Origin of the sequence: Streptomyces sp. NPDC093260 (assembly GCF_040683715.1) — a bacterium.
Classification (GTDB): domain Bacteria; phylum Actinomycetota; class Actinomycetes; order Streptomycetales; family Streptomycetaceae; genus Streptomyces; species Streptomyces sennicomposti.
In genome coordinates this window covers 110074-225416 of the sequence record NZ_JBFBEK010000007.1, presented here as the reverse complement: position 1 = coordinate 225416, position 115343 = coordinate 110074, and the positions used below count along the sequence as shown (strand labels likewise).

Annotated in this window: 89 protein-coding genes (2 of these 89 only partly in view); 32 read left to right on the top strand and 57 right to left on the bottom strand. The window is 73.6% G+C overall.

Features of this window, described 5'->3' with window-relative positions:
• The 4 genes from AB0N63_RS11900 to AB0N63_RS11885 form a co-directional block, all read right to left on the bottom strand.
• Window positions 1-769, bottom strand: partial view of a glycine hydroxymethyltransferase gene (locus AB0N63_RS11900; protein WP_365527458.1) — the 5' portion only. 677 nt of this gene lie to the left of the window's left edge; 769 of the gene's 1446 nt are visible here — the first part of the coding sequence; its start codon is at window positions 767-769; its stop codon lies beyond the left edge, outside the window.
• A 200-nt stretch (window positions 770-969) separates the two neighbouring features.
• Window positions 970-1167 (bottom strand): hypothetical protein, encoded by a 198-nt coding sequence (locus AB0N63_RS11895; protein ID WP_365527456.1) that lies wholly within the window; start codon window positions 1165-1167, stop codon window positions 970-972.
• A gap of 226 nt (window positions 1168-1393) precedes the next feature.
• On the bottom strand, window positions 1394-2578 hold the full coding sequence (locus AB0N63_RS11890) for a glutathionylspermidine synthase family protein (protein WP_365527453.1): 1185 nt from the start codon (window positions 2576-2578) through the stop codon (window positions 1394-1396).
• A gap of 8 nt (window positions 2579-2586) precedes the next feature.
• Window positions 2587-2949: a hypothetical protein gene (locus AB0N63_RS11885; RefSeq protein WP_365527451.1), complete on the bottom strand. Its 363-nt coding sequence runs from the start codon at window positions 2947-2949 to the stop codon at window positions 2587-2589.
• Window positions 2950-3136: 187 nt separating this feature from the next.
• Between AB0N63_RS11885 and AB0N63_RS11880 the strand changes: the two genes are divergently transcribed.
• Window positions 3137-4009 (top strand): hypothetical protein, encoded by an 873-nt coding sequence (locus AB0N63_RS11880; RefSeq protein WP_365527619.1) that lies wholly within the window; start codon window positions 3137-3139, stop codon window positions 4007-4009.
• A 169-nt stretch (window positions 4010-4178) separates the two neighbouring features.
• On the opposite strand, the gene AB0N63_RS11875 is transcribed toward AB0N63_RS11880, so the two are convergent.
• Complete coding sequence (locus AB0N63_RS11875; protein ID WP_365527448.1) at window positions 4179-5585, bottom strand: PLP-dependent aminotransferase family protein; 1407 nt, start codon at window positions 5583-5585, stop codon at window positions 4179-4181.
• A 143-nt stretch (window positions 5586-5728) separates the two neighbouring features.
• Between AB0N63_RS11875 and AB0N63_RS11870 the strand changes: the two genes are divergently transcribed.
• Both AB0N63_RS11870 and AB0N63_RS11865 read left to right on the top strand, forming a co-directional pair.
• Window positions 5729-6178: a carboxymuconolactone decarboxylase family protein gene (locus AB0N63_RS11870; RefSeq protein ID WP_365527617.1), complete on the top strand. Its 450-nt coding sequence runs from the start codon at window positions 5729-5731 to the stop codon at window positions 6176-6178.
• Window positions 6175-6618 (top strand): carboxymuconolactone decarboxylase family protein, encoded by a 444-nt coding sequence (locus AB0N63_RS11865; RefSeq protein WP_365527445.1) that lies wholly within the window; start codon window positions 6175-6177, stop codon window positions 6616-6618. Before AB0N63_RS11870 ends, AB0N63_RS11865 begins: the two co-directional genes overlap by 4 nt.
• A 144-nt stretch (window positions 6619-6762) precedes the next feature.
• Here the strand turns inward: AB0N63_RS11865 and AB0N63_RS11860 are convergent, their stop codons facing one another.
• The gene (locus AB0N63_RS11860; protein ID WP_365527442.1) at window positions 6763-7725 is read right to left on the bottom strand and encodes a LysR family transcriptional regulator; all 963 of its coding nucleotides are present in this window, start codon (window positions 7723-7725) and stop codon (window positions 6763-6765) included.
• 93 nt (window positions 7726-7818) lie between these two features.
• Here AB0N63_RS11860 and AB0N63_RS11855 point away from each other — a divergent pair, with 93 nt between their 5' ends.
• Entirely contained in the window at window positions 7819-9420 is a 1602-nt protein-coding gene (locus AB0N63_RS11855) for an MFS transporter (RefSeq protein WP_365527439.1), read from the top strand.
• Between the two features lie 168 nt (window positions 9421-9588).
• Here the strand turns inward: AB0N63_RS11855 and AB0N63_RS11850 are convergent, their stop codons facing one another.
• From AB0N63_RS11850 to AB0N63_RS11835, 4 genes are all read right to left on the bottom strand, one after another.
• Window positions 9589-10578 carry a malate dehydrogenase gene (locus tag AB0N63_RS11850; protein WP_365527436.1) on the bottom strand — a complete coding sequence of 330 codons (990 nt, stop codon included), beginning with the start codon at window positions 10576-10578 and terminating at the stop codon, window positions 9589-9591.
• 451 nt (window positions 10579-11029) lie between these two features.
• Entirely contained in the window at window positions 11030-13021 is a 1992-nt protein-coding gene (locus tag AB0N63_RS11845; RefSeq protein ID WP_365527434.1) for a DUF2690 domain-containing protein, read from the bottom strand.
• Between the two features lie 545 nt (window positions 13022-13566).
• Window positions 13567-14010, bottom strand: coding sequence for a DUF3017 domain-containing protein (locus AB0N63_RS11840; RefSeq protein ID WP_365527614.1), 444 nt, complete (start codon window positions 14008-14010; stop codon window positions 13567-13569).
• 271 nt (window positions 14011-14281) lie between these two features.
• Window positions 14282-15136, bottom strand: coding sequence for a bifunctional methylenetetrahydrofolate dehydrogenase/methenyltetrahydrofolate cyclohydrolase (locus tag AB0N63_RS11835; RefSeq protein WP_019981643.1), 855 nt, complete (start codon window positions 15134-15136; stop codon window positions 14282-14284).
• Between the two features lie 351 nt (window positions 15137-15487).
• Here AB0N63_RS11835 and AB0N63_RS11830 point away from each other — a divergent pair, with 351 nt between their 5' ends.
• The 4 genes from AB0N63_RS11830 to AB0N63_RS11815 all read left to right on the top strand — a co-directional run bounded on the left by AB0N63_RS11830 (window position 15488) and on the right by AB0N63_RS11815 (window position 19760).
• A complete protein-coding gene (locus AB0N63_RS11830; RefSeq protein ID WP_365527431.1) occupies window positions 15488-16081 on the top strand; it encodes a hypothetical protein in 594 nt (197 codons plus the stop codon).
• 145 nt (window positions 16082-16226) lie between these two features.
• Entirely contained in the window at window positions 16227-17018 is a 792-nt protein-coding gene (locus tag AB0N63_RS11825) for an FHA domain-containing protein (RefSeq protein ID WP_365527428.1), read from the top strand.
• 638 nt (window positions 17019-17656) lie between these two features.
• Window positions 17657-19192: a protein kinase gene (locus AB0N63_RS11820; RefSeq protein ID WP_365527425.1), complete on the top strand. Its 1536-nt coding sequence runs from the start codon at window positions 17657-17659 to the stop codon at window positions 19190-19192.
• 97 nt (window positions 19193-19289) lie between these two features.
• Window positions 19290-19760 (top strand): hypothetical protein, encoded by a 471-nt coding sequence (locus AB0N63_RS11815; RefSeq protein WP_365527612.1) that lies wholly within the window; start codon window positions 19290-19292, stop codon window positions 19758-19760.
• A 173-nt stretch (window positions 19761-19933) separates the two neighbouring features.
• Here the strand turns inward: AB0N63_RS11815 and AB0N63_RS11810 are convergent, their stop codons facing one another.
• The 3 genes from AB0N63_RS11810 to purN form a co-directional block, all read right to left on the bottom strand.
• Window positions 19934-21376: a glycosyltransferase family 39 protein gene (locus AB0N63_RS11810; RefSeq protein WP_365527422.1), complete on the bottom strand. Its 1443-nt coding sequence runs from the start codon at window positions 21374-21376 to the stop codon at window positions 19934-19936.
• A gap of 259 nt (window positions 21377-21635) precedes the next feature.
• On the bottom strand, window positions 21636-23201 hold the full coding sequence (gene purH / locus AB0N63_RS11805; protein WP_365527420.1) for a bifunctional phosphoribosylaminoimidazolecarboxamide formyltransferase/IMP cyclohydrolase: 1566 nt from the start codon (window positions 23199-23201) through the stop codon (window positions 21636-21638).
• Window positions 23198-23827: a phosphoribosylglycinamide formyltransferase gene (purN, locus tag AB0N63_RS11800; RefSeq protein ID WP_019981649.1), complete on the bottom strand. Its 630-nt coding sequence runs from the start codon at window positions 23825-23827 to the stop codon at window positions 23198-23200. The genes purH and purN overlap by 4 nt, the downstream gene beginning before the upstream one ends.
• A gap of 290 nt (window positions 23828-24117) precedes the next feature.
• On the opposite strand from purN, the gene AB0N63_RS11795 reads away from it, so the two are divergent.
• Complete coding sequence (locus tag AB0N63_RS11795) at window positions 24118-24957, top strand: hypothetical protein (RefSeq protein ID WP_365527418.1); 840 nt, start codon at window positions 24118-24120, stop codon at window positions 24955-24957.
• Between the two features lie 51 nt (window positions 24958-25008).
• Here the strand turns inward: AB0N63_RS11795 and AB0N63_RS11790 are convergent, their stop codons facing one another.
• A complete protein-coding gene (locus AB0N63_RS11790; protein WP_365527416.1) occupies window positions 25009-26883 on the bottom strand; it encodes a DUF6350 family protein in 1875 nt (624 codons plus the stop codon).
• Window positions 26884-26987: 104 nt separating this feature from the next.
• Between AB0N63_RS11790 and AB0N63_RS11785 the strand changes: the two genes are divergently transcribed.
• Complete coding sequence (locus AB0N63_RS11785; protein ID WP_365527413.1) at window positions 26988-28148, top strand: sigma factor-like helix-turn-helix DNA-binding protein; 1161 nt, start codon at window positions 26988-26990, stop codon at window positions 28146-28148.
• Window positions 28149-28282: 134 nt separating this feature from the next.
• Here AB0N63_RS11785 and sucD read toward each other — a convergent pair whose 3' ends face one another.
• From sucD to AB0N63_RS11760, 5 genes are all read right to left on the bottom strand, one after another.
• Window positions 28283-29167: a succinate--CoA ligase subunit alpha gene (gene sucD, locus AB0N63_RS11780; RefSeq protein WP_009190236.1), complete on the bottom strand. Its 885-nt coding sequence runs from the start codon at window positions 29165-29167 to the stop codon at window positions 28283-28285.
• A gap of 28 nt (window positions 29168-29195) precedes the next feature.
• Complete coding sequence (sucC, locus tag AB0N63_RS11775; protein ID WP_365527410.1) at window positions 29196-30377, bottom strand: ADP-forming succinate--CoA ligase subunit beta; 1182 nt, start codon at window positions 30375-30377, stop codon at window positions 29196-29198.
• A gap of 535 nt (window positions 30378-30912) precedes the next feature.
• The gene (locus AB0N63_RS11770) at window positions 30913-32130 is read right to left on the bottom strand and encodes a VWA domain-containing protein (protein ID WP_365527407.1); all 1218 of its coding nucleotides are present in this window, start codon (window positions 32128-32130) and stop codon (window positions 30913-30915) included.
• A gap of 67 nt (window positions 32131-32197) precedes the next feature.
• Window positions 32198-34870, bottom strand: a complete 2673-nt coding sequence (locus tag AB0N63_RS11765; RefSeq protein ID WP_365527404.1) for a DUF5682 family protein — start codon at window positions 34868-34870, stop codon at window positions 32198-32200.
• A gap of 159 nt (window positions 34871-35029) precedes the next feature.
• Window positions 35030-36217 (bottom strand): AAA family ATPase, encoded by a 1188-nt coding sequence (locus AB0N63_RS11760; protein ID WP_365527402.1) that lies wholly within the window; start codon window positions 36215-36217, stop codon window positions 35030-35032.
• A 133-nt stretch (window positions 36218-36350) separates the two neighbouring features.
• Between AB0N63_RS11760 and AB0N63_RS11755 the strand changes: the two genes are divergently transcribed.
• Together AB0N63_RS11755 and AB0N63_RS11750 are read left to right on the top strand one after the other, a co-directional pair.
• Entirely contained in the window at window positions 36351-37709 is a 1359-nt protein-coding gene (locus tag AB0N63_RS11755; protein WP_365527400.1) for an SWIM zinc finger family protein, read from the top strand.
• Window positions 37710-37973: 264 nt separating this feature from the next.
• Complete coding sequence (locus AB0N63_RS11750; protein ID WP_365527398.1) at window positions 37974-39602, top strand: DUF5691 domain-containing protein; 1629 nt, start codon at window positions 37974-37976, stop codon at window positions 39600-39602.
• 158 nt (window positions 39603-39760) lie between these two features.
• On the opposite strand, the gene AB0N63_RS11745 is transcribed toward AB0N63_RS11750, so the two are convergent.
• Window positions 39761-40177, bottom strand: a complete 417-nt coding sequence (locus tag AB0N63_RS11745; protein WP_009190228.1) for a cobalamin B12-binding domain-containing protein — start codon at window positions 40175-40177, stop codon at window positions 39761-39763.
• A gap of 470 nt (window positions 40178-40647) precedes the next feature.
• On the opposite strand from AB0N63_RS11745, the gene AB0N63_RS11740 reads away from it, so the two are divergent.
• Entirely contained in the window at window positions 40648-41532 is an 885-nt protein-coding gene (locus tag AB0N63_RS11740) for an alpha/beta fold hydrolase (protein ID WP_365527395.1), read from the top strand.
• A 191-nt stretch (window positions 41533-41723) separates the two neighbouring features.
• Window positions 41724-43268, top strand: coding sequence for a M23 family metallopeptidase (locus tag AB0N63_RS11735; protein ID WP_365527392.1), 1545 nt, complete (start codon window positions 41724-41726; stop codon window positions 43266-43268).
• 96 nt (window positions 43269-43364) lie between these two features.
• Here AB0N63_RS11735 and pcrA read toward each other — a convergent pair whose 3' ends face one another.
• Window positions 43365-45890 (bottom strand): DNA helicase PcrA, encoded by a 2526-nt coding sequence (gene pcrA, locus AB0N63_RS11730; protein WP_365527390.1) that lies wholly within the window; start codon window positions 45888-45890, stop codon window positions 43365-43367.
• A 573-nt stretch (window positions 45891-46463) separates the two neighbouring features.
• On the opposite strand from pcrA, the gene AB0N63_RS11725 reads away from it, so the two are divergent.
• Window positions 46464-47822: a C40 family peptidase gene (locus AB0N63_RS11725; protein WP_365527387.1), complete on the top strand. Its 1359-nt coding sequence runs from the start codon at window positions 46464-46466 to the stop codon at window positions 47820-47822.
• A 392-nt stretch (window positions 47823-48214) separates the two neighbouring features.
• Here AB0N63_RS11725 and AB0N63_RS11720 read toward each other — a convergent pair whose 3' ends face one another.
• Window positions 48215-48568, bottom strand: a complete 354-nt coding sequence (locus tag AB0N63_RS11720) for a hypothetical protein (protein WP_365527386.1) — start codon at window positions 48566-48568, stop codon at window positions 48215-48217.
• Between the two features lie 437 nt (window positions 48569-49005).
• Between AB0N63_RS11720 and AB0N63_RS11715 the strand changes: the two genes are divergently transcribed.
• Window positions 49006-50073: a C40 family peptidase gene (locus AB0N63_RS11715; RefSeq protein ID WP_365527609.1), complete on the top strand. Its 1068-nt coding sequence runs from the start codon at window positions 49006-49008 to the stop codon at window positions 50071-50073.
• Between the two features lie 116 nt (window positions 50074-50189).
• Here the strand turns inward: AB0N63_RS11715 and AB0N63_RS11710 are convergent, their stop codons facing one another.
• Window positions 50190-50921, bottom strand: coding sequence for a response regulator transcription factor (locus AB0N63_RS11710; RefSeq protein ID WP_365527384.1), 732 nt, complete (start codon window positions 50919-50921; stop codon window positions 50190-50192).
• Complete coding sequence (locus AB0N63_RS11705; protein WP_365527382.1) at window positions 50921-52210, bottom strand: PspC domain-containing protein; 1290 nt, start codon at window positions 52208-52210, stop codon at window positions 50921-50923. Before AB0N63_RS11705 ends, AB0N63_RS11710 begins: the two co-directional genes overlap by 1 nt.
• Before the next feature lie 209 nt (window positions 52211-52419).
• Here AB0N63_RS11705 and AB0N63_RS11700 point away from each other — a divergent pair, with 209 nt between their 5' ends.
• Complete coding sequence (locus AB0N63_RS11700) at window positions 52420-54075, top strand: PspC domain-containing protein (protein WP_365527379.1); 1656 nt, start codon at window positions 52420-52422, stop codon at window positions 54073-54075.
• Window positions 54062-54307 (top strand): hypothetical protein, encoded by a 246-nt coding sequence (locus tag AB0N63_RS11695; RefSeq protein ID WP_365527376.1) that lies wholly within the window; start codon window positions 54062-54064, stop codon window positions 54305-54307. Before AB0N63_RS11700 ends, AB0N63_RS11695 begins: the two co-directional genes overlap by 14 nt.
• A 259-nt stretch (window positions 54308-54566) precedes the next feature.
• Here the strand turns inward: AB0N63_RS11695 and AB0N63_RS11690 are convergent, their stop codons facing one another.
• From AB0N63_RS11690 to guaA, 4 genes are all read right to left on the bottom strand, one after another.
• Complete coding sequence (locus AB0N63_RS11690) at window positions 54567-55094, bottom strand: DoxX family protein (RefSeq protein WP_365527373.1); 528 nt, start codon at window positions 55092-55094, stop codon at window positions 54567-54569.
• A gap of 211 nt (window positions 55095-55305) precedes the next feature.
• Complete coding sequence (locus AB0N63_RS11685; RefSeq protein ID WP_365527370.1) at window positions 55306-56583, bottom strand: hypothetical protein; 1278 nt, start codon at window positions 56581-56583, stop codon at window positions 55306-55308.
• A 189-nt stretch (window positions 56584-56772) separates the two neighbouring features.
• On the bottom strand, window positions 56773-57582 hold the full coding sequence (locus AB0N63_RS11680; RefSeq protein ID WP_365527367.1) for a class II aldolase/adducin family protein: 810 nt from the start codon (window positions 57580-57582) through the stop codon (window positions 56773-56775).
• Window positions 57583-58170: 588 nt separating this feature from the next.
• Complete coding sequence (gene guaA, locus AB0N63_RS11675; RefSeq protein WP_365527365.1) at window positions 58171-59751, bottom strand: glutamine-hydrolyzing GMP synthase; 1581 nt, start codon at window positions 59749-59751, stop codon at window positions 58171-58173.
• A 346-nt stretch (window positions 59752-60097) separates the two neighbouring features.
• Between guaA and AB0N63_RS11670 the strand changes: the two genes are divergently transcribed.
• Together AB0N63_RS11670 and AB0N63_RS11665 are read left to right on the top strand one after the other, a co-directional pair.
• Window positions 60098-60454: a chorismate mutase gene (locus tag AB0N63_RS11670; RefSeq protein ID WP_365527362.1), complete on the top strand. Its 357-nt coding sequence runs from the start codon at window positions 60098-60100 to the stop codon at window positions 60452-60454.
• 606 nt (window positions 60455-61060) lie between these two features.
• Window positions 61061-62104, top strand: coding sequence for an LPXTG cell wall anchor domain-containing protein (locus AB0N63_RS11665; protein ID WP_365527359.1), 1044 nt, complete (start codon window positions 61061-61063; stop codon window positions 62102-62104).
• A gap of 171 nt (window positions 62105-62275) precedes the next feature.
• Here AB0N63_RS11665 and AB0N63_RS11660 read toward each other — a convergent pair whose 3' ends face one another.
• From AB0N63_RS11660 to AB0N63_RS11630, 7 genes are all read right to left on the bottom strand, one after another.
• The gene (locus tag AB0N63_RS11660; RefSeq protein WP_365527606.1) at window positions 62276-64027 is read right to left on the bottom strand and encodes a GMC family oxidoreductase; all 1752 of its coding nucleotides are present in this window, start codon (window positions 64025-64027) and stop codon (window positions 62276-62278) included.
• 154 nt (window positions 64028-64181) lie between these two features.
• Window positions 64182-65795, bottom strand: coding sequence for a succinic semialdehyde dehydrogenase (locus AB0N63_RS11655; RefSeq protein ID WP_365527357.1), 1614 nt, complete (start codon window positions 65793-65795; stop codon window positions 64182-64184).
• A 750-nt stretch (window positions 65796-66545) separates the two neighbouring features.
• Window positions 66546-68258 (bottom strand): protein kinase, encoded by a 1713-nt coding sequence (locus AB0N63_RS11650; protein ID WP_365527354.1) that lies wholly within the window; start codon window positions 68256-68258, stop codon window positions 66546-66548.
• A gap of 73 nt (window positions 68259-68331) precedes the next feature.
• Window positions 68332-70002, bottom strand: coding sequence for a serine/threonine-protein kinase (locus tag AB0N63_RS11645; RefSeq protein WP_365527603.1), 1671 nt, complete (start codon window positions 70000-70002; stop codon window positions 68332-68334).
• A 146-nt stretch (window positions 70003-70148) separates the two neighbouring features.
• Window positions 70149-72938 carry a protein kinase gene (locus tag AB0N63_RS11640; RefSeq protein WP_365527352.1) on the bottom strand — a complete coding sequence of 930 codons (2790 nt, stop codon included), beginning with the start codon at window positions 72936-72938 and terminating at the stop codon, window positions 70149-70151.
• A gap of 176 nt (window positions 72939-73114) precedes the next feature.
• Entirely contained in the window at window positions 73115-75226 is a 2112-nt protein-coding gene (locus AB0N63_RS11635) for a serine/threonine-protein kinase (RefSeq protein WP_365527349.1), read from the bottom strand.
• 484 nt (window positions 75227-75710) lie between these two features.
• Entirely contained in the window at window positions 75711-77417 is a 1707-nt protein-coding gene (locus tag AB0N63_RS11630; RefSeq protein ID WP_365527347.1) for a glycerol-3-phosphate dehydrogenase/oxidase, read from the bottom strand.
• Window positions 77418-77698: 281 nt separating this feature from the next.
• Here AB0N63_RS11630 and AB0N63_RS11625 point away from each other — a divergent pair, with 281 nt between their 5' ends.
• The gene (locus AB0N63_RS11625) at window positions 77699-78907 is read left to right on the top strand and encodes a nucleotide sugar dehydrogenase (protein ID WP_365527345.1); all 1209 of its coding nucleotides are present in this window, start codon (window positions 77699-77701) and stop codon (window positions 78905-78907) included.
• A gap of 187 nt (window positions 78908-79094) precedes the next feature.
• Here the strand turns inward: AB0N63_RS11625 and AB0N63_RS11620 are convergent, their stop codons facing one another.
• From AB0N63_RS11620 to AB0N63_RS11605, 4 genes are all read right to left on the bottom strand, one after another.
• The gene (locus AB0N63_RS11620; RefSeq protein ID WP_365527342.1) at window positions 79095-80219 is read right to left on the bottom strand and encodes a GuaB3 family IMP dehydrogenase-related protein; all 1125 of its coding nucleotides are present in this window, start codon (window positions 80217-80219) and stop codon (window positions 79095-79097) included.
• 107 nt (window positions 80220-80326) lie between these two features.
• Window positions 80327-81829 (bottom strand): IMP dehydrogenase, encoded by a 1503-nt coding sequence (guaB, locus tag AB0N63_RS11615; protein WP_365527339.1) that lies wholly within the window; start codon window positions 81827-81829, stop codon window positions 80327-80329.
• Window positions 81830-81979: 150 nt separating this feature from the next.
• Window positions 81980-82567 (bottom strand): sigma-70 family RNA polymerase sigma factor, encoded by a 588-nt coding sequence (locus tag AB0N63_RS11610; protein WP_009190198.1) that lies wholly within the window; start codon window positions 82565-82567, stop codon window positions 81980-81982.
• A gap of 746 nt (window positions 82568-83313) precedes the next feature.
• On the bottom strand, window positions 83314-83925 hold the full coding sequence (locus AB0N63_RS11605) for a response regulator transcription factor (protein WP_003948568.1): 612 nt from the start codon (window positions 83923-83925) through the stop codon (window positions 83314-83316).
• A gap of 381 nt (window positions 83926-84306) precedes the next feature.
• On the opposite strand from AB0N63_RS11605, the gene AB0N63_RS11600 reads away from it, so the two are divergent.
• On the top strand, window positions 84307-84636 hold the full coding sequence (locus AB0N63_RS11600; protein WP_365527336.1) for a WhiB family transcriptional regulator: 330 nt from the start codon (window positions 84307-84309) through the stop codon (window positions 84634-84636).
• A 75-nt stretch (window positions 84637-84711) separates the two neighbouring features.
• Here the strand turns inward: AB0N63_RS11600 and AB0N63_RS11595 are convergent, their stop codons facing one another.
• Window positions 84712-85629 (bottom strand): LysR family transcriptional regulator, encoded by a 918-nt coding sequence (locus tag AB0N63_RS11595; protein WP_365527334.1) that lies wholly within the window; start codon window positions 85627-85629, stop codon window positions 84712-84714.
• Between the two features lie 82 nt (window positions 85630-85711).
• On the opposite strand from AB0N63_RS11595, the gene AB0N63_RS11590 reads away from it, so the two are divergent.
• Both AB0N63_RS11590 and AB0N63_RS11585 read left to right on the top strand, forming a co-directional pair.
• Window positions 85712-86392, top strand: coding sequence for an MOSC domain-containing protein (locus tag AB0N63_RS11590; protein ID WP_365527600.1), 681 nt, complete (start codon window positions 85712-85714; stop codon window positions 86390-86392).
• A 118-nt stretch (window positions 86393-86510) separates the two neighbouring features.
• Window positions 86511-87284 (top strand): SDR family oxidoreductase, encoded by a 774-nt coding sequence (locus AB0N63_RS11585; RefSeq protein ID WP_365527331.1) that lies wholly within the window; start codon window positions 86511-86513, stop codon window positions 87282-87284.
• Window positions 87285-87673: 389 nt separating this feature from the next.
• On the opposite strand, the gene groL is transcribed toward AB0N63_RS11585, so the two are convergent.
• From groL to AB0N63_RS11565, 4 genes are all read right to left on the bottom strand, one after another.
• Window positions 87674-89299 carry a chaperonin GroEL gene (gene groL / locus AB0N63_RS11580; RefSeq protein WP_365527328.1) on the bottom strand — a complete coding sequence of 542 codons (1626 nt, stop codon included), beginning with the start codon at window positions 89297-89299 and terminating at the stop codon, window positions 87674-87676.
• Between the two features lie 115 nt (window positions 89300-89414).
• Window positions 89415-89723: a co-chaperone GroES gene (groES, locus tag AB0N63_RS11575; RefSeq protein WP_365527325.1), complete on the bottom strand. Its 309-nt coding sequence runs from the start codon at window positions 89721-89723 to the stop codon at window positions 89415-89417.
• Between the two features lie 880 nt (window positions 89724-90603).
• Window positions 90604-91458, bottom strand: coding sequence for a polysaccharide deacetylase family protein (locus tag AB0N63_RS11570; protein WP_365527323.1), 855 nt, complete (start codon window positions 91456-91458; stop codon window positions 90604-90606).
• Between the two features lie 107 nt (window positions 91459-91565).
• The gene (locus tag AB0N63_RS11565; protein ID WP_365527320.1) at window positions 91566-92552 is read right to left on the bottom strand and encodes a polysaccharide deacetylase family protein; all 987 of its coding nucleotides are present in this window, start codon (window positions 92550-92552) and stop codon (window positions 91566-91568) included.
• Window positions 92553-92762: 210 nt separating this feature from the next.
• Between AB0N63_RS11565 and AB0N63_RS11560 the strand changes: the two genes are divergently transcribed.
• Complete coding sequence (locus AB0N63_RS11560; RefSeq protein WP_365527317.1) at window positions 92763-93959, top strand: class I SAM-dependent methyltransferase; 1197 nt, start codon at window positions 92763-92765, stop codon at window positions 93957-93959.
• Window positions 93960-94113: 154 nt separating this feature from the next.
• Window positions 94114-94542, top strand: coding sequence for an MscL family protein (locus AB0N63_RS11555; protein ID WP_365527315.1), 429 nt, complete (start codon window positions 94114-94116; stop codon window positions 94540-94542).
• A gap of 73 nt (window positions 94543-94615) precedes the next feature.
• On the opposite strand, the gene AB0N63_RS11550 is transcribed toward AB0N63_RS11555, so the two are convergent.
• Window positions 94616-95644, bottom strand: a complete 1029-nt coding sequence (locus AB0N63_RS11550; RefSeq protein ID WP_365527312.1) for a LacI family DNA-binding transcriptional regulator — start codon at window positions 95642-95644, stop codon at window positions 94616-94618.
• A 144-nt stretch (window positions 95645-95788) separates the two neighbouring features.
• Here AB0N63_RS11550 and AB0N63_RS11545 point away from each other — a divergent pair, with 144 nt between their 5' ends.
• From AB0N63_RS11545 to AB0N63_RS11530, 4 genes are read left to right on the top strand one after another with little or no spacing between them, the layout of a single operon-like run.
• Window positions 95789-97096, top strand: coding sequence for an extracellular solute-binding protein (locus AB0N63_RS11545; protein ID WP_365527310.1), 1308 nt, complete (start codon window positions 95789-95791; stop codon window positions 97094-97096).
• Window positions 97093-97989, top strand: a complete 897-nt coding sequence (locus AB0N63_RS11540) for a sugar ABC transporter permease (protein ID WP_365527308.1) — start codon at window positions 97093-97095, stop codon at window positions 97987-97989. Before AB0N63_RS11545 ends, AB0N63_RS11540 begins: the two co-directional genes overlap by 4 nt.
• Before the next feature lie 4 nt (window positions 97990-97993).
• Window positions 97994-98899, top strand: a complete 906-nt coding sequence (locus tag AB0N63_RS11535) for a carbohydrate ABC transporter permease (RefSeq protein ID WP_365527306.1) — start codon at window positions 97994-97996, stop codon at window positions 98897-98899.
• A gap of 35 nt (window positions 98900-98934) precedes the next feature.
• The gene (locus tag AB0N63_RS11530) at window positions 98935-101247 is read left to right on the top strand and encodes a glycoside hydrolase family 3 N-terminal domain-containing protein (protein WP_365527304.1); all 2313 of its coding nucleotides are present in this window, start codon (window positions 98935-98937) and stop codon (window positions 101245-101247) included.
• A 289-nt stretch (window positions 101248-101536) separates the two neighbouring features.
• Here the strand turns inward: AB0N63_RS11530 and AB0N63_RS11525 are convergent, their stop codons facing one another.
• From AB0N63_RS11525 to tsaB, 4 genes are read right to left on the bottom strand one after another with little or no spacing between them, the layout of a single operon-like run.
• Window positions 101537-101803, bottom strand: a complete 267-nt coding sequence (locus AB0N63_RS11525; protein WP_365527302.1) for a hypothetical protein — start codon at window positions 101801-101803, stop codon at window positions 101537-101539.
• Window positions 101800-102930: a tRNA (adenosine(37)-N6)-threonylcarbamoyltransferase complex transferase subunit TsaD gene (gene tsaD / locus AB0N63_RS11520; protein WP_365527299.1), complete on the bottom strand. Its 1131-nt coding sequence runs from the start codon at window positions 102928-102930 to the stop codon at window positions 101800-101802. Before tsaD ends, AB0N63_RS11525 begins: the two co-directional genes overlap by 4 nt.
• Window positions 102923-103396: a ribosomal protein S18-alanine N-acetyltransferase gene (gene rimI / locus AB0N63_RS11515; RefSeq protein ID WP_365527597.1), complete on the bottom strand. Its 474-nt coding sequence runs from the start codon at window positions 103394-103396 to the stop codon at window positions 102923-102925. The genes tsaD and rimI overlap by 8 nt, the downstream gene beginning before the upstream one ends.
• 44 nt (window positions 103397-103440) lie before the next feature.
• Window positions 103441-104094 carry a tRNA (adenosine(37)-N6)-threonylcarbamoyltransferase complex dimerization subunit type 1 TsaB gene (gene tsaB / locus AB0N63_RS11510; RefSeq protein ID WP_365527296.1) on the bottom strand — a complete coding sequence of 218 codons (654 nt, stop codon included), beginning with the start codon at window positions 104092-104094 and terminating at the stop codon, window positions 103441-103443.
• Window positions 104095-104210: 116 nt separating this feature from the next.
• On the opposite strand from tsaB, the gene AB0N63_RS11505 reads away from it, so the two are divergent.
• Window positions 104211-104783: a hypothetical protein gene (locus tag AB0N63_RS11505; RefSeq protein ID WP_365527294.1), complete on the top strand. Its 573-nt coding sequence runs from the start codon at window positions 104211-104213 to the stop codon at window positions 104781-104783.
• Between the two features lie 112 nt (window positions 104784-104895).
• Here the strand turns inward: AB0N63_RS11505 and AB0N63_RS11500 are convergent, their stop codons facing one another.
• The 5 genes from AB0N63_RS11500 to AB0N63_RS11480 all read right to left on the bottom strand — a co-directional run bounded on the left by AB0N63_RS11500 (window position 104896) and on the right by AB0N63_RS11480 (window position 109860).
• On the bottom strand, window positions 104896-105144 hold the full coding sequence (locus tag AB0N63_RS11500; RefSeq protein ID WP_365527291.1) for a hypothetical protein: 249 nt from the start codon (window positions 105142-105144) through the stop codon (window positions 104896-104898).
• Window positions 105145-105251: 107 nt separating this feature from the next.
• Window positions 105252-105773, bottom strand: coding sequence for a tRNA (adenosine(37)-N6)-threonylcarbamoyltransferase complex ATPase subunit type 1 TsaE (gene tsaE / locus AB0N63_RS11495; protein ID WP_365527288.1), 522 nt, complete (start codon window positions 105771-105773; stop codon window positions 105252-105254).
• Window positions 105739-106968, bottom strand: a complete 1230-nt coding sequence (locus tag AB0N63_RS11490; protein WP_365527286.1) for an alpha/beta hydrolase — start codon at window positions 106966-106968, stop codon at window positions 105739-105741. Before AB0N63_RS11490 ends, tsaE begins: the two co-directional genes overlap by 35 nt.
• Before the next feature lie 93 nt (window positions 106969-107061).
• The gene (alr, locus tag AB0N63_RS11485) at window positions 107062-108282 is read right to left on the bottom strand and encodes an alanine racemase (RefSeq protein WP_365527283.1); all 1221 of its coding nucleotides are present in this window, start codon (window positions 108280-108282) and stop codon (window positions 107062-107064) included.
• Window positions 108283-108411: 129 nt separating this feature from the next.
• Entirely contained in the window at window positions 108412-109860 is a 1449-nt protein-coding gene (locus AB0N63_RS11480) for an NAD(P)H-hydrate dehydratase (protein ID WP_365527280.1), read from the bottom strand.
• 246 nt (window positions 109861-110106) lie between these two features.
• Between AB0N63_RS11480 and AB0N63_RS11475 the strand changes: the two genes are divergently transcribed.
• Entirely contained in the window at window positions 110107-111972 is a 1866-nt protein-coding gene (locus AB0N63_RS11475) for a PP2C family protein-serine/threonine phosphatase (protein ID WP_365527279.1), read from the top strand.
• A gap of 111 nt (window positions 111973-112083) precedes the next feature.
• Here AB0N63_RS11475 and AB0N63_RS11470 read toward each other — a convergent pair whose 3' ends face one another.
• From AB0N63_RS11470 to AB0N63_RS11460, 3 genes are all read right to left on the bottom strand, one after another.
• Window positions 112084-112455 carry a holo-ACP synthase gene (locus tag AB0N63_RS11470; RefSeq protein ID WP_365527277.1) on the bottom strand — a complete coding sequence of 124 codons (372 nt, stop codon included), beginning with the start codon at window positions 112453-112455 and terminating at the stop codon, window positions 112084-112086.
• 306 nt (window positions 112456-112761) lie between these two features.
• Window positions 112762-114609, bottom strand: coding sequence for a glutamine--fructose-6-phosphate transaminase (isomerizing) (gene glmS, locus AB0N63_RS11465; protein WP_365527274.1), 1848 nt, complete (start codon window positions 114607-114609; stop codon window positions 112762-112764).
• A gap of 113 nt (window positions 114610-114722) precedes the next feature.
• Window positions 114723-115343, bottom strand: partial view of a hypothetical protein gene (locus AB0N63_RS11460; protein ID WP_365527271.1) — the 3' portion only. Its footprint extends 174 nt past the window's final position; 621 of the gene's 795 nt are visible here — the last part of the coding sequence; the start codon falls outside the window, past its right edge; it ends in the stop codon at window positions 114723-114725.

Here is a 115343-nt window from a genome sequence, read left to right as displayed (position 1 = left end):
TGAGGACCTTGCCGGCGACCAGGCCCGCGAAGTGCGCCATGTCGACCATCAGCGTGGCGCCGACCTCGTCGGCGATCTCGCGCATGATCCGGAAGTTCACCAGCCGGGGGTACGCCGAGTAGCCCGCCACGAGGATCAGCGGCTTGAACTCACGCGCCTGGGCGCGCAGCGCGTCGTAGTCGATCAGGCCGGTGGCCGGGTCGGTGCCGTAGGAGCGCTGGTCGAACATCTTTCCTGAGATGTTCGGGCGGAAGCCGTGGGTGAGGTGGCCGCCGGCGTCCAGGGACATGCCGAGCATGCGCTGGTTGCCGAACGCCTGGCGCAGCTCGGCCCAGTCGGCCTCGGAGAGGTCGTTGATCTGGCGGACGCCGGTCTTCTGCAGGAACGGCGCCTCGACGCGGTCGGCGAGGACGGCCCAGAAGGCGACGAGGTTGGCGTCGATGCCGGAGTGCGGCTGGACGTAGGCGTGGCGGGCGCCGAACAGCTCCTTGGCGTGCTCGGCGGCCAGCGACTCGACGGTGTCGACGTTGCGGCAGCCGGCGTAGAAGCGGCGGCCGACGGTGCCCTCGGCGTACTTGTCGCTGAACCAGTTGCCCATCGCGAGGAGGGTGGCCGGGGAGGCGTAGTTCTCCGAGGCGATCAGCTTGAGCATCTCGCGCTGGTCGGCGACCTCCTGGCCGATGGCGTCGGCGACGCCCGGTTCGACGGCGCGGATCACGTCGAGTGCGGCGCGGAAGGCGGTGGACTCGGTGGAGAGGGGCGCAGACATCTCTAGGACCTCCGGACGTGGCGTTCGGCGTTCACGGTACGGCCCAGGCGCACGGCACAGTTCACTCGCCGGGCCGCTCCCCGATGGTCCGTCCCATCCTCGGACCCCTGGTCGGGGTCCAGCGCGCCAGTCACGGCCCGCCGCCAGCCTACCGGGCGCCGCGCGCCGCCCGGTGCGGCCGTCCACCATGCGAGCGCTGCTCAGGCGCCGTCGTCCCCGGTCAGGCGCCACCGGCCGACCTCCCGGGAGGCGGAGTCGTACACCGCCGAGCCGTCGCCGGGCTCCAGGGCGTAGTGGTGCAGGTTGCCGCCCCAGTAGCGCAGGATCCGGCCCAGCTCGGCCGCCTTCTCCTCGGCGGGCCGCGTGTCGTCCACGGCGATCTCCAGCAGGAACCTCACGTCCCTCGTCTCCCCTCGTCTCCCCTCGGGCGGGGTCGGGTCCGGCGACCTCCGCCGGCTACGGCTTCCATTGTTTCATTGAGCCGCCCTTTGAGACTTTCCGGTACTTTCCGCCAGGCCTGGACAGGTGTGGGCGCGTAGTGGCTAGCGGAAGCCTCAAAGGCTGGGGAGGGGCGGTCTCCCGGCGGGAGACCGCCCCTCGCAGGATCTGAGAGGACCGCTGGACTCAGAGGATGACGTGCGGGAGGAAGCGCGCGTACTCGTCGGTGATCAGACCGGACGACTCGCGGATGCCGAGCCCGGCGGACTCGTCCCCGACGACCCAGGCGCCGAGGACGACGTGGTTGCCGTCGAAGGACGGCAGCGGGGCGAGGGCCTGGTAGCAGCAGGGCTCGTCGCGCACGGCCGGGTCGGCACCCGGCTCGTGCACGGTCACTCCCGCTCCCTCCCGGCCGAGCAGCGGCTTGGCGACGTAGCCGGGGCCGGCCGCCAGGTCGCGCGGGCCGTCCAGGTAGGCGGGGAGCAGGTTGGGGTGGCCCGGGTACAGCTCCCACAGGATCGCCAGCAGCGCCTTGTTGCTGAGCAGCATCTTCCAGGCGGGCTCGATCCACAGGGTGGAGCCGGTGCCGCCGCCGTTGTCGAGGGTGTCCAGGACGTGGTCGGCGAAACGGTCGGTGGTCAGCCACTCCCAGGGGTAGAGCTTGAAGATCGCCCGGATGAAACGCAGGCCGTTGTCGACGAACCGGCCGGACAGCGGGTCCCAGCCGATCTCCTCCATGGAGATCCAGTCGGTGGCGAGCCCGGCCTGCTCGGCGGTCTCCTTGAGGTAGGCGACCGTCATCAGGTCCTCGCCGAGTTCGTCGTCGGCGGAGTGCGCGAAGTGCAGCGGGCTGCCCGGCGGGAGCAGGTGGGCCTGCTTCCGCCAGGCGGCGACGAGGCGTTCGTGCAGGGAGTTCCACTGGTCGGCGCCGGGGAAGCGATCCTCCATCCAGAACCACTGCGGCGAGGCCGCCTCCACCAGCGAGGTGGGGGTGTCGGCGTTGTACTCCAGCATCCTGGCCGGGCCCGTGCCGTCGTAGCGCAGGTCGAACCTTCCGTAGACGGAGGGGAGTTCTGCGCGGCGGTGCCAGGACTCGGCGACCGCCCCGGCGACCTGCGGGTCGGTGATGCCGAGGTCGGCGAAGCGGCCGGCGGTGACGATGTGGTCGGCCGCCGCCAGGCACATGCGGTGCAGTTCCCCGACGGTCTCCTCCAGCGCCTCGACCTCGGGCAGCGAGAAGACGTAGTACGCGCTCTCGTCCCAGTAGGGGCGCAGGGAGTCGTCGGGGTACCGGGTGAGGGGGTAGATGAGCCCCTGGGCCTCGACCGTCTGCTGCCAGCCGGGCCGGGGCGCGATCGTACGGCGCTCCATCGCGGGCGTCAGCCGCCGGACTTGCCGTGGCCGCCGCCGAAGCCGCCCCGGTCCACGCCGCCGTGGCCGCCCCCGGACCCGCCCGAACTGCTCGAACCCTTGCGGGGCTTGGTGAGGGAGCCGCCGCTGACCCAGCCGCTCTTCTTCTTGCCGCCGTAGTACCAGACGCCGTTGACGGAGGTCTTGCCGGTGCCGGTGGACTTGCAGTACTTGTCCGAGACGACCTTGTAGCCCTTGGCCATGGTGTAGCTGCTGCGGTCGACGCACCGCTTGTCCGGGTCGGAGGAGCAGGCGCTGAGCGCCGTCGCGAGCAGGCCCATGCCGCCGAGCACCACCGTCGCCGACCGAAGTTGTCGCCGTGCGTCCGCCATGTCCGTCTCTCCCCGTTGCAGTCGATGGTGTGCCGTTCGCCGGTCACGGGTGGGTGGCCGGTTTCCGACCGCCAGCCTAAGGACTCCGGCATGCGCATGCCCAGGGGGTACCGGTTCAGGCCCGATCCGGGCCGCGGGGCGGGAGCGGGGTGAGCGCAGCGCTTAGAGTCGCCGGGTGCTCTTGGGAATGGTGTGCGCGCTCGGCGCGGCGGTGTGTTTCGGTACGGCGACGGTCCTCCAGGCGGTCGCCGCCCGGGCCGCGGCCGGCGCCGAGGGGGGTTCGGGCGGGGACGCGGCGCTGCTGCTGCGGGCCCTGCGGCAGTGGCGGTACCTGGCGGGCCTGGCCCTGGACGGGCTCGGCTTCCTGCTCCAGATCGTGGCGCTGCGCTCGCTGCCGATCTACGCGGTCGGCGCCGCCCTGGCGTCCAGCCTCGCGGTGACGGCGGTGGCCGCCGCACGGCTGCTGCGGGTGCGGCTGAGCGGCACGGAGTGGGCGGCGGTGGGCGTGGTCTGCGCCGGTCTGGCCATGCTGGGGCTGGCCTCGGGCGCCGAGGGGCACGAGGACGGCTCGGCGGCGCTGCGGTGGGCGATGCTGGCCGCCGCGCTGGCCGTGCTGGCGCTCGGCGCGGTCGCCGGGCGCCTCCCGGAGCGGGGCCGGGCGCTGCTGCTGGGGCTGGGCGCCGGGTTCGGTTTCGGCGTGGTCGAGGTGACGGTACGGCTGGTGGACTCGGTCAGCCCGGTGAAGCTGTTCGCCAATCCGGCGGCGTACGCGCTGGTGCTGGGCGGCGGCGCGGCGTTCCTGCTGCTGACCTCGGCCCTGCAGCGCGGCTCGGTGACGACGGCGACCGCGGGCATGGTCCTCGGCGAGACGCTCGGCCCGGCGGCGGCCGGCGTGGTCTGGCTCGGCGACCGCACCCGCGACGGCCTGGCCTGGCTGGCGGTGCTCGGTTTCGCGGTGGCGGTCGCCGGTGCGCTGGCCTTGGCCCGGTTCGGTGAGGCCCCGGCGGAGGGGACTCCGGCGGGAAGGACGCCGGAGACACCGGTGGGGGGCTCGCGGTGAGGGGACGCGGCGAACCGGGGTGAGGGGGCGCGGCTTGCGGTGAGGAGCACGCGACGGGGCGGCGGGCGGCCGGGTGCCGGCGCGTGGACGGGTGCGGCGTGGCGAGGGGCGTGCGGCGGGGCGGTGCGTCGCGCTGGGGTGCGGTGACGCGGTGTACGGCCGGGGACGGTCACGGCAGGACCCGGCACAGGGCGTCCAGGGCCGCCGGCCAGCCGTGGTCCGGTGGGGTGCCGTAGCCGACGACCAGGGCGTCGTCCGGGGCGCCCGCACCGGCCAGTTCGTGGCGGAAGCGGGCGAGGCCGTAGAGCGCGAGGCCCTGCCAGGCCGCCGCCCGGACCACCGTCGGCTCGGTGCCGGACGGCAGCGGCAGGACGGCGTGCAGACCGGCCGCGATCCCGGTGGCGCGGATGTGGGGGGCATGGGCGGCGAGCGCCGCGACGAGGGCGTCCCGGCGCCTCCGGTAACGCAGCCGGGCCGCGCGCACATGCCGGTCGTAGGCGCCGGAGGTCAGGAACTCAGCGAGTGTCAGCTGGTCCAGCACCCCGCAGGTCTCGGTGGCGCCCTTGGCCTCGGCGGCCTCCCGGGCGAGGGACGGCGGCAGCGCCATCCACGCGAGCCGCAGCCCGGGCGCCAGGGACTTGCTCGCCGTGCCGAGGTAGACGACCTGGTCGGGCGCGAGGCCCTGGAGCGCGCCGACCGGCTGGCGGTCGTAGCGGAACTCGCCGTCGTAGTCGTCCTCCAGGACCAGGCCGCCGGTGCGCCGGGCCCAGTCGATGACGGTGGCGCGCCGGTCCGGTCCGAGCGGCACCCCGAGGGGGAACTGGTGCGACGGCGTGAGCAGGACCGCCCCCGCGTCCCCGAGGCCGGCGGTGACGGTGCCCTGTGTGTCGAAGGGCAGCGGCCGGGTGCGCAGTCCGGCCCGGGCCAGCAGGTTCCAGTGCACGTCCAGACCGTAGGAGTCGACGGCCACGGTGGAGGCCCCGCGGCGGCGCAGCACCTCGGCGAGGATGCGCAGTCCGTGCGCGAACCCCGCGCAGATGAGCACGTGGTCCGGGTCGGTGCGCACGCCGCGGGCGCGGGCGAGGTAGCCGGCGAGGGCGGCGCGCAGTTCCGGCAGGCCGCGCGGGTCGCCGTAGCCGAGGGCCTGGTTCGGGGCCGTGGTCACGGCCCGGCGGGCGGCGCGGAGCCAGGCGGCGCGCGGGAAGGAGCCCAGGTCGGGGGTGCCGGGGCGCAGGTCGTGGCGGGGGCGCGGCTGCGTGCGGGCCGGGTGCGCCGGGCCGGCGGGCGGGGCCTGGGTGAACGGCGCGGCGGGCACCGTCGTGGCGACCCGTGTGCCCGAGCCCTGGCGGGCGGTGAGCCAGCCCTCGGCGACCAGATCGGCGTAGGCGTCGGCGACCGTGTTGCGGGCGACGCCCAGGTCGAGGGCGAGGGCACGGGAGGACGGCAGCCGGGTGCCGGGAGCCAGCCGGCCGGTGCGCACGGCCTCGCGCAGCGCGTCGGTCAGTCCGCGCCGCACGCCCGGTCCGGTCGGTTCCAGGTGCAGGTCGACGCCCAGAGTGGCCCACGTTTCCACCATGGAAATGGACCATACTCCTGGGATGCTTCGTGCCTAGGGTCGAGTGCGTGACCACGACGAACAAGACACCGAACACGGCACCGGACACCACGGCGAACACGACGGCGAGGACGGCCGGGTACGCGCCCGAGCGGGCGCCGCGGCTGGAGTGGGCCAGGCACGCCCCCGAGGTCTACAAGGCGATGATCCGGCTGGACACCGCCGCCAAGCAGGGCCTGGACGAGCGGCTGTACGAACTGGTCAAGATCCGCGCCTCGCAGCTCAACCACTGCGCGTTCTGCCTCGACATGCACACCAAGGACGCCCTCGCGGCCGGTGAGAGCGTGGAGCGGATCGTGCAGCTCAGCGCCTGGGAGGAGTCGCGGCACTTCTACACGGAGAAGGAACTGGCCGCGATCGAGCTGACCGAGGCGATCACCGTCCTGACCGACGGCTTCGTCCCCGACGAGGTCTACGACCGGGCCGCCGGCCTGTTCGAGGAAGCCGAGCTGGCCCAGCTGATCGCCGCGATCACGGTGATCAACGCCTGGAACCGGTTCGGCGTGACCACCCGGATGACGCCGGGCCACTACCGGCCGGGGCGGCACGCGTGAGCCGTTCGCAGCTGCTGGACCAGAAGGTCTTCCAGGCGATGCGGGCGGTCGGCGCGGCCGCCAAGAAGGGGCTCGGCGACCCGGTCCTCGCCGAGCTGGTCATGATCCGGGCCTCGCAGGTCAACCACTGCGCCTTCTGCCTGGACATGCATCTGCGGCTCGCCCGTGAGCACGGCGAGTCGGAGGACCGCATCGAGCTGCTGAACGCCTGGGAGGAGGCCGAAGGCCGCTACACCGAGCGGGAGCGGGCCGCGCTCGCCCTGACCGAGGCGGTCACCGTGCTCACCGACGGCTTCGTCCCGGACGAGGTGTACGGGACGGCCGCCAAGCTGTTCGACGAGGCGGAACTGGCCCATCTCATCGCGCTGATCACCGCCATCAACAGCTGGAACCGGCTGATGGTCAGCCGCCGGGTGCCGCCGGGGGGCCGGCAGGCGTGAGGGGCTGAGCCCCCGGGCGGGCGGCACGTCCCGGGGCCGGGTGCCCCGGCGGCCCCGGCCCGGGGCGGTCGGCGCGCAGGGGCCGGTCGCGGGGCAGGACCCGGTGGTCCGGTGGCCCCGTTGCGCGGCGGGTGGCACGGGGGTTCATCCGCTTCGGGAACGGGACCACTGGGCCAGCGTCTCCCGGAAGCACTGCCGCAGCCAGGCGTGCGCCGGATCGGCGTCGTGGCGCGGATGCCAGGCCAGCCCCATCCCGAGCACGGGCAGGTCCAGCGGCACATCGAAGGTGACCAGCCCCAGCGCGGCGGCCAGCGGCAGCCCCCACGCCGTGATCAGCCCCACCAGATCGCTGTCGCGCAGGACGAACAGCGCGGCCGGGAAGGTCCCGACGGCGCCCACCACCCGCCGGGTCAGGCCGAGTCCGGCGAGGGCCGTGTCGACGGGGCCGTGCAGCCGGCCGCGCCGCGAGACGGACAGATGCTCGGCCGCGGCGTACCGCTCGGGCGTCATCTCACCGGTGAGCAGCGGGTGTCCGGCCCGTACGACGCCGACCATCCGGTCCTCGTACAGGTGCTCGGTGCGCACCTCGGGCGAGGTCGAGTCGATCACCCCGACCTCCAGGTCGGCGGTGCCCTGCCGCAGGAACGGCGCGTCCACATGGCTCTCGCCGAGGAACCGGATACGGATGCCGGGCGCCTCCCGGGCCGCCCGCGCGAACAGGGCCGCACCGCAGGAGGCGGGGACGGCGTCGTGGCACAGCACCGAGAACGTGCGGGTCACGGTGCGCAGATCGGCGTCACGGCCCGGTGTGAACAGGGCGCGGGCGCGCTCCACCACCGCGCTCACCTCGGCGCGCACGGCCAGCGCGTGCGGGGTCGGCACCATGCGCCGGCCCGCGCGCACCAGCACCGGATCGCCCAGCGCCTTGCGGATGCGGCCGAGGGTGCGGCTCATGGCCGGTTCGGACAGGTGCAGCCGCCGGGCGGCTCCCTGCACGCTCTGCTCCTCCAGGAGGACGTCGAGGGCGAGCAGCAGATTGAGGTCGATCCCGGTGGGGGCCGCGGCGGGTCCGCGCCCGCCCGGGTCCATGGATTGCGTCACGCGCATCTTTCCCTTGCCGAGATTGCACTGGAGTGCAGGTCACCTCCGAGCCTACGGTGGCAGGGCATCCCCCACCACACCGGTCTCCCTGGAGGAGCCATGCCTTCGCCCGCCCGCAACTCCGGCCTGCCCGCGGACTCCCGTGTCCGCGCCTCCCCCGCCGGGGCCCCCGACGGCCCGGCCGCCGCCGCCCGCGCACCCGGCGACGAACCCGGCGGGGGCGCCGCCGGAAGCGCGGCGGGGAGCGCGAGCGGGAGCGCGGCCCGGGGCGCCGGCGCCCCGGTGAGTGCACTGAGGCGCGCCACGCTGCTCACCCTGTGCGCCTGCGTCCTGGTCGCCCAGAGCATGGTCGCCGCCATCAACCTGCTGATCCCGCAGCTCACTTCGTCGTCACTGCACCTGACGCACAGCGCCGTCCTGTGGACGGTCGACGCCTACGTCATCGCCTTCGCCGGGCTGCTCATCCCGGCCGGGGCGCTCGGTGACCGGCACGGCCGCAAGGGCGCTCTGCTCGCCGGACTCGCCCTGTTCGCCGCGGGCGCCGCCACCAGCGCGCTCGCCACCGGACCCGCGCTGCTCATCGCGGGCCGGGGCCTGTCCGGAGCGGGCGCCGCACTGATCACCCCGGCCACGGTGTCGATCCTGGTGCACCTCACCACCCCCCAGCACCGCGCCCGCGCGCTGGCCTCCTGGACCCTGGCCATCGGCCTCGGCGGGCTGGCGGGCAACCTCGGCGGCGGGCTGGTCGGCCAGTACCTGTCCTGGCGCGCCCTGTTCGCGGTGATGGTGCCGCTGGCCGCCGCACTCGCCGCGGCCGTCGCCCTCGCCGTGCCCCGCACCGCGCGGGCGGCCCTCGGCAACCCCGACCCGCTGGGCACCGTGCTCCTCACCGCGGGCCTGGTCGCCGCGCTGTCCGGCATCATCGAGGGACCCGCGTACGGCTGGGGCTCGCCCCGGATCGTCGCCGCGTTCGCGGTCGGCGCGCTGCTCGTCGCCCTCTTCGCCCGGCACGCCCTGCGCTCGCCCGCCCCGCTGTTCGACCCCCGGGTCTTCGCCCGGCCCCGGCTGCGCGCCGCCACCCTCGGCACGGCCACCGGCTTCTTCGGCCTGTTCGCCCTCTTCTACGTCAACTCGCAGTATCCGCAAGGGATCAAGGGCTACGGCGCCGCCCTCACCGGAGTGGCGATCGTGCCGCTCACCGTCGGCATGGCGCTGGTGCCCAGGCTGGCCGCCCGCTGGTCGGACCGGCCGCGCCCGGTGATCGGCGGCGGGCTAGCGCTGATCGGCCTCGGGCTGCTCGGCGCGTCCACCGCCGACGCGGGCACGCCGTACGCGCTGTACGCCTGCTGGCTGCTGGTGATCTCCGCGGGCACCGGACTCAGCATGCCCGCGCTCACCGTCGGCGTGGTCACCTCGCTCCCGCCGCACCAGGCGGGGCTCGGCTCGGGCCTCGGCACCTCCGCCCGCGAAGTCGGCGCGGCCCTGGGCGTCGCCGTCACCGGCACGGTCCTGTCCGCCCACCAGGGCGCCCACGCCCTGGCCGACGGCATGGCGCCCGCCCTGCGCGTCGTCGCCCTGCTGGTCCTGGCGGCGACGGCGGCGGTGGTCACCGGCTACGGCCGGGACGGCGGACGAGAGCGGCGTCCGGGACGCAGTGCGGGGCCGGGCGCACGGCGGCGTGCCGGACGGGGCGCGGCCTGAGCCGCTCCCGCCCGGGCGCGGCGCGCGAACGGCCACGGGCCCCGTCCCGGAGGATTCCGGAACGGGGCCCGTGTCGGCTCGTGACGAACACGGGCCGTCGCGTGCGACCGTGACTGCGGATCAGTCCCGGGCGAGGGCTCAGAGCTCAGGCAAGAGCCCGGGCGCGGTTCAGATGAGGCCGAGGGAGCGGACCGCCTCGCGCTCCTCCTCCAGCTCCTTGACGGAGGCGTCGATGCGGGTGCGGGAGAACTCGTTGATCTCCAGGCCCTGCACGATCTCGTACGTGCCGTCCTTGACGGTGACCGGGAAGGAGGAGATGAGGCCCTCCGGGACGCCGTAGGAGCCGTCCGACGGGATGCCCATGGAGACCCAGTCGCCCTCGGCGGTGCCGTTGACCCAGGTGTACACGTGGTCGATGGCCGCGTTGGCGGCGGAGGCGGCCGACGAGGCGCCGCGGGCCTCGATGATGGCCGCGCCGCGCTTGGCGACGGTCGGGATGAAGTCCTCGGCCAGCCACTTCTCGTCGTTGACGACCTCGGCGGCGTTCTTGCCGGCGACCGTGGCGTGGAAGATGTCCGGGTACTGGGTGGCGGAGTGGTTGCCCCAGATGGTCAGCCGCTTGATGTCGGCGACCGTGGTGCCCGTCTTCTTCGCGAGCTGGGTCAGCGCGCGGTTGTGGTCCAGCCGGGTCATCGCGGTGAAGCGCTCGGCCGGTACGTCCGGGGCGGCGGCCTGGGCGATCAGCGCGTTGGTGTTCGCCGGGTTGCCGACGACCAGCACCTTGACGTCGTCCGCCGCGTGGTCGTTGATGGCCTTGCCCTGCGGCTTGAAGATGCCGCCGTTGGCCTCCAGGAGGTCACCGCGCTCCATGCCCTTCGTCCGCGGCCGGGCGCCGACGAGGAGGGCGACGTTCGTGCCGTCGAAGGCGACGTTCGGGTCGTCGGTGATGTCGATGCCCTGAAGGAGCGGGAACGCGCAGTCGTCCAGCTCCATGGCCGTGCCCTCGGCGGCCTTGAGCGCCGGGGTGATCTCCAGCAGGCGCAGCTTGACCGGCACGTCCGCGCCGAGCAGCTGGCCGGAGGCGATGCGGAAGAGCAGGGCGTAACCGATCTGGCCGGCCGCGCCGGTGACGGTGACGTTCACGGGAGTGCGGGTCATGGCGTTCTCCGTATGACAGCTGGCGGTGGGGCGTCCCTGCCCCGGGGAGCTGGACCGCTCGTCCGGTTCGTGACCGTGTGCCGCCGCGATGATCGATCAAAGGTACGGATGATCGATCTCTTGGCGTCAAGAGAGATCCACCGGTCAGGCTATCGCGCATCCGGGATCACGCACCGCCCGGACCCTGTGGCCCGTCCCACAGAGTGACCGGACGACGGCGGTCGGCGGCGGTCGCCGGCACGAGGTGGCGGCCGCCCGTCCAGGAGAGGTGGGACGAGGGCGGCCGCCGTACGGGGGTTACCGAAGCAACCTGACTTCCCGTGGGGGGTGCCTGTTCGTCTGCCCCGTTCCGCGCGCCTCATGCGCGGCTCACGCCGTTTCTCTTCCCGCTGCCCCGGAACTCGCTCGCTACACCCCGTGACGGGATCGCCTCATCGGGTGTATTCCTGCCTCACTGAGTGCATTCCTGCCGGCCCGACGCCGCCAGGGTCACGCACGCCGTCGCCTGCGTCGTGTCCGTCACGGCCACCATCGGCGTGTACGCGATCGTGTCCCCGGCGGTCTCGACCGTGTCGCTCTCCTCGCGCGCACCGGCCTTGAACCGGACCCGGTCACCCTGCGCGGCCTGCGTGATACGGCCCCAGGCCGCGCCGCAGGTCTTGCTGTAGCGGACCTCGACGAGGGTCGTGCCGACGGTGATGCTCCGGGTCGTGGTCACCTGCGCACGACTGCACCCCGTGGTCTCTGCGTCCTTGCCGGTGCAGCCCGCGCCGACGCACTTCACCCCGGGCGGCGGACTCACGGACTTGCTGGCCGACGGGGACGGCGTCCCGCCCGCGCGCCCGGACTTCCCGCCGCCGATGCCGCCGGTGACGTAGAAGACGACGCCCATCACCAGCAGCGCGGTGACCAACCCGGCGAGGAACATCGTCACCTGCCGCCGCAGCGGGGTGCTGCCGCGCGGAGCCTTCATCGGCTCGCTGCGCGGGGCCGGGGGGAAGGGGGCGTCGGCGCCCGGGGCGCCTGGGACTCCGGGGATCCCCGGGGCTCCGGGGACGCCCGCGCCGAGAGGGCCGACGGCGCCCGGGCCGTGCGGGCCCCCGGCGCCCGGGCCGTACAGGCCCGCGGGTGCGGCGCCCGCGCCCGGGCCGTACGGCTGCGCGGTGCCGGTCGCATACGGGGCGGCCTGGGCGCCCGCCGCGTACGGGGCCGCGGTACCGCCGCCCGGGGTGCCGGGCGTACCGGCGGGAGCCACGGCACCGGGAGCACCGGGGCCCTGGGGGGCGCGCTTGCCGCCCATGGGAGCCGGGCCCCGATATCCGGCCACCCGCCAGGAGTTGCCGCCGGAGGACGACGCGGCGTCGGAGCCGGACGCCTTGGCCCCCTTGCCGGAGGCGGACGCCGAACCGGGGCGGGACGCCTTGTTGGTGCCGGGGGTCGCGGCGGAGTCCGGAGCGGTGCGGGAAGCCGGCGCCGCTGGCGTACCGGTGGCGGGGGTGGAGCCGGGACCGGAGGGGGAGGCCGAGGCGGTGTCGGACGGGGTGGCCGGCCTGACGTCGGTGCCCGAAGCCGGCGTGGCAGGCGACGCGGCACCGCGGCCGGCGGAACCAGGACGGGAGGCCGGCGTGGCGTCGGAGGGCGGCGTGGTGCCGGGGCCCGGTGGAGCGTCAGGAAGCGTCGTGGTACCGGGGGTCGGCGCGATGCCGTGAGCCGGTGCGGCGTCGGCGAGGGTGTCGGTGGGCGAGGCCGCGTCCGTACGGGCCCCGGAACCGCCCGCGCTCCCGGCCCCGCTCCGGGCGCCCGCCTTCACGTCGTACCCGGGGTCGTCCTCGGGGTCGGTCCGGACGGCCCACGAGGCCCGCGCACGCGGCCGGGCGTCCTTCGGCTCGTCCCGCACCGCCCGTTCCCGCCCGGCGGCCCCTGCACGCGCGTCCGCGTCGTCGGCCGTCGGCTGCAACGGCACCGTGGGGGAGACCCCCGCGGGGCCCGCGATCCCGGGCACCAGCCGACCGGTCACCGCACCGCCTGGGGCGGCCACGTCACCGTCACGCGTCTTGCCGTCCCCGGTGTCCGGGCCTCCCGGCGTGCCGTCCTGGCGGGCCCCGTCCGCCCCCGCCGCCCCGAACTCACCGAGCGCGGCGCGGGCCCGGGATATCCGGATGGCCTCCATCGTGCGGTCGTGGCGCAGTTCCGCGCGGCTCCAGGCGCGTTCGGCCAGTTCCCACATGGTGGTGAGGTGGACGGGGTTGGCACCGGTGACCTCGGCGAGGGCGACGACCGCGCCCTTGGGCGCGAGGAGCCGCCCGCCCAGGTACCGCTCCCAGGAGGTCTTGCTGTAGCCCGTACGGTCGGCGAGCGCGGCGACGTTCAGTCCGCTGCGGTCCACGAGCCGCCGCAATTGGCTCGCGAACTCCTTGACCTGCGGATCGAGTTCATCGGGCAAGGCCTTCCAACGAGGCATTGCTGCATCCCCCTCTTCCCCGATTACGTGCCGGCTCTTCCCCGCGCGCGCCCTTTCCGACGGGAACACGCACCGATGCGCTGATTGTCCACGCTAATCCGTGTGGTCGAAGACCGGCCGCCGGACGGCTCCGCCGCGGGACCCCATTTTGTCAACACATCGACAGGAGTGGCCCCCTCCGCACGGTGCGGGGCCGGGCGGGGGCGCTCCTGTGGCGAAGCGCGGACACCGTAGCGGAACCGTCACTTCCGTGCCACAGCGCACGGACAGCCGTTGAACAGCGCGTTCCGGGTGCAGGAAGGTTGGTCCCGGCGGCGGCCCGTCCTTGCTCGGGGGAGAGGACGGGCCGCCGTCGCGGCGCGGACCAGGTCTTTCGTTCGGATCAGGCCGATGAGGGAGCGGAGCCGGGCGCCGCGCATCGCAAGCCGGAGGGTCGTCCGCGTACTGGATGTACGCGGACGGTCCCGACGACGCGGAGAGGCGCCGTAACAGGCGTCGCGGGCCGGACGGGACTCCCGAAACACGCCCTAGCTGTTGCGGACGGTGAAGTGCAACGCGTCGTCCAGGAACGGTATCTCCAGCCACGGCTTCGGCTGGGCCATCAGCGCCAGCAACACGATGGCGACGCCGAGGACGCCGTAGGTGACGATGTCCGTGAACCGGGAGCGGACGGCGAGCATGCCGACCCGCGGCAGCAGCCAGCGCAGCGCGGCGCCGCCCAGCAGCGCGGCGCCGATCAGCAGCAGCCCGACCCGGAACGCGTCCAGGGCGGTCACCAGCAGGCCGAGCCCGACCGTGATCAGCACGGCCAGCAGCGGCCACTGCCGGGCGGGTGCCGGGGCGTCGCCGGGCGCGGCCCGGCCACCGCCCTCGGGACGGGCCGTGTCCCTGGTGAACAGCGGGAAACGGCGCGTGACCCGGCGCGGCCGCCCTTCGGCGTCCGGCGCGCTGACCGGATCCAGCACTTCGATCTCCGGCTCCTCGGAGGTCTGCTCCGCCGGGGGCTCGGGGGTCGCCTTCCTCTCCGGGGGTGCGGGGGTGGTCTTTTCGTCCGGCCGCGCGGAGGACGACTTCCGCTCCGGCTGGCCGGAGACGTCCGACGAGGAGCCGGAGGCCGGCTTCCTCCCGGGCTCGCCGGATGCCGCCACCGGTCCTCCGGCGGTCTTCACCGAGCCTCCGGAGGTCTGCCCAGACCCTCCGGCGGGCTTCGCGACGGCCCGCGCCCGGCGGGGGCCGCCCGCCTCAGCCGACACTGCGCTCCGCCGCCTCGACCACGTTGACCAGCAGCTGGGCCCGGGTCATCGGGCCGACGCCGCCCGGGTTCGGGGACAGCCAGCCGGCCACCTCGGCGACGTCCGGGTGCACATCGCCGACGATCTTGCCCTCGGCATTGCGGGAGACGCCGACGTCGAGCACGGCGGCGCCCGGCTTGACGTCCTCCGCGCGGATCAGGTGCGGGGAACCGGCCGCGGCGACGATGATGTCGGCCCGCTTGAGGTGGGCGGACAGATCACGGGTGCCGGTGTGGCACTGGGTGACCGTGGCGTTCTCGCTGCGCCGGGTGAGCAGCAGCGGCATCGGCCGGCCGATGGTCACACCGCGGCCGACGACCACGACCTCGGCGCCCTTGATCTCCACGCCGTAGCGGCGCAGCAGGGTCAGCACGCCGTTGGGCGTGCAGGGCAGCGGGGCCGGCTCGTTGAGGACCAGGCGGCCGAGGTTCATCGGGTGCAGGCCGTCGGCATCCTTGTCGGGATCCATCAGTTCGAGGATGCGGTTCTCGTCGATGCCCTTGGGCAGGGGCAGTTGGACGATGTAGCCGGTGCAGGACGGGTCCTCGTTCAGCTCGCGGACGACCGCCTCGATCTCCTCCTGGGAGGCGGTGGCCGGCAGCTCGCGCTGGATGGAGGCGATGCCGACCTCGGCGCAGTCGCGGTGCTTTCCCGCGACGTACTTGCGGCTGCCGGGGTCGTCACCGACCAGGATCGTGCCGAGGCCGGGCGTGACGCCCTTCTCCTTCAGCGCCGCCACGCGGGCGGTCAGATCGGACTTGATCGCGGCTGCGGTGGCCTTGCCATCGAGAATCTGGGCGGTCATGGTCCCATCCTCGCGGATGAACCTGTGCCGGTTCCAATCCGGGGGGCCGCTCGGCGGCGCGCCCCCGCCGCCGCCCCCGTTCCCGCCACGTGTCCCGCCCGCGGCCCGTGCGGGGCCGTTGGGCCGCTACGCGGCCCGTAGGTGACCTCCGTGATCAGCGATGTTGCGCTTGCACAACACATCGCATCACCTACGGAATGCGGCTGGACAAGTAAGCAGTCGGTCAAGAACGATGAACACAACAGTGCCGCGGGCAGCTCATCGGGGGGACGGGCCGCAATCTCTGTAGATCTCTCCTCCGTACGGTGCCGCGCGTCGTCCCCGCACTTGATCAACGGAGGAAACCCCGCCATGAGTTACGGCGATCCGAACAACCCGTACGGCCCGCCCCAGGGCCAGCCCGGCTACCCGCCGCAGCAGCCGGGGTACGGCGCGCCCCAGCCGGGCCAGGCTCCCGGCTACGGGTACCCGCAGGCCCCGCCGGTCGGCCAGCCCTACGGCTACGGCGCCGGTCCCCAGGAGATGCCCGGCCTGATGAAGACCGCCCGGGTGCTGCTGTTCATCCTGGCCGGTCTCCAGCTGCTCTTCGGCCTCATCGTCGGCATCCTGGCGGGCGCGGCGCAGGACACCTCCAGCGCCTTCGGCTCCGGCGACGACACCAAGGCCGCCACCGGGCTCATCATCGCCATCGCGATCGTCCTGCTGGCCTTCGGCGCCCTGTCGATCTTCCTGGGAGTCAAGCTCAAGACGGGCGGCACGGGCATCCGCGTCACCACGATCGTGTACTCCTCGCTGATGATCCTCGGCGGTCTCAGCAACCTCGTCCGGGGCGGCGGCGGCTCGGGCACCTTCGGTGGCATCATCTCGCTCGCCATCGCCGGCATCATCCTCGCGTCCATGGTGAACGGCTCGGCCTCCGCCTGGTTCAACCGCCCGCGCTACTGAGCGTGGGAACCACCGCCGAGTCCCACCGCGCACTTCGCGCCGTTCGTCCACAGGGCCGTGCCCCGCTTGTCCACAGGCGGGACACGGCCCCTGCGCGTCGCCCTAATCTGGAGCCCGTAGCCGTACAGGCACGGGGAGACGCACCTTGTACAGCATCATCGTGGTACCTCCGCCGACCACGGAGGACGAACGAAACAGCGCCCAGATCCGGCTGGCACCCGGCGACCGCCTCACTTTCGGGCGCTCCGCCGGGGGCAACGACCTGGTGATCCGGCACGACGGGGTGTCCCGCCGGGCCGGCCGCATCACCGCGCACGGCGCCTTCTGGATACTGAGCAACCTCTCCACCCACCAGACCTACGTCGTGGAGAACCCGGAGGGCGCCGGCGAGCACATCAAGGTGGGGCCGGGCCGGCTGGACGCGCCGATCCCGTTCGAGTTCTCCCGGATCGTGCTGCCGGCGGCCGGGGACCTGCTGCCGATCGAGGTGTGGGCGCCCCGGCACGACTATCTGGAGGGTGCGGACGGCCCGGACGGCGAACCCACCGCGCCCGCCTTCTCCGTGGACCGCGCCAAACGCTACTTCGCGGTCCTCGCCGCGCTGTGCGAACCCCGACTGCGCGGCGACCCGCACGCACCGCTGCCCACCGTCGACCAGGTGGTCGACCGGCTGCGTCCCGTCTGGCCCGCCGCCTCCCGCGCCTCGGTCCAGTGGAACATCGACTACCTGGCCGTGAAGCTCCGGCTCAAACCAGGCCCCGACACCGCCGACACGGGCCCCCGCCTCAACGGCAAGAAGGAGACACTGGTCTCCCTGGCCCTCCGCTTCGACCTGGTGAGGGAGGCCGACCTCACGGTCCTGTCGGCCCCCCGGAGCGCAACGGTCCCGCTCGGCGACGGAGCCGACGGAGCGGCCCGCCCCGAGGCGACCCGGTGACCGAGACGTACGCCGTCGTGGTCCCGCGCGGCTACCGGGTCGGCGTCTGGGAGGTACGCCGCCCCCTCGCCACAGGCGCCTTCGGCAGCGTCTACGAGGCCCGCCGCATCGACGACCCCCCACCCCCCACGGGCCCCCCGGCGCCTGGCCGTACAGGTCATCCGGCGTCCCCGGAGTGCGTGGACAGCCGTGCCGCTTCGTGCCCCACAACCGGCACGCCCCCCTCAGCAGCCACAGGCAGCCAGGCGCCCTCGGGCGACGCGGCGCCCCCGGGGGCCGCGGGCGGAAGGGCCACGCCGGACGCCGCAGGCGGAGGGATGCTGCCGGAGACCGCAGACACCCCAGCACGCACACGGGCGGCAAGCGGCAGGGCACGGTCGAATGCCACGGACCGCACACCCGCCTTACCAGCCACGAGCGGCAGGGCGCCCACGGGAGCCGCAGATACCGCAGTTCGCCCAGGCGCCGGAGGCACCGCAGCGCTTGCAGCGTCCGCCGGTGGCCAAGCCCCCTCGGCGGCCACGGACGGCGTGGCAGCCCTACCGGCCGCAGGCGGCAAGGTGCCCCCAGGGGCCGCAGGCAGCCCCGTCCCCGCGGAGGCGGCGGGCAGCCCGACGCCCTCGGCGGCCACGGACGGCGTGGCAGCCCGGCACGCCGCAGGCGGCACGGCGCCTCCGAGGGCCAAGCGCGGCAGGGCGTCCTCTCGGTCCGCGTCGGGTCCGGCGCTCCCGGACGTCGCCGCCCTGAAGTTCCTCCCCACCGGCACCGGCACCCCGCGCCGCCTCACCCACCTGCGTGAACTGGTCGAACGCGAAGTCACCTTGCACCGCCGGCTCAGTCGCCCTCGGCTGATCCGGATGTACGAGACGCTGACTGTGGACGACCCGACCTGCCCCGACCTGGACGGCGCTACCGTGCTCGTCCTGGAGAAGGCGGAGGGCTCGCTGGCCGCCCTGCTCGCCGCCGAGCCCCGCCCCGCCGTCGGCCCGGCACTGCTGGCGCAGATCTGCGAGGGCCTGGCCCAACTGCACCGGGCAGGCTGGGTGCACGGCGACCTCAAACCGGCCAACGTGCTGCTGATGCGCGACGGTTCAGCACGCCTGGCCGACTTCAACACGGCCGCCGAGCTGGAGGGCACCCACGCCTACTCCCCCGCTTTCTCCACCCCCGACTACACCCCGCCCGAACTGCTGTGGTCGGAGGTCGGCGTGCGGGGCCTCCAGGTGCGTCCCTCCGCCGACGTGTGGGCCTTCGGCGTCCTCGCTCATCTCACCCTTACCGGCTCCTTCCCTCTCCCCGGCGGGACCCCGACGGCCCGCCGTGACGCGGCGGCGGCCTATGCCCGCGGTGCGGACGAACTGCGCCTGTCCTCCGGCCTCCCACCCGGCTGGCGGGAGGTCGTCTGCTCCTGTCTGACCCGTACGCACGCCGACCGGATCGGCACGGAGTCCCTGCTGCGGCGGGTGACGGCAGTGGCGGGCACGGCCTGCCCCGCCCCGCGCTTCCGGCTGCTCCGGCGACTGCGCCGGTACGCGGCCGAACACGGGCGCCGCACCCGGTTGCTGCTGGGCGGCACAGTCACCGCGGCCGCCGTCGCCGCACTGGGCTTCGGCATCGGCACTTTCGTCCACGCGCCCGTCGGCAGCCAGGTCTCCACGGCACTGCCCGGGGCCGCGGCCCCGGGCACCTACGGCGCCGCCGAACTCCGCACGGACCGTGGCGTCCCCCCTTCCTACCGGCCTCTCATCGTCAACGCGGCGCACGACTGCCCCCAGCCGGAGGTGACGCCGGCTCTGATCGCGGCCATGCTGAAGGCGGAGAGCGACTTCGACCCCGCACTGTCCGACCCGGCCAAGGACGAGTACGGCATCGCCCGCTGGACCCCGCGGGTGCTGCGCTACTGGATCCGCGCGGACGGTGAGCCGGCCGCCACGATCCCCAAGCCCCCTTTCTCCGCCGCCGTGTCCATCCCGGCCATGGGCCGCTATCTCTGCTTCATCGCTCCGAACCTGGACCCCTCCCTTCCCGGTGACCGGCGGGTCCTGGTCGCCGCCGCCTACCGGACCTCGTTCCACAAGGTGAACACCGCGGGCGGAGTCCCCCCGAAGTACCGCGACTACTGCGCCCGCGTCGCGCACTACCTCAAGGAGTACACGCCAGGAGGCCGCACGTGACCCTGAGAGTTCCGAGGTACCGGCGCAGCGCGGCCGGCGGCACGGTGGTAGCAATCCGCTTCGGCGGACAGACCACCTTCGTCACATGGGGGAACCTGTGAACGTGAAGAAGCCCGCCGCGATGCTCATCGCGACGACCGCACTGCTCGCCGGCACCACGGTCGCGGCATCCGCCGCCGACCCGGCCGGCACCCGGGTGACCGGCCTCCAGCAACAGGCCGAGCAAGTCCTGGCCGGCCACCCGAAGGTCCTGCACGCGTCCGCCGACGCGGTGCGCTACGAGGGCCTGACCGTCACCGCCGCGCCCCACGGCAAGGCCGCCCTGAAGGACCTCTCCTGTGCCTACGGGCACCTGTGCATGGTCGTGAAGGGCACGAAGTTCGACTTCTACAAGTGCCAGACGTGGACGGTGAACAACTGGACCGGCGACGGCCCGTTCACCAACAACCAGACGCCGGGCACGGTGGCGAAGTTCTACAACAGGGACGGCAGCGTCCGCTGGACGTCCACGGCCTACCAGGCAGGCACGGCCACCTGGGACCCGATCTGGTCCCTGCGCCCCTGCTGATCCCGACCCGCTGAACGGCGGTGGTCTCCGGCCCCTCCTGGGGGAGGGCCGGAGACCACCGCCCCAGGGCCACGGACGGCCGGTTGTCGGGGCGACGACCGCTTGTCGAAGTCGTGGGCGGCCACGGGGGTCGCCCATCGAGATCCCGGTCAGATGGCCTCGGGGTTCGTGGGTCAGCGGTGTTCGTAAACCGTCACACGCCGGCCGCGGACCTGTTCGTCCGCGACGGGCCTGAAGTGCTCGCGCAGCACTGCCAGTTTGGCCTGATCCCGTGCAAGCGAGGACGGCCCCTCGGGGAGGTGCGCGTCCGTCACCAGCAGGATGCGCCGCTCGCTCAGGGCGAGGCTACGGATCGTGGCCGGATCCGCCTCCTCGCCGCCCAGCGTTCCGGACTCCGCAGGTGGGCATGTCAGCGCGATGTCTCGCAGGCCGGTGAAGTCATGGGGGGAGACCAGCGCGGTGTCCCGCCGGAACGCGGGGACGAAGAGCAGCGCGTCCCCGTCCCGGTGCAGTGCGCGCACCCGGTCCGCCACCGCCAGCACATCGTCCACCCTGCTGGCCGGCGACCGGGTGGCCAGTGACTGCGGCAGCAGCGCGGTCACCGCCACGACGACCACCACGGGGACCAGCCAAGCGGACGCCCGGGGCAACCGGGGAGCCGCCGCCCGAGCCACCGCGTCGAGGACGGCGCCGATCAGCAGAGCCAGGCCCAGCTGGCTGAACACGATGTACCGGTCCAGGAAAACCGGCTGGATGAAGGAGAGGCCCAGCAGGCCGAGTTGTGGGACCGCCAGCAGCGGCAGCCCGACGGCCGCCGCCGACAACCGCCCCGCCGGAGGGCGGGCCGCCAGTGCCGCGAGGCCGCCCACCATCAACAGCACCGCAGGAGCGATCGCCATGTGCCAGGTCAGCGGAGGTATCCAGGCCACCTGCCGAGCCTGACCGCGGCTGTAGAGGATCAGCGGCAGCACCCCGGCCACCGCGCCCGCTGACGCCCCGGCCCACCGCGCCCACGCCCCGCGCCCGGCACGGGTCCACAGAAGAGTCACCGCGTGCGCGGGAAGGATCAGAAGGGAGAGCCAGTGCAGCAGACCCGTCACGAGGACCAGACCGCCGTACGCGGCCCACCGCCCCGTCCCGCCGCGTCCCTGGAGCAGCGTGACCAGCAGCAGCGTGGAGAGTCCGGCACCGGCCGCGACCAGTGCGTACGAGCGGCCGTCCTGGAGCTGGAACTGCACTGCCGGGAGCAACGGCAGCGCCAGCCCGCCCACCAGTCCGGCCCGTGGCCCTGCCAGCCGGCGGCCGACGACCGCGACGCAGGCTGCCGCTCCGGCCATCGCAAGGACGGAGGGCAGCCGCAGGGTGACGATGCCGGGGCCGAAGCAGGTGAAGACGGCGTGCATCCACAGGTAGTAGAGGCCGTGCACGGCGTCCACGTGCTGGAGCGTGTGCCACAACTGGCCGGTCGGCCGTTGCGCCACCAGCCAGGTCGCGGCCTCGTCCCGCCACACGCTGTGCTGCCGGGTGAGCCCCCACATGCCGAGGACGACCGTCCACAGCACGGGCACCGCCCAGACGGGCGTGCACCATCGGGCACCGGCCGGGTGAGAGGTCATGAGCGGCCGGGTCCTCACTGCGCTTGATCATCGGATGGGCCGCTCACAGTACGTGCGAGTACGGTCCCGGCGGTGAGCGAGCGTAAGGATTTGGCCAAGGGGGCGGGGCGAGAGGCGGGCCGGTCCGCGCAGCACGGGGGATGGGGCGGCTCACGACGAAGGGCGCGGCGTCACGCTGTCGCTCGTGATGCCGCGCCCCGACGCAGTGCTCAGTGCCTCAGCTGCGGGAGCGGTACCCGACCGCTCGCCGAAGCGGTGCTCAGTGGAAGAAGTGACGCGTGCCGGTGAAGTACATCGTCACGCCCGCCTTCTGCGCGGCCTCCACGACCAGCTCGTCGCGGATCGAGCCGCCCGGCTGGACGATCGCCTTCACACCGGCCGCGATGAGGATCTCGGGGCCGTCCGGGAAGGGGAAGAACGCGTCGGAGGCGGCGTAGGAGCCGCGCGCCCGCTCCTCGCCTGCCCGCTCGACGGCGAGCTTGCAGGAGTCGACGCGGTTGACCTGGCCCATGCCGACGCCCACCGAGGCGCCGTCCTTGGCGAGCAGGATGGCGTTGGACTTCACGGCCCGGCAGGCCTTCCAGGCGAAGGCGAGTTCGGCCAGCTCGTCGGCGGACAGCGCCTCACCGGTGGCGAGGGTCCAGTTGGCCGGGTCGTCGCCGTCGGCCTGGAGCCGGTCGGTGACCTGAAGCAGCGCGCCGCCGTCGATCGGCTTGACCTCGGTGGGGCGGGAGGGCGCCGCCGGAGCCTTCAGCACTCGGATGTTCTTCTTCTTGGTGAGGGCTTCGAGGGCCCCCTCCTCGTAGTCCGGGGCGACGATGACCTCGGTGAAGACGTCGGCGACCTGCTCGGCCATCTCCTTGCTGACCGGACGGTTCACGGCGATGACGCCGCCGTAGGCGGAGACCGGGTCGCAGGCGTGCGCCTTGCGGTGCGCCTCGGCGACATCCGCGCCGACGGCGATGCCGCACGGGTTGGCGTGCTTGATGATCGCCACGCACGGCTCGTCGTGGTCGTAGGCGGCACGGCGCGCGGCGTCCGTGTCCGTGTAGTTGTTGTACGACATCTCCTTGCCGTGCAGCTGCTCGGCCTCGGCGAGGCCGGCGCCGGTGCCGTCGACGTAGAGCGCCGCGGGCTGGTGCGGGTTCTCGCCGTAGCGCAGGGTGCTCTTGCGCTCCAGGGTCGCGCCCAGGAAGTCGGGGAACGCGGAGTCGTCGACGGGCGCGTAGGAGGAGGCGAACCAGCCGGCCACCGCGATGTCGTACGACGCCGTGTGCTGGAACGCCTCGGCGGCCAGCCGCTTGCGGGTGGCGAGGTCGAAGCCGCCGTCCTGCACGGCGGAGAGGACGTCGGCGTAGCGCTCGGGGCTGGTGACGACCGCGACCGAGGGGTGGTTCTTGGCGGCGGCGCGCACCATGGAGGGGCCGCCGATGTCGATCTGCTCGACGCATTCGTCGGCCGAGGCGCCGGAGGCGACCGTCTCGCGGAAGGGGTAAAGGTTGACGACGACCAGGTCGAACGGCTCGACGCCCAGCTCGGCCAGCTGCCGCCGGTGGTCCTCCAGGCGCAGGTCGGCGAGGATGCCCGCGTGGACCTTGGGGTGCAGGGTCTTGACCCGGCCGTCCAGGCACTCAGGGAAGCCGGTCAGCTCCTCGACCTTGGTGACGGGCACACCGGCCGTGGCGATCCTCGCGGCGGTGGAGCCGGTGGAGACGAGTTCGACGCCGGCCTCGTGCAGCCCGCGCGCCAGCTCCTCCAGACCGGTCTTGTCGTAGACGCTGACCAGCGCGCGCCGGATGGGCCGCTTGTTGCTCTCGGCGGTCACAGGATTACTACCTTTCGTCCCTCGATGCGGTAGCCGTGGCGGGCGAGCCGGCTCACGACCTCGACGAGCAGCCTTCGCTCGACTTCCTTGATGCGCTCGTGCAGCGCACTCTCGTCGTCCTCGTCCCGGATCTCGACCACGCCCTGGGCGATGATCGGGCCGGTGTCGACCCCGTCGTCGACGAAGTGGACGGTGCAGCCGGTGACCTTGGCGCCGTACGCGAGCGCGTCGCGGACGCCGTGGGCCCCGGGAAAACTGGGCAGCAGCGCGGGGTGCGTGTTCACGAACCGCCCGCCGAACCGTGCGAGGAACTCCTTGCCCACGATCTTCATGAACCCGGCGGAGACGACGAGGTCCGGTTCATGGGCGGCGACGGCCTCGGCGAGCGCCGCGTCCCACTCCTCGCGGGTGCCGTAGTCCTTGACCTTCCGCACGAAGGTCGGCAGCCCGGCGCGCTCCGCGCGTGCCAGCCCCTCGATGCCCTCGCGGTCGGCGCCCACGGCGACGATCTCGGCGCCGTAGGCCTCGGCTCCTGTCTCGGCGATCGCGTCGAGGAGCGCCTGCAGATTGGTGCCGGATCCGGAGACCAGCACGACGAGGCGCTTGGCCACGGGCTTGGCGGCCACGGTGGGGCCCTTTCTCGGGGGAGCTGTTTGTACGGTCGTACGAATGCTTCGCGCCCCCGGATACGGGGAAGCCTACGAAGCGGCCGACCGTCAGCAACGATACCGGCACACCGGAAGGCCCCCGTGGGACGGGGGCGTGGCCGGAAGGTAGCGTCTGGGGAGAGCTGGTACGGGGACGCGCGGGGAACGCACTTGGCGCACCGTGCGTTCAACGGATACCGGGCCGGACACCCGACTGTCCGGGCCAGTCGTGACTACCACGTGACTACCAAGGGGAAGACGCTCTCTTGATGCCGGACCGCAGCCCGCGACTCCTCACGCTCCTGCCGCAGCCGACGCGGGGAGGGGAGCGCGGCGCCGTGCTGCTGAGGGAGCGTCCCACCTCGCCGCCGGATGCGCCCTCCGGTGGCGAGGGCGGCGGGCGGAAGGGTCCCGCCGAGGAGGACAACCCGTTCGCGCCGCCCGCCGAGGGCACACCCGACCGTCCCTGGCAGCCCCGGCACCCGTCGGGACAGGGGCAGGGTCACGGAGAGGGGCAGGGGCAGGGTCACGGAGAGGGGCAGGGTTCCGGTGACAGGCCCGGCGGTCCCGGCTCCGGTGACGGTGGCTCGCCGTGGGGCAGCCAGTGGAGCGACCGTCAGCCGGGCCGCTCCCCCGGCGGTTTCGGGGAGCGCCCGCAGCGGCCCGGCGGTGGGTCCGAGAAGCCGGGCGGCGGACCGGGTCCCGGTATGCGCTGGGACCCGACCGACCCCGCCCAGCGCCGTGCGCGGTTCGCTCTGCTGTGCGGGATGTGGGCCTTCTTCTTCGCTCTCTTCAGCTGGCCCTACGTCGCCCTGCTGCTCGGCGCGCTCGCCCTGTACTGGGGCATCAGCTCGCTGCGCGCCAAGCCGCGCCGGCCCGGACCGGACGCCGCCCAGGCGCCCGAGGGCCGCCCGCAGATCACGGCCGCGGTCAGTGGCCTGGTCACGGCCTCGCTGGCCCTCGTCCTGGTCGCCACCGGCTTCGCCGCGCAGTTCGTCTACAGCGACTACTACTCGTGCGTGAACGACGCGCTGACCAACGAGGCGAAGCAGTCGTGCGACCAGCATCTGCCGCGGGAGCTGCGGGGGGTGCTGGGGGTCGACGGCTGAGGCCGGCGCTCCCCCTCGCGGGGCGCGGTGAGCGTGGTGCGGGGCCGGGGGTCACTCGGGGGGCGTTCCGGGGGGTGCGGGGTTTGCGGTCGTAGGGGGCGTGGTCGTGCCCGGGGTGGGTGCGGCGGGGGTCGGCGCGGCCGGTGACTCGGGGGGCTCTTTCGCCAGGGTTGACGTGTGCTGCCCGGCGGGGAGGGGCGGCTCGGTCCGGTCCGCGGGGGGCGGTGCCTGCTCGGGCTTCGCTGCCCGGTCCGGTCCCGCCGTCTTCTTCTCCTGCTTCTTTCCCGGCGTCGCCGTCCCGTCCGGCGTCACCGCCTTCTCCGGCTTCGCCGTCTTCTCGGTCGGCTCCAGGTGCTTCGGCGGAGTCGCGGGGCTCGGCTGCGCCGGCCGGCCGAGGGCGGCCGGGGCGGGCAGCCCGTGGGAGCCGTGGTCGGTGCCGGCGGGCGACGGCGGGTCCAGCGGGAGCACGTCGTACGGCTCCAGGGTCGCGTCGTAGTGGTCGTCGGCCACGCGACGGCGCTCGGCGTCCGCCGTGTGGGCCGGCTGAGCCGCCCGTGCTTCGCCGCCCGTGCGGGGATTCGTGATCCGCCACGGGGTGTGCCCGTCCGTCTGCGCACGGTGCCCCCGGCAGCGCCAGGCCCGTACCAGCACCGCCGTCGGCACGGCCGCCGTCGCGGTCCACAGCAGGGCGGCCCCGGTCACCTGCCAGCCGACCGGTCCGAAATCGGCGAGGGCGGCGTTTCCCAGCGGGCCGCCCGCCAGTTCCGCGAGCAGGCCGAGCGCGATCGCGCACACCAGGCAGGCCAGCGCGGCCCCGCCCGCGGTCCGCCGCCACGACCAGGCTCGCAGGCCGCCGTTCGCACCCGGGTCGCGGGTCTCCCGTACCGCCGCGCCCGCGAGGAACCAGCCGATCGTCAGTCCGGCCGCGGCCGGCACCGCCGTGGCGGCCCAGTTCAGCGGGGTGCCGGGTCCCGTGTCGGGGACCGCCGCGAGCAGCGGGAACGGCGGCAGCGACGGCAGCGGGGCGGAGGAGAGCGGGCCGACCTGGCTGGAGCCGAGCGCGAAGCCGGGACCGAGGGTGTAGGCCGCCGCCCACAACACCGCGTTCGGCAGCAGCGCCAGGCAGAGCAGCAGGACGGCGAACCGTCCCGACCAGCCCTCCGTCAGTTTCAGGAACGCCCCTTGGGCCGCGCCGGCGTGCGCGACCAGCGAGACTCCGAGCACCAGGGCGCCGCCCCCGACGAACACCACCACTCCGGCGCCCGCCGCCCGCGCGGAGGCGCCGAGGCGGGCCCGTGGTCCCGGCCCGAGCAGGAGCCGCCGTACTCCCGGCGAGAGCGACAGAGCGTCCAGCGCCCGTTCCACCGGGACGCGCGGACAGCCGTACGCCGCCCAGACACCACTGCCCGCCGCCGCCACCGCCACCAGCGGCACCCACAGGACGGTCCACGGCCACGAGGGGTGCAGGGGGCCGCCGGCCGCGTACACCGCGGCCGCGACGGCGACGGAGAGGTAGCCGATGACGACGCCCGCCCAGGCGGTGTGCTGAGGCAGCAGCGGTCCGCCGTCGGTGGTGTCGGTGGCGTCCCGCGCCGCCCGGTGCAGCAGCAGCACGGGCAGCACGAGCAGCAGCAGCGGTGCCACCCCGATGGGGGTGGGCGCGCCGGTGAGGGTGCCGGGGCGGAGCAGTTCGGCGCCGTGCGCGAGCAGCCACAGCGCGGCGGCGACGTGCAGCGCGCCGCCGGGCCCGCTGTCGGGGTACGGCGAGCTGATCCACAGCACGATGACGAGCACGGCGGACGAGCCGAGCCCGAGGCCCGCCGCCACCACGCCGCCGAGGAAGCCGGCGCCGAGACCGGGCGAACGGTCCCGCACGCGGATGCGCAGCTGGGCCAGGGGCGGGCGGTGTGGGGTCGTCTGGATCACGCCGCCATGCTGCCAACGTCACACGCATTCCCGGCGCAACAGGCGAACCCCCGATGTGTCGCGCAATATACGTTTATGTGCCTATTCACACGGAGGGACGCACTGTGACGGATCGTCATGCGAACCCGCTGCCGCAGCCCGTTGAGGACCGTATGCCCTGCGCGGCACCCGCCCTGACACGCACTCAGTCCTCCGGGACGACGACCACCGACACCCGCGACCGGCCGGAAGGGCCGGAGGGGGTGAAGGCCGGAACGGCCGGGACCGAGCTGACGCCCGCTCAGGCCTTCGACGCGCTTTACGCCTTCTGCGCCCCCGCCCTCGTCCGCCAGGCCTATCTCCTGACCGGGCGTCACGAGCGGGCGCGCGGCGCCGTGGAGGCCGCCTTCCGGCAGGCCTGGCAGCGCTGGCCCGAGGTGGCCCACGACCGGGACCCGGCGGGCTGGGTGCGGGCGGCGACGTACGAGTGCGCGCTGTCCCCCTGGCACCGGCTGCGGGGGCGCGACCGCCTGCCCGACGCGCCGCCGGACCCCGCCGACCGCGCCCTTCAGGACACGCTGCTGCGGCTCCCGCCGTCGTACCGCCGCACGCTGGTGCTGTACGACGGCGTCGGCCTCGATCTGCCGGAGACGGCGGCCGAGACGGAGGCGAGCACCCCGGCGACGGCCAACCGTTTGATGCACGCCCGCGAGGCCGTCGCCGCTCACCTCCCCGAACTGGCCGACCCGACGGAACTCCACCGCCGCCTGGTCCGCCTCGGCTCGGCGGCGACCCTGGCGGCGGGGAACGCTGCCGCGACGGGCAGGACCGTGTCGGGGACGGGCGCGGGCGGTTCCGCCCCGCCGGCGGGCGCCCCTGCTCAGGGAGCCTCCGGGGTGGCCGGGGTCGCCGGGGTCGCCGGGGCCGCAAGAAGCGGCGGGCGCGGCGCCGGGGCGGCCGGGAGGCCGGTCGCCGGGGCCGCGGTCGCGTCGGTGGCCGCCTCGGTCGCCGGGCCGGCGGCCGTGCGGACCGCCGAGGAACGCAGCACCCGTTTCTGGACCCGGTCCGCCATCGCGTTCACCGTCACCATCATCGGCGCGACGGCGCTCACGCTCCGTACCGCCCCGACGCACTACCTGGCGCCGGTCTCCCCCGGTCATCCGGTGCGGGGCCTGCCGGTGGAGGCGGCGGCCGGTCCCTTGTCCCCGGACACGCTCAAGCAGCGCGCGCGGCTCAAGGCCGAGGCGGCGGGCGGACCGGAGCGTCTGGTGCCCGAGATCCGCTAGCCCTTTCGGGGCGCGCCCCGTGTGCGCCGCGTGCGTGCCGTCTCCGTACGAGCCGACGGGCCCGTTCCCGGCCGGCGCGGCCGGGAACGGGCCCGTCGATGTCACACGTCGGGCGGCCGAACCGCCCGGACGGTTCAGCCGGCGAGGATCTCGCGGGCGAGCTTGGCCGTCTCGGTCGGGGTCTTGCCGACCTTGACGCCCGCGGCCTCCAGGGCCTCCTTCTTGGCCTGGGCCGTGCCGGAGGAACCGGAGACGATGGCGCCGGCGTGGCCCATCGTCTTGCCCTCGGGCGCGGTGAAGCCCGCGACGTAGCCGACGACCGGCTTGGTCACGTTCTCCTTGATGAAGGCCGCGGCCCGCTCCTCGGCGTCGCCGCCGATCTCGCCGATCATGACGATCAGGTCGGTGTCGGGGTCGGCCTGGAACGCGGCGAGCGCGTCGATGTGCGTGGTGCCGATGATCGGGTCGCCACCGATGCCGACGGCGGTCGAGAAGCCGATGTCACGCAGCTCGTACATCATCTGGTACGTCAGCGTGCCGGACTTCGAGACCAGGCCGATGCGGCCCGGCTTCGTGATGTCGCCCGGGATGATGCCGACGTTGGACTGGCCCGGGGTGATGATGCCGGGGCAGTTCGGGCCGATGATGCGGGTCTTGTTGCCCTTCTTGCCGGCGTACGCCCAGAAGGCGGCCGTGTCGTGCACGGCGATGCCCTCGGTGATCACGACGGCCAGCGGGATCTCGGCGTCGATGGCCTCGACGACCGCGTCCTTGGTGAACTTCTCCGGCACGAAGATGACGGAGACGTCGGCGCCGGTCTTCTCGATGGCCTCCTTGACGGTACCGAAGACAGGTACCTCGGTGCCGTCGAAGTCCACGGTCTGCCCCGCCTTGCGCGGGTTCACGCCGCCCACGACGTTGGTGCCGTCGCCGAGCATGAGCTTGGTGTGCTTCATGCCCGTCGCACCGGTCATGCCCTGGACGATGACCTTGCTGTCCTTGTTGAGCCAGATAGCCATGGTGTGTTGGTGTCCTCGTCCTGAGTGCTTACTTGGCGGCGTGGGCCAGCTCGGCGGCCTTGTCGGCCGCGCCGTCCATGGTGTCGACGCGCTGGACCAGCGGGTGGTTGGCGTCGGTGAGGATCTTGCGGCCCAGCTCGGCGTTGTTGCCGTCGAGGCGGACGACGAGCGGCTTCTCGACCTTCTCGCCGCGGTCCTCGAGGAGCTTCAGCGCCTGGACGATGCCGTTGGCGACCTCGTCGCAGGCGGTGATGCCACCGAACACGTTGACGAACACCGACTTGACGTCCGGGTCGCCGAGGATGATCTCCAGGCCGTTCGCCATCACCTGGGCGGAGGCGCCACCGCCGATGTCCAGGAAGTTGGCGGGCTTGACGTCACCGTGCTTCTCACCGGCGTACGCGACGACGTCCAGGGTCGACATGACCAGGCCGGCGCCGTTGCCGATGATGCCGACCTCGCCGTCGAGCTTGACGTAGTTGAGGTTCTTCTCCTTGGCAGCCGCCTCGAGCGGGTTGGCGGCGGCCTTGTCGTGGAGTTCCTCGAAGTCGGGGTGACGGAACTCGGCGTTGTCGTCCAGGGAGACCTTGCCGTCGAGGGCGATGACCTCACCGGAGGCGACCTTGGCCAGCGGGTTGACCTCGACCAGGAGGGCGTCCTCCTTGATGAAGGTGTCCCACAGCTTGACCAGGACGTCGGCGACCTTGTCGGCGACCTCGGCCGGGAACTTGGCGGCCGCGACGATCTCGCGGGCCTTCTCGGGGGTCACACCGTCGATCGCGTCGATCGGCGTCTTGGCGACGGCCTCCGGGCGGGTGGCCGCCACCTCCTCGATCTCCATGCCGCCCTCGACGGAGGCGATGGACAGGAAGGTGCGGTTGGCACGGTCGAGGAGGAAGGAGACGTAGTACTCCTCGACGATCTCGGGGGCCGTCTCGGCGATCATCACCTTGTGGACCGTGTGGCCCTTGATGTCCATGCCGAGGATGTCCGTCGAACGGGCGACGGCCTCGTCCGGGGTGGCGGCGAGCTTCACGCCACCGGCCTTGCCGCGACCACCGACCTTCACCTGCGCCTTGATGACGGACTTGCCGCCCAGTCGCTCGGTGATCTCGCGCGCCGCCTCAGGCGTGTCGATGACTTCACCGGCCAGCACCGGTACATCGTGCTTGGCGAAGAGGTCCCTCGCCTGGTACTCGAACAGGTCCACGCGCTTCCGTCCCTATCAGTGATCTCGCGGTTCGTTGGATGCGTGGGCGTGCCGCGAAGGGCAACGTGACGTCCGCTTGTCACTAGGGGGGCGCACACGGTGTCCGAGCGCGCGGCATGTCCATCTCGCAGGTTATCGCCGCTCACGGGGGCGCCCTAAATCCGGGGTCACACCCACGCGGTGATACCTGTCACATGATGCCGCCGCTCCTGGCACGGCGTGCCGGATGTGGCCGGATCCGCAGGGCCTCACCGGGCTGGGGTCGCCCCGGTGAGGACCCCGTGCACGGCCCGGAGGGCCCGGACCCGCTGGTCCCCATCCCAATGGGGACCAGCGCGGCCCTGTCGCAGGGTTCCGGGCGGGCGTCCGGACGAACCGACGACTTCCGGCCAGCCGTGCCCAGTGGCCCGCACAGCCCCGCAGACTCGCAGGTCCCCCGCGGCCGTACGCCGCGTGAAGCCGGTGGGCCGGGGGCCGGTCGTACGGTGAACGTCCCCGGCTCGGCCGTACGCATGTGGTGGCCGGGCACGAGCCGTCACACGGTGGCCGGCACCGGCAGGGGGCGCTTCTCGATCGCCGCCGCCATCACCTCCGGGAACAGGTCGGGGGTGCAGGCGAACGCCGGCGCCCCGAGGGCGGCGAGCGCGGCGGCGTGCTCCCGGTCGTAGGCGGGGGCGCCCTCGTCGGAGAGCGCGAGCAGGGCCACGAACTGCACTCCTGACGCCTTCATCGCCGCCACCCGCTTCAGCATCTCGTCGCGTATCCCGCCCTCGTACAGGTCGCTGATCAGCACGACCACCGTGTCCGCCGGCCGGGTGATCTGCGCCTGGCAGTACGCCAGCGCCCGGTTGATGTCCGTGCCGCCGCCGAGCTGGGTGCCGAAGAGCACGTCGACCGGGTCGTCCAGCTGGTCGGTGAGATCGACGACCGCCGTGTCGAACACCACCAGCCGGGTGCTGATCGACCGCATCGACGCGAGCACCGCGCCGAACACCGACGCGTACACCACCGACGCCGCCATCGACCCGGACTGGTCGATGCAGAGGACCACCTCCTTCTTCACCGAGCGGGACGCCCGTCCGTAGCCGATGAGCCGTTCCGGCACGACTGTGCGGTACTCGGGCAGGTAGTGCTTCAGGTTGGCCGCGATCGTGCGGTTCCAGTCGATGTCGTGGTGGCGGGGCCGGCTGACGCGCGCGCTGCGGTCGAGGGCACCGGTGAGGGTGGCACGGGTGCGGGTGGCGAGCCGCTGCTCCAGGTCCTCGACCACCTTGCGCACCACCGCCCGCGCCGTCTCCTTCGTCGTCTCGGGCATCGCCTTGTTCAGCGAGAGCAGCGTGCCGACCAGGTGGACGTCCGCCTGCACCGCCTCCAGCATCTCCGGTTCCAGCAGCAGCGTCGCCAGCCCGAGCCGGTCGATGGCGTCGCGCTGCATGACCTGCACGACGGAGGAGGGGAAGTACGTCCGTATGTCCCCGAGCCAGCGCGCCACCGACGGCGCGGACGCCCCGAGGCCCGCCGATCGGTTCCCGCCGCTCGGTCTGCCGCCGTCGCCCTTGCCGTAGAGCGCGGTGAGCGCCCCGTCCATGGCCGCGTCCCGGCCCGAGAGCGTGCAATCGGTGCCGTCGGCGCCCTCGCCGCCGCCGAGTACGAGCCGCCACCGCCGCAATCGCTCCTGAGCGGACTCGGGTGCCGCGTCCGTCACGGCGTCTCCCTCCCTCGCGCTCACGCCGTGTCCCTCGACCGCGCCCATGCCGTTTCCCCTCCTCGCCGTCATGACGTGCGCCTCCCCGCAGCCGTGCCGCCTCCTTCTCCCGCCGTCATGCCGCCGCCCCCGCACGTCCGTCGCGGACCGTTCCCCCGACCTCTGCGCCCCGCGCTCCGGCGCCGGTGTCCGCCGTACCGGCGGCGATGCCGTTCGCCTCCGCACCGCCGTTCGTCGTGGTCCGGGTCGCGGTCACCGCCGCCTCGTCCAGGCCCAGCAGCAGCCGTATCACCGGCACCACCGCGTCCGCCCGCTCCTCGTCCAGGCCGGGGCCGAAGCCGGGCGCGCCCGCCGTCGGCGCCCCGGCCGCGCCACCGCCCTGCCCGGGACCGCGCCGGACCAGCTCGCCGAGCGTTCTGCGCACCCCCGGCTCGTACGCCGAGAAGGTCCGCCGCAGCAGCGGCAGCACGTCCGTGAACGCCTCGGCGGGTACTCCGGTCAGCCAGGCGTCGAGGAGAGCGAGCAGCCGGTCGTCGTGCACGAGCAGCATTCCGCCGCCGCCCCCGCCGACGAAACCCTCGATCCACGCCGCCGCGTCCGATGGCGGTGTTCCCGGCGACAGTGCGAGCCCCATCAGCCGCGCCGCCCGCTCCTGCTCCGTCGCCCCGTCGTCGAGCAGGAGCCGCACCGCGCGCCCCCGGATCACGCCGGGCGCCGTGTCCCGCTCGGCGAGGGTCCGCAGCACGGTGTGCCAGCGGGGTCGCAGGTCGCTGTGGCGGACCGTGAGGGTGTCGCCCAGCAGGCCCACCGCCGTGTGCACCGCGTCCACATGGCGGCGCATCTCCTCGGCCGCGTCCGCGTCCAGGGCGGCGCAGGCCGCCGGCAGGCCGACGAAGATCCGTTCGGCGAGGCCCGCGGTGACCCCCGCCAGCGCTCCGGTCTCGGTGCCGCGCACGTCGCCGTAGCGCAGGGAGCGCACCAGCGCCGGCAGCGCCTGCGCGAGATGGCCGACGTCCGCGTCGAGCGCCGCCCGGTCGGCGAGCGCCCTCATCACCACGGGCAGGGCATCGGTGAGTCCGGCGAGCAGGCAGCGCTCGGCGAGAGCGGTGATCTCGGCGAGGGCTTGCGCGCCGACGGCGTCGGATTCCGCCCTGGCGGTCGCGGCGGCGAGGACGGTCGTCCCCCATACTCCGGCCTCGGCGACCCGTACCGACAGTTCCGGTTCCCAGCGCAGCCGCCAGGTCTCACGGAACGTGCCCGTGCCGCTGCGCGAGGCGGCCGGTTCGCCCCAGTCGACGCCCAGCAGCCGCAGCCGGTGCAGCAGCCGGCTGCGCTCGGCGTCGGTCTCCTTGCGCAGGTCGAGTTCCAGCTCCCGCTCCAGCGCCTCCGGTTTGAGGCGCAGGCGGCGCTGGAGGCGGGCGAGGTCGCGCTGGAGCGGCACGGCGGGCGCCGTGCCCGGCACCTCGCCGAGGACGTCGCCGACCACCAGCCGGTCGTGCACCAGTGCCTGCGGCACGTCCGAGCCGTCGCACATCACCGCGCGCACGGCGTCCGTGGTCTCGCTCAGCCCGGGCAGCGGACGGCCGCGCATCGCGGCGAGCGTCTCGGCCAGCCGCACCGCCTCGATGACGTGCGCGGACGACACGATCCGGTCCTCCTCGCGCAGCAGTCCGGCCACCTTGGTCAGCCACCGCTCGACCGGCCGGTCCGGCGCGGCGAACAGGTGTGCGTACCAGCCGGGCGAGTCGATGCCCGCGCCGTAGCCGCTGGCCCGGGACAGCCGGCGGTGCGTCCAGGGCACCCACGTCAGGTCCGCCCTGATCTTGGGCAGGCCCTTCAGCAGGGCGCGGTCGGCGGCGACGGTGGCCTTCCGTCGCAGCGCGGGCACGTGCCAGGCGCCGCAGACCACGGCGACGCCGTCCCCGAACTCGCGCTGCGCGGCGCGCACCTTGAGCCGCATGTGGGCCTCCCGTACGAGGTCCCGTCCGTGGCCGCCGCTCCCGTACGCCTCCCGCAGCGCGTCCATCGCCTCCTCCAGCGCGAGGAAGGGTGCGAACGGGTCCGCCGCTCCGCTCCCCCGGTGCTCGACGACGTCCTCCCACCAGCGCTCCGGATCGTCGTGACCGGCGGTGTCGGCGAGCACGGCGAGCGGATCGACCCGCACCGCGGAGCCGGGGCGCGCACCCGAACCACCGGGCGTCCCGGGACCGCCGGGTCCGTCCGAGTCGTGGGGCGCCCCCGACGGCCCGCCGGGCGCCTGCGAACCGGCGGGCGCTCCGGCGCGGGCGGGCGTCCGCCCGCGTTCCGGGGACTTGCCGGCCCCCTCCTCCGGGGAGTCCCCGATCCCGGGACGGCCCTCACCTGGGCCGAGCCCGGACTCCGGTTCGCCGGCGTGTGCCGACGCGTTCTCGTCGTCCCGTTGCCAGGCCAGCGTGTGGGTGGCCGGCAGGTCGATGAAGCGGGCCGGGACGTCGTGTTCCAGGGCCCAGCGCAGGGCGACCCACTCCGGGGAGAACGCGGCCAGCGGCCAGAAGGCGGACCGGCCCGGCTCGTCCACCGCGTGGGCGAGCAGCGCGACCGGCGGCCGCATGCCCTCGTCCAGGGCGAGCGGGACCAGCGCGTCCGCCTCGGGGGGCCCCTCGATCAGGACCGCCCGCGGCCGCGCCGCCTCCAGCGCGGCCCGCACCGCCCGGGCCGAGCCCGGCCCGTGGTGCCGCACCCCTAGGAGCAGCGGCCCCGCGCCGGGCCACCGGCCCTCCGTCGCCTCGGTTCCCTCATTCCCCGCCACACCGTCCCCCTCGCGCACACCGTCCCCCTCGCCCCGACCGCGCGCGCCGCCCGCCCCGGCCGCCCGTCCAGCTGGGCTCGTCCTCGGCCCGGTTCCGCACCGCACCGCCCGGCGCCCGCTCCCGGCCCGCCGCGCTCCCCCGCGCAGACTCGTCGTCCCTCACGCGCTCACCTCCCGGCAGGCCCGGTAGAAGTCCTTCCAGCCGTCCCGTTCGCGGACCACCGTCTCCAGGTACTCCTGCCAGGCGGCCCGGTCGGCCGCCGGGTCGCGGACGACCGCGCCGAGGATGCCCGCGGCGACGTCGCCGGCCCGCAGCACGCCGTCGCCGAAGTGGGCGGCCAGCGCCAGGCCGTTGGTGACGACCGAGATCGCCTCGGCGGTCGAGAGCGTGCCGCTGGGCGACTTCAGCTTCGTCCGGCCGTCGGCGGTGACGCCGTCGCGCAGTTCGCGGAAGACGGTCACCACCCGGCGGATCTCGTCGATACCGTCCGGTGCGGCCGGCAGGTCCAGGGAGCGGCCGATCTGGTCGACGCGGCGCGAGACGATGTCGACCTCGGCCTCGGGGGTCTCCGGCAGCGGCAGCACCACCGTGTTGAACCGGCGGCGCAGCGCGCTGGACAGGTCGTTCACCCCGCGGTCGCGGTCGTTGGCCGTGGCGATCAGGTTGAAGCCGCGGACCGCCTGCACCTCCTCGCCCAGTTCCGGTATCGGCAGGGTCTTCTCCGACAGGATCGTGATGAGCGTGTCCTGCACGTCGGCCGGGATGCGGGTCAGTTCCTCGACGCGGGCGGTCATGCCCTGCGCCATGGCCCGCATGACCGGGCTCGGCACGAGGGCGTCGCGGCTGGGGCCGTGGGCCAGCAGCCGCGCGTAGTTCCAGCCGTAGCGGATGGCCTCCTCGGGCGTGCCCGCCGTGCCCTGGACCAGCAGCGTCGAGTCGCCGCTGACCGCGGCGGCCAGGTGCTCGGACACCCAGGTCTTCGCCGTGCCGGGCACGCCGAGCAGGAGCAGGGCGCGGTCGGTGGCCAGGGTGGTGACGGCGACCTCGACGATGCGGCGCGGGCCGACGTACTTGGGCGTGATCACCGTGCCGTCGGGCAGGGCGCCGCCGAGGAGGTAGGTGGCCACGGCCCACGGCGACAGCTTCCAGCGGGCCGGGCGCGGGCGGTCGTCCTGCGCGGCGAGCGCGGCGAGTTCGGCGGCGAATGCCTGCTCGGCGTGCGGCCGCAACGCCTGCGCCGTCTCGGCGCCCGGCGCGCTCCCGCCGCTGCCCGCGCCGCCAGCGTTCGCGGGCGCGGAGTGGTTCTGGCTCGGTTCGACGGGTGTCGGTTCCACGGACACAGACATGGCTGAGGCCCCCTCCAGCTCGGCCGGTTCGGATCTGGTGACCACCGTGCACCACGGCACTGACAATGTGAGCTGACCTGCGCATACGCGCTCGCCCGGCCGATTGTCAGTGGGGGGATCTACCTTCGACGGCATGACACAGCAGGGGGTGCGCTGGACCGCGGACCAGGTGCTGACACTGGCGCCTGACGACGCGTCACGCAAAGCGGGAAGCAAACTCGCCACGGCCGGGCCGTGGTCGGCGGCGGGCAGCTCGGCCGAGGGGGCGGTGTGGGGTCTGTGCAAGGGCAGCGGCAAGAAGCCGTACCAGACGGTCGTGGACCTCGGGGACGCGGCGGGGGCGGCGTACAAGTGCAGTTGTCCCAGCCGCAAGTTCCCGTGCAAGCACGCGCTCGGGCTGCTGTTGCTGTGGGCGGGCGACGAGGCCGCGGTCCCGGCGGGGCAGGAGGCGCCGGACTGGGCGGAGCCATGGCTGGCCGGCCGGCGGCAGCGGGCGGACGCGCGGCCGGCCGCCGCGGCGGGCAGCTCGTCCGGCACCGCCGGCCCGGAGGCGGCGCGCCGCCGGGCCGAGCGCCGGGCGGAGCGGATCACGGCGGGGGCGACGGAGCTGGAGCAGCGCCTGGCCGATCTGCTGCGCGGCGGTCTGGTCGCGGCCGAGCAGGCGGGGTATGCGCTGTGGGAGGAGACGGCGGCCCGCATGGTCGACGCGCAGGCCCCGGGTCTGGCGGCCCGGGTGCGGGATCTGGGGGCGATACCGTCCTCCGGGCCGGGCTGGCCGGTGCGGCTGCTGGAGGAGTGCGCGCTGCTGCATCTGCTGGACCAGGGCTGGTTGCGCCGTGAGCGGCTGCCGGAGGCACTGGCGGCGACGGTGCGCTCCCGGGTGGGCCTGCCCGGCGCGGCGGACGGCCCGCCGCTGCGCGACCGCTGGCTCGTCCTCTCCCAGTACGACACGGCGGACGCGAAGCTGACCACGCGCCGGATCTGGCTGCACGGCGCGGACAGCGGGCGTACGGCGCTGCTGATCTCCTACGGCGCGGCCGGCCGCGCCCCCGAGCTGGCGCTGCCGGTGGGGCTGGCCCTGGACGCGGAGGTCGCCGCGTATCCGGGCGCCGGACAGCCGCGCGCGGCTCTCGGGGAGCGGTTCGCGCCGCCCGCGCCGACCGGCGTGCGGCCGCCCGGCGTGACGCCCGCGCGGGCGGCCGCACGCTACGGCGAGGCACTGCGGGACGACCCGTGGCTGGAGTCCGTCCCGGTGACGCTGCGGGAGGTGATACCGGTGCCGGACGGCGACTCCTGGCAGCTGGCCGACGCCGGCTCCGACTCCGCGCTGCCGCTCACCGCGGCGGTCGGCGCCCGGCCGGGGCTGTGGCGGCTGGTGGCACTGTCGGGGGGCGCGCCCGTCATGGTGTTCGGCGAGTGCGGCCACCGCGGCTTCACGCCCTTGACGGCCTGGCGGGGGAACGCCGGCGAAATGGTCACTCTGTGTCTATGAACCCAACACCCTCAGCGATATTTTCGCTGGTCACGAGGCTTTCGTGTCCGTCATTGGAGTGACATGGCGGGATGTGGCGGAGGGTTGCGGCGCACGGCGGGAAAGCCTCACCCGAAAGGCGCACAACACCCCGGACGTCACCGATCCGCATCACGTTTCACCCTTGTTTCTCACCGGTTTCACGCATTTGTTCCACACCACGGGAAACCCGGCGCGAGTGACCCTCCGACCCCCCGCAGGCACCCGGCAACCGAAGGGAAGCTCATGATCAGGAACTCCGCCCCGGTGGAAGCGCCCGCAGCGGGTGCCTGGGAGGAGCTGGTCACCACCGCACTGCTCGGAACGGACCGCCGTACGCCCCCGGGCATGCCCGCGGGACGGCAGGCCCCGGCGGCGCTGCTGGACGCGGCGGCCGTGCAGACCGTACGGCGGCGGGCCGGGCTGCGGGCCGCACCCGCGGCCGAGCGGCCGCAGCCGGCGCCCGAGGACCCGCGGCCGCAGCTGCCTCCGGCGGCGGCCCACAGGCTGACCATGCTGCTGGCCGACCGGCACGGCACGGCGGGCGGCGGACGCAGGGGCACCGCGCCCGACCTGATGGAGCTGCTGCCCCAGTGGCTCGCCGCCGCCAACGCGCGCGGCTACGCGGCGCCCCCGCAGGCTCTGCCCGCCCTGCTGGACGCGGCCCGCGGGCGCACCGATCTGCGGCCGGCCGCGCTGACCTTGGCGGGTCCCCGCGCCCTGTGGCTGGCCCGGCTCAACCCCGACTGGCGGTTCGCCCTGCGCGCGGCCACCGGCGGCGGAACCGCCCTGCCCGGCCCCCGCGAGGCGGAACGGATACGCGAACTGTGGGAGGAGGGCCTGTTCGCGGAACGGGTGGCGCTGCTGGCGGCGCTCCGCGAGCGCGACCCCGCGGCGGCGCGGGACCTGCTGGCCGGCACCTGGGCCACCGAGCGGGCCGAGGACCGTCTGATGTTCCTCGACTCGCTGCGCGCCGGCCTGGCGCCGGAGGACGAGCCGTTCCTGGAGCAGGCCCTCGGGGACCGCAGCCGCAACGTGCGGGCGACAGCCGCCGAACTGCTGTCGGCGCTGCCCGGCTCGGCGCTGGCCGCGCGGATGGCGGACCGGGCCACGGCGTGCGTGGCCGTCGATCACACCCTCGACGCGCCGACCATCGCCGTCGAGACCCCGCACGAGTGCGACGCGGCCATGGAGCGCGACGGCGTCGTGTCCAAGGCGCCCTCCGGGCGGGGCGAGCGGTCGTGGTGGCTGGGCCAGCTGCTGGAGGCGGCCCCGCTCGGCACCTGGCCCGCACGCCTGGGCGGGCGCACCCCCGAAGAGATCGTGGCCCTGCCGGTCGCCGACGGCTGGCAGGGCGAGCTGCACGCCGCCTGGTGCCGGGCCGCGGTGCGGCAGCGGGACGCACGCTGGGCACGGGCGCTGCTCGGAGCGCCCGCGGCGCCCGAGGCCGGCGGGCCGGGCGCGGTGTCGCTGGCCGAGCGCGCCCGGCTGCTCGGCACGCTGGGCGCCGCCGAACGGGCCGACTGGGTGGCCGGGTTCATCTCGGCGCACGGTCTGTCCGAAGCGTTTCAGCTGCTCGGCGTGTGTGCGGTGCCGTGGGCCGCGCCACTCGGCCGGGCGGTGGTCGACGCGCTCAACATCGCGCGGGACGCAGGGAGTTACCCATGGAGTTTCAGTGGAGTGATGGGACTGGCCGAGCGGTGTCTGGACCCCGCGGAGGCGAGTCGGCTCGACGGGCTGCTGGCGGTGCCGGACGAGGCGCGGGACGCCTCGCCCGGGGCCGGCGGGTACTGGGCGGAGGCGTTCCAGCGACTGGTGACGACTTTGCGGCTGCGCGCCGCGATGACCGAGGAACTCGGTGCCCTCGGTGGCTGAGCGGTGCGGCGGAGGACGGCGGGCGTCTGCGGGGGCCGCGCCCCCGGGCCGCCCAGACCCTCCTTCGGCCTGAACGGCCTCGCCCTCAGCCGCCGGCCGGGCCGGTCGCACCCGCCCCGCACGCCCCGGTGCACAGCCTCGCGCCGCGCCCGCGAGGGCTACGCCTCCGCCGGCTGGCGGACGTTCTCGCGGACCCAGTCGACGATCGACTGGGTGGTCGCGCCCGGAGTGAAGATCTCGGCGACGCCCTTCTCCTTCAGCGGCGCGATGTCGTCCTCCGGGATGATGCCGCCGCCGAAGACGACGATGTCCTCCGCCTCGCGCTCCTTGAGCAGGTCGATGACCGCGGCGAAGAGAGTGTTGTGCGCGCCGGAGAGGATGGACAGGCCGATCGCGTCGGCGTCCTCCTGGATCGCCGTGTCCACGATCTGCTCCGGGGTCTGGTGGAGCCCCGTGTAGATGACCTCCATGCCGGCGTCGCGCAGCGCCCGCGCGATCACCTTGGCCCCGCGATCGTGGCCGTCGAGCCCCGGCTTGGCCACCACCACGCGGATCGGACCGGCTGCCACACCCATCACTGCCTCCATGAAGCGACTACAACCGCCCGCCGTGGGGCGGCCGCCCCGCACCACATCGTCCGGGGAAGTGAACGAACGTTATCTCCAGCATCCCGCAACCCGCAGTTTCGGGGTGCGCGGGGAGGGGCAAATCACACGGTGGGACACTCCTCCGGGCTCGGACTCCTGGAGCAAGGGGGGCTTTCACGCCCCGCACCGATCCCCGTCGCCGCGGGCCACGGCCCGGACAGCACCGTGGCACGGAAGCCGGTGCGGGAACAAGCTTCACGGAAGCCGCAGCGAGGTCGTCACAGCGCGGCGCCGCGATCGGCGCGCCGTGGCGGTGCAGCACACCGGCGAGGGCACGCAGGACACACGAGCCGCCCCACGTTCCGCGCCCCCGCCCCGCCGGCCGCGGCCGCCGCGACCGCCCACAGGGACGCACGGGGGACAGGGCCGTCCTCCCGTGCGCCGACAGGAGGTCGGCCATGAAGGTCACCAGCGTCGCAGACCCCATCCTTCCGCTCTGTCAGCGTCTGTTCCCGAGCAGGATCGCGGGAGTCTCGCTGGGTCTGCTGAAGGCGACCGCCCTGGAACTGGCGATCCTCGCGGGACACGTCCTCCTGTATCCCTCCGGGATCGTCCAGGAGCGCCGCGGCCCGGCGTGCCCGCTGCCCGCGCCCGGCACGACGGACGGGCCGGGCGGCGCCGCCCGGCTGCCGGTGGAGGCCAAGCCGCCGGTGGTGCTGCTGCACGGGTTCATCGACAACCGCTCGGTGTTCGTGCTGTTGCGCCGCAGCCTCGCCCAGCACGGCCGGCAGCGCGTGGAGTCCCTCAACTACTCGCCGCTGACCTGTGACATCCGCACCGCGGCCGAACTGCTCGGCCGGCACATCGAGGAGATCTGCGAGCGCACCGGCAGCAAGCGGGTCGATGTGGTCGGGCACAGCCTGGGTGGCCTGATCGCGCGGTACTACGTACAGCGGCTCGGCGGTGACCTGCGGGTGCGCACCCTGGTCACGCTCGGCACCCCGCACGCCGGCACCCGGGTGGCGCCGTTGGCCAACGCCCATCCGATCGTGCGCCAGATGCGCCCCGGCTCGGAGCTGATCGAGGAGCTGTCGCGTCCCGCACCGGGCTGCCGTACGTACTTCGTCAGTTTCTGGAGCGACCTCGACCATCTGATGGACCCGCTGGAGTCGGCCTGTGTGGACCACCCCGACCTGAAGGCGGAGAACGTGCGGGTGAGCGGCATCGGTCATCTCGCCCTGCCGGTGCATCCGGCCGTGGCGAGCGGAATCCGCCAGGCCCTGGACACCGTGCGGCCGGGAGACCCGACCGCGAGCCGGGCCGGAGGCCTGACCGTCGCGTGAGGTTGACCCATCAGGGTCGAACTTCGTCTCGAACACAACGTCAAGGGCGTGTCCGCCGTCCGCCGAAACACAGCCGATTGCCCGTTTCCCGCGTACGGGAAACCGGCCGAAGATTGTCGCGCCCGCGTACCGCCGGGTACAGTCGCCGCACTGCTCTGGCAGCCCCTGTTGTCGAGGCGAAAGAGAAGTTGGTGAACGACCGTCACCCGTCGGGGACCGCTACCCCCCCGGCACCGGCCTCCGAAGACGCCTCGGCGCCCTATGCGTCGTACGGCGGACAGGAAGCCGCGTACGGCGACTTCACCTCGTACGACACCACGTACGGCGAGTACGGCGCCACCGGATTCCACACCGGCACGTACCACACCGCCGACTACTCCGCCGTCCCCGGCCACGACGGCCTCACCGGCGAGAACGCCCAGGTGACCGGCACCTACGACACCACGCAGTGGTCCACGGGCAGCCAGCAGAGCCTGAACTGCGACGCGTACGCGGCCCAGCACCACGCCGCCTACGACACCGGCGCCTACGACACGACCGCGTGGGCCACCGGCTACCAGCAGGTGCCGTTCGTGCCGCAGCAGTCCGCGCCCGCCGACACCAGCGGACAGTGGGACGCGAGCGCCTGGCTCCAGAACGACCCGCAGGACGCCGCCGCCGAGGCGGCCCGGCAGTGGGACTGGAACGCCCAGGGCACCGACACCCAGACGTTCGAGGCCCAGGCGTTCGACACCCAGACCTTCGATGCCCAGCTCCTCGGGGCACAGTCTTTCGACACCGGCGCCTACGACGCCACCCAGTGGAACACCGGCGGCACGGCCGACGGGGAGACCACCGCGACCGGCCTGCTCCCCGAGCCCCGGCAGTCGTACGACGACACGGGCGCCGACGGCACCGTTCCGGCGGCGCCGGAGCAGGACGCCACCGGCGAACTGCCCGCCGTCGCCCTCCTGGAGGACCAGGAGGAGATCGCCCATGTCCCGGCCCCGCGCGCGGGGGGCCGTTCGCGTCGCCGCCAGCCGGCCAAGCGTTCGGCGCTGCTCACGGTGGCGGTGCCCTCGGTCTGCGTCCTGGGGGTGGCCGGCGCGGCCGCCGCTTCCGTGGGCACCTTCACCGACGACGCCAAGGAGACCTCGGCGTCCGCCCCCGACGCGCACCCCGTCCAGCCGGCCACCGCCAACAACAAACTGGACACCCAACTGCAGAGCCTGTCCGCCGGGGCCGACGACTTCGCCGACCGCGCCAGCCGTACGCAGGAGCGCATCGACCTCAAGGCCCAGCAGGTCGCCGAGCAGAAGAAGGCGGCGGAGGAGGCGGCCCGCAAGGAGCGGTTGCGCCCCAAGTTCATGCTGCCGGTCCTGCAACGCGGGCTGAGCGCCTACTTCGGCCAGGCCGGCGTGAACTGGATGTCCGTGCACACCGGCATCGACTTCCCCGTCGCCTACGGCACCACGGTCATGGCCGCGACCGACGGCACGGTCCGCACGCAGTGGAACAGCGCCTACGGCAACATGCTGATCCTCACCGCGAAGGACGGCACGGAGACCTGGTACTGCCACCTCTCCAGCTACCGGGTTCCCTCCGGTACGAGCGTCAAAGCCGGAGAGCCCATCGCGTACTCGGGCAACTCCGGCAACTCCACGGGCCCGCATCTCCACTTCGAGGTGCGGCCCGCGGGCGGGTCGCCGATAGACCCGCTGCCGTGGCTGCGCAGCCACGGTCTCGACCCGACCTGATCCGGCCCCCGCTACCGGCTCGGGCTCGGGCTCGGGCTCCGGGCAAGCGTGAGCCCCCGCCGCGCGGGGGCTCACGTCTTTCCGCGCCCACTGGGGCTACAGCTTCTCCACCGGCGCGTACCGCAGCAGCAGCCGCTTGGGCTTGGCGTCGCCGAAGTCGATCGTCGCCTCCGCGTTGCCGCCGGTGCCCTTGACCGCGACCACCGTGCCGAGACCGAACTGGTCGTGCGTGACCCGGTCGCCGACGGCGAGGGACACCACCGGCTTGTCCGCGGTGCGGCGGGTGGCGAACCCGGAGGCGCCGGACGCCGACGAGCGGGAGCGGGACGACGACAGCGAGGCCGCCACCCCGGACGCCGGGCCGGAGGGCGCCGCCACCGAGCCGCCCGTCCGCTTCCAGTCGACGTGCGTCTGCGGGATCTCCTCCAGGAACCGGGAGGGCGGGTTGTACGACGGCTGTCCCCACGCGCTGCGCATCGCCGAGCGGGTCAGATACAGCCGCTCCCGGGCGCGCGTGATGCCGACGTAGGCGAGCCGGCGCTCCTCCTCCAGCTCCTTGACCTGGCCGAGGGCGCGCATGTGCGGGAAGACGCCGTCCTCCATGCCGGTGAGGAAGACCACCGGGAACTCCAGGCCCTTGGCGGTGTGCAGGGTCATCAACGTGATGACGCCGTCGCCGTCCTCCTCGTCGGGGATCTGGTCGGAGTCGGCGACCAGGGCGACCTGCTCCAGGAACTCCGACAGCGCGACCGGCTCGCCCTCCCCGCGCTCCTGCTCGAACTCCAGCGCGACGGCGGCGAGTTCCTGGAGGTTCTCGATGCGGGTCTCGTCCTGCGGGTCGGTGGAGGACTGCAACTCGGCGAGGTAGCCCGTGCGTTCGAGGACGGCTTCCAGGATCGTGGCCGGACCGGCGCCCGACTCCACGATCGTGCGCAGCTCCTCCATCAGCGTGTTGAACCGCTTGACGGCGTTGGTCGACCGCGCGGCCATGCCGTACGCCTCGTCCACGCGGCGCAGCGCCTGCGGGAAGCTGATCTTCTCGCGCTGGGCGAGGGCGTCGACCATCGCCTCGGCGCGCTCGCCGATGCCGCGCTTGGGCACGTTGAGGATGCGGCGCAGCGGGACGGAGTCCTCGGGGTTGGCCAGTACCCGCAGGTAGGCGAGGACGTCCCGGACCTCCTTGCGCTCGTAGAAGCGGACGCCGCCGACGACCTTGTAGGGCAGGCCGACGCGGATGAAGATCTCCTCGAAGACACGGGACTGGGCGTTGGTGCGGTAGAAGACGGCGACGTCTCCGGCCTTGGCCTCGCCCGCGTCGGTGAGCCGGTCTATCTCGTCGGCGACGAACTGCGCCTCGTCGTGCTCGGTGTCGGCGACGTACCCGGTGATGCGGGCGCCGGCGCCGGCGTTGGTCCACAGGTTCTTCGGGCGGCGCGACTCGTTGCGCTCGATGACCGCGTTGGCGGCGGACAGGATGGTCTGCGTTGAGCGGTAGTTCTGCTCCAGCAGGATCGTCGTCGCGTCCGGGTAGTCCTCCTCGAACTGGAGGATGTTGCGGATGGTCGCGCCGCGGAAGGCGTAGATCGACTGGTCGGCGTCGCCCACCACGCACAGCTCGGCCGGCGGCACGTCGGCCTCGCTCGGCGGCACGTCCACGGGGTGCTCGGCGGTGCCGACGAGTTCCCGGACGAGGGCGTACTGCGCGTGGTTGGTGTCCTGGTACTCGTCGACCAGGACGTGCCGGAAGCGGCGGCGGTAGTGCTCGGCGACGTCCGGGAAGGCGCGCAGCAGGTTGACCGTCGTCATGATCAGGTCGTCGAAGTCGAGGGCGTTGGCCTCGCGCAGCCGCGACTGGTAGAGGGCGTAGGCCTGGGCGATGGTCTTCTCGAAGCCGTCGGTGGCCTGGGCGGCGAAGTCCTCCTCGTCGATCAGCTCGTTCTTCAGGTTGCTGATCTTGGCGCTGAAGGACTTCGGCGGGTAGCGCTTGGGGTCGAGGTCCAGATCGCGGCAGACCAGGGCCATCAGACGCTTGGAGTCGGCGGCGTCGTAGATCGAGAAGGACGACGTGAAGCCGAGCCGCTTGCTCTCGCGGCGCAGGATGCGCACGCACGCGCTGTGGAAGGTCATCACCCACATCGCGTGGGCCCGCGGGCCGACCAGCTGCTCGACGCGCTCCTTCATCTCGCCGGCGGCCTTGTTGGTGAAGGTGATCGCCAGGATCTGCCCGGGGTGCACACCCCGCTCAGCCAGCAGGTAGGCGATCCGGTGCGTCAGGACGCGGGTCTTGCCGGAGCCCGCGCCGGCCACGATGAGCAGTGGAGAGCCGGCGTGGACGACGGCGGCGCGCTGGTTGTCGTTCAGCCCCTCCAGGAGCGCGGCCGAGTCGATGACCGGCCGGGGGGCGCCGTCGCGGTAGTAGGCGTCGCGCCCGTACCCGTCGGAGTCGCGGGGATCCGGGAGGTAGGACTGCGGGTCCGGCGGCACGTCGAACTTCCCGCCGAACAGATCGTCCGGAACGGACTCCGGAGCGTGATCGTCCTCGGGCGGCGGCGGTGGTTCCTCCCCGTGGGCCCGCGGGGCCTGGAGGTCCGCCAGGAAGCTGTCGTCAAAGAGGCTGCTCATCGCTCTACGAGTCTAGGGCTCCCCACTGACAACCCGGGGCCGGATCGTCCGATCGCCCTCACGGACCACATCGAATCGGTCCGCCGGCCGCCGGACGGAGCCGCCGGGACCGGACCGGCCGGCCGCGACACGGCCACAACCCGGCCCCCGCACGCGGCCGGCCGGACCGGACCAGGCCGCCCCATGAGGGCCATGGGACCGGACCAGGCGGTCACCCCACGCAGCCGGTCCGCCACGGCGACGACACGGTTCGGCCAGGTCACGAATACGTATCGGGCATATCACGCATCGACCTTCACAGGAGCCTCACGGGTTGGTTACCGTTCCGACGGGCCGCACGACCCCACCGGCGAACGGCGCCGGGCCGCGCGGCCTCCGCCGAATCCGGCCGCACCGCCATGCGCGCCGGACCCGGGACCCGCGCCCCGGAGGGGAATCGGCCCGCCTTCTTCCACGAGCACAAGCTCGCCACGAGCTTCTTCCGTGAGCGGGACAGCGAGGCGCTCCCTTCCGGAACGCCCGCCCGAACCGACAGCCCACCCGGCAGGCGGAGGATGGAAGGAGTCGCCCCCCTTGGCGTCGCACCGCAAGCTCCACCCCCCGGTCACGCACGCGACCGGTCCGTCCGCTCCCGCACCGGCTCCCGTCCCGGTTCCGGCCGGTCCGGCTCCGGCCTCCGTGGCCCTGCTCCCCCACAGCGCCGAGCCCTCGGACGTCCTGTCCCCGGGCGGGAGGCCGAGCCCCGAAGAGGTCGAGAGGAAGCTCGACGAGCTGTACCGGCGGGCCGATGCCGCGGCCGACGGCCGTGAGGAGTCCGAGGGCCGAAACGGCGGGTCCGGGAACGGGCGCGACGAGGACGGGCGCGGTGGCGCCGGAAGTCGGTACGGCGGGGCCGAGGAGGGGCCCGGTGGCGCAGGAGCCGGGGTCCGGGCCGGCGAGAGAGGCGTCCGGCAGCGCGGCCGGGGCGGTGCGCTCCGCGACGGCACCGCCAAGCGCACCGACATGCTGACCAAGGCGCGCGAGATGCTGGGGGCGTTCACCGCGGCGCCGTACCGCCCCGCGGCCTCGGGGCCGGACGCCGCCGCCCTGCTGCTCGCGGAGGCCCCGAGCGGCTACTTCGACCGGGCGCAGCTGATGAGCCGGCTGACCGCGCGGCAACGGGTCCGGGCCGCCGGGCGCACCGCGCAGCGGCCCGCGGCCGCCGGCCAGAACCCGTCGGCGGGGCGGAACGCGCCGGTGGACGCCGTCGTTCCCGGGACGGCTGGTCCCGGTACCGAGGGTTCTGGTCGTCATCGAGCCTCGGCCGGGGCCTCGGTCATGGCGTCGGCCGGGGCGTCGACCACGGCGTCAGCCGCACAGCAGTACGACATCAGGGCGGCCAAAGCCGCAGTCCAGCGCAAGCTCGCCGCGGCACGCACGCTGCTGGTGGCTGCGGGAACGGCCACCGGCGCACCCGCCACGGCCGCCCCCGTCCCCGCCGTGCCGTCCGCGCCAGTCGTCCCGGCCGTGCCGACCGCCGCAGACGGGTCCGTCCGGCGGGTCGGTTCCCCGTCCGTCACCAAGGCCCTCAAGGCCCTCGCCTTCGCCCGCGCGCAGATCGGCAAGCCGTATGTGTGGGGCGCGTCGGGTCCCGGCTCCTACGACTGCTCGGGGCTCACCCAGGCCGCGTGGAAGGCCGCCGGGGTCGCCCTGCCCCGCTCCACACGCGACCAGTCCGACGCGGGCACGACCGTCCCGCTGGCCGAAGCGCTCCCGGGTGACCTCGTCTTCTTCCACGACCCTCACGACTCCCTCCGTGAGGTCGGCCACGTCGGTGTCTACGCGGGTCACGGCATGATGATCCACGCCCCGGGGCCGGGCGCGTACGTCCGCGAGGACCCGATCCACCACGACGGCGCCCCGGCCGTCCACCACGTGGTGCGACCGGCCTGACGGGGAGGGCGGGAAGAGCGCGCCCGAGCTGGGCGGGCGCACAGGGCGGCACCGGCGCAACCGGGCGCGAAGGCGGCGCACACCCGGTACGGGTCGCCTTGACGCAATTCGGGTGCGCCCGCGCGCGCCCCGCCCGCACGGCGCGCGCGGCTCCTGAGGATCGCGATCACGGCCGTCTCCTCGCTGGGGACGACGGCGGCGGCCACGCTGTCCATCGCCGTCTCCCTGCGCATCCCGGAGCTGGACGTGCTCGGCCAGGTGCTGCTCTGGGTCGTGGCGGCCTGGCCCGCGGTCGGCGCGGGGGCCTGGCTCGCGGTCGGCGCGGGGCGGTCGCGGAAGCGCGCGCCGGCCTCAGGACCGCACGCTGACCCGCACGGCCCCGGAGGCGACGGTCAGGTCCACAGCACCGCGATGAAGATGTTCGCCACGGTCAGCAGGCCGACGACGCCGAACATGCCCTTGTCCACCTTCTCGTCGTCGCGCTTGACGTAGACGAGGCCCAGGATGACGATCAGCAGCGCCAGCTTCACGCCGATCTTGATGTTGTCGAGGGGGTAGTCCTGAGCCTGGTTGAGGCCGACCAGGACGACGCCGGTGACCAGCATGGTGAGCGCGCCGTGCAGCATGCCCGGCACGAACCGGGCCGTGCCCTGGCCCACCGCCTTCATCTGGGTGAGGAAACCGCCGAGCAGCGCGGCGATTCCGATGATGTGCAGGCCGACGAAGAGATGGATGAGTACGTCCATGAGGCCGGAGCCTAATCTCACGCCTTCGGCCCTCCGGCACCGGCCCGTCCCCGCGCATCCGTCCGCGGACGTGCGGGGTGTCCCCGGTACGGCGGTGCACGTACGCCCCATAGCACCCTGTTACTCCTGTTCGCTGCGGAACCTCCGCTTCGGTCATCACTCCACGTGAAGCGACCGCCTCTGGGGGTGCCCAGCGGACACATACGGTCACCATCCGCTCTGCTCGCGCCAGTTCCGTACATGGAGCCACCCGCCCGACATGGTCGGTCCTAGCGTCCTCACCCAGGTGACCGGCCATCCCAGCGCCGCCCGGGTCAGGGGCGGCGGCCGGGCACCTCCGCCGAATGGTCCGGCGGCGGCATGCTCCCCCGTTCGCGCCGTCGCCGGACCCCGTACCCCCGCATCCGCGGCCGGACGAAGGGAACGTGAAGCTCCTCGTGGCAGCGCACCGCAGGCCCCGGCAACGCCCGCTCAGTGGCGGCACAGCGCGTACCGCCGTCACGCTCGCCCTGGCGGGCGCGGCGACGGCCACCTGCTTCGACGGCGTCGGACAGGCCGCGCCACAGCCGGCTCCGAGGCAGGTCAGGGCCAGGGTGGATCAGCTGTACCGGGAGGCGGAGACCGCCATCCAGAAGTACGACGGCGCGAAGGAGAAGGCGGACGCGGCCGAGCGGCGGTTGCGGACACTCGGCGACGAGGCGGCCCGCACCCAGGCGAAGCTGAACGCGGCGCGGGAGACCCTGGGATCGATCGCCGCCGCCCAGTACCGGGAGGGCGGGGTCGATCCCACCGTGAGGCTCATGCTCGCCGACGACCCCCGGCACTATCTGGAGAGCGCCGAGTTCGCGGAACGGGCCGGCGCCCGGCAGGTGGCCGCCGTCGCCGGAGTTCGCAGCCAGCGCAGGAAGATCGAACGGCTGCGCGGTGCCGCCCGCGTCGAACTGACCTCCCTGAAGTCGCGGCAGGCGGAGCTGCGGCGGCACAAGAAGACGATCACCACCAAGCTGGACGCGGCCCGGCGCCTGCTGACCCGGCTCACCCCGCACCAACGCGCCGAGGCGACCGGCCAGGACCCGAACGCCTCCGCCGCCTCCCGCATGCCCGCCGCCCCGTCCGCACGCCCGCTCGGCCGCCCGGACGCGGTCGCGGCGCCCACCTCCCGGGCGGCCGCCGCCGTCGCCTACGCCTACCAGAAGCTCGGCAGCCCCTACGTCTGGGGCGCGACCGGTCCCCACGCCTTCGACTGCTCGGGCCTGGCCCTGGCCGCCTACCGCGCCGCCGGCGTCTCGCTGCCCCGCACGACCTACGCCCAGATCAACGCCGGCCGCCGCGTCTCACGCGCCGAGCTGCTCCCCGGTGACCTGGTGTTCTTCTACTCCGGGATCAGTCATGTCGGCATCTACGTCGGCGACGGCCGCATGATCCACGCGCCGAACCCCTCGGCCCCCGTCCGTCTGGCCCCGATCGACCAGATGCCTTTCGCGGGGGCGGCCCGGGTGGCGTGATGCGGGCAGCCTCAGCCGGGGCCGAGAAGTCCCGAGCAGCACTGCGAAGGGCGGGCGGGGGACGCCTCGGCTGCGGCGAGTGGCCGGGCGGTGGTCTGGTCCGTTGGCGCGGCCGCTCACACCAGCCGGCGGGCCGTGGCCCAGCGGGTCAGCTCGTGCCGGTTGGACAGTTGGAGCTTGCGCAGCACCGCCGAGACATGGGACTCCACCGTCTTCACCGAGATGAAGAGCTGCTTGGCGATCTCCTTGTAGGCGTAGCCGCGGGCGATCAGCCGGAGGACCTCGCGCTCGCGCTGGGTGAGACGGTCGAGGTCCTCGTCCACCGGCGGCGCGTCGGTCGAGGCGAAGGCGTCGAGCACGAAGCCGGCCAGCCGCGGTGAGAACACCGCATCGCCCTCCTGGACGCGGAAGACGGAGTCGACGAGGTCGGCCCCGGTGATCGTCTTCGTCACGTATCCGCGCGCCCCGCCGCGGATGACTCCGATCACGTCCTCCGCCGCGTCCGAGACGGACAGGGCGAGGAAGCGGACCGGCCTCTCGCTGTCGGCCATCAGCGCGGCACAGCGGCGCAGCACCTCGACCCCGCCGCCGCCGGGCAGGTGCACATCGAGCAGGACGACCTCGGGGCGGGCCGCGGTGATGACGCTGACCGCCTGGTCGACGTCCGCCGCCTCGCCGACGACCTCCACCCCGGTCTCCTCGGTCCGGCCGATCTCGGCCTGGACGCCCGTGCGGAACATCCGGTGGTCGTCGACGAGGACCACGCGCACACGGCGTCCGCCCACCCCGCCGGCGCCCTCCGCCGCCTCCGCTCCCGCCGTGCCGTTCGTCTCGGTCGGGTCGCTCATCACGTGTTCTCCGCCCTCTCCATCTCCAGCTCGACCTCCGTGCCGCCGTCCGGCACCGCGCGCAGCCGGGCCGTGCCCCCGTTGCGCTCCATGCGGCCGCTGATCGATTCTCTGACGCCCATGCGGTCGGCGGGTATCGCGTCGAGGTCGAAGCCGGGGCCGCGGTCCCGGACGGACACGAAGACCTTCTTCCCCTCCACCTCGGCGTAGACCTGTACGGCGCCGCCCTCGCCACCGTACTTGGCGGCGTTCACCATGGCTTCCCGCGCGGCTTGCATCTGGGCGCCGATCCTTTCGTCGAGCGGGCAGTCGCCGACCACGACCACCTCTATGGGGACGCCGTGCTTGTCCTCGACCTCGGCGGCGTTGCGCTTGACCGCCTCGGCGAGCGTGGCCGGTTCGTCGGCCTCGTCCTTGCCGTTGCCCTCCGGTTTGTAGAGCCAGGCACGCAGGTCGCGCTCCTGTGCGCGGGCGAGGCGGCGCACCTCCCCCGCGTTCTCCGCATTGCGCTGGATCAGCGTGAGCGTGTGCAGCACCGAGTCGTGCACGTGGGCCGCGACCTCCGCCCGCTCCTGGGCGCGGATGCGCATCAGCCGCTCCTCGGAGAGGTCCTGCGTCATCCGCACGAGGTACGGGCCGACGAGGAGCGTGATGCCGACGAGGACCGCGAGCGCCGCCTGGAGGACCGAGCCGAGGTGGGCGGCCGAGCCCTGCAGGACGAAGATCGCGGTGACGCCTGCCGTGACCAGCAGGACGCCCGCTCCGGCGCGCAGCAGCGTGAGCGTCCGGCGGTGGCGGCCCACCTCGGCCCAGCGGGCCCGGCGGGCGTTGTCCGCCTGGCGCCAGACCAGGGCCACGCCCGCGGCGACGAGGACGGCCGGCACGAGATACGCCTTGGCCGCGCCGCCCAGGTCCACGCTGCCGACGAAGACCGTCGCCACGACGACCATGAGGAGCAGCGCGAGTATCTGTCCCCGGTCGGGTTTGCGGGCGACTATCCTGCGGCGGCCGTCGGGTGAGGTCTCGGTGGTGACGAGCGAGGGCGGTTTCTGGCCCGCGACGCCGCCGACGCCGAGGGGCACGAAGAACCAGAAGGCCGCGTACAGCAGCGCGCCGAGGCCGTCGGCCATGAACAGGCCGGCGAAGACGAGCCGCACCCAGACCACGGGCAGCCCGAGATGCCCGGCGAGGCCCCGCGCCACTCCGCCGAGCCAGCGTCCGTCGCTGCTGCGGTAGAGCTTGCGCGGCGGCCACGGGTCGTCGAGGGGCAGTGCTGCGGCTTCCGGCATGCCATTGATGGTCACATGCCGTCGCGGCGGGGACATCAGGGTCGGTCCCCGAGACTCCCCTGATCTTCCCTCGGCCCCGGCGACGACGCGGTGCCGGCCGTGCCCGGACGGCCGTCGAACGCATCCCCGGCGGGGCTCAGGGGCGAATCAGGGTTCGGCCAGGGTCGTCCCGACTCCCGCCACGGCGGTGTGCCCGTCACCATGGACGCATGACGAATCACCAGCATGCCGCGTCGGGCCGGGGACCCGGCTCCGGTCCCCGCCCGATGCCGGGCGCCGGGCCGCGGGCCGCCGCGCCCGGTACGGGTGCGGGTGAGGAACCGCGGCCGCCCGGACCCCCGGGCGCGCAGGCGCGGGAATCAAGCGGACAGCCGGGTGCGAGCGACCACCCGCACCGGACCGGAGAGACGAGCGTGACGGGGACGACGGGGACGACGGGGACGGCCGGCCCGGCGGACACGGCCGACGGGCAGCGCCCGGGCCCGGCCGGGCAGTCCGGGTCGGGGCCGGCGGGGGCCGCCGGTGCGGGACCGGGCGCGGGACGCGACGCGGGCTCCGCGGCGGCCGGAGGATCGGAGGGCGGGCGGGAGCCGTTGCAGTTCCGGCGGAGCAAGCGGCACAAGATGATCGCCGGTGTCTGCGCGGGACTCGGAAGGCAGTGCGACATGGACCCGGTGATCTTCCGGATCACGCTGGCCGTGCTCGCCGCGACGGGTGGAATAGGCCTCATCTTCTACGGCTTCGCCTGGCTCCTCCTCCCGTTCGACGACGAGGACGAGAACGAGGTGCGCAAGCTCCTCACCGGCCGGGTGGACGGCCAGGCGCTGGCCGGCGTGCTGTTCGCGCTGGTGGGCTGCGGGGTGTTCCTGTCGATGCTGAAGAACGGCAGCGTGCTCACCTTCGCCGTCGTCCTCTCCCTCCTCCTGGCGGGAGCCGGGTACTGGTCGCGGCACCGGGGCGCCCCCGACCCCGATCCGCTGGCCGCCCAGGCCGCCGCCGACGCCCCACCAGAGGCGCAGGCGCCGCCGTTCCCCGCCTCCTACCCCTCGTGGTGGCGCGAACCGATCGTCAAGGACGGCACCCATGTCGGCGGCACCGGCTATCTGTGGGGGCCCCAGGACTCCCGCGACCGGGACATCGCGGCCGCCGTCAACATCAGTCTCGGGACCCGTGCGAGCGAGGCCGTACACACGCCGCGCACAAGCGGCGCCGAGCCGCCGCGCCGCCCCCGCGGACCGCGCTGGATCGGCGGCTGGATCTTCCTGCTGGCCTTGGCCGCCGGCGGCGTGGGAACCAGACTGACCTGGGACGACCATGCACTCGGCACCAGTCTGCAGGCCGGTCTGGGCTGCGCGCTCGCCGTCTTCGGGCTGGGCATAGCGGTCAGCGCCTTCCTGGGAAGGACGGGCGCGGGGTCGATCCTGCTGGCGATCATCACGGCGGCCCTGCTCACGGCGTCGGCGGCGCTCCCCAAGAACATCAGCACCCAGTGGACGCACACGACCTGGCGGCCGGCCACGACGGCGGAGGTGCAGCGTGAGTACGACCTCGGCACCGGTGAGGGCACCCTCGACCTGACCCGAATAGACATCGGCGAGGGCCGGACGGTGACGGCTCGGGCGGAAGTCGGTGCGGGCCGGCTGCGGGTGATCGTCCCCCGGGACGTGACCGTGCGGGCGACCATCGACGTGGGCCTGGGCGATGTCCGGTTGCCGGGCGAGAGCTCTCAGGACGTGGATGTGACTCCGGGCAGGCACCAGCAGGTGACGCTGCCTCCGGCATCGGGTGGCAAGGGTGCCGGAACACTCGAACTCGACCTGCGGGTCGGCATGGGACAGGCAGAGGTGAGCCGTGCTGCGTCATGAATTCCAGCCGGGGAAACTGGTGGCCGGGGTGATCCTCATCGCGGCGGGCGTCGTGTACGCGGGCGCCGCTCACGGGCTCTGGCGCATCCCCTGGTTCGCGGCCGTCCCGCTGGTCCTGGGCGGACTGTGTCTCGCGGGCTTGGCGGCACTGCTGAACCGGGCGGTACGAAGGAACCGGGCGGGGCGCCGCCGGCCGGGACTGGCCGACGTGGGGGTGGACCGGATGGACTGAGCAGCGGGTGCCGGTGCGGTCCCGGGCGGGGACGCGTGCGGTCGGAGACCAGGCCGGGACATCAAGGCCGCGCGAGCCTGGAGAAGGCGCGGGAGTCCCGGAAGCGGTCACCGGTAAGTCCGGGAGCTGTAGGCGCAAGGTCTCCCCGGAGGCTGTCAGTTGCAGGGCGGGCGCTCCCGGAGGCGCCCGTGAGCGGGCACCGGAGATGCGGGGCTGCCGGAAGCGGTCACCGGCAGGTGTGGGGCTGCCGGAAGCGCGGTCAGTGGTAGCTGCGGGAGCTCTGGCGGCGGGCGCGCAGGGCCGCGTCCACGGAGAACAGGGGGGTGCCGGCGAGGACGAGCGGGAGCCAGGCCATCAGATAGGCGAGGTCGTTGCCGTAGTAGTAGGGGGTGGAGGACCAGCTGACCGTGAGCCACAGGCTGAGGGAGATCAGCGCGCCGCCGAGTGCGGCCAGGCGGCCCAGCAGGCCGACCAGTACGCCGATGCCGACGGCCAGTTCTCCGAGGGCCATGGTGGTGCCGAAGCCGACCGGGGACTTCAGGGACAGGTCCACCAGGGCGGGGATGGCGGAGGAGTCGCGTACCGCGCGCATCGTGTCGCCGATCGATCCGGCGCCGGAAGCCTTCAGGAAGGCGCTGTCGGTGAGTTTGTCCAGGCCGGCATAGATGAAGGTGACGCCCAGGAAGACACGGAGGGGAAGGAGGGCGTAGCGCGCGGCGGTGTCCCGCCAGTCACCGCGCCGGTCACCGTAGGAGGTGTGCGTGTCCATCCGAACGCCGTGAGTCATCGCTGCCAGCCGCCTCTCACCGCAATGCCGTTTACCTCTCAACGGACCATACGTATGTAAGAAAGGAATCACTCAATCACGTTGGGCCGATTTTCCGGCTTACGTATGATTTCGGTCCTGCGCTCGGCCCCCTGGTCCGGGACCTCTGCGTCCGTCCCGTCCGAGGAGTACGGTCGGCGCCCTCTCCGTTCGCGGCCGCACCGCGGCGGTCTCACTCCGTCACGTCGATGCTGTAGCGGTTGGTCTCCACTCCCGCCGCGGTGACCAGTTGCACCTCGACGCGGCCCGGTTCGACGTCGGCGGGGACGGGGACGGTGAGGGCCGTGTCCGTGGGGTTGCTGAAGCCGCCGGTGACGGGGACGAGGGGGACGTGGACGTTGACCGCGCCGATGCGGACCACCATCCGCGACAGCCGGTCGGCTCCCTGCGCACCGGGCGGGACGAACCCGGCCCCGCGGACCTCGATGTCGTCGCCGGTGCGGATGGGGGCGTCGAGGTCGCCGGCCTCCCGGGCGCGGACCACGGAGAGGATGACGGGTCGGCCGCCCTCGGCGTACTTGCCGGCCAGGTAGGTCAGGGCGGACACCAGCATCACCACCGCCAGCCCCCAGGGCAGGTCGGGCAGTTGATCGGGCCGCCGGGCCAGCCGTACCGCGGCGAACAGAAGGGAGACAGCGCTGATGACGACGTACTGGATGTCCGCGAAGGCGCCACGGCCCGCGTCGTCGGTGAGGAGGTCGGCGGCGCGGGGACGGTACGCCGGCACCTTCTGGAGGCGTTGGCCCAGCACCCGCAGGCCGACCACCCGCCGCACCAGCACGGCGATGCCGCACACCACGGCGAGCACGGTGACCACACCGGCACCCCGGGCCAGATCCAGCCCGGAGAGCAGCGCGTCGCGTTCCGTGTGCTCGGAAGCGACCGCCAGGCGGCCGGCCAGGACGAGTACGGCGTACCCGACGAACAGCACCCATGCCACGGCGACGGCGCGCGAGGTGGACAGGCGGTTGTCCTCGCCGATGACCGGGGCCAGCGCGCCGCCGCGCGCCCGGTGGAACCACGAGGCGGCCGTGAGCGTGCCGGCGACCACCACGGCCGCGAGCAGACCAGCCGTGCGGGCGGCGCTCCAGCCGGCGCCGATCGCCGTCAGCGCCTGGGCGAGGAGGAGGAGCACCACGGCCGCCCACACGGTGCACACCGTCCAGCCCCACAGTCGCGCCAGCCAGGCATCACCCTCGGCACGGCCGCGGGCGGCGACGAGTTCCGCGGACTGGGTCAGTTCCTCCGAGACCCACTGGCGGGAGGCCGACACCGAGTGGGCGACGGCGGCCGGGAGTCCCTGGCCGGCGGCGAACTCGTCCCTTTTCAAGAGGAATTCGGCAACGGCCCGCCGGTGCCCCGTACGCGCTCCGTGCGGGCAGTCCCCGCACGTGCAGCCGCCCGAGTGGGCAGCCGCCCCCGCGCCGTCTCTCGCTTCCTGCACCGCCACGCCCGACGCCCGCCTTCCCCGGAACCCCGCAGAGACCTGCGGCCAACACGCCTACGCCGTCTGCGAATTGTGCCCTACCTCGGGCGCCCCCGGCTGCTCTGTCTGATCAGTGCGGGTGAAGCTCCGGCCATCGGGTTGACCGGCGGCGGGAAGGTGGCACCGGGGCCCGCGTCCGGACGATCGGCCGGTTCAGGGGGTGGGTGTGCGGCTCAGCAGGTCGGGCTCGCTGCGGGTGATGTCCTGCCAGAGGGGCTGGTAGTTGATCCAGGCCACCAGGTCGCCGCCGAGCTGTTCCCGGGTCGCGACCGCCGCCTTGTGGTCGATGAGGACGGGACGGCCGGCGGCCCGGGCGGTGAGCTGCACCTGGGCGGAGCGTTCCATGGACAGGAACCACCAGGCGGCGGCGTCCACCGAGTCGCCGACGGTGAGCAGGCCGTGGTTGCGCAGGACCAGCGCCTTGCCGGAGCCGAGCACGGCCGCGATGCGGCGGCCTTCCTCGGCGTCGACGGTGACGCCGGTGTAGGCGTCGTAGACGGCGTGGTCCTGGTAGAAGGCGCAGCTCTCCTGGGTGATGGGGTCCAGGAGTTCCCCCAGGGCGGCCAGTGCGCGGCCGTGCACCGAGTGGCAGTGGGCGACGGCGACGACGTCCGGGCGGGCGGCGTGGACCTGGGCGTGCACGGTGAACGCGGCCTGGTTGACGTGGTAGCGCCCCTCGACGACCTGTCCGTCCTGGTTGGCGAGCACGAGGTCGGCCACGGTGACGTGCTGGAAGGGCATGCCGAAGGGGTTGACCCAGAAGCAGTCGCTGAACTCGGGGTCGCGGGCGGTGATGTGGCCGGAGACGCCGTCCTCGAAACCGCGTCGTCCGAAGATGCGCAGGGCGGCGGCGAGGCGCTCCTTGCGGTGCCGGCGTTCGTCCTCGACCGAGTCGTGGCGCGGCGGCATGGCGAACCGCAGCTTGTCGGTCGGCAGGGGTGGGGGCGGAGTGGGGCCGTGCATGGGTCCTCCGGCGCGGTTCGGCGTACGGGCGGAAGGTACCGGCGGTCGGGACGGGATGACAGCGCCGGGTTGTGAAGATGCGGCGCAGGGCGCTCCGCGCGGCGGGGGACGGGCAGTGGGTGCTGCTTCCGGCGGCGCTCGGACGGCTCCGCCGGGGCAGCCGCCGCCGTCACCGCCCGCGGCCCGTCGCCCCGTCCGAGCCACCTGGCTCGGCGTTGCGCCGATGCGACCGGGCAAGCGTGCCCCGACCCCGCCCTGACCGCCGCGCCGATCCGGCCGGGGAAGCCTGCCCCGACCGCCCCGCCCATCCCGGCCGAGGTGCCTGCCCGGGCCAGCCGCATCCGCCCGGCGGCCCGGCGGACGCTGCGATCCGAGGCCCGCGTCCCGCCCCGCGGATGCGGCTGGCCCGGTGCACGCGCCCGGCCCGGCCGACGCGCGCCTGGGTCATGGTTCCTTAAGTCATGGTTCTCGCCCGGCCCAGCGGTCGCGCCCCGCCCCGCGGGATGCTCGGGCGGTGGGCCGATATGCGAAAGAGGTGGAACGGTTGTTCCACCTCTTTCGCTCACGTGCCCCGCGGGCCCGTGGTGGCTACTCCCACTCGATGGTGCCCGGCGGCTTCGAGGTGACGTCGAGGACGACGCGGTTGACGTCCCGCACCTCGTTGGTGATCCGCGTGGAGATCTTGGCCAGGACGTCGTAGGGCAGGCGCGACCAGTCGGCGGTCATCGCGTCCTCGGAGGAGACCGGGCGCAGCACGATCGGGTGACCGTAGGTGCGGCCGTCGCCCTGGACGCCGACGGAGCGGACGTCCGCGAGCAGCACGACCGGGCACTGCCAGATGTCGCGGTCCAGACCGGCCGCCGTCAGTTCCTCGCGGGCGATGGCGTCGGCCTCGCGCAGCAGGTCCAGGCGCTCCTTGGTGACCTCGCCGACGATTCGGATGCCGAGGCCGGGGCCCGGGAAGGGCTGGCGCTGGACGATCTCCTCCGGCAGGCCGAGTTCCTGGCCGACCATGCGGACCTCGTCCTTGAACAGCTTGCGCAGCGGCTCGATCAGCTTGAACTCGAGGTCCTCGGGCAGGCCGCCGACGTTGTGGTGGGACTTGATGTTGGCGGTGCCGGTGCCGCCGCCGGACTCGACCACGTCCGGGTACAGCGTGCCCTGGACCAGGAACTCGACCGCCGGACCCTCGTCCGCGATGATCTCGGCCTGGGCCTGCTCGAAGACCCGGATGAACTCGCGGCCGATGATCTTCCGCTTCTCCTCGGGGTCCGAGACGCCCTTGAGCGCGTCGAGGAAGCGCTTCTCCGCGTCGACGACCTTCAGCTGCACGCCGGTCGCGGCGACGAAGTCCTTCTCGACCTGTTCGGTCTCGCCCTTGCGCATCAGGCCGTGGTCGACGTAGACGCAGGTCAGCTGGGAGCCGATGGCCTTCTGGACGAGGGCCGCGGCGACCGCGGAGTCCACGCCGCCGGACAGCCCGCAGATGGCCCGCTTGTCACCGACGAGCTCGCGGATGGCGGCGACCTGCTCCTCGATGACGTTGCCCGTGGTCCAGTCGGGCTTGAGGCCCGCGCCGCGGTACAGGAAGTGCTCCAGCACCTGCTGACCGTGCGTGGAGTGCATGACCTCGGGGTGGTACTGGACGCCGTAGAGCTTCTTCTCGTCGTTCTCGAAGGCGGCGACCGGGACGACGTCCGTGGAGGCCGTGACGGTGAAGCCCTCGGGCGCGGCGGAGCAGGCGTCGCCGTGCGACATCCACACGGCCTGCTCGGCCGGGGTGCCCTCGAAGAGGGTCGAGGAGGGCTTGGAGACGGCGAGGTCGGTACGGCCGTACTCGCGGGCGCCGGTGTTGTCCACGGTGCCGCCGAGGGTCTGCGCCATGAGCTGGAAGCCGTAGCACATGCCGAAGACGGGGACGCCGGCCTCGAAGAGCTCGCGGTCCAGACGGGGGGCGCCCTCTTCGTAGACCGACGAGGGGCCGCCGGAGAGGATGATCGCCGCCGGGTTCCTGGCGAGCATGTCCTTGACCGGCATGGTGCTCGGCACGATCTCGCTGTAGACCCGGGCCTCGCGGACGCGACGGGCGATGAGCTGGGCGTACTGCGCGCCGAAGTCGACGACCAGGACGGTGTCGGGGGCGGCGGCAGCGGGGGTCGCTGATGACACGGGGTGCCTTCCGGCGGTTGGGCGGGGGCTGTGTACACCGATTCTAACGGGGTGGCCACGGGCGACGTCCCGAACGCGGGCGGCGGCCGCGGTCCCGGGCGCCGTCCCACCATCCGAACCGGCTTGGACACCGGCCGTCACGGAGGCATACTGGTGCCATGCTCACGCAGTCCACGACCTTCCTCTTTACCTATGGCACCCGGCCCGCCGGCTGCCATGGTCGTGTTGCTTGAGCCACTGACGAGCGACTTCCCAGGCGCCCCGGGCCGACAAGGCCCGGGGCGCCTGGCGTTTCTCCCGGTCCTCGCCGATCCGGGGTCCCGCACCCACCCGTGAGGAGCCCCACATGACCACCACCACCGCCGCCACTCCCACCGCTGCCGCCGTCGGCGCCGTCACCACTGCCGTCACCGCCCCCGCCTCCTCCCCCGCGGACCGCACCGGTGCCCGTACCGACGAGGCCGCGAGCGTGATCTCCGGCGCCCGCGAGCGCATCGACGCCCTCGATGATCGGATCATCGGGCTGGTGCAGGAACGGATGGCCGTCTCGGCCGTCGTCCAGGAGGCCCGGATCGGCTCCGGCGGCCGGCGCGTGAACCTCTCCCGCGAGATGGAGATCCTCGGCCACTACAGGGACGCGCTCGGCAAGCCCGGCACCGCCCTGGCGATGACCCTGCTGGAGCTGTGCCGGGGCAGGATCTGAGGCCCTCGCGCGATCCTCACCCGTACGGCGCGTGACCGCGGGCCGCCGCGCCTCGTTGCTCCGGATGTCCACGCCAGCCAGGGGGCGCCGCCGAGTGCGGGAGCCCCGTATGGCGCCCCGCGGCGATGAGGCGCACGGATCGTGCCGTGCGCCGTGGGACCTCGCCGCGGGGACAGTGACCGGACGGCAGGGGACAGCAGCCCGGTCACCCAGGTCACGGTCGGCCCCGGGGACGCCCGGGGCCGACCGTGAACACCACGCGCGGACATCGCAGCCCGCTTACCCCTCAGAGGCATCCGCCCGCCCCTCAGAAGCAGCCCCCCGCCCTCGCAGACGGCCCACGTCCCGAAAGGCACTCGCCCGCCCCTCAGAGCCACCGCCCGTCCTGAGACGCAGCCGGTCGCCGGCCCCCAGGCCACGCACTCTCCAACCACCCCATGTGACACAAGCCACATGAGAATTCGGTGAGGACGAGCACAACCATCCGCCCTCGCACCAGGTCACACCACCTGAACCGAGAGCCACACCCGCGGCCCCACCGCGGAGGCCTCCCTCAGCGCTCGTGCTGCGCCCAAGGCGCCGTACGCCAGACTCTCCGAGGTCTTCATGAAGCTTCGCCGCGCCATGGCCGCCACGGCCGCGACGGCTGTCATAGCACCCCTGGCACTCCTGTCGGCTCCGGCCGCGTTCGCGTCCGACGACCAGCCCTCCTCACCGAGCACCGTCACGGCCACCGCCACCGAGTCGGCCTCCGACGACACCTCGACGTCCCCGGCCCCGTCCTCGTCGGAGTCGCAGTCGGCCCCCGAGAGCACCCCCGCCTCGACGCCCCCCTCCAGCAGCGCGAGCACCGGCACGTCGGAGTCCGCCTCCGCCTCCGCCCCGGCGCCGAGCAGCTCCTCCCCGCAGGCCTCCCAGTCCGCGGAGCCCACCGCCGAGCCGACGCCCTGCACCGACGCCGACGTCGACCCCGACTCCCAGCTGACGATCTCGGTCTCCGGTCTGCCGGGGAAGATCGTCGCGGGCAGCGGCTGGCACCCGTTCAAGCTCACCGCCGCCAACCACGGCGACCGGGCCCTCGGCCAGGTGCAGTGGCTCGCGCTCGTCGACAACGACTCGCTGAGCGACGACGAGTCGCAGTGGCTGAGCAACTACGCGCAGCTCGAGTACTTCAACCCCGAGACCAAGGCCTGGGAGTCCCTGGCCGACGAGATCGGCGACGGGATGTACTTCGGCGAGACCGAGCTGGGCCCGAAGCAGACGGTCGACATCCGGATGCGCGTCAACATCACCGCCAAGGCCCCCGCGGGCGCCGGCTACACCGTGGGACTGGGCGGCTACGTCGACCAGGACAAGAACTGCGTCCACAGCGCGTTCGACTACTACGAGTTCACCGTCCTCAAGCAGGGCACGCCGAACGACAACCCGGGTGACGCCAAGCCGAAGCCCGGTGACGCCGACAAGCCCGCCGGCGGCAAGGAGCCGCAGGGCGGCGCCAAGGAGATCCCGCCGACCGGCACGCTCGCCGAGACCGGCTCCAGCTCCATGCTGCCCACCATCGGTCTGGTCGGCGGCGTCGCGGTCGTCGTCGGCGCGGGTGCGCTGTTCACCGTCCGCCGCCGCAAGGCCGGGGCCGGCGCGCAGGCGTAGGCGCCGCGGGCCGTAGGCCACGGGGTCCGGTGCCGTGACGGCGCCGGGCCCGCCGGGACGAGAAGGACCTGCACCAGGAGGGGGGCGCAGGTCCTTCTCGTCTTTCCTCCACCACCTCAGCGGCACGACCGCAGCCCGCAGCGTTCGGCCGCACCGCCCCTGCTCGCGGCGCTACTTCTTCGCCGGCACCGTCGGCATCCCGAGGAACGGCAGCCGCAGCGCACCGAACGCGTCCGCCGGGACCGCCGGGTTCCGCGGCTCGACCGGCTTCAGCCGCTCGTACGCCGCGCCCTGCGCCGGACGCGGGTCGGCCTCGCCCTTGTTGGGCCAGTACGACATCGCCCGCTCGGCCTGCGCGGTGATGGTCAGGGACGGGTTCACCCCGAGGTTCGCCGAGACCGCCGCGCCGTCCACCACCGAGATGCCCGGGTGGCCCCACAGCCGGTGGTAGGGGTCGATGACGCCGGTCCCGGGCGAGTCGCCGATCGGGCAGCCGCCGAGGAAGTGCGCGGTGAGCGGAGTGCCCATCAGCTCGCCCACGTTGGAGCCGGCGAAGCCGTTGATCTCGGCGGCCAGCGCGGTGGCGCCCTCGGTGGCGGCCCTGATCTGCTTGGGGTTGGGTGAGCCGTGTCCCTGACGGGCGGTCAGCAGGCCCTTGCCGACGCCGTCCGGCTTCAGGTACGTCGTCAGGGAGTTGTCCAGGGACTGCATCACCAGGCCGATGATCGTGCGCTCCGACCACTTGCGGTTGGACAGCGAGCGCAGCACGAGCAGCGGATGCCGCGCGGCGTTCCCCAGCCAGGCCCCGACCCTCGACCGGCCCTCCGCGAAGGGGACTTGGAGGATCGACAGGCCGCCCATCGAGTTGGATCCTTTGCCGTAGCGGACCGGCTCGATGTGGGTGTTGTCGTCGGGGTGGACGGAGGAGGTGATGGCGACGCCGCGCGTGAAGTCGGCCTTGGGCTGCCCGGTGACCTTGCGGTAGCGGCGGTCGTCGGTCTGCGCGCCCACCAGCGCCTCGGAGTTGGTGCGGGTCAGCTCGCCGAGGCGGGGCGAGAGGTAGGGCAGCTGCCGGTTCTCCTTCATGCGGTGCAGCAGCGTCTGGGTGCCGTAGGTGCCGGCGGCGAGGACGACCTTGCGGGCGGTGAAGAGGCGGCCGGCGCCCTTCTTGCGGTTGTCGGTCGGCAGCGTGGCGACGGCGTAGCCGCCGCGCGAGTCGTCGGTGACGGACACGACGGTGGTCATGGGGTGCACCACCGCGCCCGCCTTCTCGGCGAGGTGGAGGTAGTTCTCGTTCAGCGTGTTCTTCGCGCCGTGCCGGCAACCCGTCATGCATTCGCCGCACTCGACGCAGGCCTTGCGGTCCGGTCCCACGCCCCCGAAGTAGGGGTCGGCGACGCGCTGGCCCGGCTCGGCCTTCGCCGTGCCGTCGGCGTCCTCGCCGTCGCCGAAGAAGACGCCGACCGGGGCCATGTGGAAGGTGTCGCCGACGCCCATGCGCTGCGCCGCCGCCTTCAGGTGCACGTCGGACGGCGTCATCGTCGGGTTGAGCCGTACGCCGAGCATCCGCTTGGCCTGGTCGTAGTACGGGGCCAGCTCGTCCTGCCAGTCGGTGATGTGCCGCCACTGCGGGTCCTCGAAGAAGGCCTTCGGCGGTACGTAGAGGGTGTTGGCGTAGTTGAGGGAGCCGCCGCCGACGCCCGCGCCGGCCAGCACCATGACGTTGCCGAGCAGGTGGATGCGCTGGATGCCGTACATGCCGAGCCTGGGGGCCCACAGGTAGTTCTTCAGGTCCCAGGAGTTCTTCGGCAGGCTCTCGCGGGTGAAGCGGCGGCCGGCCTCCAGGACGCCGACCCGGTAGCCCTTCTCGGTCAGGCGGAGGGCGGTGACCGAGCCGCCGAACCCGGAGCCGACGACGATCACGTCGTAGTCGTAGCCCTGTTCCTCCCCGGCGGTCCCGGGCTCCCGCCCCTCCGCGACCGTCCCGGTCTCCTGCTCGTCCTCGTCCCGCGTCTGGGCGGACTTCTCCTGTGACACGTGCTCTCCTCGTTGAGAACCGCGGCGCTGCGGCCGGGATCTAGCGGAAGCGGAACGCCTTCATCACCTTCAGGCTCCGGCTCATGAACGCCGCGTACTTCTCGTCGTCCATGCCGAGCGAGGGGGCCATGGGCAGCAGCCGCTGGTGGGCGATGGTCTGGGCCTCGGTGTACTTGAGGATGCCCTCGGAGCCGTGCCGGCGGCCGAGGCCGGAGTCCTTCATGCCGCCCATCGGCGCCTGCACGCTGCCGTAGGCGGGCGCGTAGCCCTCGTTGAGGTTGACGGTGCCGGTGCGCAGCCGGGCTGCGATCTCCCGGCCGCGGCGGGCGTCGCGCGTCCAGACGGACGAGTTCAGACCGTACGGCGTGGAGTTGGCGCGCTCGACGGCCTCGTCCTCGCTGCTGAAGCGGTAGACGGAGACGACCGGGCCGAAGGTCTCCTCCGTGCACACGGACATGGGGGCCTCGACGCCTTCGAGGATGGTCGGCTCGAAGAAGAACGGGCCGACGTCGGGGCGGGCGACGCCGCCGGCCACCACCGTGGCACCTTTGGCGACGGCCTCCTCGACGTGCCGGGTGACGGTCTCCAGCTGGCGTTCGCCGACCAGGGAGCCCATGTCGGCGCCGTAGGCGAGGGCCGTGCCGAGGCGCATCGCCCTGGTCCGGGCGGCGAAGCGTTCGAGGAAGGCGTCGGCGACCGCCTCGTGGACGTACAGCCGCTCGATGGAGATGCACAGCTGGCCGGCGGAGGAGAAGCAGGCACGGACCGCGCCCGCCGCCGCCTTGTCCAGGTCGGCGTCCTCCAGCACCAGCATGGCGTTCTTGCCGCCGAGTTCGAGGGAGACCCCGACGAGCCGCGCGGCGGCGCCCTGGGCGACCTCGCGGCCGGTGCGGGTGGAGCCGGTGAAGGAGACGTAGTCGGCGTGCTTGACGATCTCCGGGCCGACGACCGGGCCGTCGCCGATGACGACCTGGAAGACCTCGGCGGGCAGTCCGGCCTCGATGAGCAGGTCGCGGGCCCACAGCGCGGTCAGACAGGTCTCGGTGTCGGGCTTCATCACCACGGCGTTGCCCGCGACGAAGGCGGGCAGCGCGTCGCCGACGGACAGTTCCAGCGGGTAGTTCCAGGGGGCGATCTGGCCGACGACGCCGCGCGGGTGGCGCAGTTCGGTGACCCGGGTCAGGGTGGGCATCGCGCCGGCGTGCCGCTTGGCCTTCAGGTACGAGGCGGCCCTGCGGCCGTAGTGCCGGGCGGCGATGGCTACGGCCTGCACCTCCTCGTGGGCGTGCAGACGGGCCTTGCCGGTCTCCAGCTGGATGAGGTCGAGAACCTCGGCCTGACGGTCGATGACCAGGTCGTGGAAGCGGAGCAGGACGGCGGCGCGCTGCCGTACCGGGGTGCGCTCCCAGGCGCCCTGGGCGGCGCGGGCGCGCTCGAAGGCGAGGGCCACGTCCTCGGGGGTGGACGCGGGCAGGTCGGCGAGCTTGTCACCGGTGAGCGGCGTGTGGTTGGCGGTGCGGCCGGAGCCGACGACGCCCTTGGTCAGCTGGGCGACCAGTTCGGGGGTCACCACGTCGGCGGCGGTTCGGGCGCCCGCCGGGGCGGGGGCCAGGGGGTTCGTGCCGGTCTTGGCCGGGGCCTGCGCGTCCGTCATGAAGCGCAGGGTATGACGTGCGCGGAGGTTTGTGTACCCGTCGGTAACGGGGTTTCACGGGCCGCCCACACGGCGCCAGTGATCACTGGCAACAAACCCGCTGATCAGCGGTCCTTCGACCCGTTCCGCACCCGCAACCGTCATGTCACGGTCTTCTCCCCGACCGGCGGCCACGTTCGTACGGCGGTACGGTTTTTGCGGCCGGGGCGGCCCCGGTGCACCCGCTCCGGGGGGGCGGCCGGCCGGCGCCCGCACCGGCTGCCGGCCGACGGCCCCCGCGCGACGCGCGACCGCCTCAGGGCTTGTCCACCTCCAGGCCCTCGTCTTCGCCACCTCGCGGCCACGCGCGGTGAAGTCGCCGTGATCGGGACCGGGGGGCGGGCGCCGCCTGCCTGTCGGCCCCGGCGGGGGCCCGCGGCGGGACGGGCGCGGCGTACGGGTTCTGCGGGCGGGGCACGCGCGGCTGCGGACTCGGCGGTTGGGGTACGAAACTCGTCGGCTGGTCGGCCTCGTGGCGCTTCCCCCTCTGTCGTTCATGGTCCATCCCTGTCGCGACCACCGCCGCACGCTCCACCGCGCGGGCCAGGCGGTCACAGACCCGTGACGTACGGCGCGCCGGACGGGCCCGCGCCCGTCCGCGCCCCCGCCCTGCCACGCCCCGCTCGCCCACGACCCTCCCGGCCGCGTCCCGCCGCGCCGCGCGCCGACGTCGCCCGCGACCGAGGACCGCACGCGCCGGGCCGGTTCGCCTCACCCCGCGGTGAACGTGTCCACCGCCACGTCGAAGTGCTCCTTCGCCTCCCGCACCTTGCCGACCGGTGCCGACACCCACACGTCGTACAGCTGCCCGTCCTGGTCCCAGCACAGGTCGTAGGTGTGCCGCGCGCCCTCCGCCGCGCTGTAGCCGTCCCAGGTGAACTCCCACAGGGCGGCCGGGTGTCCGGTGTGCGTGGCGGCGGTGACCCGGCCGTCGTGGTAGCCGGGGTTGGTGACGGGCCCCGCGGCGTCCGCGCGGCGCATCACGGCGAGCGGGCCGCCCGGCTCCGCCGCCGTCACCTTGACGCCGACGCGGAAGGTCTCCCCCGGCGACAGGTAGAAGATCCGCACCCCCTGCGGCGAGCGCGTGAAGCCGGCCGGCACGGCCAGCGTGAAGCCCGCCGGATCGCGCACCAGGCGGTACCCGGAGGGCGCCGGGGGCGCGGCCGGGACGGACCGGGTGGCGGCGGCCGGACCGGCGGGCGTCGCGGGCGACGGCGAGCGCGGTGAGGAGACCGGTGAGCGCGTGCGGGACTCGGTGCTCGCCGAGCCGCCCGACGGGCTCGCGGACGGGCTCGGGGAGGTCTGCGGCGGCGAACTCGCCGGTGCGCCGCCGCCGTCGCCGCCCCCGCTCATCAGCAGCGCCCCCGCGGACGCGCCCGCCCCGGCCAGCGCGGCCGCGATCAGCGCGGTGACCAGCATCCGCCGGGTGAACCGGGGCGCGGGGGCGCCTCGCGCGCCCGACCGGGCCGGCGGCACGGGCTCCGGGGCGCCGGACGCGGACGGCGCCCCGGCCGGCTGAGGCACGTTGCGCTGCGTCGGCGAGTACGACGCGAAGGGGGTGTTGCGGGCCGGTTGCGGCTGCTGCGGCGTGCGGCCCGACTCGAGGTAGCCGCGGAGCATGCCCTCCGCCTCGGCCGCGGTCAGCCGCCGCTGCGGATCGCGTTCCAGCAGCCCGCGCACGACGGGCAGCAGCGGTCCGGCCTGCGCGGGCGGCCGGATCTCGTCCATGACCACCGCGTGCAGGATGCCGCCCAGCGAGTCCCGGCGGAACGGGGACTCGCCGCTCAGCGCCGTGCACAGCAGCGCGCCCAGCGACCACAGGTCGGACTGCGGGCCCGTACCGGAACCGGACATCCGTTCGGGCGCGGTGTACTCGGGGGAGCCGACGAAGGAGCCGGTCTCGGTGAGTGTGGTCGCGCCCGCCACCTGCGCGATGCCGAAGTCGGTGAGGACGGCCCGCCCGGTGCCGGCCTCCAGCAGCACGTTCGCCGGTTTGATGTCGCGGTGCAGTACCCCGGCCGCGTGCGCCGTCGCCAGCGCGCTGAGCAGGGCGACGCCGATCCGGGCGGCCTCGTCGGCGGTGACCGGGCCGTGCGTGGCGATCCGGTCGGCCAGCGAGCCGCCGTCGATCAACTCCATGACGATGTAGGGGCGTTCGTCCTGTTCCACTATGTCGTGGACGACGATGACGTGCGGGTGCCGCAACTGCGCGACGGCACGGGCCTCCCGCAGTGTGCGGTCGCGCTGTTGCCGGGCCTCCTCGACGGACAGCGTCTCGTCGAACGGGAGTTCCTTGACCGCGACCTGACGGGCGAGCAGCTGGTCGGTGGCCCGCCACACGACGCCCATGCCCCCGCGCCCGATCCGGGCCTCCAGGCGGTAACGGCCCGCGATCACACGGAAGTCGTCCCCCTCGGTCACCATGAGCCCCATCATGCCGCATCGGCCGGTCGTGATCCGGGGCGGCGATCGGCCAAGGAAGAACGACGCCTTCCGGTCAGCCGGCGTCGGGCCGCCAGCTCTGCAGCACCGTCCTGAACTGCTTCTCCGTGGTCGGCCAGGTCGCGGCCGGCGAGGACATGTAGATCGCGTACTCGACGCCCTCGCGCGAGAAATACGTCTCCTCGACGGCGTGCCTGGGCCCCGGGAAGTCGGTGTCCTTGGCCAGCGCGGTCCAGGTGTACTCCCAGCGGGAGCCCGGCCGGTCGCGGAAGGTGTTCTCCTCCAGGGTGACCTGCCGGTAGTCGACCAGCCGCTGCAACTGCACGGCCAGGTCCAGCTGGTGGTCGTGCGCGCTCGGGAAGTCCGGCGAGTCGTCGATGGCGACGCGGATGAAGTGCCGGCCGCCGTCGGGCGTGTAGTCGACCTGGTGCAGAGCGGGATCGGACACCACCCGCTGCCAGTTCGCCCCGGGCACGGCGATGCTGAAGCCGTACGGGTCCTTCTTGCGCACCCAGCCGGCCGGGAGGGCGCCCGGCTCGGTCCTCTTGGTGCGGGTGGGATCGGGCGTGGCCGCCCCGGAGCGATGGGTTCCCGTGGAGCCGTCGTCCCGGCCCGCCTCCCAGGTGCGCAGCGTGAGCGCGGTGCCGCCGCCGACGAGCACGGCGAGGACCACCACGAGGGCCAGGTTGCGCAGCCGCCGGCGGCGCGTGGGCGCCGGCGCGGGGTGGGCGGCGCCCACGGCCGTCGGCACGGTGGCCGGCGGGTGCGGCGGCGTGCCCTGGACCTGAGTGGCGCCGTAACCGGCCGGACCCTGGGCGTGGCCGGGCGTGTTCCCGTTCAGGGACTGCGGGGCCGGCAGGCCGTGGCCGCCGACCGTCTGCGTCGGCACGTACATCTGCGCGTCCCGGGGCGTGCGTCCCTCGGCGGCCTCCGCGAGCAGCTGCTCGGCCACGAACACGTCCGGGCGGTGGGCGGGGTCCTTGCGCAGCAGCGCGGTGATGACCGGGGCGAGCGGGCCGGCGTACTCGGTCTCACGAGGCTCCTCGTCGACGACCGCCTGCATGGTGGTCAGCGGCGAGGTCCGGCGGAACGGCGACAGGCCCTCCACCGCCGTGTACAGCGTCGCGCCGAGCGCCCACAGGTCGGAGGCCGGGCCCGGGTCGTGGCCGCGGACCCGCTCGGGGGCCAGGTAGTCGACCGAGCCGACGACCTCCCCGGTGCGGGTGATGGTGGTGTCGCCCTCGATCTGCGCGATGCCGAAGTCGGTGAGCAGGACCCGGCCGTCCCGGCCGAGCAGCACGTTTCCGGGCTTGACGTCGCGGTGCAGCACCCCGGCGGTGTGCGCGGCGCGCAGCGCGCGCAGCACCCACAGGCCGATGCGGGCGGCCTCGGTCGGCTCCACCCGGCCCTGCTCCTTGACGGCGTCCGCCAGCGAACGGCCCTCGACCAGCTCCATCACGATCCACGGGCGGCCGTCGTGTTCGAGCACGTCGTGCACGGTGACGACGGCGGAGTGGTTGATCCGGGCGGCCGCGCGCGCCTCCGCCCTGGTGCGCGCGAGGAGGACGGCCTGGTCGCTCTCGGAGACGTAGAGCGCGGCGGTCAGCTCCTTTATCGCGACGGTGCGGCTCAGCACCTCGTCATGCGCACGCCACACCCGCCCCATGCCGCCCCGGCCGATGGAGTCGGCGAGCCGGTAGCGGCCCGCGAGGAGCTGGCCCTGCATCTGATTCACGTTTCCCCGCAATGTTCTTGTCAGGGCCAGACTAAGGATTGGCCCTCCGGCAGGGAACCGGCGGGGTGCCACGGGAACAGCACTGTGACAGTTGTCGCTTCCGGCAGTTGCGGCAAACCGGCGGACCTGCCGTGGCGTCAGCCGGTGTACCGGTAGCTGGCCGACGCCTGTTCGTACACCTTGTCCACCTTGTCGCGCTGCGTCTCGGGGCCGCGCACCTGGAGGACGTGATAGCGGCCGTCGAGGAGGATGGCGACGTTGCGCACGAACAGCTCACGCCCGCCCGCGCCGTTCCAGGTGAACTGCCCCTCGGCCATACTCTTCCCGCCCACCTGGATGGTCCGCAGCCCGGAGGAGGTGGCCCAGCTGGAGGCGCGGTAGGCCTGCAACTCGCCCTCCCGTTCCCGCTGGTACGCCATCGGGTCGCTGCCGAACTCGGCGGCGCTGTCGCGGCCGGGCACCACGATCAGCTCGAAGTCGCCCTTGGCGTACGTCACCTGGCCCTGGCCGTTCTTCGGGGTGCGGGTCCAGCCGTCGGGGACGGCGACCTGGAATCCGGCGGCGTCCTTGCGCACGGCGAACCCGTCGGCGGCGCCGGAACCGGTGGTCTGCGGCTCGGTCGAACCGGCCGAGCCCGTGGCGCCTCCCGTCGGGGTCGGCGCGGACGCGTGGCCCGTGCCGTCCCCGGACGGCGCCGGGCTCGCCTCACCGGTGGTCCCCGCACGGTCCCCGGTGGGCGCGCCGCCGCGGTCCGTGTCGTTCGCCTTCGGCATGAACAGCATCGCGTACGCGATCGCGCCGGCCAGCAGGAGCAGTACCAGCAGGAGCAGCAGACGGCCGAGGCTGCGCGGCGAACCGCCCTGCCCGCGGGCGCGCTTGTGCCGTCCGTGGTGGGCGGGCAGCCCGGCGCGCCGCCTGCGCACCAGCTCGCCGCGGCGGCGTATGACCGGCAGCCGGGCCGGGTCTGCGGGCGGCGCGGCCACCACGTGGGCACCGGCCTCCGGTTCGGGCGCGGAGCGCACCAGCGAGCGCAGCCAGCCGCCCAGCTCCTCGAAGTCCAGCCGCTCGGTGGGGTCCTGACGCAGCAGCGACTCGACGACCGGGCGCAGCGCGCCGCACTCCTCGGCGAACGCGGGCGGCTCGGAGCACACCAGCTGCACCAGCTCGGCGGTCGAGTCCTCCGGGTAGGGCGCGTGCCCCTGCACGGCCCGGAACAGCAGCGCGCCCAGCGCCCACAGGTCGGTGGCGGGGCCGATCGGCGCGGCCAGCTGCCAGTTCTCGTGCACCGGCCCGGCCTGCTCGGGCGCCCAGCGCTCGGTCACCGGCCCGACCACGGTCATCCGCGCCTGCCGCGCCCGCTCGGCGGCCAGCGCGGTCGCGGGCCCGCGCCGCGCGGCCGCGGGCCCGGCCGGGTCGTCCCAGCGGGCGGGCGGGGGGGTGGCGGCGGAGCCGCCGGGGCCCGGCGGACCGGCGGCGGGGCGGCCGCCCGGGGTGGGGCTGTGGCCCGGGGCGAGGCTCTCGCCGGGGGCCGGAACGCGGGCGGGCGGGAGCCCCCGGCCCGTCCGGGCATCGCGGGCGCCCCAGGGGTCACGGGCGTCGCGGACGTCCTCGGACGTGGCTGCGGGGAGCGCCGTACGCCCCTGGCCCGGGCCCTGCGCCTGCCCCTGCCGGTCCTCCTCGCCGGGCGAGGACGGGTCGCCGGCACCGGGCGGCGCCGCCGCGCCGTTCCAGAGGGCGGCGCGGACGCCGTACGGGTCGGCTATCCGGCCCGGCGGTGCGGTGCCGCGGTTCTCGTCCTCGGCGGGCGGCCGCGCGCCGGGCAGCGCGGTCCGCGCGCCCTGCTGCGCCTCCTGCACCCGCGCCGCCGCCCGCGCGCCCGCGCGGTACGCGGCGATCGCGCCGGCGCGCGCCGCCCGGATGTCCCCGCCGGTCTCCGGAGTGCGCCGCACCAGCTCGCCCGCGCCCTGCGCCGAGCCCTCGGCGGCCGGGGGCAGCGCACCGGCGGCCCGCGCCTCTATCGCCGCGCGGCGCGCCGCCTCGGGGTCCACCGGGGGCCCGGCCGGGCCGCCCCGCGGCGCACCGGAACCTCCGGCACCGCCCGCGCCGCCGCCGTGGCCCGCGCCCGGCCCGGGGCCGCCGTGGCCTCCGGGGCTCACGGCCCTCCCGGCCCGGCCCCCGCCGGGACCGTACACGCCCGGCGCGCCCGCCTGGCCCGCGCCCGCACCGCCGCGGTCCTCGACGCTCGTGTCCTCGTCGTCCTGCGGCGGGACCGGGTCGTAGCCGCACAGGGCCTCCTCCGCCGCGCCGACGGCCAGCCCGGTCAGCATCACCCGGCCGTCGTCGCAGACGAGGACCGTGCGGGCGGTGATGTTGCGGTGCACCCAGCCGTGGCCGTGCAGCACGCGCAGCGCCATGAGTATGTCGGAGGCGACCTCGGCCGCCCGGTACGGCGTCAGCGGCTGCTCCGCCAGCAGGGCCGCCAGCGGCCGCGCGGCCACCAGCTCGCTGGCGATCCACAGCGAACCGCCCTCGGCGAACACGTCGAAGACCTGGTCGAGCCGGGGATGGTCGGGGATGCGGGCCGCGGCCTGCGCCGCCTCCACCGCCCGCCGCACCGCCGGGTCGGCGGGCCGCCGGGTGGCCGAACCGGCCCCGCGCGCGGACGCCGCCCCTCCCCCCGTACGCGCCGGGTACCCGGTGCGCGAGGACCGCGGGGCACCGCCGTCCCGGGGCGTGAAGCCGTCGGGCAGGCCGTCCGCGTCGAGCACCTCCGCCTCGACCACCTCGGGCAACGGCACCTGCCGCAGCAGGACTTCCTGCCCGCTGTAGGTGTCGAAGGCCCGGGTCTCGGTGAGTTCGTACTCGTCGGACGGGGGCAGCGGCAGGCGGTAGCGGTCGGCGAGAACCCGGCCCGCGTAGTCGTCCACGTTGCCTCCCCCGGCCGCACCATCGGTCAAATCCGTTCGCTGTCCGCCCAGTTCCCCTTGCTCACGGACCGCAACCACTCACGATACGTGCCGGAGGCAACCCGCAAAGAGAGGATGCCGGATCTCGTGGCGGCGAAAGCGCGGACGGGGCCCGGCGGAAACCGGACCCCGGTGCCTCACTTGGCGGGTTCGAAGGACTTCGTCAGCGTCTGCCAGGTGTCCCGGCGCAGGTCGTCGTCCCAGTCGTCGGCCTTGGCCGTGTACATCAGGGCGTAGCCGTGGTGGGGGTCGGTGACGAACCCGCGGTCCACACTGCGGTACGTGGTGCCGTCGTCGACGTAGGTGAACTCCCAGTCGGCCGCGTTCCAGCCGCGGTAGCCCACCTTCTCGATCCGGATGGCCTTGTAGTGCGGCCGGACCATGGAGCGTTCCTGGTTCTTCCAGTCGGCCACCGGGTCGCTCTTGGGCGTGGACGTCCAGGCGACCAGCAGCTTCTGCCCGTCGGGGCCGGTGAACCGGTCCCCGGCGTCGGCGGCGTAGGCGTACTTCCACCCCTCGGGCAGCCCGATGGAGTACCCGTGCGGGCTCTTGTACGTCCTCGCCACGCCGTCGGCGTCACCGGCCTGATCGGAGTCCGAGCCGGAGCCGGAACCTGAGGCGTCGTCGCTCTTGCCGCCGTCGGGGCTCGCGTCGGTCGCCTCGGCCCCGGCACCGGCACCGGCCGCCCCGTCCGTGCCCTTCGCGGAGCCGGACTGCTTGCCGTCCGCGCCCTCGGCGCCGTTCCCTGCGCCCTTGGCCGTGCTCGCGGTCGCGGCGGCCGACCGGCCGGCCGCACCGCTCTTGTCGTCCTTGGAGTCCCCGCCGCCGCTGAGGGCGATGCCGAGCACGACGCCGATCACGGCGAGCGCCACGAGCACCGCGACGATCACCAGCGCGCGCCGGGGCACCACGTCGGTGAGCGGCGCCCTCGGGGCCTGCCGGGGCGGCAGGTCCAGGTCCGGCGGCGGCATCACGGGCCATCCGGAGCCGCTGCGGCCGCCCCGCGCGCCACCGCCCTTGGCGTTCGCGCCGCCGGCCGCCGCGCTCGTGGCGGGCGTCGCCGGGACTGAACCAGCGGCGCTCGCCGAAGCCGCCGCCCCGGACGCCTGCGTGCCGGGCGTCTGCGCGCCGGACGACTGCTCGGTACGGCTCGCCGCCGCGGAACCGGCCGCTCCCGCCGCCTTGCGCACCGAGCGCAGCGCGCCGCGCAGCCGGTCGGACGCCTCCGCGCCCCGCTTGCCGTCGTCGGCGGCAAAGGCGGCACCGGCCGCGGCACCGGAACGCCGGTCCTTCGCGGCGTCCTTGCCCGAGCGGCGGTCCGGCTGCGGGGGCAGCGGGACGACCTTCGTCGCCTCCGCGGGCGGCTCGGGCGCCGTCTTCGCGTCGGGCCCGGCGATGACGGCCTTGAGCATCGCCCGGGCGGCCGCGTCGTCCAGGCGCTTGGCCGGGTCCTTGTTGAGCAGGCCGTAGATGACGTCCCGCAGCGGGCCGGCGTTCTTCGGCTCCTCCAGCGGTTCGGTCATCACCGCGGTCAGTGTGGCGATCGCCGAGCCCTTGTCGTAGGGCGGCGCGCCCTCGACGGCGGCGTAGATCAGGCCGCCGAGCGACCACAGGTCGGCCGCGGGACCGGGCTTGTGACCGCGGGCGCGCTCCGGGGAGATGTAGGAGGGGGCGCCGACGAGCATGCCGGTCGAGGTGATGGACGGGTCGCCCTCGACCTGCGCGATACCGAAGTCGGTGAGCACGACCCGGCCGTCCTCGGCGATGAGCACGTTGGACGGCTTCACGTCGCGGTGCAGGATGCCCTGGCGGTGCGCCGAGCGCAGCACGTCCAGGACGGCGAGGCCGACCTCGGCGGCGCGCCTCGGCTCCAGCAGGCCGTCCTCGCGGATGACCTCGGCCAGGGACTTGCCCTCGATCAGTTCCATCACGATCCACGGCCGGTCGTCCTCGTCGACCACGTCGAAGACGGTCACCGCGCTGGTGTTGCGGATGCGCGCGATGGCCTTGGCCTCGCGCAGCGTGCGCGTGATCAGGCGCCGTTTCTCGTCCTCGTCGATGTTGGACGGGAACCGCAGTTCCTTGACCGCGACCGTCCGGCCCAGGGTCTCGTCCTCGGCCCGCCACACCGTGCCCATGCCGCCCCGGCCGAGCACGTCCCCCAACCGGTAACGCCCGGCGAGAAGACGCTCGCTGTTGTCCTGACGAGTGTCCTGACGGGATGCCCCCGCCCGCTCCGCCTCCGACATGCGTCCCCTCATGCAACCCGCCCTGACAGAGGCTCCATTGTCCCTCACCCGACAAGTGCTCCACGCCCAGGGTGTCCCTCGCGACGCCCGGTCCCGCCACCGAACGGCGCGCCCGGCACGGCGGGATGACGGGCCGTGACAACAGGTCAGCGCGGGGTGCCGACGCCGCCGGACACTTCCGCCCGTAAGGGTCCCACCTCCGTGGCGACGCCCGGAATCCGACGCGCGCCGAACACTTCTGCGCCCCGTCCCACCGACCGTGCCCCTGCCCGGAACGACACGGTACGGCCCCGACGCCGACGGGCCGGGGCGGCACGGCGACGGCCGTCCCGGTCGGCAGCGGGCGGCGGCGTGCGGGGGCGGCCGGGAGGCACGGTCGCACGGCGACCGGGCGCCCGCCGCGCCACGTCCGACGGCGGGCCGACCGCGGCCCGGCGGCCCGGGCGTGGCAGTCCTTCGGCGGTCGGCGCCGGCGGGCGGCCGGTTACAGCGGCACGATGTCCGGCGCCCCCAGGCGGGCCGCGTCCGCCGTCAGGTCGTCGGGCTGGCGCTGCGACTCGCGTTCGGCCTCCACCCGCTTCTCGTAGTGCTCGACCTCGCGCTCGATCTGGTCCGCGTCCCAGCCGAGCACCGGCGCCATCAGCTCCGCCGCCTCGCGGGCGCTGCGCGTGCCCCGGTCGAAGGTCTCGATGGATATGCGCGTACGCCGGGTCAGCACGTCGTCCAGGTGCCGGGCGCCCTCGTGCGAGGCGGCGTAGACGACCTCGGCGCGAAGGTAGTCGTCGGCGAACTGGAGGGGCGCGCCGAGGGCCGGGTCCTCGGCGATGAGGGCGAGGACCTCCGGCGCGGCCGATCCGTACCGGTTGAGCAGGTGCTCCACGCGCACCACGTGGATGCCGGTGTCGGCGGCGATCCGCGCCCGCGCGTTCCACAGTGCGCGATAGCCCTCCGCGCCGTAGAGCGGGACGTCCTCGGTGACGCAGTCGGCGACCCGCATGTCCAGGCCGTGCACGGCCTCGTCGACGGCGTCCTCCGCCATCACCCGGTACGTCGTGTACTTGCCGCCGGCGACCACCACGAGCCCGGGCGCGGGGTGGGCGACGGTGTGCTCGCGGGAGAGCTTGCTGGTGGCGTCGGACTCGCCGGCCAGCAGGGGACGCAGGCCCGCGTACACGCCCTCGACGTCGTCGCGGCCGAGCGGCACCGCCAGCACCGAGTTCACGCGCTCCAGCAGGTAGTCGATGTCGGCGCTGGAGGCGGCCGGGTGGGCCTTGTCGAGGTCCCAGTCGGTGTCGGTGGTGCCGATGATCCAGTGCCGGCCCCAGGGGATGACGAACAGGACGGACTTCTCGGTGCGCAGGATCAGGCCGGTGGTGGAGTTGATGCGGTCCTTGGGCACGACGAGGTGGACGCCCTTGGAGGCGCGGACGTGGAACTGGCCGCGCTCGCCCACCATCGCCTGGGTGTCGTCGGTCCACACCCCGGTGGCGTTGACGACCTGCTTGGCACGGATCTCGTACTCGCCGCCGCCCTCCACGTCCTGCACGCGCGCGCCGACCACCCGCTCGCCCTCGCGCAGGAAGCCCGTGACCCGCGCGCGGTTGGCGGCCTTCGCGCCGTAGGAGACCGCGGTGCGCACCAGGGTGGCGACGAAGCGGGCGTCGTCCACCTGGGCGTCGTAGTACTGCAACGCGCCCACCAGGGCGTCCTTCTTCAGACAGGGAGCGACGCGGAGGGCGTGACGGCGGCTCAGATGGCGGTGCAGGGGCAGGCCCCGCCCGTGGCCGCGGGCCATCGACATGGCGTCGTAGAGCGCGACGCCCGAACCGGCGTACACCCGCTCCCAGCCCTTGTGCTTGAGCGGGTACAGGAAGGGCACCGGCCGCACCAGATGCGGGGCGATGCGCTCCAGCAGCAGGCCGCGCTCCTTCAGTGCCTCGCGGACGAGGGCGAAGTCGAGCATCTCCAGATAGCGCAGCCCGCCGTGTATCAGTTTGCTGGAGCGGCTGGAGGTGCCCGACGCCCAGTCGCGCGCCTCCACGATGCCGGTGCTCAGGCCGCGTGTGACCGCGTCCAGGGCCGTGCCCGCTCCGACCACGCCGCCGCCCACGACCAGGATGTCCAGCTCACGCTCGGCCATTCCCGCCAGTGACTCGGCGCGCTGCGCCGGCCCCAGTGTCGCTGTCCTCACTGCTGCCTCCCGGTGTCCGTCGCGCCGGCCGCACCCTTCGGGCGAAGCCCGTCCCATCTCCCCCACGAGTCTCCCTGCCCAGAATTCTGACCGCCTTGCCCGACTTCAGCCACCAGTCGCCGCCCGCCTGTGGACAACTCGGCCCGGCACTCCGAGAAACACGCTGGTCAATCCCGCAAAACGGTCATATTTACTCCTAGTCTGACATTGCACTCGCTCGTCCTGTCCACCGGGCTTGCGGGTTCGCACCACGTCGGTTATTGGGAAGGACGGCCCACGCCATGCCCGCAGATCTCGCCGTCATCGGACTCGGTCCTCTCGGCCTGCCCCTGGCCCAGGCCGCCGTCGCCGCCGGCATCACCACGCTCGGCTACCGGACCGGGGACGAGTCGGGCCCGCTCAGCGCGGCCGAGCTGCGCCGGATGCTCTCGGGGGGCTTCCGGCCGGCCACCGACCCGGCCGAACTCGGCCGGGTGCGCACGGCGGTGATCTGCGCGCCGACGCCGCGCGGCGCGGGCGGCGGACTCGACCTGACCCAGGTGGAGGCCGCCGCCCGCGCCCTGGCGGGGCATCTGCGCCCGCACACCACCGTGATCCTGGAGTCACCAGTACTGCCGGGCACCACGGAGGAGGTCCTGTGCCCGCTGCTGGAGAAGGGCTCGGGGCTGCGCGCGGGCCGCGACTTCCACCTCGCCTACTCACCCAGCCGCGTCGATCCCGGCAACCGCGACGTCACCCCGGCCAACACGCCCAAGGTGATCGGCGGCCTCACCCCCGCCTGCACCGAGTCGGCCGCCGCCTTCTACAGCCGGCTCACCGACAAGGTGGTCCGCGCGCGCGGACTGCGCGAGGCCGAGACCGTGCAGCTGCTGGAGACCAACTACCGGCACGTCAACATCGCTCTCGTCAACGAGATGGCGGTGCTCTGCCACGACCTCGGTGTCGATCTGTGGGACGTGCTGCGCTGTGCGGAGACCAAGCCGTACGGCTTCCAGGCGTTCCGCCCCGGCCCCGGCGTCGGCGGCCACGGCCACCCCCAGGACCTCACCGGCATCGCGGGACGCGGCCTGCGCATGGTGGAACTCGCCCAGCGCGTCAACAGCCGCATGCCCCGCTACGTCGTCCAGCGCGCCGCCACCCTGCTCAACGAGCACGGCAAGTCGGCCCGGGGCGCGCGGGTGCTGCTCCTCGGCGTCACCTACAAGCCCGACCTCGCCGACCTGGAGGGCACCCCCGCCGAGGAGATCGCCGTCCGCCTCACCGGTCTCGGCGCCTCGGTCAGCTACCACGACCCGCACGTGCCCGCCTGGGAGGTCGAGGGCCGCCCGGTGCCCCGCGCGGACGCGCTCTACGAGGCGGTCGCGGACGCGGACCTCACGATCCTGCTCCAGCACCACCGCACGTACGACCTCCAGGGCCTCTCGGTCAAGGCCCAGCTCCTCCTGGACACCCGGGGCGCCGCGCCCACGGGGGCGGCGCACCGGTTGTGAAGGGGGGCGCACGGGCGCGACGGACCACCGCCGACGAGGGAGGAGGAGCGGTCTCGCCGATGGTGTGCGAGCCGGAGGCCGCCGCAGCGGTTCCTCTGTCCCCTCCCCTCACCAGCGCGGACGCCAAGAGGCCCGGCGCCCGCGGCAGCGCGGGAGCCGGGCCTCTTGGCGTGGCCCGAGTGGGTGGTCACCGCTTGTGCTGGGAGTCGGCGACCGTCACCTCGACGCGCTGGAACTCCTTCAGCTCGCTGTAGCCCGTGGTGGCCATGGCCCGGCGCAGGGCGCCGAAGAGGTTCATGGAACCGTCGGGGGTGTGCGAGGGGCCGGTGAGGACCTCCTCGAGGGTGCCCACCGTGCCGAGGTCGACCTTCTTGCCGCGCGGCAGCTCCTCGTTGACCGCCTCCATGCCCCAGTGGTGGCCCTTGCCGGGCGCGTCCGTGGCACGGGCCAGCGGGGAGCCCATCATCACCGCGTCCGCGCCGCAGGCGATCGCCTTGGGCAGGTCGCCGGACCAGCCGACGCCGCCGTCCGCGATCACGTGCACGTACCGGCCGCCGGACTCGTCCATGTAGTCGCGGCGCGCGGCGGCCACGTCGGCGACGGCCGTCGCCATCGGGACCTGGATGCCGAGCACGTTGCGCGTGGTGTGCGCGGCGCCGCCGCCGAAGCCCACCAGGACGCCGGCCGCGCCGGTGCGCATCAGGTGCAGCGCCGCCGTGTACGTGGCGCAGCCGCCGACGATCACCGGGACGTCCAGCTCGTAGATGAACTGCTTCAGGTTCAGCGGCTCCGCCGCGCCCGAGACGTGCTCGGCCGACACGGTCGTACCGCGGATGACGAAGATGTCCACGCCCGCGTCCACGACGGCCTTGGAGAACTGCGCGGTGCGCTGCGGGGACAGCGCGGCGGCGGTGACCACGCCGGAGTCGCGCACCTCCTTGATCCGCGCCCCGATCAGCTCCTCCTTGACGGGAGCGGAGTAGATCTCCTGGAGGCGGCGGGTGGCGGCCTCGGCGGGCAGCCCGGTGATCTCGTCCAGCAGCGGCTGCGGGTCCTCGTAGCGCGTCCACAGGCCTTCGAGGTTGAGCACGCCGAGGCCGCCCAGCTCGCCGATGCGGATGGCGGTGGCCGGGGAGACGACCGAGTCCATGGGGGCGGCCAGGAAGGGCAGCTCGAAGCGGTAGGCGTCGATCTGCCAGGCGATCGAGACCTCCTTCGGGTCCCGCGTACGGCGGCTGGGGACGACGGCGATGTCGTCGAAGGCGTACGCCCGGCGGCCGCGCTTGCCGCGCCCGATCTCGATCTCAGTCACGTCTGTGGCCTTTCCCTGATGCGTTTCAGCGTCTTCCAGTATCGCCGACGCCCATGGCGAGGGCGGCCCCGGAGGATCCGGAGCCGCCCTGTGAGACCTGTCGTCGCCTACTTGCTGCTGTAGTTCGGCGCCTCGACCGTCATCTGGATGTCGTGCGGGTGGCTCTCCTTGAGGCCCGCCGAGGTGATGCGGACGAAGCGGCCCTTGGACTCCATCTCCTCGATGGTGGCCGCGCCGACGTAGCCCATGGTCTGGCGCAGACCGCCGACGAGCTGGTGCAGCACGTTGGCCAGCGGGCCGCGGTAGGGCACCTGGCCCTCGACGCCCTCGGGCACGAGCTTGTCGTCGGAGGCGACCTCGGCCTGGAAGTAGCGGTCCTTGGAGTACGACTTCGCCTGGCCGCGGGACTGCATGGCGCCCAGCGAGCCCATGCCGCGGTACGACTTGAACTGCTTGCCGTTGATGAACAGCAGTTCGCCCGGGGACTCCTCGCAGCCGGCCAGCAGCGAGCCGAGCATGACGGTGTCGGCGCCGGCGGCGAGCGCCTTGCCGATGTCGCCGGAGTACTGGAGACCGCCGTCGCCGATCACCGGGATGCCGGCGGGACGGGCGGCGAGGCCCGCCTCGTAGATGGCGGTGACCTGCGGGACGCCGATGCCGGCGACCACGCGGGTGGTGCAGATGGAACCGGGGCCGACACCCACCTTGATGCCGTCGACACCGGCGTCGATCAGGGCCTGCGCGCCGTCACGGGTGGCGACGTTGCCGCCGATCACGTCGATGGACACGCTGGACTTGATCTTCGCCATCCAGCTCAGCGCGTTGCTGTTGTGGCCGTGCGAGGTGTCCACGACCAGGAAGTCCGCACCGGCCTCGGCGAGGGCCTGGGCGCGCTCCAGCGCCTCGGGGCTCGCGCCGACGGCGGCGCCGACGAGCAGGCGGCCCTCGGCGTCCTTCGCGGCGTTCGGGTACTGCTCGGCCTTGACGAAGTCCTTGACGGTGATCAGACCGCGCAGGATGCCCGCGTCGTCGACCAGCGGAAGCTTCTCGATCTTGTGGCGGCGCAGCAGCTCCATGGCGTCCGCGCGGGAGATGCCGACCGTGCCGGTGACCAGCGGCATCGGCGTCATGACCTCGCTGACGCGGCGCGATCGGTCGGTCTCGAAGGCCATGTCGCGGTTGGTGACGATGCCGAGCAGCCTGCCGGCCGGGTCGGTGACCGGGGTGCCGCTGATGCGGAACTTCGCGCACAGCGCGTCGGCCTCGGCGAGCGTGGCCTCCGGGTGGATGGTGATGGGGTTGGCCACCATGCCGGACTCGGAGCGCTTGACCAGGTCGACCTGGTTGGCCTGGTCCTCGATGGACAGGTTGCGGTGCAGGACGCCGACGCCGCCGAGGCGGGCCATCGCGATCGCCATACGGGACTCGGTCACCTTGTCCATCGCCGCCGACAGCAGCGGGATGTTGACCCGGACGTTGCGGGAGATGCGGGACGAGGTGTCGACCGCGTTGGGGAGCACCTCGGATGCGCCCGGCAGCAGCAGCACGTCGTCGTAGGTCAGCCCGAGTGTCGCGAACTTCTCGGGCACTCCGTCGACGTTTGCAGTCATGACACCTTCCCCAAATGGCCTTGATCGGTGCGGATGTCCATGCTAACGGGAAGCGAAGGCGTCTCATTCCACGATTCCACGACGGACCGCTGCCCGGGGCTTCGTATCTTCGTACGGAACCGGGGCGCCACCGGTTCAACCGGCGTACGGCTACTGCTCGGCGAGGGCCCGCAGGCGGCTCAGCGCGCGGTGCTGGGCGACCCGGACCGCTCCCGGTGACATTCCCAACATCTGCCCGGTCTCCTCCGCGGTCAAGCCCACCGCGATGCGCAGCAGCAGCAGCTCGCGCTGGTTCTCGGGGAGGTTGGCCAGCAGCTTCTTGGCCCACTCGGCGTCACTGCTGAGCAGTGCCCGCTCTTCCGGGCCGAGGGAGTCGTCCGGGCGTTCGGGCATCTCGTCGGAGGGCACGGCGGTCGAGCCGGGGTGGCGCATCGCCGCGCGCTGGAGGTCGGCGACCTTGTGGGAGGCGATGGCGAACACGAACGCCTCGAAGGGGCGGCCGGTGTCGCGGTAGCGGGGCAGGGCGAGGAGGACGGCGACACAGACCTCCTGCGCCAGGTCCTCCACGAAGTGGCGCGCGTCGCCCGGCAGCCGGGACAGCCGGGTGCGGCAGTAGCGCAGCGCGAGCGGATGGACGCGGGCGAGCAGGTCGTGCGTGGCACGCTCGTCGCCGTCGACGGCACGGTGCACGAGTGCGCCGATCGCCCCTTGGGCAACTGCTGCCTCGTCGTCGCGCATCGGTCCATGGTGCCTTGGCGCCGAACGCTCCGTCGCACCACCGTCATCGTTGTGCACCGAAGCGTTATGAGCGGGTGCGCCGGAACCCATCCCCTGCGCCCTCCCATTCCGCTCGACCGACTCGTCCCCGAGGAACTCCACACCTCAAGGATGCGGCATCAGCGCCGAAACGAGCATCGGCCTGTCGGCGGGCGACGTCGCCGCAGGTGACCGCGGTGCGGTACGCGGCGCCGTCCGACGTCCCGCCCCGGCCCGGCGCGGACCCGCGCCCCGCGGCCTGTGTTCCCGGGACCACCCGGTTCCTCCCCGACGGTCGGCGACATGACGGCGGGCGCCCGCCCACCGGGCGTGACCCCGGCCCGGCGGAACGCCCCGCAGGGCCACCCGTACGGCGGTCAGCCGTCCGAGGCCGACCCCATGCTCGGGACCCGCTCGCGCACGCGGCTCGGGGCGGTCCTCAGCCGACGGGAACACCGCGAACGGCCCACGCGGGGCGCGACACGGATCACCGCTCCGGACCGCCGGACCGCCACGCCCGTCGCGGTCGCCACGTCACGCGCCCCCCGCGGCGCGTCGTCGCATCGTCGTCGGCGCCGCCGTCGTGTCCCGCCGTACGGCCGGGTCCCCGGACGCGGGCCGGCCGACCGACCGGTCTGTCCCCACGGCTGAGAAGCGGACCGGTGCACGGACCCGGGCCCGCTCGGGACCCGGTCCGGGGCCTGACGGACCGGTCCTGACCGGCCGTCCTAGCGGACCAGGCCCCAGCGGAAGCCGAGCGCCACCGCGTGCGCGCGGTCCGAGGCGCCGAGCTTCTTGAACAGCCGGCGGGCGTGCGTCTTGACGGTGTCCTCGGAGAGGAACAGCTCACGGCCGATCTCCGCGTTGGAGCGGCCGTGGCTCATGCCCTCCAGCACCTGGATCTCACGCGCGGTGAGCGTCGGCGCGGCGCCCATCTCGGCGGACCGCAGCCGACGCGGCGCGAGCCGCCAGGTGGGGTCGGCGAGGGCCTGGGTCACCGTGGCGCGCAGCTCCGCGCGGGAGGCGTCCTTGTGCAGGTAGCCGCGAGCGCCGGCGGCTACGGCGAGCGCCACGCCGTCGAGGTCCTCGGCCACCGTGAGCATGATGATGCGCGCCCCGGGGTCGGCGGACAGCAGCCGCCGGACCGTCTCGACGCCGCCCAGTCCGGGCATGCGCACGTCCATCAGAATGAGGTCCGAGCGGTCGGCGCCCCAGCGGCGGAGGACTTCCTCGCCGTTGGCCGCCGTCGTCACGCGCTCGACGCCGGGCACGGTCGCGACCGCGCGGCGGAGCGCCTCTCGGGCAAGCGGGGAGTCGTCGCAGACGAGGACGGATGTCATGGCCGCCCTCCGCAGCTGATGCGCGTCACCTTGAGCCTCCAGGCTGGTACGAAATCGTCACCTGTGCGGTCGACCGTCTCGGACGCCTGCCCGAGCACTTGTGTTTTCAACCGCCTCCGCACTCTCAACGACGGTCACTCGAAAGAGTTACGGGGCCGTACGCCGTTTTCGGCACTCTACGTGAGGGAGCGGACACAGGGCAGACACAACGTCATCCTCTCAACTTTTCATCACAAGCTATGCCCCATTCAGCCCCTTTTCTTCCCGTTTCCAGGTGTCTAGGGCTAGATTCGCAATGAGTCATATTTTCATCTCCTTAGATCGGAGATGTACGGTCGTCGGCACCGTATCCGCCACCGAACGGCTACAAGGGGTCACGCAATGGCAGATTTCTCCCGCCTTCCAGGACCGAATGCGGACCTGTGGGACTGGCAGCTGCTGGCTGCCTGCCGCGGGGTGGACAGCTCGCTCTTCTTCCATCCGGAGGGTGAGCGCGGGGCGGCTCGCAGCGCCCGCGAGAACTCGGCCAAGGAGGTCTGCATGAGGTGCCCGGTCCGTGCGGAGTGCGCGGCACACGCCCTGGCGGTGCGCGAACCGTACGGAGTGTGGGGCGGCCTCACCGAGGACGAGCGCGAGGAGCTGATGGGGCGGGCGAGGAACCGTCTGGTCACGGCCTCGTCGCCGAGCGGGGACACCGCCTCGAACACCTGAAGGAACGTTTCTTCAGACGATCACCAAGGGCACGCGCAGGCGTGCCCTACCGTTTGCGGCCCCCGGCGCGCCGCGTCACCGCGCCCCGGCCCGCACCAGTTCGTCCAGCGTCGCCGCCACCGCCGGGACGTGGGACAGGTCGGGGAGGGTGAGGGCGACGATCTCGCGGCGCACCGCGGGTTCCAGGGGCACGGTGTGGACGCCCCGGGGCCGTACGGACTCGATCGCGAGTTCGGGCAGGACGGCGACGCCCAGGCCGGCGCCCACCAGCCCGGCCACCGCCGGGTAGTCGTCGGTGGCGAAGTCGATACGCGGCGTGAAGCCCGCGCTCGCGCACACCTCCACCAACTGGCCCCGGCAGCGCGGGCAGCCGGCGATCCACGGTTCGGCGGCGAGTTCGGCGATGGCGACCGCGCCGGAGCCGGCGCGGGCCAGCCGGTGCCGTTGGGGCACGAGCGCGACGAGCCGGTCGGTCAGCAGGGGGCGGACCACCAGGTCCGCCCACTCCTCCGCGCCGGCGGCGTCCCGGCCCGCGGCGTCCTCGTAGCGGAAGGCGAGGGCCACGTCGCAGTCGCCCTCGCGCAGGAGTTCGACGGAGCGGGGCGGCTCGGCCTCCTCCAGGGAGACCCGGGTGCCGGGGTGCGCGGCGCGCAGCGCGGCGAGCGCGGTGGGCACGAGGGTGGAGCTGCCGCTGGGGAAGGAGACGAGACGGACCCGGCCGGCGCGCAGTCCCGCGATGGCGGCGACCTCCTCCTCGGCGGCCGTGAGTCCGGCGAGGATGCCGTTGGCGTGCCGGACGAGCGCCTCGCCGGCCTGGGTGAGCCGCATCTCGCGTCCGGTGCGGACGAGCAGCGGGGTGCCGACGGAGGCCTCCAGGGCCTTCATCTGCTGGCTGACGGCGGGCTGCGTGCAGCCGAGATCGCGCGCCGCCGCGGAGAAGGAGCCGCTGGTGGCCACGGCGCGCAGGACGCGGAGATGTCGAGCCTCGATCACCCTTCGAGCATAAGGCTCCCTTGGGTGATCCTCGCGATACCGCGTCGACACTTTGGCCCCGGTCGCCTACCGTGCGGGCATGATGCAGCTTCTCTCCGTCAACGTCGGCCGTGCCGAGGCCGTGCCGTACACCGACCATCCGCAGGGTGTGACCGGGATCGACAAGCGGCCGGTCGACGGACCGGTGCGGGTGGCGGCACCGGGACCGAAGGGGGTCGGCGCGAGCGGGCTTGCCGGGGACACGGTGTGCGACATGCGGCACCACGGCGGCGACGACCAAGCCGTCTACGCGATGGCGCGCGAGGACCTGGACTTCTGGGAGCGCGAGCTGGGCCGGACGCTGCCGAACGGCTCGTTCGGCGAGAACCTCACCACGGTCGGCCTGGACATATCCGGGGCGCGGATCGGCGAGCGGTGGCGGATCGGCTCGCCGGCCGGTCCGTCGGTGCTCCTGGAGGTCACCAGCGGGCGCATCCCGTGCCGGACCTTCCAGGGCCATCTGGGTGAGAAGGGCTGGGTGAAGAGGTTCACGCTGAACGGCGCGCCCGGCGCGTACCTGCGGGTGCTGGAGCCGGGTGAGATCCGCGCGGGCGACCCGGTGGAGATCGTGCACCGCCCGGACCACGACGTGACGGTGGCCCTGGAGTTCCGGGCCACGACGACCGAGCGGTCGCTGCTGCCGCGGCTGCTCGCGGCGGGCCCGGCGCTGCATCCGGAGACGCTGGCGACGGCGCGCAAGTACGCCGAGGCGTACGCGGGCTGACGGGACGTGCGCGACGGCGCGCGCTTCCCGCGCGCCGCCTTCCACACCTCTCCTCCACCGATCGGGAGAGCCTGTGCGCAGATCGGAGGGGGGCGGCCCCGGCCACTAACCTTTCGCCATGACAACGGCTCTGATTACGGGATCGACCGCGGGCATCGGCGCCGCGTTCGCGCGGCGGCTGGCGGCGGACGGGCACGACCTCGTCCTGGTGGCGCGCGACACCGAACGACTGACGGAGCAGGCGACCGAGCTGCACGACAAGCACGGCATCGAGGCGGAGGTGCTGACGGCCGACCTGGCGACGGACGAGGGCGTCGAGGCGGTCGCGGCCCGGCTCGGCGACCGCAGGAACCCGGTGGACCTGCTGGTCAACAACGCCGGCTTCGGCAACAAGGGCCGCTTCCTGGACGTGCCGATGGCCGACGAGCTGCGGATGCTCAAGGTGCACGTCGAGGCGGTGCTGCGGCTGACGGCGGCGGCGACCGAGGCGATGCGCGAGCGCGGCCGGGGCGGGGTGGTGAACGTCGCCTCGGTGGCGGCGTTCGTGCCGCGCGGCACCTACGGCGCGTCGAAGGCGTGGGTCGTGCAGTTCACCCAGGGCGCGGCGCGCGACCTGGCCGGCAGCGGCGTGCGGCTGATGGCGTTGTGCCCGGGCTTCGTGCGCACCGAGTTCCACGAGCGGGCCGGGATGGGCACGGACAACATCCCGAACTGGATGTGGCTGGACGCGGACAAGCTGGTCGCGGCGGCCCTGGCGGATCTGGCCCGCGGCCGTACGGTGTCGATCCCCGACCCGCGGTACAAGGCGCTGATGGGCGTGGTGAAGCTGGCGCCACGGGGCCTGCTGGGCGGCGTCACCTCGCGCACGGGCCGCAAGTACGGCCCGCAGTGACCGAGCCGGCCCCCACCGCGGCTCACCGAAGGCCCCCGCCTCGAAAGGCGGGGGCCTTCTCCGTACCCGGCCGTGCCCTCGGCCGCCGGCGGCGTCGCGGCAGCGGCGGGGTGGAGCCGCGCTGGAAGACGATCCAGCCGGCGGTGAGCCCGATCAGCCACAGCACGGCCAGCGGGATGTGGAGCCGAAGGTGCCCGCGCGCCCTGCACCCGCTCATCCGGGACACCGGGGGCGGAACACGGGAGGTGGGGAAAGGATCTCGTCTGACAGGCCTCGCCGCGGCGGGCGGCCCCGGACGTGCCGGTGCCCGGCGCCCCCGAAGGGGCGCCGGGCACCGGTTGTTCCGCTCGAGCGGCTGGTCGGTCAGGCGCTCGGGGCGGTGTGTCGCCTCAGTGGGCGTGGCCGTGGCCGTGGCCCGCGGCGGCCGGCTCTTCCTCTTCCTTCTTCTCGACGACCAGGGTCTCGGTCGTCAGGAGGAGGGAGGCGATGGAGGCGGCGTTCTCCAGGGCGGAGCGGGTGACCTTGACCGGGTCGATGACGCCGGCCTTGACCAGGTCGCCGTACTCGCCGGTGGCGGCGTTGTAGCCGCTGCCCTTCTCCAGCTCGGCCACCTTGGAGACGATGACGTAGCCCTCCAGGCCGGCGTTCTCGGCGATCCAGCGCAGCGGCTCGACGGCGGCGCGGCGCACGACCGAGACACCGGTGGCCTCGTCGCCGGTCTTGTCGAGGTTGCCCTCGAGGACCTTGACGGCGTGGACCAGCGCGGAACCGCCACCGGAGACGATGCCCTCCTCGACCGCGGCGCGGGTCGCGGAGATGGCGTCCTCCAGACGGTGCTTCTTCTCCTTCAGCTCCACCTCGGTGGCGGCGCCGACCTTGATCACGCACACGCCGCCGGCCAGCTTCGCGAGGCGCTCCTGGAGCTTCTCGCGGTCCCAGTCGGAGTCGGTGTTCTCGATCTCGGCCTTGATCTGGGCGATGCGGCCCTCGACGTCCGCCTTCTCACCGGCGCCGTCGACGATCGTGGTGTCGTCCTTGGTGACGGTGACGCGGCGGGCGGAGCCGAGCACGTCCAGGCCGACCTGGTCGAGCTTGAGGCCGACCTCCTCGGAGATGACCGTGGCGCCGGTCAGGATCGCCATGTCCTGGAGCATCGCCTTGCGGCGGTCGCCGAAGCCGGGGGCCTTGACGGCGGTGGCGTTGAAGGTGCCGCGGATCTTGTTGACGACCAGGGTCGACAGGGCCTCGCCCTCGACGTCCTCGGCGATGATCAGCAGCGGCTTCGAGGCGTTCGCCTGGATGATCTTCTCCAGCAGCGGCAGCAGGTCCGCGATGGAGGAGATCTTGCCCTGGTGGATCAGGATGTACGGGTCGTCGAGGACGGCCTCCATACGCTCCTGGTCGGTGACGAAGTACGGGGACAGGTAGCCCTTGTCGAAGGCCATGCCCTCGGTGAAGTCCAGCTCCAGACCGAAGGTGTTGGACTCCTCGACGGTGATGACACCGTCCTTGCCGACCTTGTCCATCGCCTCGGCGATCAGCTCGCCGACCTGCTGGTCCTGGGCGGACAGTGCGGCCACGGCGGCGATGTCGGACTTCTCGTCGATCGGGCGGGCCGAGGCGAGCAGGTCGTCGGAGACGGCCTTGACCGCGGCGTCGATGCCCTTCTTCAGCAGCGCCGGGGAGGCACCGGCGGCGACGTTCTTGAGGCCCTCGCGCACCAGCGCCTGGGCGAGCACGGTGGCGGTGGTGGTGCCGTCGCCCGCGATGTCGTTGGTCTTGGTCGCCACCTCCTTCACCAGCTGCGCGCCGAGGTTCTCGTACGGGTCCTCGATCTCCACCTCGCGGGCGATGGTGACGCCGTCGTTGGTGATGGTCGGGGCGCCGAACTTCTTGTCGATGACGACGTTGCGGCCCTTGGGGCCGATCGTCACCTTCACCGTGTCGGCAAGCTTGTTGACGCCGCGCTCGAGGGCGCGACGGGCGTCCTCGTCGAACTTCAGGATCTTCGCCATGGCAGCGGGAGCCCTCTCGGAAATCTCGGGTGAAAAGCGCCGCGCCCCGGACGCCCGGCTTCTTAACGGTCGCGGGGGCCAGGGGCGCAGCTCACAGCATGAACGCTGAGGTGACTTACTTCTCGATGATCGCGAGCACGTCGCGGGCCGAGAGAACGAGGTACTCCTCGCTGTTGTACTTCACCTCGGTGCCGCCGTACTTGCTGTAGAGCACGACGTCGCCGACCTTGACGTCGAGCGGAAGACGGTTGCCGTCCTCGAAGCGGCCCGGGCCCACGGCCAGGACGACGCCCTCCTGGGGCTTCTCCTTGGCGGTGTCCGGAATGACCAGGCCCGAAGCCGTGGTCTGCTCGGCGTCGAGCGGCTGGACCACGATGCGGTCCTCGAGCGGCTTGATGGCAACCTTGGAGCTGGCGGTCGTCACGATCCGACCTCCCCCTTCGGAGATCTCACGGGGTTAACTGTCTGAGGTGGCGACCAGGTCGATCCGTCGTCGCGGGTGCCGGACCTGCCCGTCGCTTTGTTGGCACTCTCCAGGGGGGAGTGCCAGACCTGAGACTATGACCGTCGTTAGCACTCGGTCAAGCGGAGTGCCAATTGCCTGCGGCGCGTCGGGGATGGGGGCACGTTTCGTCGTACGTGCGTGCGAATTTGCCCGTGCGCTTGAGTGGCCGCCCCCAGCGGGATGCCGTCCTCAGCCCTCCGCTGTCGGCCCGAGAGTCCTCGTCCTCGAACGCCGGACGGGCTGGACATGCGCGTCCACGCCCTCCAACGCGCCGTACCGGCCGGGACCGGCTGACCCTCGGGCACCGGACGGGCTGTCGGTGCGGCCCAGGCGCCGAGTCCCCGCGGGCTGCCGCCTCCGGCCGGGGACGCAACGGCTCCGCCCCCTTCCCCGGCGTCCACGTTTGTACGACCGTAGGGTCATGCGGTCACGTTCCACTCCTTCGGGCGCGATCACCGGCGGGCTCGTGTTCCTGCTCGTGCTGGTGGCGGACGTGACGGGCGGGCTGCTGCTCGTCATCGTGCTCGCCGTGCGCGGGCTCGGCCGGGTGGAGGCGCCGGGCGGCGGGCCCGCCGGGGCGCCGCCGGGTGATCTCGTCCCGGCGCTGCTGTACGGCGGCTTCGCGCTGGCGGCCGGGGCGGCCGGGGTCCTGTTGGTGCGCGGCGGGGCCCGGTTCACCGGCGCGGCGCAAATCGTGCTCGCCGTGGTCGTCGCGAGCGCCGCGCTGGGCGCGTGGCGCGACACGCACGACCGCGACCGCTTCCCCGCCACGTCCCCCTCCGACCGGCTGGTCGACGCCTCACAGGTAGTCCTGCAACCGCCCCACCGTCAGGCCCTCGCCCTCGATCCGGCGCAGCAGCGCGGTCGTGCGCTCGCGCAGGCCGGGGCCGCCCCGGTCGTCGTCGTCCGAGGTGACCAGGAGGATGTCGCCGGGGCGTAGCGCGGCCCCGCCCCGGGTGAAGCGCAGGCCGGTCCCGGTCGGCGCCGCGCGCCACAGGACGACGGCCGAGACGCCGCAGTCGGCGGCCGCGCGCAGCGTCGTGGAGTCGTACGCGCCGTAGGGCGGTCTCAGGAGGCGGGGGCGGACGCCGAAGCGGGCGTGCAGCTTGTCCCGCTGGCCGCAGATCTCGGCGCGCTGCCCGGCGTAGGGCAGACCGCGCAGCGCCGGGTGGTCCAGGGTGTGGTTCTGCAGGTCCGCGCCGACCGACAGCAGGCGCGCGAAGTGCCCGTAGCCGGGTCCCACGACGCTGTCGGTGAGGAACATGCTGACCGGCAGCCGCAGTTCGCCGACCATGTCGACGAACGTCGGGTCCCGTTCGGCCTCGTCGTCGTAGGTGAGGAAGACGACCCGGTCGGCGGTGGCGACGTGGTCCACGACCGCGGGCAGCGCGGGCGGGCGGGTGGCGAGGTCCAGGGTGCGGGCCGGCGGGCGCGGCGGCGCGGGCAGCGGGGCGTCGAGGCCCCAGCGGCGGTACGGCTGCGGGGCGGGCGGACGCCCGGACGGCACCCGCCGCGCCGCCTCGCGCCCCGGCCGCCCGACCTGGTCGGCCGGGGACGCGCAGCCGGCCGCGAGCAGCGGCAGCACGGCGAGCAGCAGAAGCGCGAGAGGCGGGAGCGCGAGGGCGCGCCGCGCCGCCGGCCGGCCGGCGGTCACCGCGCGGGTCGGGGGTCCGGGGCGCGGCGCCGTCTCCGGCCCGGCTCCAGGTCCCGTACCCCGCCCGGCTCCAGGTCCCGTACCCGGCCGTCCGCGCCGCCGCGGTCTCACAGGTAGTCCTCCAGCCGGGCCACCGCGAATCCCTGGGCGGTCACGTAGTTCAGGAACCGCCGCATGTCGTCGACCATCGTGCCGTTCCACTCGTTGCGGCCCCGGAAGTGCGTGAGGACGATGTCGCCGCGGCGCACCCTCTGGTCGTCCTCGCGGAACTCCCAGTGGTCGACGTAGACCTCCTCGTTCCAGATCGGCGCGTACTTGACGCCGCAGGACTTGGCGGCGACCAGGGAGTCCTGGTTGTAGTTGCCGTAGGGGAAGCGCACGACGGTGGGGCGCCTGCCGAACTGCTTCTGCATGATGTCCTGCATGTCGCAGATCTCGTGCCGCTGGTCCTCGTAGGACAGGCCCGGCAGGTACGGGTGGTGCAGGGTGTGGTTGTCGAGGGTGACCCCGGCGTCGCGCATCCTGCGGAAGTAGCCGTAGTCGTCCTTGATCAGGTAGTCGCTGAGGAACGCCGTGTACGGGATCTTCAACTCGCTCATCATCCGCAGGAACGCGGGGTCCTTGTCGGCGCCGTCGTCGATGGTGAGGAAGACGACCTTGTCCTCGGTGGGGACGGTGGTGAAGACCGGGGGCAGGTCCCAGTCCTCCTGGTGGGCCACCTCGAAGCCCGGGCGTGCGGTGATCGTCGGCTTGACGGCGGGCGGTGCGGGCGGGACGAGCGGCACCTGGCGCAGACCCCAGCGCTTGGCCGCGGCGGCGCGGGCGGCGGTGGAGGCGCGCAGCCGGGTGGCGTACGAGTCGAGGGCGCGGGCGGGGGGCGCCTGGAGGCGCTGCTGGCCCTGGGCGGGCGGTACGGGGGCGTCCGGCCGCGAGCAGCCTGCCGCGAGGGCGGAGACGGCGAGGACGGCGAGTGCGGCGCGGGCGCCGATCCGTCGGCCCGTCCGCCGGCCGGTCCGTCCGCCGACTCTGCGGCCGGCCCGGTGACCGACCTGTCGATACGCGGTCTTTTTATCAGTTTGTACTACTAGTCTCATGGCGCCGGATCCTCCCAGCACACCCCCCGGAAGCCGCGCCGACACCGCGACCGGCGCCCCACCTTCCACCGACCGGCCCAACGAGCGGCCGGGACCCGGTCGCCCAGGGCCGTGGTCACGCCGGTCCGCGCCCCCCTCACAGGCCCTCGCGCCCGCCGGTCCACCCGCCCCACCGCACCCGCCCCTCCCCCGCTGCCCGACAATGACCCGGTGAACGACCCACAGGCCGCCGCCCCGCTCCACGCCTTCGCCGCGCTGCTCACCGACGAGGGCCGGGCCCTCCTGGACGAGGTGCACGGCACCGACCCCGCCGACGAACTCGCCGTCGCCACCCGGCTGCGCCGCGAGCACCCCGCCGAACTGGTGTCGGCGGCCCTCGGCCAGGCCCGGCTGCGGCAGCGGGCCGCGGCGAAGTTCGGGGCGGCGGACGCACGGCGGATGTTCTTCACGCCCAACGGCGTCGAGCAGTCCACCCGGGCGAGCGTGGCCGCGTACCGGGCGGCGCGGCTGAGGGAGGCGGGCGTGACCTCGCTCGCCGATCTGTGCTGCGGGATCGGCGGCGACGCGATCGCGCTGGCCCGCGCCGGGGTCCGCGTCCTCGCCGTGGACCGGGACCCGCTCACCGCCGCCGTGGCCCGTGCGAACGCCCGGGCGCTGGGCCTCGCGGACCTGATCGAGGTGCGGGAGGCGGACGTCACGGAGGTGGACACCACGCCGTACGACGCGGTCTTCGTGGACCCGGCGCGCCGGGGCGGGCGCGGCCGGATCTTCGATCCGGAGGCCTACTCGCCGCCGCTGTCCTGGGCCGTCGAGGCCGCCCTCCGCGCGCCGCGCGCCGCGCTGAAGGTCGCCCCCGGCATCCCGCACGAGGCCGTGCCGCCGCAGGCCGAGGCGGAGTGGATCTCCGACGGCGGGGACGTGAAGGAGGCGGTGCTGTGGTTCGGCACCGAGCCGGGCCTGGTCCGGGCGACGCTGCTGCCCGGCCCGCGCAGTCTGCGCGGACGCGGCCTGCCCGACCCGGAAGTACGGCCCGTGGGACGCTACCTGTACGAGCCCGACGGCGCGGTCGTCCGCGCCCATCTGGTCGCCGACGTCGCCGACGCGCTCGACGGCGGCCTGATCGACGAGACCATCGCCTACGTCACCACCGACACCCTGCGCCCCACCCCGTACGCCACCGCCTACGAGATCACCGACCGGCTCCCGTTCAACGTCAAGAAGCTCAAGGCGCTGCTGCGCGAGCGCGAGGTGGGCGTGCTGACCGTGAAGAAGCGGGGCTCGGCGGTCGAGCCGGAGGAACTGCGCCGCAAGGTGTTGCCCAAACCGTACGGGCGCGCCGCGGTGACCGTCTTCCTCACCCGGGTCGCCGGCGCCCCGGCCATGCTCCTCGGTCACCCGGCCGGGTGAGGTACCCGGCGGAGCCCGTCCTGGGCACTCCCCCGGGGGGCACGCGCCCCCGCCCGAAGACCCGTCGCCCGAAGTCCCCGCCCGGACGCGCCCCGCATGCACCTGCCGCCCACCGCCCCGAGACTGGTCGTGTCGAGCGGAGGCGAGGAGAGTCATGCTGCGGGGCTTCAAGAACTTCCTGATGCGCGGCGATGTCATCGTCGTGGCGGTCGGCCTGATCGTCGCCCTGGCGTTCAGCACGCTGATCAAGGCGTTCACCGACAACGTGATCAACCCGGTCATCGCCCGCGCGCAGGGCAGCGCGTCGCCCGGTCTCGGCTGGCAGCTCGGCAAGCCGGGCAACACCGCGACCTATCTGGACATCGGCGCGTTCCTCTCGGCGCTGATCTACTTCATCGTATTCATGGCGGTCGTGTACTTCCTGATCGTCGTGCCGTACAAGCACGTCCAGTCCCGCCGGGGCGTGACGGTCTTCGAGGAGGACGGACCCGTCAAGACCTGCCCGGCCTGCCTGTCGGAGGACCTGCCCGAGGCCGCCGCCAAGTGCCGTCACTGCGGCACCGCACAGCTCGCCACGGTCTGATCCGCCCCCTGGTCCGACCCGGTCTTCGAAACTTTCGAAGACGGTCCGGGCGCCGGAGGACCGGCCGGTCGCCTCACTCCCCCGGCGGCGCCGTGCTGCTGCGCACCACCAGGCTGGTCGCCAGCTCCACCCGGGTCGCCACCGGCGCCTCGTCCTCGCGGCCCAGGTCCAGCACCAGCTTCGTCGCCGCCTCGGCCATCTCGGTCAGCGGCTGACGCACGGTCGTCAGCGGCGGTCCCACCCAGCGGGCGACCGGCAGGTCGTCGAAGCCCACCACGCTCAGGTCCTCCGGGATGCGCAGCCCCAGTTCGCGTGCCGCCTCGTAGAGGCCGAGGGCCTGGAGGTCGTTGCCGGCGAAGACGGCGGTCGGGCGGTCTGCGCGGCGCAGCAGCTTCAGCCCGAGGCGGTAGCCGGCCTCGTGGTGGAAGTCGCCGGCCACGATCAGCGACGCGTCCACCGGCAGCCCGGCCGTCTCCAGCGCCGCGCGGTAGCCGTCCACGCGGGCACGGCTGCACATCATCCGCGACGGCCCGCTGATCGCGCCGATCCGGGTGTGGCCCAGTTCGACCAGGTGCCGGGTGGCGGCGAGGCCGCCCTGCCAGTTGGTCGCGCCGATCGAGGGCACGTCGGTGCCCGGGTCGCCGGCCGGGTCCATCACCACGAACGGGATGGAGCGGCTGGTCAGCAGCGCCCGCTGGGACTCGTCGAGCCCGGACAGCACCAGGACCACGCCGTGCGGGCGGCGGGCGGCGACCTGGTCGGCCCAGCTGCGGCCGGGAACGAGCCGGCCGGCGCTCTCGGAGAGCACCACGCTCAGGCCCGCGTCCCGCGCCACGTTCTCCACGCCCCGGATGACCTCCATCGCCCACGCGCTCTCCAGCTCGTGGAAGACGACGTCGATCAGCGGCGAGCGGGTCGCCTCGGCGCGGCGGCGCCGGTAGCCGTGGGCGCGCAGCAGGTCCTCGACCCGGCTGCGGGTCCCCGGTGCGACATCGGCACGCCCGTTGAGCACCTTCGAAACAGTCGGAGCTGACACCCCGGCCTCGCGGGCGATCTCAGCGAGGGTGGCGGTGCGCGTTCCTGCGGGCTTCGTCGGTTTCATGGGCGCGATCGTATCTCTGCGCGACCCCTTGACGAAGCCTCTCGCACGTCTTACGTTCCCGGAACATTCGAAGGCGTATCCGAAACATTCGGGTCCTGGGCGACGTGTCCCGCCCGAGCCAACTCTCGTGAGAGGTACCGTCACATGGAGTCCTACAGCAGGCGCTGGTTCCTCGGCGCCGGCGCCACCGTCGTCACGGCCGCCGGACTCGCCGCCTGCGGTTCCGGCAGCGGATCGGGCGGTGACGGCGGCACCGTCACGGCGCTGGTGTACGGCGACGACGCGGCGAAGATCCAGGTCAAGCAGGTCGGCCGGTTCAACTCCTCCGCGGCCGCCAAGAAGACCAAGGGCAGGATCGGGCTGCAGAAGGTCCCGGCCTCCGACTACCCGGCCAAGCTGCGCACGGCCATGGGCTCGCCCAACGCCCCCGGCATCTTCTTCAACTGGGGCGGCGGCTCGATCAAGGCCTACCAGGAGGCCGGCCAGCTGATCGACCTCACCGACGTCATCCAGTCCGACGCGGTCCTCAAGGGCGGCTTCCTGCCCACCGTCCTGGCCGCGGGCGGGCTGAAGGGCAAGACCTACGGCATCCCGATGCGCGGCACGCAGCCGGTCGTGCTCTTCTACAACAAGACGCTGTTCGCCGAGCACGACCTGCAGGCCCCCACCAGCTGGGACCAGCTGCTCGACATCAACGCCAAGCTGAGGAAGGCGAAGATCACCCCGTTCGCGCTCGGCGGCGCCGACATCTGGCCCGAGCTGATGTGGCTGGAATACCTGGTGGACCGCATCGGCGGCCCCCAGGTCTTCGCCAAGATCGCGGCCGGCGACGCCTCCGCCTGGGGCGACCCGGCCGTCCTCAAGGCCGCCGAGGCGGTCAGGGAACTCATCGACGACGGCGCCTTCGGCAAGGGCTACAGCTCGGTGTCGTACAACAACCACGGGGCTTCCGCCGCCTTCGCCAAGGGCAAGGCGGCCATGCACCTGATGGGCTCCTGGGAGTTCTCCACGCTGCTCGGCATCTTCCCGGACTTCGCCAAGAAGGACGTGGGCTGGTGCGCCTTCCCGACGTACGACGGCGGTTCGGGCGACATCCGCAACGTCGTCGGCAACCCCAACAACTACTGGTCCGTCAACGCCCGCGTCTCCAACAAGGACGCGGCCATCGCCTTCCTGCGCGACTGCGCCTCCGAGGCGTACACCAAGGACCTGATCGCCAACGGTGACGTGCCGACCACCACCATCGCGGCGAAGATGCTCGACTCCTCCCCCAACCCGGAGTTCGCGAAGTACCAGTACCAGCTCGTGCAGCAGGCCCCCGCGTTCACCCTGAGCTGGGACCAGGCGGTCGACCCGAGCTGGCAGACGCCGATGCTGACGGAGATCAACAAGCTGTTCGTGGGCAAGTCGTCGCCGGCCCAGTTCGTGACCGCGCTCAAGGGGCTGAAGTGAGTTCGTCGGTCCCCGCCCGGACGAAGGGCAGGCCCCGGGAAGGCACGCGGACCGGCCGTCCGCACGCCGCCTGGGTCCTGCCCGGCGTCCTGTTCTTCGCGTTCTTCGCCCTCGCCCCGATGGTGCTGGCGCTGTACCTCTCGTTCACCAAGTGGAACGGCCTGGGCGACCCCGAGCCGGTCGGCCTCGCCAACTGGCAGAAACTGATCCATGACACCCGCCTGACCCAGTCGCTGACGGTGACCGTCCTGCTGACCGTGGTCAGCTGGGCCTTCCAGACGTTCGTGTCCCTGCTGCTGGGCGTCTGGGCGGCAGGCCGCCAGCGCAACCGGGCCGTGCTGTCCGCGGTCTTCTTCGTGCCGTTCCTGCTCTCCTCGACGGCGATCGCGCTGCTGTTCTACGCCCTGCTCGACCCGAACTTCGGCATCGTCCACGGGGACACGCTCGGCACGACCTCCGGCGCCTTCCTGGCGATCGTCTTCGTCGGCGGCTGGCAGTTCATCCCCTTCCACACCCTCATCTACCAGGGCGGCGCCCGGCAGATCCCCGAGGTGCTCTACCAGGCCGCCGCGATGGACGGCGCCGGCCGCTACCGCCAGTTCTTCTCCATCACCCTGCCCCAGTTGCGCAACACGGCGACCACGTCCAGCGTGCTGATGATCGTCGGGTCGCTGACCTACTTCGAGACCGTGCTGATCCTCACTCAGGGCGGTCCGGGCACGGACACCGCGATCCTGCCCTACCTGATGTACGAGGCGGGCTTCAAGAGCTACGACTTCGGCTACGCGAGCGCCGTGGCGTCCTTCCTCGTCGTGATCGCCACCGCGCTGTCGCTCGTGCTGGTCAGGCTGTCCGGCTTCGGCACCATGCGCAGCACCAGGGAAGGGATGTGAGGTGATGTCACTCGACACGACGCGCCGCCCGCGCGCGGTGAGGACCGGCGGCCGGCCCCCGTCCGACCGCCCCGCCGGGCGCCGCCGCCACTGGACCAGGCGCCCCAACCCGGTGGCCGGCATCAGTTCGGCTCTGTGGCTGGTCGTGGTCATCGTCCCGATCTACGCGATGATCTCGTCCTCGCTGACCCACCAGGACAAGGCGCTGGGCAAGAACGCCCTGATCCCGCCCACCGACCCCACCTTCGACAACTACAACACCGTCCTGCACAACGGCTTCGGCCACCTCCTGCTCAACACGGTCGTCGTGGCCGCGGCAGTCGTGGCCGTCGTGCTGGTGCTGTGCGTCCCGCTGTCCTACGTGGCCGTGCGCTCGCGCACCTTCTGGTCCGGTGCGGCCTTCCGGCTGTTCCTGCTCGGCGTGGCCATCCCCGCGCAGGCGGTCGTGGTCCCGCTCTACCTGATGATCGCCAAACTGAACCTCTACGACAGCCTGCTCGCGATCATCCTGCCCACGGCGGCCTTCGCGATGCCGGTGTCGGTGCTCATCCTCACCGGCACGCTGCGGGACATCTCCGAGGAGATGTACGAGGCGATGGCCCTGGACGGCGCCTCGACCACCCGCATGCTGTTCCAGCTGGTCATCCCGATGGCCAAGGGCGGCATCAGCACCGTCGTCATCTACTCCGCCCTGCAGGCCTGGAACGGCTTCCTCTTCCCCCTGATCTTCACCCAGTCCGACGGCCCCCGGGTGCTGACCCTCGGCCTGTTCAACTACGTCAGCCAGTTCGGGGTGAACATCCCCGCGCTGCTGGCCTCGGTCGTCCTCTCCGGCATCCCGATCTTCGCCGTCTACCTGGTGGCACGGCGCGCCCTCGTCGGCGGCCTGATGGGGGTGGGCGGCAAGTGAACCCACCCCGCACCGACGCCTGTGACAGGAGTTCCATGACCACCGCCCCCTGGCAGGACCCCGCCCTGCCCGCCGCCGCCCGCGTCGACGCCCTGCTGACCCGGATGACCCTGGAGGAGAAGACCGCCCAGCTGTACGGGGTGTGGGTGGGCGCGGACACGGACGGCGACGGGGTCGCCCCGCACCAGCAGCACATGAACACCGACTACGACTGGGACGAGCTGATCACCCGCGGCCTCGGCCAGCTCACCCGCTCCTTCGGCACCGCCCCGGTGGACCCCGCCCTCGGCGCGCAGGCCCTGTCCCGCGCCCAGCACCGGATCGCCGCGGCCGGCCGGTTCGGCATCCCGGCCGTCGCCCACGAGGAGTGCCTGGCCGGCTTCACCGCCTGGGGCGCGACCGCCTACCCGGTGCCGCTGGCCTGGGGCGCGAGCTTCGACCCGGCGCTGGTGGAGGCGATGGCCGCCCGCATCGGCCGGGACATGCGCTCGGTGGGCGTCCACCAGGGCCTGGCGCCCGTGCTGGACGTGGTCCGCGATCCGCGCTGGGGCCGGGTCGAGGAGACCATCGGCGAGGACCCCTACCTGGTCGCCACCGTCGCCACCGCCTACGTCCGGGGTCTTCAGTCGGCCGGGATCGTCGCCACCCTCAAGCACTTCGCCGGGTACGCCGCCTCCACGGGCGCCCGCAACCTCGCCCCGGTGCGGGCGGGCGCCCGCGAGTTCGCCGACGTCACGCTGATGCCGTTCGAGATGGCGCTGCGCGAGGGCGGGGCGCGCTCGGTGATGGCCGCCTACAACGAGATCGACGGCGTCCCCGCCTCCGCCGACCCGCACCTGCTCACCGAGGTCCTGCGCGAACACTGGGGGTTCACCGGCACGGTGGTCGCCGACTACTTCGGCATCGACTTCCTCCAGACCCTGCACCGGGTGGCCGCCGACCCCGCTGACTCCGGCCGGCTGGCCCTCACGGCCGGCATCGACGTGGAGCTGCCGACCGTGAAGTGCTACGGCGACGGCCTGGTGGCCGCCGTGCGCGCCGGGACGGTCCCGGAGTCCCTGGTGGACCGCGCGGCCCGCCGGGTGCTGCTCCAGAAGTGCGAAATGGGCCTGCTCGACGCCGACTGGGCGCCCGAACCACCCGCCGGTGACGTCGACCTCGACTCGCCGGAGAACCGCGCCGTGGCCCGCCGCCTTGCCGAGGAGTCGGTCGTCCTGCTGGCCAACCCGGACGGCGTGCTGCCGCTGGCCCCCGACACCCGCATCGCGGTCGTCGGCCCGCGCGCCGCCGACGCGCTGGCCATGCTCGGCTGCTACTCCTTCCCCTCCCACGTCGGCACCCAGCACCCCGGCACCCCCCTCGGCATCGAGATCCCCACCGTGCTGGAGGCGCTGCGCGCCGAACTCCCGCACGCCAAGGTGACGTTCGCCGAGGGCTGCGGGGTGACGGAGCCGGGCGCCTCCGGTTTCGCGGAGGCGGTGGCGCGCGCCTCCGAGGCGGACGTGGTGGTGGCGGTGCTCGGCGACCGCTCGGGCCTGTTCGGCCGGGGCACCTCGGGCGAGGGCTGCGACGTGGCGGACCTGACCCTGCCGGGCGTGCAGGGCGAGCTGCTGGAGGCGCTGGTGGAGACCGGCGTGCCGGTGGTGCTGGTGCTGCTCACCGGCCGCCCCTACGCGCTCGGCCGCTGGGAGGGCCGGCTGGCCGCGGCGGTGCAGGCGTTCTTCCCCGGCGAGGAGGGCGGACCGGCGGTGGCCGGGGTGCTGTCGGGCCGGGTGAACCCCTCCGGGCGGCTCCCGGTGAGCGTGCCGCGCGGCGCCGGGGGCCAGCCCTGGACGTATCTCCAGCCGCCGCTGGGCCTGGCGGGCGAGGTCAGCAGCCTGGACCCGACGCCGCTGTACCCGTTCGGGCACGGACGCTCGTACACCGCGTTCGCCTGGGAGCCCGTCGAGGGCAACGATGTCACCGAGATCGGCACGGACGGCTCCCACGACCTCTCGGTCACCGTCCGCAACACCGGTGACCGGACGGGAGCGGAGGTCGTCCAGCTGTATCTGCACGACCCGGTGGCCGCGGTGACCCGCCCCGACATGCGGCTGATCGGCTACCAGCGGGTGGAGCTGGCGCCCGGCGAGGCGGCTCGGGTGACGTTCCGCTTCCACACGGACCTGTCGGCGTTCACCGACCGCACGGGCCGCCGGGTGGTCGAGCCGGGCGACCTGGAACTGCGCCTGGCCGCCTCCGCCGCGGACGTCCGCCACACCGCCCGGCTGACCCTGACCGGTCCGCTGCGGGAACTGGGGCAGGACCGGCGGCTGCGCTGCGAGACCGAGGTGTCGCCGGGCGGCTGAACCGCCCTTCCCGCTCCGGATCCCGGTGGGTCGCCCGCCGGGATCCGGACCCAATACCGTCGCCGGAGGAGGAGGTGACGGGGGATCGGCCCGGCACGACGAAGAAGCCCCCTCCGGATCACCGGAGGGGGCTTCTGCTGGAGCGCCGGGCAGGCCTTGCACCTGCATCTCCCCGCAGGAAGCGGGACGTCTTTCCTTGGACCACCAACGCACTGGCATTCGGGCTTCGTTGTTTCCCTGCCCGCTTGCTGTGTGATGATCATAGCGCATTCCGGAGGCTGCGCGCCACTCAGTGATCCACGTCCTCCGGGACCGTCTCGAACCGCCAGCGGTGCACGGCCCGGGTGACCAAGTCGCCGTCCGGCTCGGGCAGTTCCGGCAGCTCCGCGTCACAGGGCGCGTCCCACCAGGTGATGACGAGGACGCGGTCCTGCGGCGCGCGGAACACCTCGCGGCGCAACGGCCGCCCGGCGAGCCGCTGTTCGCGCACCCAGGCGAGCAGCTCCTCGCCCCGGCCCGCCACCGCGCGGGCCTCCCACATCAACGCCACGCTCACGAGTACAGGTTCTCCTTGCTGACCTCGTGCACATGGTCGTGGCTGTGGCCGTGCGCGTGCGGGTGGGTCTGCGCGGTGCCCGGGACGTGCGGGTCGGTGACCGGCAGCGAGGAGTCCGCCGACAGGTCCCAGTCGGAGGCGGCCCGGTCGCGCCTGACCATCTCGGCGCCGAGCGCGGCCACCATCGCGCCGTTGTCCGTGCACAGCTTGGGGCGCGGGACGCGCAGCCGGATGCCGGCCGCCTCGCAGCGCTCCTGGGCCAGCGCCCGCAGCCGCGAGTTGGCGGCCACGCCGCCGCCGATCATCAGATGGTCCACGCCGGCGTCCTTGCAGGCCCGCACCGCCTTGCGGGTGAGCACGTCCACCACCGCCTCCTGGAAGGAGGCCGCCACGTCGCGCACCGGCACCTCCTCGCCAGCCGCCCGCCTGGCCTCGATCCAGCGGGCCACCGCCGTCTTCAGACCGGAGAAGGAGAAGTCGTAGGCGGGGTCGCGGGGGCCGGTCAGACCGCGCGGGAAGGCGATCGCCGCCGGGTCGCCCTCGCGGGCGTAGCGGTCGATGACGGGGCCGCCGGGGAAACCGAGGTTCAGCACACGGGCGATCTTGTCGAAGGCCTCGCCGGCCGCGTCGTCGATGGTGGCGCCCATGGGCCGTACGTCGGCGGTGATGTCGGTGGAGAGCAGCAGCGAGGAGTGGCCGCCGGAGACCAGCAGCGCCATGGTCGGCTCCGGGAGCGGGCCGTGCTCCAGCTGGTCCACGCAGATGTGCGAGGCGAGGTGGTTGACGCCGTACAGGGGCTTGCCGAGGGCGTAGGCGTACGCCTTGGCCGCCGACACGCCGACCAGCAGGGCGCCGGCCAGGCCGGGACCCGCGGTGACCGCGATGCCGTCCAGGTCCTTCGCGCTCACCCGCGCCTCCTTCAGCGCGCGCTCGATGGTCGGCACCATGGCCTCCAGGTGGGCGCGCGAGGCGACCTCGGGGACGACGCCGCCGAAGCGGGCGTGCTCGTCGACGCTGGAGGCGACCGCGTCGGCCAGCAGGGTGGTGCCGCGCACGATGCCGACGCCGGTCTCGTCGCAGGAGGTCTCGATGCCGAGGACGAGCGGCTCGTCGCGTGGGTCAGCCATGGATCTCGGTTCCTTGTACGGAGGTGGAGGGGTCGGTCAGGCGCATCACCAGGGCGTCGACGTTGCCCGGCTGGTAGTAGCCGCGCCGCACCCCGACGGGGGCGAAGCCGAAGCGCTCGTAGAGCCGCTGGGCGCGGACGTTGTCCACGCGGCACTCGAGCATCACCTCGGCGCACTCGAAGGCGGTCGCGGCCCGCAGCAGCTCGGTCAGCAGCAGCGCGCCGAGGCCGCTGCCCCAGAGCTCCCGGGCCACGGCGATGGTCTGGACGTCGCCCTGGTCGCCGGAGGCGACGAGCCCGGCGTAGCCGACGATCCGGCCGTCCTGTTCGGCCACGACGTAGCGGCGGGTGGCCTCGGGGCCGCGGGAGTGCGCCAGCTCGGACCAGAACATGCCCCGCGACCAGGCGTCCTCGGGGAAGAGATCCCTCTCCAGCTCCAGCACGGGGTCGATGTCCCACCAGCGCATCTCGCGCAGGGCGGGCGCCGGGGTGCCGGTGATCGTCTCGCCGGTCACTTGGGGGTGACCACCTTGTAGTTCTTGGGCACCTGCGCGTCCGGACGGCGCAGGTACAGCGGCCGGGGCGCGGGCAGCTCCTCGCCCGCGGCCAGCTTCTCGGCGGCGAGCGAGGCCAGGGCGGCGGCGGACACGTGCTCGGGTTCGTGCGCCTGCGGGAAGGTGTCCGGGTACAGGAGCGCGCCGGCGCCGACCGCGGGCAGGCCCCGGACCTCGTCGGCGATGTCGGCGGGCCGGTCCACGGCCGGGTCGGTGACGCGGGTGCGCGAGTCGGCGTAGCGGGCCCAGTAGACCTCCTTGCGGCGGGCGTCGGTCGCCACCACGAAGGGGCCGGACACGTCGGCGGCGTAGGCGAGGCCGTCGAGCGTGCAGACGCCGTACACCGGGACGCCGAGGGCGAGGCCGAAGGTGTCGGCGGTCATCAGGCCGACGCGCAGTCCGGTGTAGGGGCCGGGGCCGACGCCGGCCACGATGCCGGTGACGGCGTCCAGCGCCAGTCCGGCCTCGGCGAGGACCCGGTCGACGGCCGGCAGCAGCAGCTCTCCGTGCCGGCGCGCGTCCACCTGTCCGGCTGAGGCGATGACGGCCGTGCCGTCGTGCAGGGCGACGGTGACGGCGGGGGTGGCGGTATCCAGAGCGAGCAAGAGCACGCAAACAGCCTACGGCTCCCGCGAGCCCGGCACCGCCGCCCGGGCCGGGTGCATTCCGGCTGCTACGGTCGAAAGCCAGGCACTGACCAGCGAACTTACCCAGAGGTGGACGAACCGTGGCAAGGAGCAGCGCGGGTTGGGTGGCCGGGCTGACCGCGGCGGCGCTCGTCACGGTCGGCTTCCTCGCGTACCGGGCGCAGTCGACCGTCCCGGAGGACCTGGTCGGCCGGCCCGGCCCGAGCGCCACCCCGGCGGCGAGCGCCGCCAAGGCGCCCCGCGACAGCCAGCACCCGACCGCGCTGCCCGCGAACTCCGGCACCGGCGAGCGGGTGGTGTACTCGGTGGACGACGACCGGGTGTGGCTGGTGAGCGCCGGCGGCACGGTGGAGAACACCTTCAGGGTCACCCCCGGCAGCGTGGACCCGGCCCCGGGCGCCTACACGGTGACCTCCCGCTCCAAGGCGGTCACCGGGACCGACGGCGTCCCGGTGGAGCACGTGGTGCGGTTCGCCGATGTGCAGGGCGTGGTCGTCGGGTTCAGCGCGGCCGTCGACCAGCCCACGCCGCAGGACGGCGACACGGACGCGGACACGAGCGTGAAGACGGGCGGTATCCGCGAGTCGCGGGCGGACGGCGAGGCGATGTGGATGTTCGCGACGATCGGCCAGAAGGTCGTCGTCATCCGCTAGAGATCCGGTGGGCGACCCGCGACGGTCGTCCGGACGAACGGGACGGCGGTACCGGCCACCGGGACGGCCGCGATCATCCGCCGCCGCCGTCCGCCGCCGTCATCCGATAGGGCTACGCCGCTTCCCGGTGCGTCTCCACCGTACGGGCGGCGCGGGCGTCCGTACGGTGGACCGTGCTTCCCGCGCACGGGTCCGTACGGGACGACCGGACGTCTGCGCGGGGGTCCGGGCCGGCGTCCGCCGGTTGCGGGGCCCGGGGCGGGAGGGAGACGGCCGCGGCGGCGGCGCAGGAGGCCAGCAGGTCGCTCATGCGCACACCGGTGGCCGGGTACGGCCGGGACGGGTTCTCGGCAGCCGACATGGACGCCTCCTGGAGGACGGGGGCGGGCGCGGTTAGGTAACCCTAACCACGGACTGGACACCATGTGACCACGCCCGGGAGGCCCCGCGCAAGGACCGGCCGTCGCCTCAGGCGGTCAGCGCCGCGAGGTCCACGGCCGACCACCGGCCGCCGATGCCCGCCACCGTCACCTGCCGCACCTCGTCCGCGGTGTCGCCGACGGCCCGGTGGATCCGGACCTGGAGCCGTTCGTCGGTCAGCTCCTCGACCTTGCCCTCGCCCCACTCCACGACGACCACCGAGTCCGGCAGCGAGACGTCGAGGTCCAGGTCCTCCATCTCGTCCAGGCCGCCGCCGAGGCGGTAGGCGTCGACGTGGACGAGCGGCGGGCCGTCACCGAGCGAGGGGTGCACCCGGGCGATCACGAAGGTCGGCGAGGTGACGGCGCCGCGCACCCCGAGCCCTTCGCCGAGCCCGCGGGTCAGCGTGGTCTTGCCCGCGCCCAGCTCCCCGCTGAGCATCACGAGGTCGCCGGCGCGCAGCAGCTTGGCGAGCCGACGGCCCAGCTCCAGCATCTGGCCGGGAGCGTTGACGGTGATCTCGACGGAGGGGCGGTCAGCCGGGCTGTGCGGTGCTGCTGGTGCTTCCATAAGTGCCCACGGTAGTGCCTGCCGGGACCGCTCCGGCCCGGGTCAGCAGGTCGGCGAGCCGGTCGGTGACGACCTCCGGGTGCTCCAGCATCACCAGGTGCCCGGCGTCCGGGACCAGGACGAGTTCCGCCTCGGGCAGCAGGCCGGCGATGGCCTCGCTGTGCTCGCTCGGGGTGACCAGGTCCTGGAGGCCCGCCAGGACGAGCACCGGCATGCCGGCGAAGAGGGGGAGCGCCTCGGTCTTGTCGTGGTCGGTGAAGGCCGGGTAGAACTCGGCCACCACGTCGATCGGCGTGCTCTCGATCATCCGTTCGGCGAACCGGGCGACGGCCGGGTCGATGTCGCGGCCCGCGAACGAGTACCGCTTGATGATCCCGGCGAACAGGTCGGCGGTGGCCCGCCGTCCCTTCTCGACGAGTTCGGCGCGCTGCCCGAGCGCCTTCAGCACGCCCGGGAGCACCCGGCGCACCGCGTTGACGCCGGCCACCGGCAGCCCGAAGTTGACCTCGCCGAGCCGGCCGGAGGAGGTGCCGACGAAGGCGGTGGCGACGACCCGCTCGCGGATCAGCTCGGGGTACTGGGCGGCCAGCGCCATCACGGTCATGCCGCCCATGGAGTGCCCGACCAGCACGATCGGCCCCTCGGGCACGGCGGCGTCGAGGACGGCCTTCAGATCGCGGCCGAGCTGGTCGATGGTCAGCGGCACGGTGTCCTCGAGCTGGTCCACGCCCCGCCCGGAGCGGCCGTGGCTGCGCTGGTCCCAGTGGACGGTGCGCACCACGCCGCGCAGCGCCGCGCGCTGGAAGTGCCAGGAGTCCTGGCTGAGGCAGTAGCCGTGGCTGAAGACGACGGTGACGGGGGCGGGGGCCTTGCGGCCGAACAGCCTGCGGCGGCGCGGGCCGAGGTCGGCGGCGGCCTCCGGGTCGATGTCGTCGACCTCGTAGTACAGCTCGGTGCCGTCGTCGGCGTACGCGGTGCCCGGGGTGCCGCGCAGGGTGCCGTACGGGCCCACCGCGTCGAGCGCGAGCCGGGCCTTTCTGCGTATGTTCCGGCCGACGGTCATCCGTTCGATGGCCACGGTGGCCGCCGCGCCCGCGGCCACCACGCCGATCGCGGCCCCCGCGATACCGGTCGCCCGGCGCCAGCCGCCCGCCCCTGCGGCGGAGGTCACGGCCGCCGCACTGCTCTCGCTCACGTACCGCTCCTCTGGTGCCGTCGGTGTGACGTACTGGTGTTCGGGGTCACGGCGACGGCCGGGTCACGCACCCCCCGGCCGCCCCCGCGCGGATCACCGCGACGCGGGACGCCCCCGGTCCTCCTGCCCGCTCTCCTCGGTCTCCTCGGTCTCCTCGTGGAGATAGACGCGGGGGACGCGGGTTCCGATGCGGGTGACGATCTCGTACGCGATGGTGCCCGCCGCCTGCGCCCAGTCCTCGGCGGTGGGCTCGCCCCCGTCACCGGGCCCGAACAGCACGGCCCGCGACCCGACCTCCGGCTCGTCGCCGCCGAGGTCGACCACGAACTGGTCCATCGCGATCCGGCCCGCGACCGTACGCCACTTGCCGCCGACCAGGACCGGCCCGGTGCCGGAGGCGTGCCGCGGGATGCCGTCGGCGTACCCGACCGGGACCAGGCCGAGGGTGGTCTCGCCGGGGGTGACGTAGTGGTGGCCGTAGCTGATGCCGTGGCCGCCGGGGGCGTGTTTGACCAGGGCGAGCGAGGCGGACAGCGTCATCACGGGCCGCAGCCCGAAGTCGGCCGGGACGCCCAGCTCGGGGGCGGGCGAGATGCCGTAGAGGGCGATCCCGGTGCGCACCAGGTCGAAGTGGCTCTCGGGAATCGTGAGCGCGGCGGGCGAGTTGGCGATGTGCCGCACCTCGGGGCGCGCGCCCCGCTCCTCGGCGTGGGCGGTCATCTCGCGGAACCGGTCGAGCTGCGCGGCGATGGAGGGATGGCCGGGCTCGTCGGCGCAGGCGAAGTGGGACCACAGCCCGGTGATCCGGATCAGCCCCTCGGCCTCGGCGCGCAGCGCCTCGGCGACGAGGCCGGGCCAGTCGGCGGGCTGACAGCCGTTGCGGCCGAGACCGGTGTCGGCCTTCAGCTGCACCCGCGCGGGCCGTCCGGCCGCGCGCGCGGCCGCGCGCACCTCGGCCAGCGCCCACAGGCCGCTCACGGACACGTCCACGTCGGCCTCGACGGCCTCCCGCCACGGCCCGCCCGGCGTCCACAGCCAGCACAGGACGCGCGCCTGCTCCGGCGCGATCCCGGCGGCGCGCAGCGCCAGCGCCTCCTCGGGCGTGGCGGTGCCGAGCCAGGTGGCCCCGGCGGCGACGGCCGCCCGGGCGCACCGGACGGCGCCGTGCCCGTACGCGTCGGACTTGACCACGGCCATCAGGGCCGCGCCCGGCGTCCGTTCGCGCAGGGCCCGCACGTTGGCCCGCAGAGCGGCCAGATCGATCTCGGCGCGGGCGCGCAGCGGGGCCGTCCGCAGGTGTGCTGTCTCGTTCATCGCGCCCCCAGTGTCTCAGAGGGCCGCGCCGGCCCCGCGGCGGCGGGCACGGGGGCGCCCCGCGAGGCCGGGCCACCGGGCCGCGCGACGGCTTCGGGAGAGGGCCACGCCCGTACGGGGACCGGAGTGTCACTCCTGGACGTCACGCCAGGCCGAGGGGATGGCCTCGGCCACGTCGTGGGCGGCGACGGGGGCGGCGTGGGCGGCGAAGCGGCCGGCCAGGCCGTGGAGGTAGGCGGCCGTGCTGCCCGCGTCGCCCGGCGCGAGGCCGGCGGCGAGCAGGGAGCCGGCCAGCCCGGACAGCACGTCGCCGCTGCCGGCGGTGGCGAGCCAGGGGGTGCCGGTGGCGTTGACGCGCACCGGGCCGCCGTCGGGATCGGCGACGAGGGTGGTCGAGCCCTTCAGCAGGACGGTGGCCCGGTAGCGGGCGGCCAGTTCCCGTACGGCGGCGAGCCGGGCGGCCTCGACCTCCTCGCGGGCCACGCCGAGCAGCGCGGCGGCCTCACCGGCGTGCGGGGTCATCAGGGTGGGCGCGGTCCGGGCGCGTACGGCGTCGCGTGCGGCCAGGCGCAGGCCGTCGGCGTCGAGCAGCACGGGCACGTCCGTCTCCAGCACCTCGGCGACGGTGCCGGCGTCGTCCCCGGCGCCCGGCCCCACCACCCACGCCTGCACGCGGCCCGCCTCACGCGGTCCCCGGTCGGACACCAGGGTCTCCGGGAAGCGGGCCAGGACGGCCTCCCCGGCCGGGCCGACGTACCGTACGGCGCCCGCGCCGCCGCGCAGCGCGCCCGAGACGGCGAGCACGGCGGCGCCGGGGTAGCGCGCCGAACCAGCGGCGATGCCGACGACGCCCCGGCGGTACTTGTCGCTCTCGGCGGCCGGGACCGGCAGCAGGGCGGCCACGTCGGCATGCTGCAACGCCTCCAGCTCGGGCGTGGCGGGCAGTTCGGGACCGAGCCCGATGTCGATCAGGCGGACGGTGCCGGCGTGCTCGCGGGCGGGGTCGACGAGCAGGCCGGGCTTGTGGGCGCCGAAGGTGACGGTGAGGTCGGCGCGCACGGCGGCGCCGCGCACCTCACCGCTGTCCGCCTCGACGCCGCTGGGCAGGTCCACGGCGACGACGGCGGCACGGGAGCGCGCGGCGCGTTCGGCGAGGGGGGCGGTGCCGGGGCGCAGCCCGCCCCTGCCGCCGATCCCGACGATGCCGTCCACGACGAGATCGGCCCGGTCGATCGCCGCGCCGGCGGCGTCCCCTGCGGCATCCGGGTGAACGACCGTGCCCCCGGCGCGGCGCAGCGCGGCGAGGCCGCCGGGGTGGGTGTGGTCGCCGGCGAGCAGGACGGCACTCACCCCGGCGCCGCGCCGGGCGAGCCGGGCCCCGGCGTACAGGGCGTCGCCGCCGTTGTCGCCGCTGCCCACCAGGAGCACCACCCGGCGGCCGTAGACGCCTCCGAGCAGATCCGCGCAGGCGGCGGCGAGCCCGGCGGCGGCGCGCTGCATGAGTGCGCCGTCGGGGAGCCTCGCCATCAGCGCGCGCTCTGCTGTCCTGACCGTTTCAACGCTGTACGCGGTACGCATGCGGTCGAGTGTGCCCCGCATCGGCCGGATGCCGCGCGGGAACCGGGCGGGGCCTGGGACCACATCCGGAACGAACGACTCCACTTCCATGTGCGGACCGGCCCCACCGGGGAACCCGGCAGCGGGACACCCCGGAACGGCGCGGCCCGCCGACGACGACGCGGCAGCCTCGGACCCGAAGCGCCCGCGACGGCGGGACGGGACCGAGCGACGGCGACGGGACGGAGAGAAGGGACCCGAACCGATATGAAGGACGAACCGGTCGGGACGGACGAGGCGCGCCCGGCCGAGGCGTCGGACTCCGCCGGCACCGCCGAAGCCGGCGGCGGGTGCGACGGGCCCGACGAGGGCGACGGCCGCGAGGACCGATGGCTGCGGGCACTGGACCTGCTGCTGACGGAGCAGCGCTTCCGCATCGGCCAGTACACGGCCACCCACGCCGTCCCCGCATGTCCCGTCGAACCGTCGGAGCCCTCGGAGCCCTCGGAGGCGGAACGGCGCCGCGGGCCGAGCGCGCCCACCGCCCCCGTGACCGTCCTCGGACCCCTGGTGTGGCAGCTGCTGGACGCGCTGCCGCTGGCCGCGATGGTGGTCCTCCCGGCGCTGGACGAGACGGGCGCGATAGCGGACTTCTGCTACGTGGGGCACAACGTCACCGCACGGCGGTACGCCGAGAGCCACTTTCCGCCCGGCGCGCTCCCGCCGCACACCCGAGCCGTACCGCTGTTCGATCGCTTTCCCAACCTGGCCGACACCCCGGTGCCCTGGATGCTCGCCGAGGCGCACCGCACCCGGCAGCCCCAGGGCCCGGAGCCGGCGGAGTGGTCGCTGTCCGGCCCGGACGGCCGGGCGGTACGGCTGAGCAGCGAGGTGCGCGTCGCGCCGTTCGGGGACCTGCTGCTGGTCACCTGGGAACGCGGCGAGCAGGCCAGCGTCCGGATGGCGGAGGCCGCGCAGAACCTGGCCCGGGTGTGCTGGGCGGAGTGGAACCTGGGCGACGGCACGGTGGAGGCCACGGGCCTGGACAGGGTGCTGGGCCTGGGACCCTCGGACCCCCTGCCCGACCTGCTGGAACTGGGCCGCATGCTGGCGCCGGACAGCCGCGGGGCCCTGTACCGGGCGGTGCACGACGTGGTGCTGCGCGAGCGGGAGATCGTGGACCTCGAACTGCGCATGACCATGCCGCACGAACGCGTCCTGCGCTTCATCGCGGAGCCGGTGCGCCCGCGGCTCGGCCCGGTGTGGACCGTGCGGGCGGTGTGCCGGGACGTGACGTCCGACGTGCGCAGCCGCACGCTGGCCGAGCAGGCGATGCAGGAGGCGCGGGCGCAGCGGGAACGGGCGGACGCGGTGGCGGACGTGGCCGAACGCCTGCGCGACGCGATCGTCCCGCGCTTCCCCGCGGAACTGGGCCGGCACGGCGTGGAGGCGGCGGCGGTCTACCGCCCGGAGGGCCGCGCGGCACGGGTGGGCGGCGACTGGTACAAGACCCGCGTCCTGCCGTCCGGCCAGGTGCTGATCGCGCTCGGCGACGCCCGGGGACACGGCCTCGACGCGATCACCCTGATGGCGAAGCTGCGGTACGCGCTGGCGGGGCTGGCGTTCACCGGCGAGATGGTGGAGCGGCTGACGGGCTGGCTGAACATGGTGGCCTGCGACGACGGCGAGGAGTCCACGGCCACGGCGATCGTCGCCCGCTACCACCCGGACCGCGCGCTGCTGCGCTGGACGTGCGCGGGCCATCCGCTGCCGATCCTGGTCCGCGACCGGGAGGCCCGACTGCTCGACCCGCCGCCGGGCGGCCCCGGCATGCCGCTGGGGGTGTGGCCCGAGGAGACGTACACGGCGGCGGAGACCATGCTCTACCCCGGCGACGTGGTGCTGCTGTACTCGGACGGCCTGATGGAACGCCGCGGCTCGGACCTGGACCGTGACTCGTCACGCCTGGTGCGGGCCGTGCACGAGAGCGCCCGTGACGGCATCCCGCCGGGCAGCGAAGCGCTGGACGCCCACATCCGCCGCCTGGTGGACCGTCTCACGGGCCCGCGCATGCAGGACGACGCCACCATCCTGGCGTTCCGCCTGGTGGGCCGGGACATCGTGGGCTGGTGAGGCCCCGAGGACGCACCCCTCCACGCCCCCGTCACAAGAACACGCCACCGAACCGAGCCGCCCACCCCGTCACCGGACCGAGCAGCCAGCCCTCACCGCCGCCGAACGGCCTCACCCCTCGGCGATGACGACGGCGGAGGCGACACCGGCGTCATGGCTCAGCGAGATGTGCCAGGCCCGCACGCCGAGTTCGGCGGCCCGGGCCGCCACGGACCCCTTCACCCGCAACCGCGGCCGCCCGCTGTCCTCGACGTACACCTCGGCGTCGGTCCACAGCAGTCCGGCCGGAGCGCCGAGGGCTTTGGCGACGGCCTCCTTGGCGGCGAACCGCGCCGCCAGCGAGGCCATGCCCCGCCGCTCCCCGCTGGGCAGCAGCAGCTCGCGCTCCACGAACAGCCGCGTGACCAGCCCGGGCGTCCGTTCCAGCGACGCGGCGAACCGATCGATCTCGGCCACATCGATCCCGACCCCGATGATGCTCATGCCGAGCACCTTACGACCCCCACCGCGCACTTCCTGGAACGCTCGTTCCCGATGCGCCGTTTCAGCCTCCCGGGCACCCCCGGCCAGGCCACCACCCACGACCAGGCCGCCCCCCACCAGCCCCACCGCCCCACTTGAGCGTGGTGGGCTTCGACGACCTGCCGGTCGCCTCACCACACCCACCCGGCAGCCGCTGAGCCGACCCGGCGTGCTCCGGGACGCCGACGCGCACCCCACCTCTCCCCGTGAACACGACTCGCCCGAAGGCAGACCACCCCGGCCCCCGCAACTTCCCCGGCCGCCCCCTCACTCCACCGTCACGGACTTGGCCAGGTTCCGAGGCTGATCCACCTCGTTCCCCCGAGCCGTGGCCAGCTCGCAGGCGAACACCTGCAACGGCACAGTGGCCACCAGCGGCTGCAACAGCACAGGCGTCACCGGAATCCGGATCAGATGATCCGCGTACGCCTCCACCGCCTCGTCCCCCTCCTCCGCGATGACGATCGTCCGAGCCCCCCGGGCCCGGATCTCCTGGATGTTGGACACGATCTTGTCGTGCAGCAACGACCGTCCCCGAGGCGACGGAACGACCACCACCACCGGCAGATCCTCCTCGATCAGAGCGATCGGCCCGTGCTTCAGCTCCCCCGCCGCGAACCCCTCCGCGTGCATGTACGCGAGTTCCTTCAGCTTCAGCGCCCCCTCCAGCGCGACGGGATACCCCACGTGCCGCCCGAGGAACAGCACCGTGTTCTTCCCGGCCAGCGACCGCGCCAGCGCCCGCACCGGCTCCATGGTCCCGAGCACCCGCTCCACCGCCCCGCTGATCTGCGACAGATCCCGGATGACGGCCCGCACCTCGTCCCCCCACTTGGTCCCCCGCACCTGCCCCAGATACAGCGCCACCAGGTAACAGGCCACCAGCTGCGTCAGGAACGCCTTGGTGGAGGCGACCGCCACTTCGGGCCCGGCGTGCGTGTACAGCACCGCGTCCGACTCCCGGGGAATCGTGGAGCCGTTGGTGTTGCAGATGGCCAGCACCTTGGCCCCCTGCTCCCGCGCATGCCGCAGCGCCATCAACGTGTCCATGGTCTCGCCGGACTGGGAGATGGCGACGACCAGCGTCTGCGCGTCCAGGATCGGGTCCCGGTAACGGAACTCGCTGGCGAGTTCGACCTCGCACGGGATCCGGGTCCAGTGCTCGATGGCGTACTTCGCGATCAGCCCCGAGTGGAAGGCCGTGCCGCAGGCGATGATGACGACCTTGTCGATCTCGCGCAGCTCGGGCGCCGAGATGCGGACCTCGTCCAGCGTCAGATTGCCGGCCGCGTCGATGCGGCCCAGCAGCGTGTCGGCGACCGCCTTCGGCTGCTCGGCGATCTCCTTGAGCATGAAGTAGTCGTAGCCGCCCTTCTCGGCGGCCTCCGCGTCCCAGTCCACGTTGTAGGAGCGGACCTCGGCGGGCCGTCCGTCGAACCCGGTGACCGTCACTCCGTCCCGGCGCAGCTCCACCACCTGGTCCTGGCCGAGTTCGATCGCGGACCGGGTGTGGGCGATGAACGCGGCGACGTCCGAGGCGAGGAAGGCCTCGCCCTCGCCGACGCCCACCACCAACGGCGAGTTGCGGCGGGCGCCCACGACCACGTCGGGCTCGTCGGCGTGCACCGCGACCAGCGTGAACGCGCCCTCCAGCCGCCGGCACACCAGCCGCATCGCCTCGGCCAGGTCGGCGCAGGCGGAGAACTCCTCGGCGAGCAGATGCGCGACGACCTCGGTGTCCGTCTCGGAGGACAGCTCGTGGCCGCGTTCGGCCAGTTCGGCGCGGAGCGCGGCGAAGTTCTCGATGATGCCGTTGTGGACGACGGCGACCCGGCCCGCGTTGTCCAGGTGCGGATGGGCGTTGGCGTCCGTGGGTCCGCCGTGGGTGGCCCAGCGGGTGTGGCCGATGCCGGTCGAACCGGTCGGCAGCGGCCGGTCGACCAGCTCCTTCTCCAGGTTGACGAGCTTGCCGGCCCGCTTGGCCGCCGCGAGCCCGCCGTCGGCGAGGACGGCGACGCCGGCCGAGTCGTAGCCCCGGTACTCCAGCCGCTTCAGTCCGGCCATCACGACTTCGAGCGCCGACTGCGACCCCACGTATCCCACGATTCCGCACATGGCACCGCAGCCTACGGCCCGTCAGCCCGCGAAAGTGGCCTCAGCGTGCCCGATATCGGAAATTCCCACCGGGGTACGAACGCCCCGGCGGGAATGTCAGCGACTGAGCCGCGTCACTTCAGCTTGGCGAGCTGCGCGTCCACGAGCTGGCTCGGGAAGGCGAAGTCCTTGCCCGTGGCGGCCGAGGCGAGGTTGACGGCGGGGAAGTAGGCGAGGGTGGCGCCCTTGCGGACGACGACGCCCTTCACCGGGAACTGGTCGCCGTCGGCCTCCATCGTGTAGGTCACGGCCAGCGCCTCGTCGGCGCCCTGCGGCGCGCTGCCGGTGGCGACCTTGACGACCTTGGTCGTATCGCCGGCCACGGTGAAGGAGAAGCCGCCTGCGCAGTCCGCGGCGGACTTCGTCAGGTCCTTCATCGCCTGCTCCGCGTCACCGTCCGAGTAGGAGGCGAGCGTGACGACGGCCTTCGCCCGGTCGAGGCCGGCGACCATGGCGTCCTCGGCGCTCGCGCCGGCCTCGGGCTTCTTCGCGTCCCCCGTCCACGACCGCTTCACGCTCGCCGCGGGCGTGCCGGCGTAGGAGCCGACCTGGAGAAGGGCGAGGGGCGTGCAGGCCGCCTTGTCCGTCTTCACCTTGTCCTGCGCGATGTCGTCCGTGGCGGGCAGCTTGGCGGTGACCTTGCCGCTCTTGACGTCGGCCTGTGTCAGCGCGGCCTTCTCCAGCTCGGCGGCGGA

Excerpts from the sequence above, each read along its gene's own strand:
- AB0N63_RS11710 (WP_365527384.1), bottom strand. The coding sequence starts at position 50,921 with ATGAGCGACCCGACCGAGACGAACGGCACGGCGGGAGCGGAGGCGGCG.
- AB0N63_RS11655 (WP_365527357.1), bottom strand. The coding sequence starts at position 65,795 with ATGACGGACGCGCAGGCCCCGGCCAAGACCGGCACGAACCCCCTGGCC.
- AB0N63_RS11795 (WP_365527418.1), top strand. The coding sequence starts at position 24,118 with ATGCCGGACCGCAGCCCGCGACTCCTCACGCTCCTGCCGCAGCCGACG.
- AB0N63_RS11530 (WP_365527304.1), top strand. The coding sequence starts at position 98,935 with ATGACCACCGCCCCCTGGCAGGACCCCGCCCTGCCCGCCGCCGCCCGC.
- alr (WP_365527283.1), bottom strand. The coding sequence starts at position 108,282 with ATGAACGAGACAGCACACCTGCGGACGGCCCCGCTGCGCGCCCGCGCC.
- AB0N63_RS11850 (WP_365527436.1), bottom strand. The coding sequence starts at position 10,578 with ATGACCCGCACTCCCGTGAACGTCACCGTCACCGGCGCGGCCGGCCAG.
- AB0N63_RS11480 (WP_365527280.1), bottom strand. The coding sequence starts at position 109,860 with ATGCGTACCGCGTACAGCGTTGAAACGGTCAGGACAGCAGAGCGCGCG.
- AB0N63_RS11750 (WP_365527398.1), top strand. The coding sequence starts at position 37,974 with ATGATCAGGAACTCCGCCCCGGTGGAAGCGCCCGCAGCGGGTGCCTGG.
- AB0N63_RS11745 (WP_009190228.1), bottom strand. The coding sequence starts at position 40,177 with ATGGGTGTGGCAGCCGGTCCGATCCGCGTGGTGGTGGCCAAGCCGGGG.
- groL (WP_365527328.1), bottom strand. The coding sequence starts at position 89,299 with ATGGCGAAGATCCTGAAGTTCGACGAGGACGCCCGTCGCGCCCTCGAG.
- AB0N63_RS11590 (WP_365527600.1), top strand. The coding sequence starts at position 85,712 with ATGCAGCTTCTCTCCGTCAACGTCGGCCGTGCCGAGGCCGTGCCGTAC.
- AB0N63_RS11700 (WP_365527379.1), top strand. The coding sequence starts at position 52,420 with ATGACGAATCACCAGCATGCCGCGTCGGGCCGGGGACCCGGCTCCGGT.
- tsaE (WP_365527288.1), bottom strand. The coding sequence starts at position 105,773 with ATGGAAGCACCAGCAGCACCGCACAGCCCGGCTGACCGCCCCTCCGTC.
- AB0N63_RS11610 (WP_009190198.1), bottom strand. The coding sequence starts at position 82,567 with ATGCGCGACGACGAGGCAGCAGTTGCCCAAGGGGCGATCGGCGCACTC.
- AB0N63_RS11645 (WP_365527603.1), bottom strand. The coding sequence starts at position 70,002 with ATGCAGGGCCAGCTCCTCGCGGGCCGCTACCGGCTCGCCGACTCCATC.
- guaB (WP_365527339.1), bottom strand. The coding sequence starts at position 81,829 with ATGACTGCAAACGTCGACGGAGTGCCCGAGAAGTTCGCGACACTCGGG.
- AB0N63_RS11690 (WP_365527373.1), bottom strand. The coding sequence starts at position 55,094 with ATGACTCACGGCGTTCGGATGGACACGCACACCTCCTACGGTGACCGG.
- AB0N63_RS11625 (WP_365527345.1), top strand. The coding sequence starts at position 77,699 with ATGCCCGCAGATCTCGCCGTCATCGGACTCGGTCCTCTCGGCCTGCCC.
- AB0N63_RS11890 (WP_365527453.1), bottom strand. The coding sequence starts at position 2,578 with ATGGAGCGCCGTACGATCGCGCCCCGGCCCGGCTGGCAGCAGACGGTC.
- tsaD (WP_365527299.1), bottom strand. The coding sequence starts at position 102,930 with ATGGCTGACCCACGCGACGAGCCGCTCGTCCTCGGCATCGAGACCTCC.
- AB0N63_RS11770 (WP_365527407.1), bottom strand. The coding sequence starts at position 32,130 with ATGGGCGCGGTCGAGGGACACGGCGTGAGCGCGAGGGAGGGAGACGCC.
- AB0N63_RS11885 (WP_365527451.1), bottom strand. The coding sequence starts at position 2,949 with ATGGCGGACGCACGGCGACAACTTCGGTCGGCGACGGTGGTGCTCGGC.
- AB0N63_RS11755 (WP_365527400.1), top strand. The coding sequence starts at position 36,351 with ATGACACAGCAGGGGGTGCGCTGGACCGCGGACCAGGTGCTGACACTG.
- AB0N63_RS11565 (WP_365527320.1), bottom strand. The coding sequence starts at position 92,552 with ATGAGACTAGTAGTACAAACTGATAAAAAGACCGCGTATCGACAGGTC.
- AB0N63_RS11740 (WP_365527395.1), top strand. The coding sequence starts at position 40,648 with ATGAAGGTCACCAGCGTCGCAGACCCCATCCTTCCGCTCTGTCAGCGT.
- AB0N63_RS11535 (WP_365527306.1), top strand. The coding sequence starts at position 97,994 with ATGTCACTCGACACGACGCGCCGCCCGCGCGCGGTGAGGACCGGCGGC.
- AB0N63_RS11545 (WP_365527310.1), top strand. The coding sequence starts at position 95,789 with ATGGAGTCCTACAGCAGGCGCTGGTTCCTCGGCGCCGGCGCCACCGTC.
- AB0N63_RS11860 (WP_365527442.1), bottom strand. The coding sequence starts at position 7,725 with ATGCGCGTGACGCAATCCATGGACCCGGGCGGGCGCGGACCCGCCGCG.
- AB0N63_RS11760 (WP_365527402.1), bottom strand. The coding sequence starts at position 36,217 with ATGTCTGTGTCCGTGGAACCGACACCCGTCGAACCGAGCCAGAACCAC.
- AB0N63_RS11585 (WP_365527331.1), top strand. The coding sequence starts at position 86,511 with ATGACAACGGCTCTGATTACGGGATCGACCGCGGGCATCGGCGCCGCG.
- AB0N63_RS11600 (WP_365527336.1), top strand. The coding sequence starts at position 84,307 with ATGGCAGATTTCTCCCGCCTTCCAGGACCGAATGCGGACCTGTGGGAC.
- AB0N63_RS11880 (WP_365527619.1), top strand. The coding sequence starts at position 3,137 with ATGGTGTGCGCGCTCGGCGCGGCGGTGTGTTTCGGTACGGCGACGGTC.
- rimI (WP_365527597.1), bottom strand. The coding sequence starts at position 103,396 with ATGCGCTGGTGGGACATCGACCCCGTGCTGGAGCTGGAGAGGGATCTC.
- AB0N63_RS11635 (WP_365527349.1), bottom strand. The coding sequence starts at position 75,226 with ATGTCGGAGGCGGAGCGGGCGGGGGCATCCCGTCAGGACACTCGTCAG.
- AB0N63_RS11605 (WP_003948568.1), bottom strand. The coding sequence starts at position 83,925 with ATGACATCCGTCCTCGTCTGCGACGACTCCCCGCTTGCCCGAGAGGCG.
- AB0N63_RS11705 (WP_365527382.1), bottom strand. The coding sequence starts at position 52,210 with ATGCCGGAAGCCGCAGCACTGCCCCTCGACGACCCGTGGCCGCCGCGC.
- AB0N63_RS11720 (WP_365527386.1), bottom strand. The coding sequence starts at position 48,568 with ATGGACGTACTCATCCATCTCTTCGTCGGCCTGCACATCATCGGAATC.
- AB0N63_RS11475 (WP_365527279.1), top strand. The coding sequence starts at position 110,107 with ATGAAGGACGAACCGGTCGGGACGGACGAGGCGCGCCCGGCCGAGGCG.
- AB0N63_RS11670 (WP_365527362.1), top strand. The coding sequence starts at position 60,098 with ATGACCACCACCACCGCCGCCACTCCCACCGCTGCCGCCGTCGGCGCC.
- AB0N63_RS11680 (WP_365527367.1), bottom strand. The coding sequence starts at position 57,582 with ATGCACGGCCCCACTCCGCCCCCACCCCTGCCGACCGACAAGCTGCGG.
- AB0N63_RS11550 (WP_365527312.1), bottom strand. The coding sequence starts at position 95,644 with ATGAAACCGACGAAGCCCGCAGGAACGCGCACCGCCACCCTCGCTGAG.
- AB0N63_RS11650 (WP_365527354.1), bottom strand. The coding sequence starts at position 68,258 with ATGGTGACCGAGGGGGACGACTTCCGTGTGATCGCGGGCCGTTACCGC.
- AB0N63_RS11555 (WP_365527315.1), top strand. The coding sequence starts at position 94,114 with ATGCTGCGGGGCTTCAAGAACTTCCTGATGCGCGGCGATGTCATCGTC.
- AB0N63_RS11830 (WP_365527431.1), top strand. The coding sequence starts at position 15,488 with ATGAGTTACGGCGATCCGAACAACCCGTACGGCCCGCCCCAGGGCCAG.
- AB0N63_RS11855 (WP_365527439.1), top strand. The coding sequence starts at position 7,819 with ATGCCTTCGCCCGCCCGCAACTCCGGCCTGCCCGCGGACTCCCGTGTC.
- AB0N63_RS11810 (WP_365527422.1), bottom strand. The coding sequence starts at position 21,376 with ATGACCTCTCACCCGGCCGGTGCCCGATGGTGCACGCCCGTCTGGGCG.
- AB0N63_RS11470 (WP_365527277.1), bottom strand. The coding sequence starts at position 112,455 with ATGAGCATCATCGGGGTCGGGATCGATGTGGCCGAGATCGATCGGTTC.
- pcrA (WP_365527390.1), bottom strand. The coding sequence starts at position 45,890 with ATGAGCAGCCTCTTTGACGACAGCTTCCTGGCGGACCTCCAGGCCCCG.
- AB0N63_RS11835 (WP_019981643.1), bottom strand. The coding sequence starts at position 15,136 with ATGACCGCCCAGATTCTCGATGGCAAGGCCACCGCAGCCGCGATCAAG.
- sucD (WP_009190236.1), bottom strand. The coding sequence starts at position 29,167 with ATGGCTATCTGGCTCAACAAGGACAGCAAGGTCATCGTCCAGGGCATG.
- AB0N63_RS11665 (WP_365527359.1), top strand. The coding sequence starts at position 61,061 with ATGAAGCTTCGCCGCGCCATGGCCGCCACGGCCGCGACGGCTGTCATA.
- glmS (WP_365527274.1), bottom strand. The coding sequence starts at position 114,609 with ATGTGCGGAATCGTGGGATACGTGGGGTCGCAGTCGGCGCTCGAAGTC.
- AB0N63_RS11875 (WP_365527448.1), bottom strand. The coding sequence starts at position 5,585 with ATGGTGGAAACGTGGGCCACTCTGGGCGTCGACCTGCACCTGGAACCG.
- AB0N63_RS11500 (WP_365527291.1), bottom strand. The coding sequence starts at position 105,144 with ATGTCGGCTGCCGAGAACCCGTCCCGGCCGTACCCGGCCACCGGTGTG.